Below are 115,343 nucleotides of genomic sequence, written 5' to 3'. Positions count from 1 at the left end.
GTTCCAGGTAGTGAACAGAACCCCGTTAGTGCAAGGTCTGGGTAACTCAGAACAATTCCTTGCTGCAGATAAAGAGTCTGACCTGGAAAAATGGGTGGAAGAAATGCTGTTGGCCGGTGCATCAGTACTCTCTCTGGCGGAAATCCAATGCACTGAGGAGAAGGTACAAGTACAACGTGAACTGAATTTGCTGATACATGAAGATCATATGTCGCTGCTGCAACGCGGGACAGAGGAACGAGTCATGAGAACTCCTGTTCATTTTGCAGCAGCGGTAGAGGGATTAATAGCTTGGCTGCAAGAGACACATCGCTCAGAGGAGGCCGTATATGTCGACAGCATTAACAACATTTCAGTTTAAAGGCAAAGGAGAGAAGGAGCTCGATCTGGAGGTGTCGCTCTTCCTTACGGCGGGGGAATGTGTGGAGCTTCTGAAGCAGGCAAACTGGCTCCCCGATGATTGGGAATTTAAATGTGAGGTCAGCAGTACTGGAGAGGGATGGTCGGAGCTTGGACTGCAGGTGCTTCTGGCAGATGTAATTCAAGGAGACGGGTCAATTATCCGGATATTACCTTACTAAGCGGGTGAATTACCCGAGGAGGTTTCTTATGAAAAGCGTACATTTAGTTTGCTCACCTGAACTCATTATGCTTCTGTCAAGGGCTCTGGAGCATGAGGGCTACGTTATTTCAGGTAAGCACTCCACCTTACATAGCTTTATCAGCGGGTTCAGCAGTAAAGAGGTCGATCCTTCCTCAATCGTAATCATGGAGGGCGGAGCGGGTCTGGGTACACCGGTTAAGGCTGCTGATATTACCGGATTCATGACACTGATCCGCAAGTATCTCAAGCATACAAGACTGATTGTACAGCTGGACCCTGCGCTGCGTACAGATATTGAGTTCATCCGGTCTATGGTAAATATGAACATTCATGATCTGCAGTTCACCACCGAATTCCAGGGCGATGATCTGCTGAACTGGATTAAGGAAAAGAAAACAACAAGGGATTACTACCATATCCTAGGAAAGAAGAAGGGGCTTTTCTCCTTTAGAGGCCAATCGGCAGCAACTACCTCTGCTCCGGTAAGGGAAGAGCTTCCGCCCGCTCCCGTAAGAGCGGTCCAGTCGCTTACCCGCCCGCAGCCCGCAGCCGCTCCGCAAGCTCCGGCAGGTAACACCGGGAGGGCTGCCAATGCTGCGCGTCCAGCCACAGCGGCTACTGCAACAAGGTCAAGGCCTCCGGCAAGAACAGAGTCTCCGGCACCTTCCGTAACAGGAACGCTGGAAAGCCTGGAGCAATCCCTACCGTCTGAGGAGCAAACTCCGCCTGTAACGGGTCAGAGAATACTGGGCAGCAATGTTCCCCTCGTTATTGGGGTGTGCGGCGTTGGCGGGGAAGAGGATGTAGGTGCAGCTGCTTTTCTGGTTGCGGCAGGACTGGCTGAATTGGGCTGGAAGCCACTGGTCTGCGGAGATGACCGGCCGGAAATCGGCTCACTTGAACAGATTGTATTTAAAGGTGAGAAAGAAGACTCCGTGTCCACTATGTTTGAATATGAAGGCGTTACTTTTTACCGCCGCGGATATTCCTGGGATATGTCCGAGCTTCTGGCCAGCGGCTTCACACATATCATTCTTTGGCTCGATATTCACCGTGAACGGAAGGGGACTGGCGGGCTGGAGCTGTGGTGGAACTCACAAATTCCAATGATGATAGGCAACGGGGCTATGTGGAAATATGAACTGCTGAAAGAGAAGCTGAATACCCTGAACCCGTTTGAACGCAAGCGATGCAGACTGCTGCTGGAGAACGGGCATCAGGAAGTGCTGCAAGTGCTAAAGAAGGATTTCCCGGAAATTGAAGCAACATTGATGCCGGCGCATCAGGACCCGCTCTATCCGGATAAAGCGGCGGTCGCTTGGGTTATGAAGCTGTTGACCGTCCAGAAGAAGCTTATCCGTAAGCAAACGCTGTTCTGGATCATCGCAGGAACGGTATTATTTGTGACTTTGCTGTTAATAGGTATTGGTTTCTCATTTGTTCCGGAGAGCCGTTAATTCATAACTAGGAGGCTGCTATGAATTCAGGTTTGGTTAGAAGTTTGGCTTTTAATTGCCATCAGCTGCTGGCTCCTGCCCAGGAATGCAGCGACAAGATGAGTACTGCGATCGGAGGCGTATCTGATTACTGGGTAGATATGGGCGGTGAGGAGTTTAAGCAGCATTGCACAGAATGGATTAAGAAAATGAATCAATTCAAGGCCGCCATTGTCCAGATTGAATCGGAAATGATGAGTTATGCAACTGAATTACAGCGGACAGAAGAGGCGGAGGCTGCAAGAGTGAAGGAAGCACAGCGGCAAGCCAGTGAAAAGGCTGCGGCTGAAGCAGCAGCTGCAGCTGCAGCGAAAAAGACAGGGAAAATCAAATAGCAGTAGAAATGAGGTCATGAAGTGGCAGTACGCAAGCGGAAAAAAATGTTGAGATACACGATAATTTCAGGTTGTCTTGTTGCCGTCGCAACATCCGGGGTATGGTTCGCAACCTACCGTCACTACAATGCCAGGCTAATTGATGAGCGGGCCGCTTATGAAGCACAACTGGCGGATAAGGATGATGTCCTGCAGCGGTATATGGACCAGTCCCAGACAGCCTATGTTCTCGTCTCCGCCAAGCTTGCCGGTGAGGCAATTACCGCAGAGGATGTAATGGCAGAGAAGCTTCCCAAATTCTCTTCTCCGGACAATCTGATCGGCGATTCCAAGGGGATCGTCGGCAAATACCTGAAGATCAATGCCATGCCGGGGACAGCGGTAACTACTGAGATGGTGCGTGATGAGGCGAGACTTGAGCCTTCGGAACGTAAGGAAGAGACAGAGTATATCAAGCTTCCGCTGCGGCTGACCAAACGGGATGTTGTCGATATCCGAATCGTATTTCCTAACGGTGAGGATTACATAGTTGTTGGAAAGAAATCGCTCGAGGATGTTGATCTGGGGAATCAGTATACATTCTTCAACGATAGTGAAGAAGAAGCACAGCTGCTTCAGGCAGCCTTAGTGGATGCCTATATTAACAATGCTGAGCTGTATATGAAGCAGTATGTGGAGCCTGAGCTTCAGCCCGAGCCGGTAGTGAATTATGTGCCTAACCTGGATGTATTGAAAGTCATTAAAAGCAATCCCTTTATTATTGATCAGGCCAAGTGGAGCCTGGCTGAGGATCTGCGTAAAGAGCTGGAGAAACGGCTTGAAGCCCTTGAAGATGAAGATAACATACGTGTCGGGGCCGACGCCCCTAGCGGCAGTGGTGTGATTAAGCGGAAATCGGAGCAGGGAGCTGCAGCCGCTGAGGCTGCCCAAGTGGACAACAGCCAATCGGTTAACGGAATCATTGACCAGAGTAATCAGGCACCTGTGGATTCCAGCGCAGACCAGAGTTCGGCAGGCGGAACGAATACAGAAGCTACAGGCGAAGACAGTCTGCTGGAAGGAGAGTGACAGATTTGAATATTGTTGTCGCCGGAGATTGCGAGAAACATGATTTCATCCTGGTAGCCGCTATTCTGTTAAAAGGCTATTACAACAATGATGTCATGATCATTTCGGACAATCACAGGCATTATCAATATTTCGATGGAGAAGTATCCGGTATACAGATACGGAATGCTGAGCCGGATGTGGCTGACAGACCGGATATTGTCCTGTATGACTGGCATCATGGTTATCCGGAAGGACTGGAGGATGAGCAGATTGTGTTTGCAACCAGCTATGAGCGCCAGGCTATGGAACATGTGGATAAATTGCTGGATCAAAAGCATATGCCTGCCCTTCTGGTGGTTATCGAAGAGGAATGCGGGCTCGGACTGAAATATGTGGACCGGTATTACCCGGTAATCACCTCCAAGATTAGTTATATCACCAGCGCAGAGCGGAGAATTGACTGGGTTCATGATGGACGGGTGAATCTTAAGGTGGATAAGGATTTTGCCGGGGCTGTAAATGATTTTTTAATTGAAATCGGCAATGTGCCTAAGAATGACATCAAGAAACTATGGCAGTATGCGAGGAAACGGGGGGAGTAAAGGTGCTGGTAGCGTTTTGGGGGCCTGCCCGAGGGCAGGGGAGAACAACTTCAAATATGGCCGTTGTGGCGGCAACGATTGCACTGGATCATCATATCCGGGTGCTGATGACGCACACGCATTTGAAGCAAGGGGTACTTGAGTACGTATTCTCTCAGACGAGGGCGGCTGCTCAGGCGGCGACTTCCGGGGGGATGGATGCCATTGAGCGGCTGGTGCAGTGCGGGATGCTTACCCCCGAGGGGATAAGAGATCATGCGGAATCTATTCTTAAAGACCGCCTGGAGCTGTTAAGCGGATCTTTGAATACAGAGAAGCACACGGCCAAGCTGTTGCTTCCGCATATTTTCAAAGATTACAGAAGATTTTATGATTTGCTGTTTGTGGACCTCTCCGCCGAAGATGACCCGGAAGTGGTATCACTGGTAATGGAGCAGGCGGATCTGGTTGTTGTGAATCTGAGCCAAAATCAGGTGAGCCTGAACACCTACTTTGAGACAAGCGGAAGATCGCCTGTGCCGGGCCACAAGCAAGTACTCTATTGCCTGGGTGCCTACGAGCGCACCGCAAGGATGAATAAGGAAAGAATTATTAAACAATACCGGCTGGGAAAATCTGCTGTCGGCATAGTTCCTTATCATACCGGTTTCATGGATGCACAGAATGAGCGCCGGACTGTGCCGTTCCTGCTGAAAGCAAGGGAGGCCAGAACCCGTTTCCTGGAATTTAGTGAAGACGGATCTTTCACTGCTGCAGTGCGCGGGATGGGCCAGCTTATTCTTCAGACGCTGGAAATATCCGCCTTGCCTGAATTGGAAGCTGCAAATGATTAATCTTATCCTGATATTCATAGTCCTGATTATTATTGGAGTATTCCTGTTCTTATGGCTGGGCAGACGTAAAAACTCGGCTCCGCCATCCGTGCAGCTGAAATACGATATGAATGAAATCGTGCTGTTTCTGAGACGTGCGTTCGAGGAGATTATCGCCTCTTCCCTCTATGAAGGCAGTCCGAGCGAAGAAGAATATAACCGCCGCAAAGCACGGCGCAGAGAATTGCAGAAGGCGCTTAGAAGCTGCATGCATGGTGATTTATCAGCCAAGAAATATGTCAAGCTGTACATGAAGGATCTGCTGGTGCAGACCTATGGTCTGGATGAAGGAAATGTGGACAAGATCATCAGCTTCGGCCATGCGGGCCGTCTGACTTCACAGGATTGCTTCGATATCCTGCTCCATGTCTTCAAGAAAGATCACGGGCAGGATGCCTTTAATGTAATGGTAAGCAAATATAGTCTGGATACTCTGCAAAGACTGCCTGACGGTTCCCGGGGATACAAGATTACAGAAGAGCAGATCCGCCACATCTATCAATCGGAGCAGCCGAGATTGTCCATGCAGGACAAGATTGAAATTATTGTACAACGGGCCTATCAAATTTATAAAGGTCTTGGGGTCATTGATGAGCTGCGGGATCAGAATATCGACGGTGTGAATGGCGGAACAAGCGGGATGCCCCCGGATGTCGTGCAGACCACTGATTTTCTGGAATACACCAAACAGCAGCATTTCATTCCGCAATCCTATGATGCGGTATGGACGTTCTACCGGGGGAAATCGCTTCATCTGGAATTCTTGAGCTTCGGTTCCGAGAAGGAGCTGAAGCGGGTCTGCCAGAACATTTACGGCTTCGGCAATCCAGGCCAGCTGAATGAATCCAAGGGTTATATCATCAACGATATGGCTGACGGCAGCCGTGTCGTGGTGGTGAGGCCCAAAATGGCCGAGAGCTGGGCGTTCTTTGTCCGCAAATTCAATGATTCACTGGTAGAACTGGACCAGCAGATCAAAGATCAGGGTGCGCCGCTTGCTATTCATATGCTGGTCTACCTCATCCTTGGTCATCAGGTAACTGCAATTACAGGAAGACAGGGATCGGGTAAAACAACGCTGCTCAAAGCGCTAATCAAATATATTGATGCGAAGAATATCCGGATTCAGGAGACCTCTTTTGAAATTTGGGCGAGAAAAATGTATCCGGGTAAAAATATCCTTTCTTTTCGGGAAACGCCCTCGGTCAGCGGTCAGGACGGGCTGGATGTACAAAAGAAAACAGATGGTGCGGTTAACATTGTCGGCGAAGCCGCCACTCACAGTGTGGTCAGTTATGTCATTCAGGCAGCCCAGGTGGCCTCTGAGTATACCTTGTTCACCCATCACGGCAAAACACTGGCGAATCTCGTCAGTGCACTCCGCAACAGCCTGATTGCCTCGGGAGCGTTCAGCAATGAGAAAATTGCCGAAGTGCAAGTGGTTGAGGCGCTGGGCTTCAACGTCCATCTGGTGCTCAGAGCCGGCAAACGTTACATTGAGCGGATTACGGAGATTATTCCGGCCGACCCTCAGTTCGAATATCCGCGGAGTTACGCGGAGCGGGCGGAAATTACGGACAAGCTGGATGCTTTTATGGATACCATGACCGAATATTTCGGGCGGATGACTGACCGGCGTTCTTATGATTACAAGGATATCATTGTCTGGGAAGCCGGAGAATACGTGGTCAAGCATCCAATCAGCAGCCGGAAAATTGATGAAATGCGTAAGAATATGGATGAGGATGATGCGGCGGAGTTCACTGCATTTATTGATAAGTACTGGGGGCAATCTGCATGAGTCTGCAAAATATAGTGCTGATTGTTCTCGTTACATCCGTCATCCTGCTGGCTCTCCTGCTTGTCCTGCTCAGCATTGTGCAGCGTAAGTTGAAGGGTACGCAATATCAGGAGCAAAGACGCCTCAAGGCATTGTTGCCTACACGTACCAAGGACAAAAGATGGCTGGAACAAGCTCATAAGACTTATCCGGTACTGGATGAACTTCCGGTCATCAAAAAACTGCTCCACCGGATGCGGTCCCGCCTCACCTTAATTCATGCCGGAAATGAAATTATGATCAGAAGCCGTGCAGCTGCACTGACTCTAATGATCGTTGCCTGTATTCTGCTGATCTCGCTGCTGTCCTTCCTATGGACTTCTTCCTGGGTCAGCCGTGCCACCATTATGCTGGTCTCCATTTATCTGGGAGGAATTCTAAGCGACCTCTTCATTGGCCGTCTGGCCAAGCAGATGCTGTATGACCAGTCTTCCATGATTCTGGATATCCGCCATGAATATCATCAGACACATATGGTGCAGGTCAGCCTGGAGAATTCTGCAGAGCGTTCCAAGCCTATGGTGGCTATGCATGCCAGACAGATTGCCAGCATTCTTGCAGCGGTGGACCCGGAAGATGAGCTGCAGCGGTATTATGAGGTTGCACCTAACCGGTATATGAAGCAATTGGCCGGAGTGAGCTACAAGATAGGTGAATATGGCGATGCGGATATTCATAAGGGCGAGCGCTCTATCTATCTGTCCATGCTTGGCAATATCAGAGAAGAGATCCATATGGATATCAACCGCCGTGAGCGGATTGACCGGTTGTTGTACGGGATTGTCTTTGTAGCGGTGTCACCGGTATTCATGCTGGACCCGATCCGTAAATGGGCAGAGAGCATGTTTCCGATTGTGACTAATTATTATAATTCCGCTTGGGGATTGTATTCACTGATTCTGCTGTACATTACGTTTATTGTATCGTTCGTTGCCTTGCGGATTCTGAAGGGTGTTGATGAGGATACGCAGGCTATTAAGGATGAAGGCAAGTGGTTAAACCGGCTATTGAAGAACAAGTGGGTCTACAGAGTAACGGACCGGATTACTCCGGAAGAGCATGAACCCGTCCACTTTAAGGTAGCGGGTGTTCTGAAGGATGCCAACTCCGGCCTCTCCCATCATGCCTACTATTTACAGAAGACTCTGGCTGCAGTGGGCATATTCCTGCTCGTAGTGATTATTCAGTTCTCTATCCATGCGAACATCAGGCATAACCTCCTCCATCCCAATGTACTGATTACGACTGGCGGGAATCAGACGGAATCCCAGAAGATGCTCAGTGAGGAACGTTATGCCTTCGAGCAGTCGCTGATCGGAGAGCTGGTAGCGAAAGATATTACACCGGATCAGATGCTGCTGTATATTCAGGAGCAGGCCGAGCATAAGCCGTTTCTTCAGTCCAGTCTGGACCAGAATGCCTATGCGCAGCAGCTGATGAACAGAGTGGAGCAATACCACCGGGAATATTACAAATGGTATGAGCTGCTGCTGGCATTTGGGCTGGCTGCGGCAGGCTTCTTCCTCCCGGATGCTTACCTGATTATCCGCACCCAGCTGCGGAAATGGGAAATGCAGAATGAGGTGGACGGCTTCAATACGCTGTCGATGATGCTGTCGCAATTTCCAAATATCAGCGTGTATGAAATTATAGAATGGCTGCATCGTTACAGTTATATCTTTGAGCGGCAGCTGCTGCGCTGCATGCTGGATTATGAAGCGGGAGGCTGGGATGCCATTGAGAAGCTGAAGGAGGATGCGCGTTTTGTTCCCCTGGAACGGCTGGCTGACCGCCTGCAGGTTGCTGCTGATCTGATTCCGGTAAAAAAAGCATTCGATGATATGGATGCCGAAAGAGCGTTCGCGATGGATCAGCGCAAGGAGCACTACGAGAAGGTAATCAGCAGGAAAAGTACACTGGGCAAAATGTTCGGGTTCTTGCCGATGCAGGCAACGTTCACCTTATATTTACTGCTTCCCTTCGTCTATATGGCCTTCCAGCAGCTGGGCGACCTGACTGTTGTGACCGGCAAAATGTGAAGGAGCTACAGGCATGGAGAATATAGCAAGCTTTTTGAAAACTACCATTTCGATTCTGATTACGCTGGCCATTATATCCTCCGGCCTGTTCCTGTGGGGGAAAACACAGCCTGTGGTTGAGCTTGCGAACAGCCAGGCAGCAGCACAGGCGAGGGCGTTGTCGGAGCAGCAATATTCCGCCTTCGACAATCAGCTGGTCAGCGGCTCGCAGATTCTTACGGCTTACCGCCGCTATGAGTCACAACCGGGCTTCTGCCTTTATGTTCAAAGAGCTTATGTCTACGGTCAGGATGCATCCAGGGAATTTAGTATGAATCCGAGCGGGGAGGGCTCCTGCCGTAATTTTAATTATTCGAACGGGGAGTTCAAGGAAGGCACCAGTTATAGCCGGACCGATGAGGATATTTCGGACGCATCCGGTTCGTATTACATAAGCCCCCAATCCAGGTACAGGGCTAAGCTGATCAAAGACAAGAACGAGCGGATTGCGGCTATTTATTTTCAGGCACAGTAGTGCTGTTGGACTGACAGTATAGAAGCAACCTTTCAATATAATGCGAGGAGGAGAACTTCATGGAAAATATTTCAACGGGTCTAAAATGGGTCATCGGCATTATCGTTACCATTCTAATCATCGCCGCAGGTGTAAGTATTTACCTGATCATTAACAACTACTTCATCCGCGCCCAGGAGCAGACGCTGGCTCAGACCCAGATGATTAATCAGGCAGAATTTAACAGCTACGACAACAAGGATGTATCCGGCCAGGATGTAATCAATGCGGCGATGCGGTATAAGGGGCGTCCGCAGTTTGCGATTAAAATTGAGACTGGGGAAAATACAGATGGGTTTTATGCGGAGAATACTTATGATACTTATTATATAGAGCCTGCAGAGGGTGGTGTAGTGGAATTATCAGATCCAGATGGGGGCCCAGAGCAAAGCGTATCTGAAATGCTGGACATAACAAATGATGATAATTGTACAGTCAATACACTTGGCCGGTTCAAATCTACTATTTACCGGGATCAGAATGATGAAGTCAGGCTGATTGTATTTACTCAGAACTAGAAACCAAGGTGAGGAGAGAATGTCATGGAGAATATTTCAACCGGGCTGAAATGGGTGATTGGTATTATTGTCACTATTCTGATCGTCGCAGCAGGAGTGAGTATTTATCTGGTGATTAATAATTACTTCATTCGCGCGCAAGAACAGACCTTGGCCCAGACCCAGATGATTAATCAGGCAGAGTTCAACAGCTATGATAATAAGGATGTCTCAGGACAGGATGTAATTAATGCCGCTATGAAATATAAGGGGCGGCCACAATTCTCCATTATTATAAAAACTGGAGTGAACAAAAAAGGATTTCATGCGAGTAATACATATGCCACCTATTATGCTCTCCCAACAAAGAAAGAAGATAAAGGAGAAACTGAAGTGCAGTTTCACTTTGGTGATAACTCAGGCCTTAAGGATTATAGTGTGTCCCAGATGCTGGATTTAAGCGATAACGATGTTCCCAATGATGATAATTGCAATGTAAACACACAGTCTGCATTTAAAGCTAACGTATTCAGGGACAAGAATGGTGAAGTCCGACTAATCGAATTTGATCAGAATAAAGCCGGCAAATGAAAACCGCTACCCAATTCCTGCTAACCCTATTTGCCTGGATCATGTTCGTAATTGGCGGCTTTACGTTTCTGCGCCTGGAAGCTGACAGCACTGTTCAGGCCAGTCGGCCGGAGCAGGCTACAGTTGCATTAGCCCCCTATACAGGGACCGGTGATTTGAAGAAAGTCTCAGGAGAGCAGCTAATCGGTATGATTCCTCAGGCACTCGAAGGGGATTACATTTTAGTGATAGACGGCATTGTATTTAATGAAGAAACAGACCTTGATGCAGTGGATCTGCGGGGAGTGCCTGGCGCTGCTTATGAGCTAAGGGTTACGCGGACTAATGAGATGGTTACGGAAATCTCTGCTGCCCGCTGAGAAAGGAGGAGCCGCATGGCAGATGCGCTAAAAGGTGTAATTATCGTGATTCTGCTGGCCTTTGTATTTGGAGTCTACCCGGCCTTCCGCCAATCAGAGGTAGTAGAGAGGAATACGAAGCTTGCAGCGAATGCGGCTGTGGTGGAGTTCGTAGATACGGTTCGTGCCAAAGGGTATGTGGATGTCGGAGATTATGAGAGGTTTCTTCATACGCTGGATGCTTCATATGCGGTATTCGATGTTCAAATGGAATACTTCAAAAAGAATCTGGAGCCTCTGTACACCAATCCTGATGATTATTCCACCTTCCAGAACAGCTTCAGTGTCAGGTATGACGGATATTTTAACAAGGATATATTGGGAATCCTGTATCCTGGATCAGCAGCTTCGCTTGCTGCAGATGCTCCCGGCAGAAGGTTCACCATGCATGTCGGTGATCTGTTCAATGTCCGGGTGGAATCCGCAGGGACGACACTGGCTTCGCGGATGCGGTCCATGTTATTCCATAGTGAGCTGATTCCGCTCAATTTGAAGTACGGGGGAATGGTGCGAAGTGAAGCCCCTTAGTGTAGTGCTTGTTTTTCTGATTCTGGTAATACCGCTAGTGCTTATTAATGATACTAGAGAAGACCTCCGGGTCTTTAATGAAGACCAGTACAAACGTTATTCCGATGATTTTCAGGCCGCAGTGGATGATGCCGGAGACTATCTGTCCCGGCTGGAAATGCAGCCGACGATAACGGCAGTCCATTATGGCCGGGAACGCCAGCTGAAGCTGGATCAGGATGTGCTGAGTGTGTTCTACAGTAACCTGGCGCTGAAATTCGGACTGGAGAATAATAGGACTGAATTGAACAATCTGAAAATGCATATGCCGGCCCTTGTGATGTTCGGTTATAGCGGATATACGCTGGTTACGCTCGATGATACAGCCAGTAATGGAGGAGAGAAGGAGCTTAAGCCTGTCAGCTGGCCGGAACGGCCCTACTACTACAAGCTTCGGAATAATAACTTGCTCTATTTCACTTTGGACGATAACGCACGGGTATACGACACTGGGACCAATAAATTCTATGAGGGAGATTATGGAGAGCTGGCTGCAGAGACGAGTCTCGCACCTATCAACTCACTTGAGCTATTCCGTGAGATCCGCCAGAGCACGATCACTTCACTGGTCGAACAGGATCTGGCCACGGCCATTAACAGGCACCTGGAGCTGGTGAAGCGGATGGGCATATCCATCCAGTTCACACTGCCGCGCGGTCTTCAGGAGCAGTCGATACAGGATGTGGGGATGATGGCTTTTATACAAGGCTATCCGCTTCCCGGCGGAGAGCTGCTGGATGCTTATTCCCTCGGCAGCGGCGCTGTCATGCGGCGCAAGGTGCTGATCGGAACCCGGAATGCAGCAGGCAGGCGTACGGCCTACGGTGAAAGCTGCTTGCCTGCCGGAGCGAATGTCATTGAGAGCCTGTTCGATCCGGAGGAGGCTGCGAGGAAAGGGTATTATGTGGAGGATTGTGCGGTTAGGTGAAGGGAAATGAATGAGTTCAATTCAATAGAGGAGGGACATAATGAAAAAAATAATACTTAACAGTCTATTGATTGTTTCTATGATATGCACAAGTTTGTTGGTGCAGAGTCGTCCGGTGCTTGCAGCAGAGCAGTCTGCTACATTTACGGACATTCAAGGGCACTGGGCTAAAGAGGCTATCGATACGGCAGTGAAAAGTGGTTACTTCAAAGGATACGCCGACGGCACTTTTAAACCGAATGGTACTGTAACGCGTGCAGAGTTCGCGGCGTTATTGTCTAGGGCAACGAGGACACAGACAGAGAACGCTCAAACGAATGTTTTTGCGGATCTGGCAGGCCACTGGAGTGAGGCAGAAGTTAATCGGGCGGTATCGCTGGGTTACGTTAATCTGAGTGACTATCCTAACGGGTTCAAGCCAAGCACACCCATTACACGTATGGAAATTGCCAAGTGGATGGTGTCCGGACTTGCGGCAGGTGACGCAGATTATAAGCAAGCTTTGCAGGATACGGTTACAACGGTGCTACCGGTAAAAGAATATTTTAAACCGGGCATTCCACAATCCCAAGCTCCATATATTGCGGTTTCTCTGGGGACCAAGCTGATGAGCGGCTATCCTGATGGGTCATTTGGATTAACCAAGCAGGCGACCCGCGCTGAAGCATCCGCTATTCTGCTGCGTTTGAATGAGGTTAGCCAGCAGGAGGCAAGCAGTTTTGTAGGGTTGAACGAATTGCGGGAAGTGGGAACCGAGCGGACAAATATGGAGAGCATTAGTCCGTTTAGAACTCGTGCTGGTACCTCCGTCAATGGAATCATAGGGAAGAAGTATACTTTCCGTAACAAATCCGGAAGTATGACTGTGAAAAATATTATTGTGGTGGATTCACAAGACTTTACAAATATAAGGGGGATTTATGGGCCATTATTTGTAGATAAGAATTATAAATTCCAACGGATAGATAATAAGGGGATGTACAGAGTATTTGCTGAAATCACAATATATCCCACTAAAGAAAAATTTTATGCTAGTAATTATTATGAAGGAGCGCCCTCTTTACTCGTGGGAATGTACAGCGAGAATAAGTTGCCTGAGAAATTCGGCTACACAATGATACCGAGAACTCCATCATATGATTTCTATTTAAAGAGCGGTGTAACCCTATGGGTCAACTTATTATGGGAAATAAATGAATTTCCTAGATGGGTAGATTTTGACGATGGTACAAAGCTCGACATTGAAGTTGGGAATGATTAGGAGGGGGGATAGTGAGGAGATGGTTACCACTACTAACTCTGGTTATTATTATATGCTTTTTGAATCCTATTTCTACAAAAGCACAAAATAATGAATTTACAGGTGGTTATCCGGAAGTGGCACAAGGGTTAGAGATTACGCCACAAGGACCTGCAAGTATGCAAGCAGTTAAAGTTGAGGTCAAGGGGCTAGCTGAGGCAAATCCAAAGGTTGTATGGGTACAGCATGATTCAGGTGATTGGACAGCTAGCTATAACGGAGGAACTACAACTATAACTACTACTAGTACAGTTAATTCAGCCGGTGAGAAAGTTCCTAATGAGAAACAAACCGATTTTTCTTTAGATATGGGCATTTATGCTCCCGTTTCAATGCAAGATGAACTAGGAAATGCCTTTCAGAAAGAGTATATCAATAACCTCAGTATTTATGAGATGCGCTGGAGGACCTTACATAGTTATAAAGCTGTAGGAGCTAATCCGGAATTTCAAGCAGGATCCTTGAATGCGAATATAAAAGTTATTACCGGTTTCCCGAATCCTTACACCAATAGAGAGAGTTACAATGAAGGAAGTGGTCCCGCTAAATATATAGCTGAATACGAAATTCTTATGGATGTGGCCTTCAAGGGATATGTGGTTGAAAAGAAACAAATGCGTGTACTCCAAAATGCTAACTTACAAATTAACGAAACAAAAAATATGCAAGCGCAAGTTAGAACGATGAGTGTAACAATGACCCAGTTTTCTAATAATTGGTTTGATGTTACTGTGTTTCCATTTAACGAAGAAACCGAAGAGGGCACGGTATGGAGTTCTGATAATTCAGCGGTTGCGAGTGTAGACCAGTATGGAAAGGTTAAAGCCAATGCAGCGGGGACAGCGCATATTACGGCACAATGGAAAAAGGGACCTTATTTTCTATATGGAACTGCTACCATAACCGTAGGCGGGGGAGAAGGCTCAGGCTCAGGCGAATGCACCTACACCATTCAACCTCCGAACAAGATTGCGGCTCCGCAAGCATCATTTATGGACCCGGCAGCGAGCGGGGTCATTCTGGGTGATGATGCAGCGAATGGGATACACTTTGATGCACCGACTGGAATTCCTACCTCAGATCATTTATACGCCAATGCTTGGGGAAAGAATTATTTGTTTGAACATACCTTTGCCAATATGGCAGGGCAGATACGCTATTCCTGCAGTGTGGATGTTACCTATCCTACTAAATGGGAGGAAGCGCAGCCGGATCTTCCGGGAGAAGAGGGGGAAGACCCGATACCCCAAGATCCGCTTCCCAAAGAATCATCCTTTGACAAAACCTATACCTTTGAATTGACGCCTAGAGAATATGCGTACTGGCAGATCGATCAGTTATCCGTCTATCAAATCGACCGGGCGCTGATGGAGAACTATGCCCTGCCGGGAGGGTCGGTCACACTTTACCCTAACAACTATAATGCTCCGGCGGTTGAACTCGCCAACAGTACTGTGGTGGAAGAGCATGTTGTTCCGCAAGAGACAGGAACCCTATCGTTTACGCCGGAGGTGGTCGATGGCGGGGACCATGAACCAAGCCCGAGCGATGTTGACGATACAGATGAGCTTAAGAGTCTTGCAGAATCGCAAACGAACGATCCAAAGGTGCAGAATGACCGGCTGGTATTCAACGGACAGATAATTATGGATGACACTGTCTCTACAAAGACCGGGCCCGTTCCAGGAAGGATTGCCGATCCGCAGGATACCGGAGGCGATGTACTTTATCAAGGCCAGTTGATGATTAACCGGAGTCTGCTCAACCGCGCAAATGCGGGCAGTTCTGGTTCAATATTTTACACGATGCTGCCCGAGAATGTGGAGGGACGCGGAGACCAGTCGTATCCGATCAATGGAATTAACTCCATCACCGTACACACACCAGTCGTCAACTATTCGCTTCTCCCGGATGATAACCGTCCTTACGACCAGCGGATGGACCCGGATTACGATCGGACGGTGCTGATTCTGGACCGGCCCTTTACTGTTCATTTCACAGAGAGCGGGCAGCACCTGAACATTCCCGGCTACGGCAACCGGGATTATGGCAAGTACACGCAGAACAAACGCATCCAGTTTCCGTTCGATGTGTTCCAAGAGGGGCAGTATTACCCGGAAAACACCTGGATCAATATCCCTGTCGGTACACCGTACATGAACTTTACCATGCCGACTTGGGTTAACGAAGGGGACTATACCATTCATACACAGTCCTGGGCAATCAATGCACCGTCAGACGGGGCGGAGTTGTGTCAGGTAAATCTGAACGGAAATCTGGCAAATTACTGCGCAGCGGAGAGCTTTAATGTCGGGGTGGTCGGCAGGCTGTTCGATTTTCGGATCTGGGATATCGGGGATTTCCGGTTTGAAAAAGTATTCCGCACGGGAACGGGCAACCTTGACCATAGCAGCGCAATGTATTATACGGGTGGCAATGATGAGAATGGTGCACCAACGGCTTTAAGCGGACAAAGACAGTGGCATCTCCCTATCCGCAAAGGTTCACATCCCACGGAGCAATTGACCACTCCGCATAACGGCTATTCGTTTCTATTCGACTTTCAGACCATCGGGAATCTGTGGCAGCCGGGAGAGGGAATCCGGATTGAGCCAAGCTTCTATTTTATTCCGAAGACTGGAGGAAGTGCAGCGCCCGTTGATCTGTACTATGACGTCTCGGGTTCGGGCAATAAGATGATCGGCGTCGGCTCACCGAAGGACAAGCTGAGCTATACCCGCACCTACCGCTTAGCCGATGGCCTGCGGAATATATCAGGCGGTGAGTTATCCACGGCGGCCAGCTATGAGTATAACTATATCCTCACGGAGGCGGAGCGGGGGCAAACGAATTGGCTGAAGTTCTACGAGCAGTATATAAAGCGCAAAACCGAGATTTCCGAAGGCTATAACCTGGAAATTCTGCCTTATACATCGCGTACCTTAGTCGGTCCTACGAATATTCCGAATGGAGTAAACCCCATTGCCGCAGTACGCAGCGTGCAGCACTGGTACGGGGAATACAACCTGCCGATAGCTCCTTACATCCTGCCCAAGGGAACTAACATTGTGACTTTGGCGAATCATTATGGAGGCGCACTGGACGGCCATGAACAGGAGTTCATTACCGGCGGCTATATCCTGGTGAAGTTCGAAATTTATACGGTCAAAAATAGTGATGCCGGCACCCGCATTCTGGGCTACAAAGCGCCTGAAGCCAATATGTGGGCGATTGAAGGCCAGATGACAGCAGACACTGATGAAATGGGACATCCGTTTTCTTTTTCCTCCGGCGATATTATTCTGTTCGAATCAGACTTCTCTGTGCGGAATGACTATCAGGGGCAGGGAAAATGAACCTGAATTAAGTTAAGGTAAAAAATTCTTTAAAAGGAATAAAATATAAAATTATCAACGCTTTAGACCGATAAATAAATTATGCAGAACCAGAGCTATACTAATGGACTTGAAATTTTCGCAAGTTTATAACTGTGTTTTTCAAGTTCATTTTTATATAAAAATATGATTTATAAGGAGCGATTTATAATGGCAGACAAAGTAACGGTAAATTACGATGGTTTGAAATCAGTGGCAGACAATATCATAAGACAAAAAGGAGAATACGATAATTTAATGAAAAAAATTACGACTACGGCGACGACGCTGAACAGTATCTGGGAGGATGCCGCCGCAAGAGAGTTTGCGGAAAAGGTGAAAGGAATGGATAAAACCTTTACTGCATTTGGCCAGGCTCTTGAGAATATTGGAACTCATATGAAAAATGTTTCGACTAGTTATGAAACTCTTTCTAGAGAAATTAAAAACGCTCAGAACAAAAGCTTCTAGGATTTTCTTTATCCAATAAACAGCAAGAGCCCCACTACATAAGAATGCAATCAGCTATGCAGCATGCTGCATAGCTGATTTTATTAGAAATTGGCAGGGGGAAGCTATGGCGACGACGAAATTATTGTTTAATGTCGATGAAGTAGAGCGCCTGCGGACGAAGATTGGACTGGTCAGCCAGGACACAAATCGCCTGTATCTGCAGTTCAAGGGAAAAGCCTCGGACTGGGGTGGTATCCCGCTGGGTCAGGAACTGCTAAAGGCCCAAGTACTCATTAAGGAATTAACCAGCGAAGCTGAGAGGCTAGAGGATCTGATACGCAGTGCCGTCCAGGGAGTCCAGAGTGTTCAAGCCGAGAATAAACGGAAGGCAGGTCAGCTCAGCCAGCAACTGGGTGTACTGGCAGGGTTATTCGGAAGCATGGGAGGCGGCGGGTCATTCGGTCCACTTTCTATCCCCTTTTTGGCACAGAAGGCCGTGACCAGCCTGGTTCGTACGTTAACGATCCTGAGTGCCAAGGATGAATGGAGCGGCGATCCGGTGGTGCAGAAGCTGCGGGGAATAATTCAGCAGTCAGGCCTGGTAAGCATCGATGGACTGGCCGCGGAGATGAAGCTGAAAGAGATTTACGAAGCACGGGAGCAGATTGGAAAGTCACAGACCGCCTACGAGGTGTATAAGACCTTTGGCAATCAGGCACAAATGGAGGCTGCACATCAGCAGGCAGAAGAAGCGCGCAAGAAGCTGAAGTCGATGGGGATAAGCGAAGTCCAGTATCAGCCCGGGAAGGACCTCAGCGGATATTACAAGCAGTCAGCGATCAAAGCCTGTGACTACGATCCGAGCATTACAGACAAAAGCGTACCGCTGCTGGAGAAGGAAGAATATGCGCTTTTGCTGCGGATGGCGATGGAGCCGGGAATACAGGGGGAGTGGGCGAAGCAGCAGCTGGCCTTGATCCAACCGGAAGCAACGATAGGGCCGGTAGACCCGCGTAACAGCGTGTCAGAAGCGGATATCCTGAACCGGAACGATCCTGTGGTGATCGAGCGGCTGAAGGAAACGTACTGGTTCACCTTACCGGTCGAGGAGCAGGACCGGAGGTATGATGAGCTCAAAGCGTATTATAAAAAGCTGGATAAGGAAACAGCAGATCATGACCGTCTGGTGAGAAGCGGAGTCGGGAACCAGACCGTGGCGAATATCCTGGTGGGCGGAAGCAATATGATGGTCCAAGCCATTAACACGGCCGCATTTGGACTCCCAAGGATGCTGGGGGACTGGATTGCAGGTCCAATGCCAGAAGGCTATGTCAATCCAATGGACGATCCGTATGGAAAAAAAGCGGGACAAATAGCCGGAACCTTCATTAGCATCGGCCTGCCCTGGAAGTTCTTGGGCGCAGTGAAGACGCCAGGTGTGGTAGGTAAGTTCTCGCCTACCTTACTCAAATCCATGGTAGCCGGAGCAATCAGCGGAACTCTTGAAGAAACCATGGACGCGATCAATGATTACCGGGATGATGGGAAGCAAAGCGTGGGAGAGCGGTTAATCTCTGTAGGTGTGAACACGACAATAGCCGGAGCAGGAGATGCGTTATTCACCGCCGTGAGCAAAGGGCTGTCCAGTGTAAAGAAGCTTGTGAACGGGTCTATTCGTGAAGTGGAGTTTAAAGAGGTGGATGGCACCGCCAAGGGCAAGGCGGGGATCGATGAGAAGGCGAAGGAGCTTGAGGAGGTTCGGAGTGGGGGGACGGGTGAAGGTGGTTCTGTCAACAGAGCTTTTAGAGAAGCGACCGAGCAAGAGGAGAAATTAATTGATGATGTTAGGAAAAGATTTAATGCAGGAAAAAGCAAAAATGTCGCTGTAACTAAGGGTGAAATAAATGGTGAACCAATTAATTTGGAATCAATGAGTGGGTATGATCCGAAAAATCCGTACCACAAAGACAATTATCCTAAACCACCTGAAAATCATTATAAATATAGAGGGTCAGATAATAATGGAAGGTTGAATGATACAGAACAGAAAATGATAGAATATTTGAGAGAAAGGTTCAAAAACAATCCTAATGTTGAAGGCAACATCGAGATTATTTCATATAAGACTATTTGTCGAAGTTGCAATGATATTGTTGATCAATTCCAAATGGATTTTCCGAATATCAAAATTACTAGAGTTCAAATCTTAGTTGAGTAAAATTTGGAGGGAATTTAGAATGGATTTTTTAAAAGACGGTGGTATCAGGAGTTTCTTGTCGACCTTAGAAGGAAATTTATATCCAATGAAATCTTGCAATGAAGATGATATTTTAAAATTGAAGGACCTAATTCCAACAAAAGAACTCCCCTTAACTTATTTAGAGTTTATGTATAGAGCAGGTAATGGGATTGAGTTTTTGACAGGTACAGATTATTCAATGAAGTATATATTAGAACTTAAGGAATGGGCAGTTGAACTTTTGGATGAAAATAATTTTCCGAAAAAATTAACAGACAATCAGTTTGTATTTATGATGCATCAAGGATATATGTTCTGGTATTTTAATTTGGATGAGGGTGATAATCCACCAGTGTATCTTTATGATGAAAGTCTTGATCTTACTGATTTCAAGAAAGTTAGTGATACGCTTTCAGAATTTTTAATTTCATTGTATGACTAATATTGGTCAGTGAAAACTTCTATAGCTCTTAGAAGCCAGCGAATCCTCGTCAATATTGGACGTATTCTCATTGGACTTAATTATTTTCGTTGTGGATAATTGAGGATGTTGAGCAAACTTGCGAAAAATAGACTTGTGTAAATAAAGGAGCGACGGTAGCCTTGGATACCACGGCATGAGACGGCGTACGCAAATAGGGAAAAACAACGCTGGCGTCAGGCTGGATTAGCGCAAGGCATTAACTGCAGCAGTCCCATGCACTGACACATGACAAAACACTCGATTGCTTGAATCGTTTGTTCAATCCGATGCTGATCCTGTTCATCTTATACGGTTTTGAGCGCGAAAACTCCAGTGACTTGCTTCATTTCCCGAAACGGGTTTAAAAGTCGGCCGTACGCGTCGTAAACAACTCTTTGAGTTTGTTTGCCTCCCCCTTTTTCGGCGGTCGGCACGTCCGGGCTTATTCGTTGCGGGGCGCTCGTAGGTCACCCCATCAGACTTGGTCTCGTCACGATATCCATCCGGGCTTCAGAACCGGAATGGCACGCCTGTAACTGCTTCAAGGCTGGAACCGACAAGAAGTACCGATTCAGAAGCGGTGGGGCTTGACCGAGGCCTTGTCGACTTTCAGGGGGACTCGTAAAGGACGATTGGTATTGAGCCTAACGGACACTACTGGTTTAATCTGGGGTATATTTGTCACAGCAAGGTATTCCTTCGGAATTGAATCAAGCTATGAAGAACGGAAATCCTTAGCGATAAGGGTTTCCGTTTTTTTGCAATATAATGCTACAATACCCGTAATGACAGCCTGCTAATGCTTGCTTTGAATCATAAATTCAGGGGAGTGTAGGTATGAATAGTGACCGGTATACCGATAAAAACCAAATGCCAACGGAAGACGAGCTGTATTCATCTCTTGGAAGTGAGGCGAAGGATGCCTGGGTTCAATTAATGAGCTTTGCAGAGGAGCATTACGACCATGTAGCCGAATGGAATTACGGCGGCAAGAATTACGGCTGGAACGTCAGGTACCGTAAAAGCGGAAAAACCCTATTTAACATGTTCCCGGAGAAAAAAGGATTTACCGTCCTGCTTGTTCTTGGAAAAAAGGAGATTGAAGGGTATCCGGACAGATGTACAGAGTTCAGCGACGCTTTCCGCTCCGTGTATGATTCTGCAGCCCAGTATCATGACGGGAAATGGTTATGGATAAGGATCGAAGCTGCCGGGCAGCTTGAGGATATCCAAAGGATGATTCTGATCAAGAGGAAAGCGAGAGTCCGCCGATGAACTGGACGGTTGAACGTATTCTGCATTTTGAAGAGCGGAGCACAATTATCGACGGATACTGTCATTTCGGTTTTCACGACGGGCAGGGGAACCGGTTCATACTGGATCAGGATACACATTGGCTGGGGAGAATAAGCGTGAGCAGCAATGCGCTCAGCTGGACGGCCGGAAAGTCACCGGTGAGGGCTGGAGTCCGGCATATCCATGTTGATCTGGCTAATCCCACTTATGTGACTACAATAGATTCAGATACGATCATGGTTGTAAGCAGCGGGAATAACAAGATATTCCGGATCAATCACTTTACAGGCAGTTCGCAGCTATTGATCGCCGGAGACGTATGGGGGTTGAAGGATATCGGCAACTGCGAGTATGACCCGGGCGGTTTCTTGTGGATTAATGAGGTGACCGGATGCAGAGTGCACAAGTTCGACCTTGAAGGCCAGCTGCTTACCACTTTTGGCAACGGTGTACCAGGGTTTGCGCAGGATAAGGCGGCAAGGGATGAAGTGCAGTTTAATTGGATTTTTGATCTGCGGCGCGGGCCAGATGGCAATATCTATGTTCTGGATAGCGGGAATTATTGCGTACGGATGATTGATGTTAGATGTGATGTAGTTACACGGGTAGCGGGTACGGGGACAGGTGGCTATTCCGGAGATGGCGGCCCGGCATTAGAGGCAACCTTCGGAACTAATCCGGATGATCACTTCGATGGGCCCTGGTCTTTGGCGATTGATGAAGCAGGTAATCTATTCATTGGTGACACTCAAAATCATGTGGTTCGAATGGTCGAACGGGAAACGGGGCGGATAACCACGATTGCTGGCCGTACCCCAAGGATCCCTTCCTACAATAATGATTCAGCTATATGTATAAATCCGCTTGATCTGCAGCTGCCCAAAATTTGTAGTCTTGACTATTATAACAACCGCTTGTTTATTCCCGAATGGGATGGAGAGTTAATTATTCTGGCAAGGCCTCGCTAACAGAGCTTATTAACAGGATTCACCACTTCAGAGCCGCGGCGTATTTCGGGTACAGCTCGCGGATGCAGTCCGGGCAGATATCATGGGTGAACTGTAAAGAGAGCTGCAGCTTCAGGAAACGTTCAATGGTAATCCATTCCTCCTGGCTGCTGCGGACTGATTTGCAGGCTGCACAGATGGGCACGAGCTGGGGGCTTGGGTGTAGATGGACGACGCTGGGGCACTGGGTTACAAGGGCAGGACCGGCAGATTCCTCTGCATTAGGGGGAGGTCCAATATCTCGCAGTGTAAGGACGGCAGTCTGATGCGCGGGTGCTTGTTGTTCAGTAAGGAGCGGGAAGATATCCAGGTGAAATATTCTGCTGCCGCCATTGCCGGTCAGGAGAGTCAGTTCAACACTTGAGGCAAGGCGGATTCCCTTGAAAATATCACACAGCAGCTGCTCCAGCTTCACCATCCCGTCCGGATCAGCCAGCTTTTGCCGAAACAGCTCCAGCACATTTAATCCGAGCCAGTCCCCAGCACTTGAGAAGCCGTACAGCCGGTTAAAGTCTTCCCAGTGATCGCTGGCGAAACGGATGTCTCCAGTGCTGCCGATTACCAGCGAGTTATGCTTCATGGCATTCAGGGATTGAATGATGGAAGAAGAGATACTGTCCGGCAATGGTAATCGCTCCTTGGGTGGTGCAGGAATGACAAGCTAGGATGGCGGGAGGTTCAGCAGTTCGGCGACTTGGCGGCGGTAGCGGTCGGCTTTACGTGTGCCGTGAATCAGGTTGGATAGCCGATAGGGTGGGATGCCGTGTAACTCACAGAATTTCTTCTGGTCCAAATGCAGTTCTGTCAGACGTTGTTTGATAGCCCAGCCATATGGAGTAATAGGTCGTTTGCTGTTCAGATCACTCACCTCTTATCGACTATCCAGCCGCTATGTTATAATTAGGAAAAGACATAATAATAGTTAATTATATACTTTTTTACGTCATTTTACAATAAAAAATAACGTTTTTACGTATAAAAACATTTTGGCGGAAGGCGGGTTACCGAATGCACTCCATTTACGAACGAATTGAAACTCTCATCAAACGGCAAGGACTTACGAAGAAAGCTTTCTGTGAGCAGCTGAATATCAGCACCGGCAACATGGGAGACTGGAAGCGGGGCAAGTCGACGCCCGGCACGCATAAGCTGATTGAGATCGCCGCATTTTTTAATGTCAGCCTCGATTGGCTGATTCTGGGCAAGCGGAGTGTGGACACGGTGAAAGAAAGCGGAGAGGATTATTTTTTTGGCCAAATACGGCAATTGAATTGCCAAACGGATGAACTGCTGCAGAAAGAGAAGGAGTTTATCAAGGAATACATTGAATTTACAGAGTACCGTAAGCGCAAGGCGGATGATGGGAATTCTAATTAAATAAGCGATACTCTGACATGAGTGAAAATTCTTAAAAGGGCATCTTTACTTTTTACGGCAATGGATTTATAATATTGAATGTTGGCCTCAAACAAAGCTTTAACATTTGTACACACCGCGCGGTAGTGGTGGAATGGCAGACACGCTATCTTGAGGGGGTAGTGGGTGTATACCCGTGGAGGTTCGAGTCCTCTCTACCGCATAACATGTAACAGCAGAAACCTGAAATTCCTTATCCATAAGGGACTTCAGGTTTTTTGCTGTTTATTTGGGTTTGCAACTGCATGGAGTGAAGTCAAATAGGAAGGGGATGAGGATTGTGCATAAGGAATGGAGTGAAGACTTGAATAAGCGACGGTGTCCGAATGGACGCTATTTGATTATTACTGCGGATGATTTCGGCATGTGCCATTCTATGAATGCGGCGATTATGGAGCTGTGGGAGGCGCGAACCATTACTTCGGCTATGATTATGATGCCAGGGTCCTGGGCTAAGCAGGCAGCTGACTATGCCACACATAACCGCGAAGCGAATATCGGTGTGCATCTTACGCTTACTTCCAGTTTCCCGCAGTATAAGTGGGGGCCGGTGACGAGAGATGGAAGGGTTCAATCGTTAATGACTCAAGAGGGGTACTTTTGGGGGACATCAGCTGAAGTGGAGCATCAGGCTGCTGAAGAAGCAGTCAGGACTGAAGTACGCAATCAGCTCGAAGCCGCCATACGAATGGGGATTGATCCGACACATCTGGACAGTCATGAGGGCAGTCTATTGGGACTGGCGGGCGGACGCGATTTTCTGGAGCTGGCCTTCGACTTGTGTGAGGAATACCGGCTGCCGTTCAAGCTGCCCCGGAACATTGTGAACCAGTCTTTTTTATCTCCGCAGATGCGGGAGTTGTTCCAGAAGAGAATTGATTCGGCAGACCGCCGGGGAATTCCGCTGATTGATGATTTAATCATTCTGCCTTATGAGCAGGAGCAGGGGGAGGGTTATCCTGATGTGGGGCGCCAATTATCGCAGGCCATCCAAGAAATGAAAGCTGGAATAACGGAGCTGGTCGTGCATCCTTCAAGGGACACTGCTGAAATGCGCACCCTTACCCCCTCTTCGGCCAAAAGAGAAATGGAATATAACTTATGTATGGACAAGGAATTCAGACAGCTGCTGGTGGACGAAGAAATCCGGTTGATATCCTGGAAGGACGTACGTGAACAGATGCGCTTGGCTAGATAAGGCAAGGCTTGCGCCGGGCTAATTCCAGGCAGTTACCGGTGAGCTTATGATGAAAAAAACACCCTTCACACCCGGCATTCATTCGGGCAGTAAGGGTGTTTGTATTTTGCGGCAGACAGATGAATTAGGTCGCTCTACTCCAGCAGCTTGGCGATGTCTGCTTCAATCTGGTCCGGTGTGGTTTGCGGTGAGAACCGCTTGAGCACGCGGCCTTCCTGATCCACCAGGAATTTAGTGAAGTTCCATTTAACGCTCTTGGAGCCGAGTACGCCGGGTGCTTCTTTGGAGAGATATTTGAATAAAGGATGGGCTTCATTGCCGTTGACATTGATTTTCTCGTACATAGGGAAGGTTACACCATAATTAATCTCGCAGAACTCGGCGATGTCTTCACTCTCGCCCGGCTCCTGTTTGGCGAATTGGTTGCTGGGGAACCCCAGAACTTCGAATCCGCGGTCTTTGAATTTATCGTACACTTCCTGGAGACCCTTATATTGAGGAGTGAAACCGCATTTGCTGGCTGTGTTCACGACGAGCAGTACTTTGCCTTTGTATTTGGAGAGTGATTCTTCCTGGCCCCTAAGGGTGTTGGCTTCATAATCATAGACACTCATGGATAATTCCTCCCGTACATTGATTTATCACAATTTAATTGTACACTATTCACCGTCAGAAGCAACCCTCCAGGTTGTGACAACATTGCATAATCGTTTCAAAATGCAGGGGATGTTTAAGTTAAAGGTATGTGTCGGTACAAAATCCGCTTGAAAAAGGAGAAGATCAAAGATGACTGCAGTGCAACTGAAGGCGTTATATACAGCTACAGCAACCGTTCGCGGGGGCCGCGAGGGTTCAGTGGAATCATCGGATGGAGCCCTTAAGCATGACCTCAAAATTCCGAAGGAGCTTGGCGGTCCCGGCGGTGCCGGTACGAATCCTGAGCAGCTGTTCGCGGCAGGATATGGTGCCTGCTATGAGAGTGCGCTAGCCAACATTGCCCGTAAGGAGGGCGTGAAGCTGCAGGATGTGGAGATCACTTCCAACGTGCTGATTGGCAAGGACGAGAGCGACGGAGGCTTCAAGCTTGCGGTTAAACTGGATGTGAAGCTGCCGGGTATTGAACGGTCTGTAGCGGAAGATCTGGCGAAGAAAGCTCATGATTTCTGCCCGTACTCGAAGGCGACCCGCGGAAATATTGAGGTTGAACTGAACGTACTGTAAGGTATGGTGAAGTTATATCATTGAAAATGATATGTTCCAATATAAGGCCGGACAGCCGTTGTTCGGTCTTATACTATGTGGAGCCGCAGAAACAACGGGTAGGAATGAACAAAGCTGGGAATAATGGCTAAATAGAGTCGGAGAAGGTTAGAAGTGCAATAAATAGCGGGCGCGAGCTTGCTGTTTGGTTGACATCACCCCGGAAATTCTTTAATATGTCTAAGTATCTGTTAATGTCGCGTGTGCTATTAACTACCAAAAATTTAAATAATGGGTGATGAAGATGTCTTACAGACCGAATATTACGAATGTGACCAAAGCCAGCAGCAATGATAAGGAAGGATTGTACGAGTTCATTATCAAGCTTGCTGACGGAACGGAGTGCCGCGCGTTCTACAATCGGTTTCCGGAATGGAAAATGACGAACATCAGCCGCCTGCTCAAGACGCCATGTCCGGTATGCCGCAAAGATTTCATCTGCAGATGCATGGATTCCTTCACAGCTGATTTCGAAGGGCAAATGCTCGGGGACGAGTGGATTAACAAGGCAATTGCTGAATAATTACACGTACGGACGTTGTAGGCGCGGGAGCTATCCCGCGTTTTTTGATTTTTTCAGAAGTGGATATGAAGGGTACACTATGCTTAAGAGGAAGGGGGCGGCGAAGTGGCTGAAGAGTACAAGGAAAGGCAGGGTAAATCCATTGTGCTGATTGATGGAGTCTGCCATCTGTGCCAGGGGCTGGTCCGGTTCATTGTTCCCCGTGATCCCCGGGCGAACTTCATGTTCGCCTCCTTGCAGAGTGAGGCGGCCAAGGAATTGCTGAGGGCTGGCAGCCTGCCCGGCAATCAGTTAAACACAGTGGTGCTGGTGGAGAACGACAGCTATTATACAGAGTCGGCTGCAGTGCTGCGGATTGCCCGCAGACTGCGGTTTCCGTGGCCGCTCGCATATGTGTTCATCCTGGTGCCGAAACCGCTGCGTAACGCCTTGTACAGGCTTGTGGCAAGGAACCGCTACCGCTGGTTCGGCCGGGATGAGCAGTGTCTGCTCCCGTCACCGGATCTGAAGCGGAGATTCCTGTAGCGGGAAACCGGGTTTAATAAAAAGCAGTGCCGTCCTCTGAGGGGCGGCACTGCTTTTTGGGTTGCAGGATATTTTGACGCAAATGAATTCAATGTTTCCTGAGCGGTTCCTTACGGCTTCAAAGGTTCTGTCTTAAGCATATAGCTCTGGGAAAGCTTCCATTTGCCGTCAGCAGACTTCTTCAGGGTTGTCACAGTGGTGGAACGGCTATCCGGTAACGCAGGACCGCTTAGTTTCTTGGTCGTCTGCACGAGATATACGGAGGCTTCATCGGCTGTATAATCAATGATCTTGGAAGACTCGATAGCGGAATCCAGATCATAGACCTGGAACATCTGGGCATACACCTGTTTAGTCTGAGTATATGCGGGAGAAGTCTCGTCAATGGTCGAGAGCAGGCCGTCGAGATTCTCTTTGTTCGTATAATCAAAATTAGCCTGAACCACAGCATTGATCAGATCTTCCTCAGCTTTGGGGACCGAAACTGCTGCTTCGAGCGTTCCCTCCGGAAGGGAATACTCTATAGCTTTGATCTGCAGATTGCTGATCTGCCACTGTGTGCTGCCGGTACTCCGGGTCAGGGAATAGATGTACTCAGCTTTGCTGTTCAGCATAAAAGCACCGCCGAGCTTCTTGCTGGTTTCGATCGTCTGCACCGTTGCTTCACTCTTCTGCACATCAATAATGTTCAGCTGCTCGATGGTGGTCTTGGTATCATACTCCGCCATTTGTTCCTCAAGCTGCGGACCAATCGCGGTTAGCGGAGACTGCGGATCGATAAGCGACACGAAACCTTTGGCATTCTCATTATTCAAATAGTCGGCGTACTTATCGAACAGGGCTGAGATTTCTTTGGTGGATGCAGTAGTGTCTACTGCGCTGGTAATCGTTACGGTGTTGGCTTTGGCGTCCCAGCTCACCTGATTGCCGGTAGCTTCACTGACGAAGCGCAGCGGGACATACGTCACATTATTAATCATCCGGGGAGCGGATACCAGCGACTTGACCGTTCCATTCACGCTGGCTTTTTTGCTGCCGATCTGCAGCTTGATGCTCAGGCCTTCCTTACTGGCGGTGACGGTGCTGGTCTTGGCATCCCAGGCTAGCTCCAGGCCCAGCTTCTCGAAGATCGGGCGCATAGGCACGAGGATAGAATCGTTGTCTTTGACCGGCGAGCTGGAGCTCAGGTTCAGCTTCTGCTGATCAATCAGGACAGTAATAGGTTGTTCTGCTGCGGCAGCGGATAAGCTGACTGCACCGGATAAGGCAAGAATGGCAAGGAATCCGGGAATTAGTTTCATAATTGTAAAACTCCTCTCTATAATCTGGACTAACTTATGTATGTACGTATGTATTATAAAGGTACGCGGAGAATGGTCACATATCCCTCGCAGGACATGTAAGGTAGGGGGATTCTGGGAGGTTCACTCGGATATTGGTAAAAAAGATATTGCTGAGCTCTTATATATATGCTACTATAGCTGTAAATTATAGGAACAGTAACGGAAGCACCGTTCAATGACCGTATCCCACGGTTATTGGCGGTGCTTTTTTTGCTGCCATTTTTGCCAATATTCTGAGAGGAGAGTGATTTCATGACGGCAAGAATTGTACTTGCAGTCCGGGAGAGCGAGTACATTGAACCACTGCTGCATTATTTGCACCATAGTGAATATGGGGAAATGCTGCGGATCACAGCGTTCAGCAGGCTGGACACTTTTATGGAATTTATGAAGGGAGACGAAATTCCGGATGCAGTTGCCGGAGACCCATCCTTCATTGAAGCCTGGCTGGTGGAAGGAAGGAGCACGGTTCCGTGGGCAGTGTTGAGTGATGCGGGAGACCTGCCGAATGCCGGTAATGTGGCAGGAGGAATGAGGATTGCCAAATACCAGGCGCTTCCCTCGCTGCTGGAGTCCGTTCTCCAGCTGTGTGATCTGAAGCGGGTCAGGACTGCTGCTGCCCCCAAGGAGCAAACACTGCTGCTGGGAGTTGTCTCGGCAAGCGGCAGCAGCGGCAAAACAACGCTTACCCTGAATATGGCGAAGCAGCTTGGTGCACTCGGCCTCTCGGTGTTCTACCTCAACCTGGAGAGTGTGGACAGCAGCGGATTATATCTGCGGATGCCGGGCGGTAACGCTCCGGGCTTTGAACGCCTGCTCTACGAACTCAAGGCTGGGGGAGAGAACAAGGGAGGGAGGGGGAAGCCCTTATGGAAGGATTATGCGTTCAGGCATGATAGCCTGCGTTGTGATGCATTCAGACCTGTGGAGAATTTCAGGGAAATGCTCCAGATGTCACGTCAGGATACGCTGGAGATATTAGAAGGGCTGGCTGCGTCCGGAAGCTATGATGTGATCATTGCGGATACCGGAAGCATTGAGGAGGAGCGGGCTCAGGCTGTATTGCACAGATGCGGACTTCTGCTGTGGGTACTGAAGAACGAGCAGGTAAGCCGGCACAAGACGGAACGCTGGCTTACCTACTTCGACAGCCCGCATTCCGGCATGCCTCCGGAGCTGAGAGGCAGGAGCAGATTCGTGATGAACTGCTGCACGGAAGCGGTGAATGACAACCCGGCGGATGCCGGAACCGGGCTGGCGGGTACACTTCCGTATATTCCTTCCTGGGGGATGCAGCATTACGGAGAGCTCTGCCTGAGCTCACCCCAATTCATAGCGGGAGTACAGCAGCTCTGCAGAAGCATAATTGAACCGGCTTTGCCGGGCGTATTTACCGGGAGTTCTGCATGAATGAAGAAATGTTCAGAGCACTGCGCAGCGACATCCGGGCAGGGCTGGACGTTACTTCGGCCATAGGAAACCATGAGCTTGCCGCTTTTATTGAACGGATTATTCTTGGACGGGACAATCTGCAATTTTTGACGGCCAAAGAGAAGCACGAGCTGGTGAAGAAGCTGTTTGACTCCTTCCGGGGGCTGGATATCCTGCAGCCGCTGATAGATAATCCGGCCATTACCGAGATTATGATCAATAGCCATGAGGAGATCTTTGTGGAGGAGGATGGCATGCTCCGCAGACTGCCGCTGGCTTTTGAATCCAGAAGCCGGCTGGAGGATATTATCCAGACTGTAGTCTCAGGCGTTAACCGGGTGGTGAATGAGTCTTCGCCAATTGTAGATGCCCGGCTGCAGGACGGTTCGCGTGTCAATATCGTGCTGCCGCCTGCTGCGCTAAGGGGCCCGGCAATGACCATCCGCAAGTTCCCTGAGACGCCTATGACCATGGCCGAGCTGGTGAAGCGTGAAGCGCTCAGTCAGGAAGCCGCAGAGCTGCTGCAGACTCTGGTAGCGGCGAAGTACAACATCTTCATCAGCGGGGGGACAGGCTCGGGTAAGACTACCTTTCTGAATGCCCTGTCGCAGTTCATACCGCCGCAGGAGCGTGTGATTACGGTAGAGGATTCTGCGGAGCTCCAGATTGTCACAGTTCCGAATCTGGTCTCGCTGGAGACGAGGAATGCCAACACGGAAGGAAGGGGCGAGATTACCATCCGCGATCTGATCCGCACTTCTCTGCGGATGCGGCCGAACCGTATTGTTGTCGGTGAGGTGCGTGGAGCAGAGTGCCTGGATATGCTGCAGGCGATGAATACCGGCCATGACGGATGTTTATCAACAGGTCATTCCAACAGTGCGCGTGATATGGTCAGCCGGCTGGAAACTATGGTCCTCAGTGCCGCAGAGCTGCCGGTAGCTGTAGTCCGTCAGCAGATCGGTTCAGCGATTGATATATTCGTACATCTCTCACGGCTGCGGGACCGTTCGCGCAGAGTCATGGAGATTTGTGAAGTTGCGGGTCTGCGCAGCGGAGAGGTTGAGCTGAATCCGTTATATGAATTTCGGGAAACCGGGGAACGGAATGGCCGGGTTCAGGGCGGACTTGCCGCCTGCGGCAATCCGCTGCTGCATACAAACAAACTGCGAATGGCCGGAATCAGTGATTATTCATTGCTGCGCTTCAGCGCAGCCAGAAGGAAGCCAGAGGAGGTTGTGTCCTGAATGCCTTGAAGAACAGAAGCCAGAGTGTACCCAAAGCGGATAGAAGGATATTCGCGAAAGGAATAAAGCCGGTTCAGCCGCCTGGCGGATCTGCTGCGGGCGAGCAAGCAGTGCTTCCGGATTATACCCGGTACGAATTGAACGCCATGCAACGAATTCTGGTCATTCTGACGGGTGGTGTACTGTTATTTGGCCTTGGTTACCTGTTCTATCATCATCTGCTTCTCTCTGTGCTGCTTGTGCCGGGCAGTGCAGCCGGCCCACGTCTGCTGCGCAAATACCTGCTCCAGCGCCGGCGCTCAGCGCTTAATCTGCAGTTCAAGCAGATGCTATTCTCGCTCTCTTCATCGCTATCTGCCGGACGGTCGGTGGAGAATGCTTTTCGCGAGGCGGTGCTTGATCTACGGATGCTTGACCCGGAGGGCAGCGGTGACATGATCGCTGAGCTGAATATTATCTGTACCCGTATGGAGTACGGGGAGCCGGTGGAAGAAGCGCTGTATGATTTCAGCAAAAGGGCAGGCATGGAGGATGTGGAACGTTTTGCAGATGTATTCATGGTCTGCAAGCGGACGGGCGGGGATCTCGTGGAGATCGTGCGCCGCACTTCTACAATTATTGGAGAAAAGCTGGATATCCAGCAGGATATTGCGGTCAGTATTGCCCAGAAGAAATTTGAGGCCAAGGCCTTACTCGTCTCTCCGCTGATGATGGTGATGTTCATGAGCCTGACAGCGGGAGACTATATGCAGCCAATGTATACAGGTGCTGGAATAGCGGTCTCCACACTGGCGCTGATTGCCTTATTTCTCTGCTATCTCTGGACCTCCAAGATCATGGATATTCCATTGTGAAGAGGAGGGAGGGTTGATATGTCACTGTTATGTACTGCAGTCATGCTTATCTTCACCGCCGGCTGGCTGATTCTGCGCTTCAAATGCAGCGGCCGCTACGCAGTGCTGCGTGGACTGCCCATGGCAGGGCTCCGGCTGCGGTGGCTGGGCGAGCCAATCCTGCTGCTTGTGGAGAAGGGGAAGGTCGTTAGCCTGATCCCGGCTGTAATGTTCAAAATTCAACGCTCGCTGCAGCGGATCTACGGCATGCGCCATAGCGCAGAAAGAACTTTGCTATTCATGGGAGAGATGTTCAGCTACAGCTGGCTGTTGATCACAGGAGGCAGTGCATTGACCTTGTTTACGGGTGAGCAGGCGGGAATCTCAATTGGGGGCCTCCTGGCAGTTCTACTTCCGGTTGCGATGGTCAGTGACCTGCACAAGAAGGTGCGGCTGCGGGAGCAACTTATCCTGCTTGAGCTGCCGGAGCTGCTGAATAGTTTAGTCTTGCTTGTTGGTGCAGGCGAGACGGTGCAGCGGGCAATCCTCCGCTGTGTCAACAGCCGCCAGGGAGACAGCGCCCATCCGCTGTATGCTGAACTGCTGAAGATGACAGCGGAATGGGAAGGCGGCTATTCGTTCCAGCAGGCGTTTGAGAACTTCAGCAAGCGTTGTGCGGTGCAGGAAGTCTCCATCTTCACAACTACAGTACTGCTAAATTACCGCAGAGGCGGAGCTGACTTTGTTCTGTCGTTGCGTGATCTGTCGCGGATGCTCTGGGAGAAGCGGAAGGCTATCAGCCGGACCCACGGGGAACAGGCTTCCTCAAAGCTGGTCTTCCCGATGGTGGTTATCTTCTTAATTGTGATTGTGCTGGTGGGGACACCGGCGCTGATGATGTTAAAAATGTAGGAGGTAGAAGCATATGATGACGCTGATTGCAGAAGGTGTGAGGAATTTTTGGAGAGATGAAGATGGACTGGGCACGCTCGAGATGATACTGATTATTGCGGTGTTGATTGCGGTAGTGATGGTGTTCCGTGAAGAGATTGTAAAGGTAGTTAAGGATTTGATTAGTACTGCCGGAGATAAGAGTCAGGAAGTATTTGAGTGATTCCTCTGCAGGAGGAGGAGGGAAGCTTCACAATCGAGGCTTCGCTTCTGCTGCCGATCATTATGTGCATCACAATGCTGCTGCTGTTTTTCTCCCTCTACAGCTATCAGAAGTCAATGCTGCTGCAGGTTGGCTCAGCTGCAACCGAGCGTGCGGCCTACAATTGGGAGAATAGCAACAGGACGGTGGATGGGGAATTCGCAGCTGGCAATTATGATCCGCTGTACTGGAGAATCAGCGAAGATGGATTATTGGGGTCCTTGTTCGGAAAGGGTGCACAGAATGGTAGTACGGCAATTGTACTGCCTGGTGAGGCGGAGGGTGGGGGCGAATTGCCCGTAGTGAAGCTGCGGCAAGCTTCGAAGATTGTCCAGTTGAATCTGACGGGAGAGCTTAGCTACACTTATGGACTCACAGGCCGCAAGATCAGTGCTGAATTAAAGAAGGTGCTGAGTTTACCTGTCTTGGATGAATTATTGGCGGATGAGGCGGTTCCCGAGGTATCTGCCATCTCCTATGTTACTGAGCCTGTTGAGTTTATTCGAACCGTAGACCTCATGCGTTACTACGGGTCCAAGTTCAAGAATCATTCATCCGGCAGCAAGGAGGACACGGGCATGGAGAAGAAGAACGCTGCCCTCATGCTGGACAAGCTGCACTAAGCTGCCAATATCTCAGCGGGATCGGTTCAGGGGATGGGGCCGGAGGGAGGTGATAACGGATGCTGCATTCCAAGGAATGCAAGTTGTTCAGCAAGCATCCTAGCCCGGGCCGCTGCCGGAATTACGCAAGTCGGAGCGGAACTAGGAACAGAAGTAGCAACAGAAGTAGCGATAGTAAATTCAGATATCTGCATACAACTGAAGGATCTGTCTCCATTTTTCTGATTATGATACTGGCTTTCGTATTTCTTTTCACCACTGTGCTCATAGATTACGCGCGGATTGCGGCTGTGAATGTGCAGGAGGAACGTTTGGCGAGAGCCGCGGTCCGCTCCGTGATGTCCTCTTATGATATTACTTTACGGGACAGGTACGCTCTATTCGCCTTCGGCGGTAACGATGGCAATCAGCTGCTGTCCAAGGTGCTGAACGATAATCTGTATGAGAGCGGGCGGGCAGATGCTTTTAATCTGCTGCCAGTAAAGCTGGATTCCTCTTCGCTGAACTGGAGCCGGCCGCTTGGCAGCTATGATATCTTCCGGCGGCAGATTATTGAAGAAATGAAGTATAAAGCACCTGTTGATTTCGCACTGGAGCTGGCAGGAAAGCTGAAGCCCCTGTCTGCGGCAATGACGGAGGCTTCACAGACAACACAGATACTGGGAGACCTGCAGCCTCTATATACTCAGCGTGAGGAAGCATTGGAACTTATGCTGCAGAAGAGAAGAGAGGCTGCTGACAGTACAGTGAAGCTGCAGAAGCTTCTGATGAATCCTCCTGCTAATCATATATATCCTGCTGGGCTGGGCTCCATTGCCTCTGCTGCGGATATCCCGGCGATGTATAACGATTATTTCGCCAAGTATTACGAGGATTTGTTCCGGGATACCAAAAAACCGCCGAAGTACTCAGGAGTTCTATCGCTGTATAGAAATCAAGTATCTGATTTGATCAGCCGGATACCTGGTGTTCTGGCTGAGGTTCAGGCAGACCATAACTCCCGGTTACAGGAGGCCAGATCAGCACTTACGAAGGCTGAGGATTTAAACCGGCAGATGAAAAGCATGCTCAATCAGTCAATGGCTGCCGCAGATACTGCCGGAAATGATCCTGCGCGGAACTGGGACATCCCGGGGAGCGCGGAAGAAATGAATTCAGAGCCGCTCAGGAAGCTGAGGGAACAAGCAGCAAGCCTTATTCTCCCATCATCCGAGTTCAGTACTATGGACAATAACTTAGGGGAACAGGAACAGGCTGCAATGAACCTGGAGCCGGCAGTATCCGGATTACCAGCCGTATTGAGTGCATTATCAGGATCATCTGGAGAGTATTCAGGCATGGTTACAGGTGTTCTGAATGCTTCAGGGACAATTCATAGTTATATACAGAATTATGGCGAGCATGGATCCATTATTACAGCTGAGGCCACGCAGATTGACGGCCGCCGGACTTCGGACAGTGGGCGCAGGCAAACGGAACAACAGGCCAAAACCAAGCTCGGGGAGGCTATGAAACTGCTTAATGAGATCCGCGGTCTGGGTGAAAGCGCAGAAGAAGCCGTGGAACGGTACCGTAGTCTGCGTCAATACTACGAGGAGAGTGTCTCTTTCAATGAGGGTATAGAGCAGGAAGCAACAGTTACTGTGAATAGCGGTGATCAGTATACTGCCGGAAAATCATCAATGAAAAATATGGACGGCTTGTACTCAGCGATGAGCAGTGTTCTGGAAGGCGCCAGGGACAGATTGTATCAAACAGAGTATTCAGCAATGTATTTCCGTCATTTTGATCTATCGGCGCTGACTCCGCTGGCTTCCGGGTCTGCGGAAGGGTTGGGAGAAAAGCTCGGGGAACAACTTGATCCTCAGGCTCAGGAGCTGGAGTATATTCTGTATGGATTCTATAATCCTGCCGGAAATGTAGCGGCGGCATATGGGGAGATCTTTGCCTTGCGGCTGGCCGTACGGACTATGGAGGGAATGATAGAGAAAGCCAGTCTGGGCAATCCGCTGGCGGTCCTGGCTGCTGCACTTTTGTATGGAGTTGAACAGGCTGTTCAGGACATGCTTCTGCTCTGCAGGAACGGGGAGATTCCCTTATCCAAATATATGACCGCGAAGCTTACCTATCGTGATCATTTGCGGTTGTTTCTTCTGCTTCATGGAGGAGGGGAGGAACAATTGGCCCGGATGCTTGCACTTATCCGCCTGAATACCGGCACTGATCCGGCGGGTAAGCTCACGTATGCCTCAGCAGAACTCACAATGGGCATGCCGCTGTGGTTTCTCCCTGGAGTAGTGAAGCTGGTGGATTATAGTGCAGGACTCTCCGGGGACGTCCGGGGTAAGAATTATTTCAGGAAAGTAGGGGCCGACTTTTCTTATTGAAGGAGGATTGGCCGAATGAAGCTCTGTCTGCGGAAATCGCCGGGCCCGCGTGATGAAGGCAGCATGGTTGTAGAAGCGGCGCTGGTTCTACCCATGTTTCTGTTATTTGTCCTGTTCCTGATCTTTATTGTGCAAATGACACTATATTCCACGGCGCTGCAGAGCACGGTTTCCGATACGGTTAAAATAGTCTCGGCGCATATGTATCCTGCGGCTTTGGCCGCACAGCAATGGGATGATGCAGGTGAAGCAGAGAACACAGATTCGTCCGCTGGCTCTGCCTCCCCGGGTGTATGGAGTATTCCGCGGTTGTCGCTTGCCGAATGGAGCGAGAATTATGTGAAAGAGCTTCCTGAGCCTATGGAATCTTGGGTCAGCGCTGCAGTCCAGCAGGGAGAAGGGCCGCTCCAGAAGGTACATGCCGGAGCTTCCGAGGTCGTACTGGATATAGCACTTAAGCCTATGCTCAAGCCGTATTTGTCTTCGGACTGGCTTGAATACAGCCGGATTCATGTGTCCAATGTTACCGTCCCTGATCTAAATAAAGGGATGCATCCCTACTTCGGACTGGTAGTCAGCTATGACTTGCCGATGAAGGTCCCGTTCCTGAATCAAAAGATTGTACTTGAGGCCAGTGCAGTCGAACGCTTATGGATCGGCAACACTGATGTATCCGGAGATGGCGGTGAGGCCGGACCTGATGAGGAAACAGGCACCATTGTCGTCCTGGAGAAGCCTAATCCGGGCGTGGCGAATCATCAGGGCCTGATAAAGGTTAAGGTGCCTCCGGGCGCTTCGGCGAACCTGGCCATTTTTTACAAAAGTGGTCAGAGCACGGCCAAATATCTGGGCTGGAAGCAGGCGGATGAGAACGGATATATCGAATGGGAATGGAAGATAGGCGTAAATACAACACCGGGGACCTGGCCCTTCGTCATTTGTTTGGCTGACGGCACCACCTTGGAGGCTACTTTTACAGTTGTGAAATAACTGAAGTTTACAGGAAGGGGAGTGCGGATGACAGAATGGGCTTTTTGGGGCTGCCTGCCGTTCCTGACAGCAGCATTATTCACCGATATACGCTGGATGAAGATCCCTAACTGGATTACATTGCCTGCACTTGTTGCGGGAATATCCCTGCAGGTGATTATGAGCGGCCGGCATGGACTGCTCTTATCTCTGTGCGGTGCAGGTTCGGGGTTTCTGCTGCTGCTGATCATGTATTTCATCGGGGCAGTGGGGGCAGGAGATGTTAAGCTTTTTGCCGGAATTGGTGCCTGGACTGGTGTATTGTTCTCCCTGCAGGTAATTGTGTATTCTGTGCTGTTGGGAGCCGTTGTCGGCTGGATCATGATTCTCTTCAGGCGGGAAGCAGGCCGGAGGGTACGCGGTATGTTAAGCAGAACAGCGGGATTCCTGCTGCTCCGTAATACGGATATGTTCAAAAAAGGACAGGGGAGTGATCTGCTCCGGTTTCCTTTTATGCTGGCTGTTTTTCCGGGATTTATCTGTGCGTATTATTATTTCTGACTTGAGGTTTGGAGTTATAACAGCTCAGGAGGTGAAGCTGCTTGTTTGGACTGGAACGTGATTTCGTGCAGCAGGATGGGATAACGATGCTGCTCGGTAAGCCAGAGGGATTGGCGGCAGGAGAGCTTAACATGGTTCAGGCCCGCATGCTGATGAACACCGGTATTCCGCATCATCTGCGGCTGCTTCTTAGAGAGATAGACCTGCAGGTGACACTGGAATATACCGTATCAAGACGAAAAATGCTGGGGGCTCTGCTCAAAAGTGAGAGGCTGAGCATGCTGGAGTTCTTCGGGCTGCTGCTGCAGATCGCTGCAGGAATGGAGGAGGGGCGCCTGTATATGCTGCGTGCAGAGCAGTACGCGTTGCATGAAGACTACATCTTCATTGAGGGCCCGTTAAACAGTGGAAAAGTATTCCTTACCTACCTTCCACTGCAGCATACAGAATCAGCTGTAAGTCCGGGGGAGTCACTCAGATCGCTGATCATGGTATTTATGGCGGCCATCCATGAGCTGTCCGGCGACGGAATGCAGCGGCTGCTGCAATACTGCGGGGAGGAGGCTTTCAGCCCAGCAGGGCTTAAGGAACTATTAGCAGAATTGCTGACAGGGGCAGACCAATACAGGGCTCCTCCTGAAGTCATGGGGCTGGTTCAGGGGAAGCTGGCAGGAGTATCAATTCGGTCAGCAGACAGAATGGAACAGCCTCCGCTCCGTAATCTGGAAGAGCCAAAGACGGCTTTCCCGGGGAGAGCAGCCTTCGCGTGGGAGCAAGGAGATAAAGACACAGTACCTCCTGCTCCTGGACAGGCGCCAGATCAGGCTCCATGGATGGGCGGCGCACCGTGGCTGAAGCGGAAGGATGGGGGAGCAACCGGAGAACAGCTGAGGCCTGATATGCCTGAACAAACCCTCCAAGCTGCTGTGGACGGAACATCATCGTATCGGACGTATATTGTACTTGGTGCAGTGCTGTGCGATGCGTTGTTATGGAAGTTTCTCTATTTAAATAATCCCTTGACGCTTTGGCTAGCGCTCTGTGCAGCAGTAACTCTGGGGCTGGCAGTTGTATGCTGGATGGTGTGGAGCGGTAGGATTACCCGGGGCGGATCTGAGGAAGAGGAAGAATTTTTGGAGGAGGCGATAGAGGACAGGAAGGGTACAGGCCGGAAGCTGAGGAATGAGCTGGAATGGGATTTTGGCAGAAATCCGGTAGCGCCGCTCCGGACTTCAGCTCCCGCTTACATGCGTTCAGAACAAGCAGTATCTGCTGAAATCTCTTATCCAAGGGGGACAATGGCAGGAGGACAGGGTACAGCCCCGGAGATTGCAAAGGGCCGGATTCATGTGAAAGAAGCTCCTGCTGCTGTAGCTGCCACAGCGCTGCTTATCCGGGAACCGGAACCGGTCAAAGGGGACGGGCCCCCATCAAGCGGGCAGGCAGTTCCTTATCTGGAAAGAAGCGAGGCGGATAACGGCGGAACTCCTGAGAGAATTGAACTGAACCGCCCCAGCTTCATTATTGGCCGCTCTTCAGAGGTCGCCCAGTATGTAGAGACATCTGAAGGGGCATCGCGGGTGCATGCCGAAATTTCCAGAAGCTCCGGCGGGTATATCCTGAAGGATCTGGACTCCAGGAACGGCACGCTTCTCGCTGGTGAGGTTATGGTTCCTTATAAAGAGTATCCGTTGACCGAAGGAACGGTGTTCACGATTGTTAAGGGCTGCTATACGTTTCACACTTGAGATTTCAACTGTTCAAGCGCCGGCTGCAGGGTTGGATAGGTGAACGTGAAGCCGTTATTCACTGCTTTGGAAGGAAGTACACGCTGTCCCTCAAGCAGAATTTCCGACAGTTCTCCTACAGCAGCCTTCAGCAGAAATGCCGGGACGGGGAACCAATGCGGACGATGATAGACTTTGCCGATCATGCTTCCGAATTGTTCGTTCGTAACCGGCTGCGGTGCAGTGGCATTGACAGGACCCTCGATCTCAGGATGAAGAATGCAGAATTCGATTAGCCGGACGATATCCGTCAGGTGAATCCAGGACAGCCACTGCTTGCCGCTGCCGATTCTGCCGCCGAAGCCAAGGGAATATGGCAACCTCATTTTGGGAAAAGCACCGCTCTCATTGCCCAGAACAACGCCTGTGCGCAGTTTGACCAGCCGGCAGCCGGAATAGGCTTCATCGGCAGCCTCTTCCCAAGTCTTGACGACTTCTGAAGGGAAGTCTACAACGCGGGTTGGAGAAGATTCATTATAGGTATCCTGCCGTGAAGTCCCGTAAATGGCGACAGCAGAAGACTGGACGACTACCTGGGGCTTATGCTGCAGCGACCGCAGCAGCTTCCCTGCTGCGGTAACGGTTTCCAGCCGCGATTTCATAATCGCCTGCTTGCCGCTTTGAGTCCAGCGCTGGCTAAGGGAAGCTCCTGCAAGATTAACCAGTGCATCTGCGCCTTCGGCAGCTTCTGGATTTGATTTTAGACTGTCCCAGGTAAGATAGCTCAGGCCCGGATGAGATCGTGGGTTCGCCGGAAGCTTGCGGCCGACACTGATGAGCTGATGCCCGCTTTGCAGCCAATGTTCGGTTAGTTCGCTGCCGATGAAGCCGCTGCCTCCGCAAATGATATATTTCATAGGGGTGCTCCTGTTCTGGACGCCTGACCATGGCGTGACCTGATTAGCAGTTATTTGACTAAATGTTTATAAGGTGTGTAGTCGATGCCGTTCTTTTCCAGGAAGGTAACCAGAAAGCGGTTGTCGCGCCGTGGTGTGGCTATAATATAGCCTTTGATGCAGTGCTCGCGGGTTACCTCCGGAGCGTTGCTCTCCACAGCAATTCTGCCGATCTCGGCAGCAATGGAATGTTTGGCGATGTCGCGGAAGGGGCCGGGTACCGGCTGAACCAGCTGGTCCAGAAAAGCCTTCATCTCGTCGCTCCATAGTGGACGGCTGCGTTCTACCCAGTAATTCTGCCAGTCCAGCTTGGACTTGCCGTCAGCCTTGGGCAGTACCTTCAGAAATTTGCGGAACATAAAATAGCCGCCGATGCACATACAGCCCAGCAGTAAAAAGGTCCAAAATGCGATAGAATTCATAAACCAGTTGCTCGGAGCTGCAGATAACAAGCTTGAGGGTGAATGATAATGCATGTATACACCGCCTTTGACAATGATGATTGTCACTTTCCTTTTACTCATCTAAAGTATAGCGTATTTCCAAAGTTTTGCGAAGCGGAAGCGGGCTTACGGGGCTTGCCTAGATTTATTTTCCCGATCACGGTAGAATAAGGGTTAATTCGTGAAGGAAAGAGGGAAATAGGCATGCTGAAAATAGGTTCACATGTGTCCTGCGCGGACAAGGGGCTCCTGAGCGCGGCCAATGAAGCAAATGAGTACGGATCCACCTCGTTTATGATATATACGGGAGCGCCGCAGAATACGCGCCGTAAGCCGATTGAATCGATGTTCCCTGAGGAAGGGAAGCTGGCTATGGCGCAGAATGGCGTCGAAGAGATTGTGGTTCATGCCCCATACATTATTAACCTGGGCTCCTACAAGGAAAGCACCTACCAGCTGGCAGTTGATTTCCTGCAGGAGGAGATCCGCCGTACCCATGCGCTCGGTGTTAAGCATATCGTCCTGCATCCGGGTGCATTCACTGACAAGGATGCCGAATACGGCATTCAGCGTATTGCTGACGGACTAAATGAAGTGCTGGGCGGTACGAATGAGACGGAAGTGCATATTGCTCTGGAAACAATGGCCGGCAAGGGAACTGAGGTCGGACGCAGCTTCGAGGAGATTGCTTCCATTATCGATAAGGTCGAACATAATGAGCGGTTGTCCATTTGTCTCGACACCTGTCACATTCATGATGCCGGATACGATATCGTGGGCGATCTGGATGGTGTACTGAAGAAATTTGACGACACTATCGGCCTGGGACGGCTAGGCGTTATCCACATTAATGACAGCAAGAACCCGCGCGGAGCGGGCAAAGACCGCCATACTCCGATTGGCTCGGGCTATATTGGTTTTGAGACGATCAACAATGTCGTACATCATGAAGCACTGGCAGGTCTGCCGTTCATTCTGGAGACCCCGTGGATTGGCAAGGATGCCAAGAAGCTTCGTCCAATGTATGAAGTGGAAATTGCTCTGCTGCGCGGGAATGTGGCTGAACGTTTCGGAGCGGAGTTCCTGCAGGAGCTGGAAGAGCTGCATGCTTTTTTTGCCAAACAGGAGCTGGACTCCCGCCGCTATGTGCTTGATGTATGGGAATTGCTGAAGAATGATGCCAAAGCCAAAAAAGCCGATCCCCGTGAACCGCTGGAACGTCTCTATGATCAAGTAATTGCCGCCGGATTATTCCCTCAGCTTAGTGAGGAAGCTGTCAACCAGCGGCTGATCGCCTGGCTGGCAGGCAAGCAGCTGCTCGTGAACGCTTAATCCAACAACAGATTGCGCAAGCAGATGAGAGGATGGACGGAGAAATATGGAGTTACATGTGAAAAGAGATCATTCATCAGGCGGACAATATCCGGACCGGGCGCGTATGCTCATTTCCTGTCCTGACGGGCCGGGAATCGTAGCGGCGGTGTCGCATTTCTTGTACCAGCATGGTGCGAACATTGTGCAGTCGGATCAATATACGATGGACCCGGACGGCGGGATGTTTTTTATGAGAGTGGAGTTTGACCTGCCTAAGCTGGATGAACGGCTGGAAGAGGTGCGGACGATCTTTGGCGGCGTTGCCGAGCGCTTCAAGATGAACTGGCAGATCTTCAATGTAAGCCACAAGAAGCGGCTGGCGATCTTTGTATCCAAAGAGGATCACTGTCTGGTGGAGCTGCTCTGGCAGTGGCAGGCCGGTGATCTGGATGCGGATATTGCACTTGTGGTCAGCAACCATACGGACATGCAGGCTTATGTTGAATCCTTCGGCATTCCTTTCCATCATATTCCGGTTACAGCGGATACGAAGGAAGCCGCAGAGAAACGTCAGCTTGAGGTGATCGGTGATGATATCGATGTGATCATTCTGGCCCGGTATATGCAGATTATCTCGCCTTCGTTCATCGAGCATTACCGGCACCGGATTATCAATATCCACCATTCGTTCCTGCCGGCATTCGTCGGCGGCAAGCCGTACGCCCAGGCGTATCAGCGCGGGGTCAAGATTATCGGCGCTACTGCCCACTATGTGACTGAAGAGCTGGACGGCGGTCCGATTATCGAGCAGGACGTGCAGCGGGTCAGCCACAGTGATGATGTGAACGAGCTTAAGCGCATCGGACGCACCATTGAACGGGTAGTTCTGGCCCGTGCGGTGAAATGGCATATTGAGGACAGAATCCTCGTGCATCATAATAAAACAGTAGTTTTTAATTAAGCAGCGAAGCATTCCAGTTAACCATTACAACCACTCCGGTAAAGGTCAGGAATCACACGGAACACGGATATTCATAACATCCTTCCGGCCTGATTTTTACCGGAAACATCTTCAGCCGGGAGCTTCTCCCGCAGCCTCAAGCTATACAACAACCTCACAGTAATAATCTAATACACTTCTCACCACTACAGGTAAAAAAGCATTTTACCGGCATTTTGGATCTTAATCCAAAATGTATTTTGTTATGTGCAGATTTCACATTCAAGGGGGTAAAGGGCTTGTCATCGCAACGCGGACATTTATTAAAACGCAATTACATCTTTGCCTTTCTCATCCTGACCACCGGCTTCGGCGGATTGCTTGGCTATGATCTCTATTTCAAACCCTATATACTCTCTCAGACCGTCGTCAAAATCAAGGTGGATGGCGGAGGCTTTTTACCGAAAAATTATGAGCTGAAGCCCGGAGATCTCTATCTGGATTCCGTGCAGACCAAAGACATTCCGGCTGGTGTTATCCGAAGCCTGGATCAGGTGGAACAGAAGATTACGAATGTGAATCTGACGGATGGCAGTATTCTGACCGAATCACTGATTGATGTGAGCAATCTGGAGCCGCAGCAGGATGAGGGGATATTCCCTATACCCAAAGAGGCGATCTATGCCATTAACGGTTCTCTCCGCAGCAGAGATAAGGTGGATATTTATCTGGTAGAAGGGGATTCGCCGGTTAAGGACCGGACAGGCTATAGCCCGGCAGCCGAGGCAGCAGAAGCTTCCGCAGGAATGAAGGTTTCAGGACCGGCATCTGCGGTGGAAGAGGAAATTCAGCCGGTGCTTCCCGGCCGCAAAGTATTTCTCAGCGGAGTAACCGTGAATTATGTGCGTACCGAAGACAACAATGATGTGCTGGATTCGGAGAATGGCAACAACAATAACCGCTTCACCTCGACCGGGAAAGTAGCTACGCCGGAGCTGAAGCTGAAGAAGAGCGACGGGGAGCTGCTGGGGGCGTTTCTGGAACAGGGCAAGAAGCTGTGGATCGTAAGAGTGGAGTAGGAGAGTAGAGCAGAAGGGAGGAAGGACGAGCTTGAAAATATTCAGTCTGGGTATGGATCAGCTGACAATTAATGAAATAAAGCTTGCCGGATTTACGGTCATTGCCCAAAGCGTGCTGCCAGAGCCGGCGCAGGCCGGAGGACATTTGCTGATGGTGACAAGCGAGCAGGTACCGGTATCCGAACTCAGCGGGCTGCGCCGGAGTTATCCGGATTCCAACATTTTATATGTTTATCTGCAAAAAGGAGTGAGGGGGTATCAGGCTATTCATATGCAATGTGAAAGCCTGGGAATCTTCTTCATGCCTCCGCGTTCGACCTCATCGGCCATTATCGATAAGCTTCGCTACATGCTTGAGGATGAGCAGTCAGAGCGGGGAAATCTGATCGGATTCTTCGGGTCCGGGCCGGGCATTGGCTGTACAAGTGCAGCTAAGCTGTTCGCCAGACGGATTGCGGCTTCGGGGCTGCGGGTGATCGTGCTGGGTCTTGATCTGTACGATCCGGGTTATGACCGTAAGACAGCAGTCAGTCTGGACAGGCTGCGGCCGCGGATTACCGGCAAAATGCTTCACGATGAGGACTTTGCCGGGTTTGTGAAGCAGGAAGGATATTCGTACCTGCCGGGCAACTTTGATTATTTAAGCGCTCAGGACTATCAGGAGGAGGAGATCGAGTATTTGCTGGCCAGAGCAAGTGACAATGCCGATGTAGTGGTGGCTGATTTCGGGTCGATTCCGGAAAGTGCCGCCTGGTATGTGGGCATGCAGAAATCGGTGCTGCGGATGATTGTAACTCATCCCCGTCATGAATACAGACTGCAGCCTCTGATGGAGCTGGCCGGGCATATGGATCTGCATCCGCAGGATTTCCAGTGGATCATTAACCGCAGCAATGTGGAGGAGCTGACCTCTTCCAAGAATCTGGCGCTGCGCTTTGGCAGTGAGATCCTGCTGGAGCTTCCGTATTACCAGCCTTTTCTGGAGAGCCTGCCGCTCGGCAAAAAAGAACTTCAGCATGTAGACGATAAGGTTCACGCGCTGCTGGTCTCGCTGGGTCTGGCCTTGGAAGTCCGAAAGAAGGGAATATTTCAATGATTGAGTATCCGGATGAAGCTTGGCCGCTGAAGCAGGGGCGAATTCCATCAAGATGGACTCCGCTTGACCCTGAGCATGGAAGGCGGCAGGAAGAGGAGGACGGGAGCGGACAGGCACTGCCTGGATTAGCAAAGGAGACAGAGGCCATACGGCTTTTCTCACTGAAGCAGAGCGTGCTCCGTACCAGCAAACCCGGCAAGGAAGACTTCTACGGCTTTCTGCAAAAAATGAAAAGTGAAATGAACGCCGGACTGGAGCGTGAGGATGACAGCTATTTCGAGCTAAATGCCAAGGCGTTGATTGGTGATCCGCAGGCAGTCAGCTTTTTCATGAACGAGATCGAGAAATATTTGCGCCGTACCCCGTTTACGGGCAAGGTGCCGGAAGCTTACCGTACAGCCGCTGAAGCGCTGTTTCATGAATGGAAAGGGTTCGGACCCGCTTACCGCTGGTTCACAGACCGGGCTTATAGTGAATCAACCGGTCTGCAGATGATCGGACGGCAAATTTTCTATAACCACCAGGGCAGGTTTGTAGCTTATCCGTATGAGATGCCTTCGCTGGATCGTGTAGAGCAGCTCAAGCGATCCCTTTTGAAAAGCGATCCTAACAAAAAGCTGAACAAGGATAACCCTTCGGTGGAATTCAAAATGGATGATCCCCTCTGGCCAGGCCGGTTCATCCGGTTAGCCATCTGGGTGTCGCCACGGGTCTGGGAAGGCTTCACCACCATATCGCTGCGCCGCCAGGTCGTCGAATTCCTGGATCTGGATGATCAGGCCGGCACAGAATGCATCCCTGCGGAGGCGATTGAACTGATCCGTGCGCTTACGGGTACGTTTCGAAATACGATTATTGCGGGTGCCGTAGGCTCGGGCAAAACCACTTTTGCCAATACAATTGTCGGTGAGCAGCTGCTCGGTTCCTCCTCCTGCATGGGTGTGGTGATGATTGAGAAGCATCCGGAGTCAATTCTGCCATATCAGATCAAGGGCCACCGAATCATTCCAATCCAGGCATCCAATGAGGAGCTGATGGAGGTCGGCGTGGAATCGCTGCGGCATGACCCGAACATTCTCTATATGACGGAGATGCGTTATAACGAATGGGAATTCTATCTGTGGAGCGGCGAGAAGGGCTATGACGGCATTACCGGAACCTTTCATACGGTGGATTCGGAGGATATTCCTTACCAGGGTGCATTTGCCGTATCTACACGGATTGGCGGCAGCCTGAAGGGGCATTTAATCTCAGCGCTGAAATCCTGTGAGCTGGTATTTATTCTGGAAAGTGTGCCCGATGGGAAGAAGCGGCTCGCGCGGATTTCCGAGGTTTTTTATGAGGAAGCCAGCAACTCGGTATTCGCTAATGATCTGATGCGCTGGGAGCCGGAGCAGTCGGCCTGGAGCTACAATGACAAGCTGACGCCGGGACTGATGCTGAAGATGAAGAAGAAGAATGCGCGGGCCACGCGGATTATGCTGCAGGAGCTTGGGCATCTCGCCGCCCAGAAACCGATGGTAGACCCGCTGAAGGAAAGCTTGAAATCCAGGATTGTTTTGAACGAATGAGGGGGGAGCCTGTGGCGCTGCTGTACTATATCATCCAGTTTGTCTTTCATTTACTGGCCGCGGGCGGATTGTGGCTATTGGTGAAGCCGCTTATTGAGCGGCATTTATCGCAGTGGGGACAAAAGATGGATTTCCGGATGAACCTGAGGATGAGTCTGTTCGGCAAAAAGGTAAGCATGATTAATAAAAGAATGTGGCTATACCGCCATCTGGATGATTTGCTGTATTTTGCCCATAAGAGGTATGAGCCGGGAATCAGTGTTATGCGTTTTGTCACCCGTTCAGGCATGCTGTTCACGGGGGTGTTTCTATCGGGTCTGCTGACTCTGCGGGAGTTGCCGGGACATATGAGCTTTAATAATCCTTTCCTGGAGGGGATTGTGTTAAATGACGGTACAGCTGTGCAGGACGCTTGGCGGCTCCCGCTGTTTCTGGCAGTTCTCTCGGCAAGCATTCCATACTTACGGATGAGGTATACCTATGCTCAAAGGAAAGTGCGGGGGAGCTACGATCTGCTCGATGTGATCAAAATCGCCACCAAATTCACTCATTTATCTGCGGATTCCATTCTGTCGAGAACCAGTGATTTGCTGGCCGGGGATAATGTGCTGAAGACTCCCTTGAAGCTGCTTGGAGCGGCGTTTGCCAATTACAGCAATGAACGCGAGCTGAATGAGGAGGCGGGGCGTTTTGCCGGAGCGATCGGAACGACCTTTGCCGTAGAATTCGTATCGGATCTGCTCTATTGCGAGAAGGAAGGCACACGTTATCTCAAAAGCTCGCTCATGATGCTTAACCGCTCCATGGAGCAGCAACGGGAGACGATTCTGACGGTCAAAGCAAGCAGCAGGGATGCGATTAGCCTGGGACTGTACGGGAATCTGGTTGTACTGGTTTCTTCGGTTGGAACATTTATGTACATGCTGAAGCCAGACGTCTATTTCAAACTGCAGTTTGAGACTACCGTCGGCCTTACATTTATGATGGTCATCATTGCGGGAATGTTCATCTCGTTCATGATCAGTACCATCCTCGCCAGGCCCAAGCTGGACTACCACTAAGGTGATGAATAATGGATAGATTACTACTTTTGATAGCTGTAACAGGTATTGTGTATCTCGCTCTATTGGTTTTTGTCAGCAGCAGCAGCCGTCAGGAACGTTATGTGCTCCGGCTCGGCGTGAAGTGGAAGGCCTTCGGGGAACGGGTGCAGAATGAACGGCTGCAGCACTTGCTGAATCAGAGCGGTCTGCCCATATCAGCAGCCAAAATCACACTGTTCCGGTACTCGGCGGCTCTGATTTATCTGCTGGTTCAGACGGCAGGTGCCTTCGTACGTTCAGAGTCTTTGTCTATTTATGATCCGCTTATTGCTGCGCTTATTCTCCTGATTACCAGTCCGCAGCGGGTTCTGCCGCTTGGCTGGCTGCTGGTCTGGCTGCATCAGAAGACACTTATTCAAAAAGACGGGGAGCTGATTTCCTTCATCCGTCTCTATGAGAATAACCGGTTGCGCAAGCGCGGGTATGTGGAGTTTGGAGCCTTTTGTGCAGGGACAGCCAGCCACTTCAATTATATCCGTCAGGATCTATATGAGCTCTCGGAAAGGGCGGTAGATGAGGGAACCGAACGGGCGATTGAATGGTTTTGCGGCAAATTTCCCGAGAATCACGCTTTCATTAATGATATCCGTTCGATTCTGCTGGCGACGGAGGGCATGGATGATGATCATGAAGCAGCGAATTATTTAAGGGAGCAGGGCAAGATTATCACCAAAATATCGAGCGACCAATATCTGAAGAAATGGTCCTTCATCGGCGATGTATCGACCATCATTAATGTAATTCCGTCTATCGCTACCTTCCTGATGATTGTATGTCTGGCTATGCAGTACATTATGCTGATTAAGGGCAATTTTAGCGGTGTGGGGATGTTTCAATGAGTGAATTTTTGTATATTCAAACAGCACTTAAAAATATAAAATAAAAAGGGAGATATTAACAATGAAAAAGGACGCTATTTCTACTGGTTTATTTATCGCTATCGGATTTCTGTGTGTGGCTATCGTAATCGCAATACTGATTCCTGTCGTACGGGACGTAATCGACGATGCAGATGATAACAGACCGGTCATTCCGGCGGTTAGCCTGGTTGAGCCGTCAGGCTCGGGGGAAGCAGCAGTAACGTATACCATCGTTCCTCCTTTGGTTTAACGGAGATGAAGAAGGACTCGATTTCCGTCGCACTGTTTCTGGCTATTGGCTTTGTGATTGCAGGGGTTTTTATCGCCGGGGCAACAAGCATTATCGGCGGCAGCCAGGATGATATCATTACCCATGTCAAAGCAGTTGAACAGTATTAAAAGGAGGCGCTGCGCTTGAAGGCAACCGTCCTCCGGGCATTGTTTATGTGGCTGGTGCTGTTCATTATCCTGCAGCCGATTTTTACGTATATTGATTATCTGCTGGATTTGCAGGTCAAAGCTAATACATCTTATATCACACAAAAGGCCGCAACCGAAGGAATGGTTACAGCCTCTATGAGAGGCGAGGTCATCTCGAACCTGAAGGCTGTCGGTTTTCCGGAGAACTCTATTGAAATTACTAGTAGTACGGAAATGATTCTTGAGCGCAAGCAGCGGATAGATGTGTATGTAACAGCGCCAAGGGTAAACCTGTTTCCCTACAATTTCTCCGGCGTCTCCCAGCCGACACGTTATTATGGGCACGGCTCGATCATGAGTGAATATCTCGATTAACTAAGGGATGAAGCTGAACAATGGATTATATTATTAAGCTGGCATTTGTCCTGCTGATCTTTATCTACTCCTGGTTTTTTCAAATTCAGAATCAGGAGTGGGACATCATGCGCAGTATGCTCAAGGATGCCAACAATATGGCGGTTCACGATGCATCACAGGAGTTGAACGAAGCAGCGCGGGCACAAGGTAGGTTGATTATTGACCCATCTGCGGCGTATGAGACCTTCCGCCAAACGCTGCAAAGTAATCTGGGACTGGACGACGGCTTATCCCCCTTAGCGGGGAGCCGGCTCCAGGCTCAAGTGAAGATCGTCAAGTTCGACATTGTGGATGAAGCGACGGATAATACGTTTCCCATGCTCTATGAAGACCCTGCTTACGGCATCACCAAATACATACAAGGACCTTCGGTCATCGCAGTTATTGAAACAGAGCATCCGGTCCTGATCTCCAGAAACAAAGTACAAGAAGCAATTACCGTGCCGGCGGTTCAAGAGTATAAGCTGAATCATTAGCCATATTAGCTTCGGCAGGTCCTGACCCAACTACTACAAATAAGGGAGAGTTCGATTATGAAAAAGACGATGCTCAGCAAAACAATGATGGGGAGAACAGCTGTGAAAGCCTTACTGGCAACAGCATTGTTAGCCGGTGGAATTGTAGGTCAAGTTGGGCCTGCCAGTGCAACAGCTGCAAAGCCGACGGCGGCTCCGATTATGAGAGATAATCTTTCGAAGTACGGATTAGTGAAAGATGTGGAGCTTCCGGTAACAGTTGAGGCTGGCGGACTTAGTTATACGCTGGAGAAGATTATGATTTATGATTTTAATTCTAAAGATGCAATCAATTTGAGGAAAACATATAAATATGGCGAAGAATCCGGGCTTATTTCAAAGCCTACATATTTTGTTTGGACGAAAATTACAGTCAAAAATAATAGTAAGAAGGTAGTGGATAATACAACCGATGATTTTTGGAGATTGAAATTTAAAACGTTCACTACACTTGAACCTGTGACAAATTGGTCTAGGATTGAGAAGACGAATGACAAAATGGCTCTTAATAAGTTGCTGCTAAAACCTGGTGAACAATTAACAACCTATCAGGCTTATATGTACGATGGAACGACTTTTGACTATTTCGTTATTCGTTTGTTCTTTAATGGTCAATTCAGTGAAAAATATGTAGTGAAAGAACTGTAAGGGGGGGATATGAGAAAATTCACTGGTTTGATTCTTATTATTATTTTACTAACAGCAAACTTACCGAATTATTATGCTCAGGCCGCAGGAGCAAAATCAGGTTCCGTCGCTGTCCCCATTACTACAGGTTTGGCAGGATCAGATAACAGTGCGAAAAGTTTTTATTTGGACTTGCCCAGTGGTGTTACCAGTTCCACTATAGTGCAAAATACACTTAAATATACTGGCAATAATCAGACTATTGGAAATACTACTATAGAGAATGGGAAAATCAAAATAACTTTAAGAGGGTCGGAAAATAAAAAAGTGCTTGAAAAAGTAAAAGGATATCAGGCTTCTTTTGGAGAAATGTACGCCACCAAAATATATAATTCAATATGGTTATATTCCGATGGAAGACGCTGGCAAATTAACGAATATGATGAGCGTAATGATCGAATGAAAACAAAAGATGTACATGCAGCCGATGGTTATCCATCACAAAATCCTCCAACTACACTAGTAACAGCTGGTCCTTTACAAGATCAGCTGTATCTCAAATGGTACAATGGTTCTAAAACAGAGGTTATTGATTCGAAAGATATTATTTCATCAACTATAAAACCAATAATATCAACACATTCCCCATATACTGAAGGGGAGCCGACATTTAAGAATGGAAGAGTTATTATAAACTATTATATTCCCAATAGTACTCCATGGGAAAAAGAACCGGATGACGGATTATCAGGTAAAGCCGAAGGCAGGAAATATTTTGCAAGGGTTACTTATTATTACGAAGCAAACGCCAACGTCACCACCTACAGCTACGGCGGCCTAGTCACCTTCGACTACAACCTCCCCGATGAACCAACTCTAACCGGCGCAGCAATCCTCGAAAAGCCCTCACCCAATCCGGCAAAGTTCGAGGATAAGGACGTGCCGGTACAAATTAACCTAAAAGGGGAGCTGTTGGCATATAAAGATTCGTCTAACATCGAGGAATGGGTATTTTATGCCAAAGAAAAAGGCAATGACAGCACGCTGAAAACGCTAAAGGATTATTCCAAAACCCTTACGTCTGCAAAAAAGATTGATTTTACTGTTTTAAAATCAAAAGTGAAGGCGCCTGGTATCACACAGGAATACGAATTAAGTGTAGTCGTGAGGTTCAAGAAACCCGTTATAACCAAAACGGGGACCATCACTTCATTGAAGGAGTCCTATAACGTTAAAGCCGGAGTGTATACAACTCCAATTCCACCAGGCGGTGATTATCCAGGGCCAACTACTCCTCCGAATCCTCCGCGAGAGCTGAAGCCACCGATTGCTCTTATTTCAGCGCCAAAGACGATTAAGGCAGGACAAGAATTTGAAGCCAGTGGCGCAGGCTCCTACGATCTGGATGGCTTTATCAAAAGCTATTATTGGGACACTCCTAATGCTGAAGGGGAATTGACGGATCGGCCGCGGGGAACCCTTTGGTACGATAAAGAGCACTTAGGTGAGCAGTCGCTGGCACTTACGGTTTTGGATGATGATTCGATGGCCGGGAGCACCAGTACTGAAATTACGGTCATTGAGCCGGTCCCGAATGCGTCCATTTATGCTGAAGGAACCTTGAAACAGAACCGGAAGGTCATTATTCGCAGTTATAGCAGCAGTCCTACACATTACCCGTTGGTAGATTCTAAAACTAAAATCACCATCACTGCCGTTTCTGGGGGGACTAATGCAGACATAAAATACAGCGGGTCGCTGAATGGCGTGCCAAGTAAAGATGTACTGTTTAAAAAGCCCGGCAGATATAAAGCAACAATCTATGTCGAGAATACCCTGGGGCTGTCTGCGAGCAGCGAAGTGTCGTTTGATATTGTACCGGATGAGAAGCCCTTTGCTTACTTCACACTTCCTGGTTCTGCGTATCGTAATCCTGCAGATGGTAATCAGGCGACCATCTCCATCGATGACATGTCCTATTCTCCCGATAAAGATATTGTGGACCGGAGGCTATGGGAATATCGCTACGATTCGAATAACAACGGTAATTTCGCAGATGAGAGCTGGGTCATCTTTAGTAACGAGAATTTAGATCATCTCAATCTTAAAGTGCGGGATGTTGGACAGTACCTGGTACGGCTTACCGTGTTCGAAGAATTTGGGCAGCCGACCATAGATGAATTTGTTACCCAGGATGATCGCCAATCGATCAACTCAGACATCACACAAAATGCTATTGAACGAATCTTTAAGGTTAAAAATCAGGCGCCAGATGTGGATTGGTCATGGTAGAAAGGAAAGAGCATGCAGAATTTTAAAAAAGCACTCTCTATTTTTATGGCTGCTGTTTTACTGCTTCTAACCTATCCTGAAGCTTTTTCGGAAAAAGCACGGGTAGAGGCAGCGGGTGATCCCAATGTGATCAACTATATTGATATCCGTGTTGAGGCATTTACTCAGATAAGTAAATGGGAACCCTCTATGGGGGGGATCGGAGATGTAATTCTTGAGGTGCCAGGTTTTACTCTTAAAAATGTCCGATTTGACCTGATAACTCGGAAGTTTGAGTATGATATTTTTTTGGATGCACCCATTGTAATGAAATCATCTAATCTAGATTGGTATTCTGACTTCTGGAGAACCAGATTTGTGAGTATTAGTACAGGATTTACTTCACCTACAAGGAGCTCAACAGTCAAGCAAGACGAATGGACGGTAAGTGAGTTTCCGGCTACTCAAACTTCTAATACATTGAGTCTATCGGGTACACCTGCGCAAGGATGGAGTCAACTGTGGGATCTAGAACCTCCAACCAAAGTAGATATTACAGTATGGTCGAGAGACAATCATTGGTTTAACACTCCTATCAATGGCTGGTCTAATATAGCCTACAGGTATATTTATAATGTACCCCTAATTATCAATTCAGCTCCAAGTCTAACCGTAACGACTCCGAGCGAACAACAGCTAATCAACGAGCAGGGCTTCAGCGGGATGAACATTGAAGGATATGTACGCGATGTGGACAATAACGATGTGGTGGTCAGTGCGGAGATCCCGAATGTTTTCTACAAGAAAGTAACCATTCCGCAGGCATTATATAATAAACCATTCTCTATACCCATAGACGTTTTGGCAGACGGGATACCTCCTGGACGGCATACGATCACTGTCAAAGTCGTAGATCCCTACAACTTTAAAGACGAGAGGACGCTAAATGTAAATGTGTCCTATAGGTTAAGGAATAAGTCTTTTATCTTAATCAATACACCTGTAGACATTTCGACATCCTACACAGATTATGAAGGGGACCCGAAATATCAAGACAGGTACCGGTATGATCACGACCCGAACTTTTTTGACAATTCGATGGGGATGATTGGGGACAGTGGGCTATGGCGGAATTCCCAATACCAGTCGTTCCCCTACAGCGGGGTGTATACGGCCACCTTCCAGGCTCGGGATAATCCGAAGAATGATAATCTGTTCGATGATTACCGGCTATGGAGCCGCGATAATTTATCATCCATGACGTTTCATGTACACCGGAAGCCGATTGCTCTGTTTAGTGCGAAGCTAACGGGGGGATGGCTGCAAATTACGGATAGTTCCTACGATCTTGATCATATCAAGGCGTATAACAAGGGCTTGATGGATTGGCAATGGCAATATAAAAAAAACGAATCCGAAATGTGGATGGACGGGCAACCGCCTGCCCAGCTGCCGATATCTGAGCAATATGATATCCGGCTGCGGGTGCGTGACGTGGACGGAGAAAACGGAGCAGGGGTCTGGAGTGATTGGTGTGTGCGGACCGTAGGCAGTGCCGGCAACCTTCCTCCGGTTGCGCTATTTACGGTAGAGCCGAATATCGTTTCTTACCGTAAAGCCACGACGGTTACCGATAAATCTTTTGACCCGGATAACGATCCGCTTGATGTGTATAGCTGGACGGTGGTTAAGGACGGTTGGCAGCAGGTATGGAGCCATTGGGGCGGGGCGGCTACACCTCCGAATATTGCTGCTTATGGAGTGGGGACATATCAATTAACCTTACAGGTCCATGATAATCGGGGGCTTTGGTCAGAACCCTACAGCCAAACCGTGCAGGTCATGAATCATCCACCTGCAGCTGCGTTCTATATGCCATCTGAAGTGTACCGGGATACGGTAATTCCGCTGGAAAATTTGACACCCGATCCGGACGAGGACGGGGACGGACTGAGTTATGGCTGGAACGCACGGATTAATAACTCCGGCTATTATTATACCAGCGGTAATCGGAGTCCAGTGATAACGGTCCGTGATTTAATTGCAAACTATGGGATATCACAGCAGCAGGCCATCTCTGATGGCTGGGAAATGCGGCTTACAGCATCGGATGGATCGCTGAGTTCGAATGCCACCCGTTTGTTTACGGTCAAGAATCATATTCCAACGGCTGAGATTAGTGGACCAACGGTTGTATACCAATACGATAACAAAACCTACTATGGCATTGATGTTGATGAAGATTCATCCGATGCCGGTAGTTTGCAGTATTACTGGAAAATAACCGGTAGCGATGGAACCACAACAATGTACCGCACAGCCAATATAAATATAGACTTCCCGGACACCGGGTCCTACACCATAGAGCATTGGGTAGTGGATCAAATCGGTGCAAAGTCAAATGTGGCTAAGCTGAAGATTGATGTCATAGAAAATCAGGCTCCAGCTACCACGCTTACTGCTCCGGCAGGTACAGTTACAAATCCAACAGTTTTGGATGCAGAGCTGCAGGGCGATCCTCTCATTGGGTGGAACTACAGTGACCCGGAGAACGATCCGCAGGAGAAATACCGGCTGGAGTTCTTCGCGGCAGATGGACAGTTGGCCAAAACAGTCGAGAATACAGATTCTACCGGCGGCTTGCGGCAGTATAAGGTGCCTAATCCCACCTTTGAACGGTTCGCGGTCTTCAGCCTATACGCCCGGGCTTATTCAAAAGGCTCCTGGTCAGAAGTCTCCAATGAAAAAGCCTTCATCATCGATAATCCGCCGCATGCCGGTTTTACCCTGATGACGGATACGGGCCGCAATGCAGCAGCGGTACCCATTTACCGGACGGATGTACTGCAGATCACCAGCACTGCAACCGATGCGGATATCCCGAAGGGCGACAGTATTAAACACCAATATTTCCTGAAGCCTTCAAGCGGGACGGAAGGGCTGGCCAGCGTACAGGAGAGCTTCACCAAGCAGTTCACCTCAAACGGAATCTTTACGCTTCGGCAAGTCGTTATGGACAGCCTGGGACTATACCGCGAGCTGTCGCAGAATATTACGGTTGTGAACCGGCTGCCGCAAGTCACCATCACATATCCAACGAGCACAAGCGCAGCTAATCCTACAATTGTTAGCACACTCACCCCTGTGATTCAGTGGGATTATCAGGATGAAGACGGCGATGTGCAGCAGCGCTTCAAAGTACGTATTATTAATCTGGCAAGCGGGGCGGTAAAGGCCCAGTCCGGTGAACAGGTATCCGGCGCTAAACAGTGGAAGGTTCCTTCCGGCACGCTTGCTGAGAATGAGAAATATGCTGTGGAAGTTGAGGGGTATGACGGGTTCGGCTGGAGCAGTGTGTCTCCGCGCAAATATATGATGGTCAATCTGCTCAGCATTAAGGGGGCTGTCCAGCACACAGAGGAGTGGAACAGCAACCGTCAGGCTTACAATTTGAATAAAAGCGGGAATGCGGAGAGTCCGCGGGGGTATACTGTTTATTGGGCGGGCGAGAAATTCGTGCTGCAGGGTACGGCAACCGGATTGCCGGATACCGTTCAGGTTACAATGAGCGGAGGGTATTCAGCGCAGCTGAGTCCGACCGGAAGTGACAAGACCAAGTGGACAGGCGAATTGGCAGACCCGTCGTTTGAACAGCTGCCGGATGGTCCGGTTACGTTCACTTTTACCGCCACTAATGAATTCACCACCAAGGTCGATTCGGTTACGGTAACCATCCTGGGGGATTGGTCAGAATACTACCAGAGTCATCGCGTAAAATAGCGGAACTTAGTCACTCAGTTACCGGTATCTTGTTCTTATGTGTTCATATCACGCAGCATCCTACGGGCGGAGGGTGATCGTTCAGACGATCCCCTCAGTCCGTTCTTCGTTTAAGCGGAGCATTCGTGCGGCAACCGCCCCCGGAACGGGTGAACTGGTGGTATGTAAGCTGGACGTAAGGAGAGCCACACGATTATTACGGCGCATATAATAGGAAAGTTTGCCGCTGAATATCTTGTGGGCACACAGGGACGAGGCGAAATCCTCCGGAGTTACGAAGCAGGAGGGCTTGGCCACCGGATGCACGGCCGTTTCTTCAAATACAGAGGCTACAAATTGTGAGCAGAAAAAAGCATCCTCCCTGTCGATCCGGATATTCAGCAGCACACCCACCAGGCCGAGCAGATGATATTTATAGCGCTCCTGATTCTGCATCATACCTTGGACATGGTTGTACATGGTGTCATACTCTTCGGCACTGACTCTAAGCTGATAGATGGCACAGTCTGCACTGCTGTAGAACGGATGGATAAAGTTCTCGTGGATCAGTCCGGCGATAAACGGATTGTGCACTCTTTTTCTCCCGAAGCTGTAGACCTCGCGCAGTTCACTGTCAAAGGCGATCGAAGCATGATTCAGCTCTGCTTTGGTGAACCATTTAATAATTCCGCTGAAGGCCGTACCCGTTCCGGTAAGCACAACATAGATATCTCTATTTGCAGTCATCTTCGAAATCCCTTTCTGCTGGAAGTAATGGATAATCCGGTAAAAAATATTGCTGAGGTACTTCCATCTTACTGTATAAATCAGCTTTGTAAAACAAACTTTAGTCTTAGATAGAAACTAGACTTAAGGCTAAGTCCCTCCATCCGCGGCTTGCATCCTCCCAAACCCTCCTGAAACTCTGTAAAGCTGGCGGTAGAGTGCATAGACCCGGCAAAAGCCGCTAACTATAAGCTGTAGCAAAAACAATTGGAAATGCTTCCACTTACGTGATACAATAATAGTCAAAATGACATTCTTGATTTGAGGAGGATTATTTTAATGACTGAACAAGCAAAAAAAGATCAAGCCATTCATAAAGAAGAAAACTCAACGGTGGACAACCTGGCCATCACTACGATCCGTACACTTGCTATTGATGCGATTGAAAAAGCGAATTCCGGACATCCCGGCATGCCGATGGGTTCCGCACCTATGGGATACCAGCTGTTCGCCAAGACGATGAATCATAACCCGGATCACCCGACTTGGGTCAACCGTGACCGTTTTGTATTATCCGCCGGACATGGCTCCATGCTGCTCTACAGCTTGCTGCACCTGAGCGGCTATGATCTGCCGATGGAAGAATTGAAGCAGTTCCGCCAATGGGGCAGCTTGACACCGGGACATCCGGAGTTCGGCCACACTGCAGGTGTAGACGCGACAACCGGTCCGCTTGGACAAGGTATCGGTATGGCTGTAGGTATGGCGATGGCTGAAGCGCAGCTGGGTGCTACTTATAATAAAGACGAACATAATGTAATCGACCATTACACATATGCGATCTGTGGCGATGGCGACTTGATGGAAGGGATCTCTTCCGAGTCCGCTTCGCTTGCCGGCCATTTGAAGCTGGGCAAACTGATTGTAATGTATGATTCCAATGATATTTCCCTCGACGGCAAGCTGAACCTCGCGTTCTCCGAGAATGTGGCCAAACGTTTCGAAGCTTACGGCTGGCAGGTTCTGCGCGTAGAAGACGGCAACGATCTTCCTGCACTCGGTAAGGCTCTTGCCGAAGCTCAAGCAGACAGCAGCAAACCAACATTGATCGAAGTGAAGACCGTTATCGGCTACGGCAGCCCGAACAAACAAGGTAAAGGCGGCCATGGCGGAACTCACGGCTCCCCGCTGGGTGCTGATGAAGCGAAGCTTACGAAGGACTTCTACAAATGGGTATATGAAGAAGATTTCTTTGTACCGGACGAAGTGCGCGCCAGCTTTGCTGAAGTGAAGGCCAAAGGAATCGCGGCTAACAAAGCATGGGATGAGAAGTTTGCAGCCTACAAGAAAGCTTATCCTGAGCTTGCTGCACAGCTCGAAACTGCACTCAGCGGTGAGCTTCCAGCAGGTTGGGATGCTAATCTGCCATTCTACAAAGCAGAAGACAAAGCAGTATCCACCCGTGTTGCTTCCGGTAATGCGCTGAACGGTTTGACTGCCGGTATCCCGCAGCTGGTTGGGGGTTCTGCTGACCTTGAGAGCTCGACAATGACTCACTTGAACGGTCTGTCCCAGTTCACTTCTGAATCGTATGACGGCCGCAATATCTATTTCGGCGTCCGCGAATTCGGTATGGCTGCGGCCATGAACGGGATTGCACTGCACAGCGGGCTCAAAGTATTCGGCGGTACGTTCTTCGTATTCACAGATTACCTGCGTCCGGCTGTCCGTCTGGCATCCATCATGAAGCTGCCGGTAACCTACGTGCTTACACATGACAGTATCGCTGTCGGTGAAGACGGTCCTACCCATGAGCCGATTGAACAGCTTGCGTCCCTGCGTATCATTCCAGGCCTTACCGTGCTTCGTCCGGCTGACGGCAACGAAACTTCGGCAGCTTGGGCTTATGCTATGGAGAACACAGCCAATCCGGTGGCGCTGGTGCTGACCCGTCAGAACCTGCCGATCCTGCCAGGAACTGTGGACGGCGTTCGCGATAACATCAAACGCGGCGGCTATGTAGTATCTGATTCCAAGAACGGTACCCCACAGGCACAGATCATTGCTACAGGCTCTGAAGTACAACTGGCTGTTAAGGCTCAGGCTGCTCTTGCCGAAGAAGGCATTGATGTCCGTGTAATCAGCTTGCCGAGCTGGGATCTGTTCGAGAAACAGGACAAGGCTTACCGTGATTCCGTAATTCTGCCTGAAGTGAAAGCCCGTCTGGCGATTGAAATGGCGCAAACCTTCGGCTGGGAACGTTATACAGGCGATCAAGGCGACATTCTGGGTATCACTACCTTCGGCGCTTCCGCCCCTGGCGACACAGTAATCAGAGAGTATGGCTTCACCGTCGAAAATGTAGTCAGCCGCGTGAAAGCCCTGCTATAATAGACGGATTAACCATAAAGGGGAGAATAAGCATATGAGTCAGTTTACGGGCGCAACAATTCAAAAAGCAGCGAACATCTATTACGACGGAAAAGTTACCAGCCGTACAGTTACTTTAGAGGACGGTACTAAGGTGACACTCGGCATTATGCTGCCTGGAGTGTATGAATTCGGCACAGAAGGTCCAGAGACGATGGAAATCCTCTCCGGCAATCTTAAAGTACTGCTTCCCGGTACTGACGTGTGGAAAGACATCGACGGAACAGAAACGTTCCATGTTCCCGGCAACTCCAAGTTTGCGCTGGAAGTCTTCGCATTAACTGATTATTGCTGTTCTTACCCGATTGTGTAATTCGAAGGACCGAAATGAAGAAGTATTCCGGAGCCCTTGCTTCCGGGGTGCTTCTTTTTTTATTCCACTATTCGACAAAAGAAGAATATATTTAATCCATTATTGACGAAATAGATACATTCTCATATACTTCCACTATCAATTTGCCAACTGGCGCTTCTGCTAGTAAAAAGATAGAGGAGATGGGGATGTGAGCAAGTCAGGCTTTTGCAAGGAAATACATAAGGTTGCGCTATTATTGTTCAGTTGTCTATTATCGCTACTGATATTTGTACCTTCAGGGACAATCTATGCAGCGGCAAATATAGTGAATCCCAATCAGGTCTATTCCTATACCCTTATGCAAAGGGATATTGAGAGATTAGTAGCGGAATACCCCGACCTGGTATCCTCCGAATCTTTGGGGAAGACCCCATATGGACGTCAGCTGTGGGCTGTGAAGCTGGGGCGTGGAGATTCTGCGCTGTTTCTTAACGGTTCCCATCATGCCAGAGAATGGATGACCAGCAGTTTATTGATGAAAATGACCGACACTTACGCCCAGGCTTACGATAATAATGAGACGATAGGCGGCTATAACGTACGCAGGTTACTGAATGAAGTCAGCATTTGGATAGTGCCGATGGTCAATCCGGATGGGGTTGCCTTGTCCCAGCAAGGGACGACAGGACTGCCGGCTGAATTGGCCCAGATGCTGCGTAAGTATAACGGGAACAGCAGCAATTTTACCCGCTGGAAAGCAAATATGCAGGGAATTGACCTTAACCGCCAGTATCCGGCGAACTGGAACAGCATTAAGAATGCAGGTTCTTATCCATGGTATCAGAATTATAAGGGGAAGATGCCGGGGGAAGCTCCTGAAGTGCAGATGATGATGGATTTCACGCAAAGGATTGATCCGGAAGTGACGATTTCTTATCACAGCTCGGGTGAGATCATATTTTGGCACTTCAATACGCCCGGCAGCAATGTGAACCGTGACAAAGCCATGGCCAGATCGCTTGCCAATCTGACCGGATATTCTCTGGTCGCTCCTGAGAAGAATCCTTCGGGCGGCGGATATAAGGATTGGTTCATCCAGGAATACGGCCGTCCAGGATTCACGATTGAAATTGCAAGCTATGCAGGGGAGAGCAATGTTCCGTTACAACAGTTCAGCGGCATCTGGTCTGAGAACAAGGTGGTTGGATTGTATTCTGCAGGACAGTCCTATTCCTTGTGGCTGAATAAGCAGAAGGCGGAGTATCAGCAGCAATCCATGAGCCTGCTGGTGGGCACGGAGCTTTATACGAAGATAGGGGCTTCTGGCGGAGGGATCCCTCTGCAGCCGCAGCAGCTTCAAGTCATTGCCAGGAAGGGTGACTGGTATCAGGTTCAGGCAACGGAAGGACTGGGATGGATTCATCCGTCCCCCGGGAAGCTGGCCATCATCGAGGAGATTACGGCAAATGCCGGATGGAGCGAACGTATACCTGCTTATCAATATCCGGATGCATACTCGCCGAAAGTAACCTTTCTCGATCCGCAGACAGTCCCGGTATCGGGAAGATGGGGGACCTGGCTGCTGGCTTTGACGCCGGGCGGGAACCTGTGGATTGACGGGCGTAAGGCAACGATTACCTGGCCCGAAGAGGAGATAGTGCAGGATCCGGCAACAGGTGCCGGGATAACCGGAGAAGAACAGCCGGAGACTGCTGCGGGTACTCTTTAAACAGTGATATGATCTTCACTGTGATATTTAGCCTTCCGAGGGGCAGCTGTTGTCACAGAATTCTCTCGAACAGCCGCTTATTGTGGCAGAGCTCAGGTAACTTTTTTGAAATCCTGCCGGGAATACAACATTTATGTGTATAGCGCTACTAAGACTAAGAAGACTACATCCTGCAGGCAACGAATTAGCATTTATAATTGTGTATTTACATAAGCTCCGCTAATTAGCGGGGCTTTTTGGTGTGAAATAGTAAGCGTATATTCATATGTTAATGCTTGCCATATAACCGGAAATTTGTTACCATTATATAAGAACGTATGTTTGCAAATGGGTGTGTACGGGTGTTCAGGGGAGTGGGATTTATATGCTGTACTCAGATAGTTACATAAGCTTCAACTATGAGGAAGCCGGGACGGGCAAGCCATTGCTGATCATTCACGGTAACGGTCCGGATCACCGGGTGATGGCAGCAGGTATGGAACCTCTATTTCACGGCAGTGGTGGCAATTAACAAAATGTGTTGTATAGGACTGCAACTAAAAGGCGCAGCCTAAATCCCGGCTGCGCCTGCGGTAATTGTTAATTGAATATAAGTTTACTATTCCTGGTCAGCCTTGGCCCCGATCTTCTGGCCGATCCAGTCTTCGTAGGATTTCACCACAGCAGACAGGTCTTCATCCCCGTAGCCGTGATTGAAGCCCGCCTGGAACATACTCTTGGCGACACCAAGCATAGGGGAAGGTACGCCGGTGGAATCGCTGAGCGAGGAGGCCAGCTTGAGATCCTTGAGCATCAGGGCAAGGGAGAACTGGTTGCTGAAATCATTATCAATAATCTTCTGTCCCTTCAGCTCAGCCTGCTTGCTGCCTGCCGATCCGTTCTTCACCAGCTCGAGGAACTTATCTGCGGGAACACCTGATTTCACGGCGATGGAGAAGCCTTCGGCGAGTGCGACATTATGAATGCCGACCATGGCATTGTGAGCGAGCTTGGCTACGGCACCGCTGCCGTTAGCACCCATATGCAGCAGCAGTCTGCCCATGGAGTCGAAGATATCACGGTGCTCTTCAATCACTGAGGCGCTGCCGCCAACCATGAAGACGAGGGTGCCTTCGATGGCCGCAGGTTTGCTGCCCGTTACCGGAGCATCAAGGAAGCTGCCGCCCCGTTCTTCCACGGCTGCGGCAATTTCCTTCGCTAGGCCGGGCGAGATGGTGCTGGAATCCACAACGGTGGTTCCCGGCTGAAGGGTAGCCAGAATACCGTTATCACCGTAGAATACTTCCCGGATCGAATCATCATTGCTGATCATGGTGATAATAACATTCTTGCCTTCTGCCGCAGCTTGCGGAGATGCAGCAACCTTCGCGCCTTCCTGCTCCAGAGGTCTGCATTTCTCTGCTGTGCGGTTGTACACCGTAACCTCAAAGCCGCTGCGCAGCAGGTTAGACGCCATAGGCGCTCCCATCGTTCCGAGTCCGATAAAGCCGATCTGTTTCATTTCATTTCCACCTTTGCTCTTTGAGATCATAATATAGAAACTAAGTTTGTCTACATTCTATCAGAAGGTCCTGGCATGTTCCACAGAACAGGTTTCCGGTTCCGGCCAGTAAACGCTTCCATGGAATTTTCATAAACATGGTTCCAAAGCCGGGGATATGCCTTAAGACCTTGCCAGTCAAGGCAAATTAAAGTATCCTAGATAATAATGTTGCAACAAACGGTGTCAAATCTAAAGAGATAAACAGGAGGCTACCATTACCGATGTCCAAGAAGATTAATTTTGACTACACCAAAGCCCTTTCCTTCTTCAGCCAGACTGAGATTGACTATTTCGCCGCTCCGGTGAAACTGGCCCACGAACAGCTGCATAACAAGAGCGGAGCCGGCTCGGATTACCTGGGCTGGATTGATCTCCCTACAGCGTACGACAAGGAAGAATTCGGCCGTATTCAGCAGGCTGCTAAGAAAATTCAAAGTGATTCCGATGTAATGATCGTTATCGGTATCGGCGGATCTTACCTGGGAGCACGCGCAGCTATTGAGGCGCTTTCGCATTCGTTCTACAATAACCTGTCCAAGGACAAGCGCAAGACTCCGGAAGTTTATTTTGCCGGCAACAACATCAGCTCTACCTACATCACTCATTTGCTTGATCTGGTAGAAGGCAAAGACTTCTCCGTGAACGTAATTTCCAAATCGGGTACGACTACTGAACCGGCTATTGCCTTCCGAATCTTCCGTGCAGCACTGGAGAAGAAATACGGCAAGGAAGAAGCCCGCAAACGTATCTACGCAACTACAGACAAGGAGAAGGGCGCACTCAAGAAGCTGGCTAATGAAGAAGGCTACGAGTCGTTCATTATTCCTGATGATGTAGGCGGACGTTATTCCGTACTGACACCGGTAGGTCTTCTGCCAATCGCTGTAGCCGGAATCAACATTGAAGAAATGATGCAAGGGGCCGCAGCTGCAGCCGATGAGTTCAACAATCCGGATGTAGCTACGAACCAGAGCTATCAATATGCCGCAGTACGTAACGCACTTTACCGCAAAGGCAAGACTACGGAAATCCTCGTGAACTACGAGCCGTCCCTGCACTTTGTATCTGAATGGTGGAAACAGCTCTACGGAGAAAGCGAAGGCAAGGATTACAAAGGGATTTATCCTTCCTCCGTTGACTTCTCGACAGACCTGCACTCCATGGGTCAGTTCATTCAAGAAGGTAACCGCAATATCTTTGAAACGGTTATCCAGGTAGAACAGGTACAGCACCATGTATCGATCGAGTCTGATCCTGATGATCTGGACGGACTGAACTTCCTGACAGGCAAGACGATGGACTTCGTGAACAAGAAGGCCTTCCAGGGAACCATGCTGGCGCACACAGACGGCCAAGTGCCGAACCTGATCGTCACTATTCCTGACCAGACGCCTTATACTTTCGGCTATCTGGTGTACTTCTTCGAGAAAGCCTGCGGCATCAGCGGATACCTGCTGGGTGTGAATCCGTTCGATCAGCCGGGCGTTGAAGCTTACAAGAAGAATATGTTCGCATTGCTGGGTAAACCGGGCTACGAGAAAGAAAAGGCAGAGCTGGAAGCCAGACTTACTGAGTAGTTGTAACCATACGCGCAGATCATTCATACTAATGTAAGTCATCAGGGAGCAGTCCATAGGTAACCATTACCGGGGGCTGCTCCTAATATATATCAAGTTATCATATGTATATTAAGGAATGGACAACAAATGCTGGAACAATACCGGACGGTACGTGCTCCCGGTTCACGGGAAGTCGTAATCCGTAAATCACGCTTCATCGGACATGTAATGCCGGTGGAGAGCGAAGAAGAAGCCGTGCAATTCATTGAAGACATCAAGAAGCAGCACTGGAACGCTACACATAACTGTTCTGCTTATATGATTGGTGAGAGGGATGAGATCCAAAGACAGTCGGATGACGGTGAACCGAGTGGAACGGCCGGGAAGCCGATTTTGGAAGTAATCCGCAGCCAAAAGGTTAAAAATGTCGCTATTGTAGTTACCCGTTATTTCGGAGGCATTATGCTGGGCGCAGGCGGACTGATTCGGGCCTATACAGACGGCGCAGTGCTGGCACTGGAAGCCGGAGAGGTAATCACCCGTGTACTGAGGCGGGAGGTGTTCGTGGAAATCGAATACACCTGGCTGGGCAAGGTGGAGAACGCGCTGCGGGGCAGAGGCATCCAGACTGGTGAAACTTTATTTACGGATAAAGTTACGCTGCTATGTCTTCCGCGCAATGATGAAGGTGACGCATTTATCGCATGGATAACCGATCTTACCGGGGCGCAGGCCCAGGTTACGGAAGGGCGGCGGCTTTACTACAGCGAAGGGGAATAAATTTATGGCAAGAAGAGCAGTGGAGCAGGAATTGTCGAGGGAAAGGATATTGGAGGCGGCGAGGCATCTTTTTATAACCAAAGGGTACCGGGCCATTTCGATGCGCAGCATCGGCCAGCATCTGGGTTATAGTCACGGTTCTCTCTATTATCACTTCAAAGAGAAGGCTGAATTATTCTACGCAATCGTAGTCGAGGATTTCAATCATGTGGCCACACTGCTGAATCAGGCAATGAGCATGCCCCCTGAAGAGGGAATGACCCGTGTTGAACAGCTGATCATGGAGTTCATCCGTTTCGGGCTGGATCATCCGTACCAGTATGAGATCATGTTCATGATCCGCGATGAAGAGCTGCTTGCTTATTGTAGAGCTGAACAGGGCCGATGTTTCGAGTTGTTTGCAGGTATTGTCCGCCGTCATATGAAGGAAGAGGGATATGTGTCGGAAGACTGGCAAAGTGTGCCGCTGACCCTGTTCTTGTCTGCTCACGGATTTATCTCCTATTATATTCAAGATAAGGTGCTGTTCGAAGATGTGAAGCAAGCCGCACTTACTCATGTCAAAGTACTAAGCCGCAGTTTATAATAGCTGTTTTTTTTAGCAATCCGCACTTTAGAGCGTTGCATTGGTATAACATTGATTGGTGAAAGTGTTATAGAAGCTATAAATAATATAGAGAGCAGCTCCGCAGGAACCGGCGAAGCTGCTTTTCTATAACCTTTTATAGGGAATAACGGACTACCCCCCCGATGATTTTCAGATAATACTGCCGGTGTCTTGGACCGTCGAACTCACAGAAATAGATCCCCTGCCAGCGGCCCAGCAGCAAGGCTCCATCATGAATAATAATGGTTTGGGAAGGGCCTGCTGTGATTGACTTCAGATGGGAAGCGGTATTGCCCTCGGCGTGGCGGTATTTCGGATGTTCCCACGGATAGACTTCATCCAGGCGCATCAGCACATCATGTTTCACATCCGGGTCGGCGTTCTCGTTGATCGCAATCCCCGCTGTGGTGTGCGGACAATACACTACAATAATTCCGCTTCGCACTGCGCTTTTCTTCACATAAGCTTGGACCTCGCGGGTGATATCCCGTAACTCATCCCGTTTGCTGGTGCTGATCTCCATAGTATGAAGCATAATGAACTCCCCTCTCTTACATAGGCAAAATGAATGTTATATATACTTTAACCCAAAAGCTACGAAAGTAATTGACGGCAGCAAGCGGTCTTTGGTAAAGTAGTGATAACTTTAAACCAAGTATATTAATAGGAATAATTACAGCTTTAAAGACGAGTATACCGACCGGATAGCCGGAGGTGGGAGGCTTAACCATTGAATTCGTTGATTAGACACAAAGGCTGGACCTGGGGATTCCGTACAACTATTTTACTTTATTTTGTGGTGCTGATCGTGCTGCCGATACTCGGTGTCTATTACAATTCATTCTCGCTCGGTATTGGCAGTTTTGTCGAGAGTATTATGGATCCGATTGCCTGGAAGTCGGTTTTACTGACGCTTAAGCTGGCGGTTATCGCCACACTCATTAATGTGCTGCTGGGGACGATGATTGCCTGGGTGCTTATACGCTATAAATTTCCCGGCAAAGCGCTGCTGAACAGCCTGGTTGATCTCCCGTTTGCCCTGCCTACTGCCGTTGGAGGCCTAATGATCCTTCTGCTGCTGGGTCCAGGGAGCCTAATCGGCGGTCTGGCGGAGTCGCTGGGGTTCGAGATTGTTTTTCACCAGCCGGCGATTGTGATTGCCATGGTCTTCGTCACTTTTCCCTTCGTGATCCGGGCGGTGCAGCCGCTGCTGGAGGAGCTGGACGCTTCTGAAGAAGAGGCGGCGTATACGATGGGGGCTAAGCCCAGCCGGGTCTTCCTGCAGGTCATTCTGCCGTCGATGTCACCGGGTATGATTGGCGGGGGGATGCTGGCCTTCTCCCGGGCGCTCGCTGAATTCGGAGCGGTTGTGCTGGTGGCGGGCAATATTCCGGGGCGGACGCTGGTGTCTTCGGTATTTATTTTCGGCGAAGTTGAGAGTGATAATCCGGTGGGGGCCGCAGCGGTCTCCATCATTCTCCTGACCTTGTCCTTTCTTATTCTCTGGCTGATTAGTCTGCTGCAGATGCGGGGGAGAAGATCATGAGAAGACTCTGGATTACACTGACGTATCTTGTATTCTTCCTGCTGATTGCCGCGCCGCTGGGTAAAATGACGATCGGTGCCTTCAGCGAAGGCTGGGGCGGCTTCTGGAATGCCCTGACCCGGCCGGAGGCGCTGCACGCGCTGATGATGACCGGATTCGTGGTGGTCGTAGTCACGCTGCTGAATACGCTGTTTGGCATCATGATGGCTTTGTATCTGGTGCGGGCGAACTGGCTGGGACGGCGCCTGAAAAGCCTGCTGAACAGCATCGTTGACCTGCCTTATGCGGTATCGCCGGTGATAGGCGGTCTGATGATCGTCCTGCTGCTGGGGCCGGACAGTGCGCTGGGTGCGCTGTTTGAACAAATCGGAGTGAAGATTGTGTATGCTTTTCCCGGAATGGTCATTGCCACATTGTTCGTGACCTTCCCGCTGATGGTGCGTGAGGTGATGCCGGTGCTGCAGGAGATTGGCTCTCAGCAGGAGGAAGCAGCTTCGACGCTTGGTGCATATGGCTGGACGACCTTCTGGAAAGTAACCTGGCCTTCGATCCGCTGGGCCGTGATCTATGGGGTGATTCTGACGGTGGCCCGTTCGCTGGGTGAATTCGGTGCGGTGCTCGTTGTATCTGGCAATATTATGAACAAAACGCAGACCGCGACCACGCTGGTCTATCAGGATGTCGAGAATTTCAATGTTACGGCTGCGGGCGGTATAGCGCTGGTGCTGGCCGCATTCTCCGCGGGTCTGCTGCTGTTGATGGAATGGAGCAAGAGAAGAAAGGGTGTGCACTAGTTATGCATGTAGAGGTCCGGGGACTTAATAAGCATTTTGGAGATTTCCACGCCGTGAAGGACGTCAATTTCGGGATTACCAAAGGCCATCTGATCGGGCTGCTCGGCCCAAGCGGAGGCGGCAAAACCTCCATCCTGCGCATGCTGGCGGGACTGGAGACACCTGACAGCGGGGAGATTATTTTCCATGGCAAGACTGTGAATAACTTGCCGCCCCAGGAGCGTGAGATCGGCTTCGTGTTCCAGAACTATGCACTGTTCAAGCACATGACGGTGTTTGAGAATATTGCCTTTGGGCTGAAGGTGAAAAAGAGTTCGAAAAATGCCATCCGTGACCGCGTGGCTGAGCTGGTGGAGCTTACCGGGCTGAAGGGCTTCGAGAAGCGGTATCCGCATCAGCTGTCCGGCGGACAGCGCCAGCGTGTGGCTTTTGCCCGGGCGCTTGCCCCTGAGCCGCAGCTGCTGCTGCTGGATGAGCCGTTCGCGGCGATTGATGCCAAGATCCGCCAAGAGCTGCGTTCCTGGCTGCGGGAGCTGATTGAGCGTGTCGGCATAACCTCGATCTTCGTTACCCATGACCAGGATGAAGCGATTGAGGTGGCGGATGAGATTATGATCATCAACCAGGGCCGCCTGGAGCAAAAGGGTACGCCGTGGGATATCTACAAGGAGCCGAAGACACCGTTCGTGGCGACCTTTATCGGGGAATCGACGCTGATTGAGAGTGCCTCCGAGCTGAAGGGCTTCAAAGGGGCAGGCGGCGGCAAGCCGACCAAGGCGCTGATCCGTCCCGAGTATATCGAGGTGGGCCACCTGCATGAATTCAAAATGGCTTCGGCCACCGAGCAGGGCATCGTGAAGCATCTGCATTTCCGCGGCAGCGAATGGCTGGTGGAGGTTGAGGTGAACGGACATAAGCTGGTAACCTATCGTTCGTTGGAGAAGGAGACGCTGACTCCGGGTCAGGAAATTTCCGTGCTTGTGCACCGCGCATACCTGTTCAATGATGAACACAGCTGGATTCAGGAGAATGGGCTGAAGGAAGATCCGATGCCTGTATTTATCTAGAAATATTTAAAAATATAAGATGTAGGATGTGTCGCCGGTATGAGGCTTTTCAGAAGGAGCAGACAACTGCACGGATGGCTGGCTGTCGTAATGCTGGCGGTGCTCACTTTGACCGCCGCCGGCTGCGGAAATGAGCAGGAAGGTTCAACAGCTGCTGCGGCGCAGCAGGGGGACTTGACCCTGGTAGTCGGGGCTTACAGTGTAGCGAAGGATGCGATGGGCGAAATTCTGCCCTTGTTCGCAGAGGAATGGCAGGCCAAGACCGGCCAAAAAATCGTATTCCAGGAATCCTATGAGGCTTCCGGAACCCAGGCGCGGGCGATTGCCGGCGGCTTCGAGGCGGATGTCACTCTGCTGGCGATGGAAGGCGATGTTGAGAAGCTGGTCAAAGCGGGCCTAGTGGACAAGAGCTGGAAGGAACGCGGTGAGGCCGGAATGGTCACGCGTTCGGTTGTGGCCTTGGGTACACGGGAAGGCAACCCCAAGGGCATTCATGATTTTGCCGATCTGGCGAAGCCGGGTGTGAAGGTGCTCTATCCGAATCCGAAGACCTCCGGCGGTGCGCAGTGGGACATCAATGCGATCTATGGGGCGGGTCTGAAGCTGTCTGAGGAGCAGGAGGGGGCGAAAGACCCTGCTGCCGCGAAAGCTTTTCTGGAGAGCATACACGCCAACGTGGAGTCTCTGGATAAAAGCGGACGCGCTTCGATGGCGGCCTTCGAATACGGGGTAGGCGATGTAATCGTCACTTATGAGAATGAGCTGCTGGCGCGGATAGCCCAAGGGGTGAAGTATGAGGTGATCATCCCGCAGAATACAATCCTGATAGAGAACCCTGCTGCGGTAGTGGACAAATATGCGGATGAGCATGGCACCCGCGAGGCGTCAGAGGCGCTGGTGGATTATCTGACCACACCGGAGGCGCAGGAGGTCTTCGCCAAATTCGGCTTCCGTCCGGTGAACGAGCAGGTCTACGCGGAGCATGAGAGCCAGTATCCGGTTCCAGCGGGACTGTTCGATATCGGCTACCTTGGCGGCTGGGAAGAAGTCCGTACGACCCTCTATTCCAAGCGTGGAATCTGGTATCAGGTGCTGGCCGGGATTTAGTTGGGAAGTTCGGGCGGATACGGTATGACAGATGGTTGCTTATGGGAATCGAATGATTCGTGATTCCTGCTTGCGGTGAGATGCGGGCGATTAGGAGAGCTGTTCTGCGGCGGATGCTGCCGGACGGCTCTTTGATTTTGTATAGGAATCCCGCTGATTCCGCTGAAAGTGGGCGGTGTGGGAAATTAAAGGGATAAATCCCTCTGATTCCGCTGGAAGTGGACGGTATGGGGAAATTAAAGGGATAAATCCCTCTGATTCCGCTGGAAGTGGACGGTATGGGGAAATTAAAGGGATAAATCCCTCTGATTCCGCTGGAAGTGGACAGTATGAGGAAATTAAAGGGATAAATCCCTCTGATTCCGCTGGAAGTGGGCGGTATGAGGAAATTAAAGGGATAAATCCCTCTGATTCCGCTGGAAGTGGACGGTATGGGGAAATTAAAGGGATAAATCCCTCTGATTCCGCTGGAAGTGGACGGTATGGGGAAATTAAAGGGATAAATCCCTCTGATTCCGCTGGAAGTGGACGGTATGAGGAAATGAGGAGCAAAGTACCGCTGAATCCGCCGAAAGTGAGTGGCCTTAAATCTACATAAGCTGCACAGGCTGCATAAGCCCCGGCTTGATTCACCCGTTAGGATGAGTTTGTTTGTGCTCGTGTTCGTGCTAGTCTCAGTGTTGCGGGTGGGGAGCGCGGGATTCGGAATGCAGGATGCAAAGGGACGGCTGCTGTTTTATAATATACAGATTGAGACACTCTGAAATATTGCACAATGAAGGAGGGCGGGCTTATGGATTCATTGATTTTTGGGGGAACAGGGGATGCCATGGGCGTACCCCGGGTCTATTGCGACTGTGAAACCTGCACGGAAGCAAGAACGAGCGGCCGCAATAACCGGCTGCGTTCTTCTGTCTTTATAGATAACGGCAGCGGCTTTCTGACGATCGACTGCGGACCGGACTGGCGCAAGCAGATGGAGCTGCTGGGGCACCGCAGCATGCAGCGGTTGCTGGTGACGCATGCGCACTTTGACCATATCGGCGGATTGCCGGAATGGGCGGACAGCTGCCGCTGGATGGGCTTCAGGGGGGAGCTCTACGCTCCGGCGGAGGTGATCCCCGTGATCCTGCGCCAATACCCGTGGCTAAGCGCGCATATTGACATGATTCCCTGCGATGACGGCATTACACTGGACGGCTGGCAGATTAGCACTTGGCGGGTCAACCACGGTAAGAACGGCTACTCCTACGCCTTCCGGCTGGAGAAGAACGGCTATGTCTGGATTTATTGCCCGGACTCCATCTCCCTCACACCGGAGGAAACGAAGCATATGCACGGAGCAGACTTATTGGTGCTGGGAACCAGCTTTTATTACGAGGCGGCAGAATTGTCCACCCGTTCTGTATATGACATGACGGAGGCGGCAGACCTGCTTGAAATTGTGCAGCCGCGCCGCGCGGTATATACGCATATGTCCCATGATGTGAATCTGGAGAAGGATTATATTCTGCCGGAGAAGGTCACCCTTGCCGTTACCGGGATGAGGGTTCCGCTGTATCGTGAGGAGTCTTGAAGCGCCGGATCAGCGGGTGACTTCAGCATGAACGATCCGCGTATATACAAACAAAGAAGCTCCGGTTACCCCGGAGCTTCTTTACATACAACCTAATTATTCTTGCCCAAGCAGCTTCTCTGTTTTGGATAAGAAGGTATCCAGCGCTGCAGCGAAGTCAATATTCATCCGTTCAGCCAAAACCATCAGCCACCACGCACATTCGCCAAGCTTATGCTCCAGTTCAGCTGCAGTATCTCCTTGAGCCAGCCAGCGCCCCTGCTGTGACATGGTCAGACGGCCCACCAATCCGGCATCTGTCAGGAAGGCCAGTGCATCCTCTTCGACTGTCCACTCCTTATCATGATGCTGCCGTTCCAATTGATGATAGAGCTGTCTGATTTGAGCGGAACGTAATGCCGCCTCGTTAATATTCATATCTATTCCACTTCTCCCTTATGGCAAGTTAGTATTTCGTCTGCCCAATATAGCACTCCTAATTAGACGGCATTATGTCATATTAGAATATGACTCCTGCCTAATATGACATAATGTAGTCCTGTTACAGGGCGTATAGTGGACTTGTGAGCTTGGCCGGTAGCCGGGCTGGCAGCGCAGATGACGACAGGAGTGAGTATACTGATGAGTCAAAATGAACCATCAATACCACAGGTTATTATTGATTATATGGATGCTTCCAATGCACACGACGTCGAGGCCTATATGAATACCTTCTCGGATCGTGCGGTCATTAAGGAAGAGTCCATCGGGAGTGATCTCACCAGCAGAGCGGAAATTGAGGACTACTTCGTGACTTATTTCGTTAAAATGAACACCCGCACAGAGATGATCAGCTACACTTCCAAACATAATGTGATAGATATGCGTGTGTTATTTAAGGGCGATTTTCCAGGCAAAGAAATTATCGGAACCTATCAGTTCTGTCTGGAGAATGAAACGATCGTGCGGTTAACAGCGGATCTGGAGTGAACGCGGATGAACATAAGAACGCTGCAGCATGATGTTGACCTGGATAATGCTATTTTTTTCGGCAGCTATGTTCTGGTGATAACAGAGGGGAAGATGACAGGCGGAGGGCGTGTGAACGGGTATGATGAAAATGAGGTGGTGGTCGGCGGACGGAAGCATTCGCGGCGAACTTCAACGTTCATTCTTACGCAGCCTCCGCAAATTCAGATAGACTTTATTTAAAGCTTAGGTCAGAAGGAACTCCGCTTCAGAACTCGAATATCTAACGTAATCGGCTAGCTGACAATGTGATGATGGAGAGGAGTCGGATGCGATGATAAAAGGTTTCGGAGGAATATTCTGGAGAACTAATAAATCTTGAGGCTGTGAAAAAATGGTACAGTGAAGTATTGAAGCTTGAAATCGACAACTGGAATGGGACTGTGATTAAGCCCCAATCCGGGAATGAGACGATCTTTTCTTTCTTTGCGGAGGATGACAGTTATTTTCCAACCGACCAACAAGTGATGCTGAATTTCCAGGTGTATGACCTAAACGAGACTATTCAGCACTTCGAAACAATAGGCGTACCGCTTGCCAAGGAACAAGAGAGCAGCGAATACGGCAAGTTTGTGTGGATTAAAGATCCTGACGGCCGGCTGATTGAGCTTTGGGAGAAATAAAATAACCCCACAAAAACCACACAAAGTGGGGCCTTGGCTTCGATGTTTACTCAGGTATTTTGCGGGGACCCCGAAACATATATAAAATGTTCTTTAAAAAAGGGACTTCATCCGGCGGCGCTTGCCGCTGGTGAAGTCCCTTTATTGCGTTAGTTCATCGTCATGCCGCCGGTGACATTGATCGCCTGGCCGGTCATGTAGGAGGCCAGCGGGCTGGCGAGGAACAGTACTACGTTCGCTACATCCTCCGGCTCAGCCGTCCGGCCGAGCGGGACCTGCGAGCGGTCCTCGGCGAGAATGTCCTCCGGTGTCATTCCGCGCAGGGCAGCACCTTCCACACGCTCGCGCTTCTTCATGTCCGTCTCGACGATCCCCGGGCAGACCGCGTTCACGAGAATCTGCTCCCGGGCCAGCTCCAGCGCCATGACCTTGGTGAAACCAAGGACCGCATGCTTGGAGGCTACATAATTGCCCATGCAGCGGTAGCCGTTCTTGCCCGCCTGTGAGGCAATATTGATGATCCGGCCGCCTCCGCCTTGGCGGAGCATCTGGCGCGCCCCGGCCTGGGAGACCAGATATACGCCCTTGGCGTTGATATCCATTACCTTATCCCAGTCTTCCTCCTTGATGTCAACGGCAAAGTCCATCGTCGAGGTTCCGCTGTTGTTCACCAGAAAGTCGATCCGGCCAAAAGAATCCACCGCACGTTCAACCAGCCGCGCGGCATCCTCACTTGACGTGACATCGATGCGGATCTGCACCAGCCGCTCATGGATCTGTTCCACGCCAGGCTTACAGGCGATATCGCCAATCACGACATTCGCGCCAGCCTGCAGGAATAAATCGGCAATGCCTTTGCCGATTCCGGTCAGCCCCCCGGTGACTACCAGCGTTTTTCCAGTAAAATCGATGTTTAGCATGGCAGCAGGCTTCCTCTCATTCTAGCTTCTGAAGGGATCATCGCTGATTCCGGCATCCAGGACCTGTCTGGCGTACTCTTGGGCGCTGAATAGGGAATGGTCTCTATAGTTGCCGCATTCCAGTGCAGAGACCGCAGGAACAACCTCTGTATCCAGTACTTTATGCAGAACCTTGGTCAGCGCGGCAGCGACATCGGTAGGGTTATGCTCATCCCAGATAATCAGGTAGAAGCCGGTCCGGCAGCCCATCGGCGAGATATCAATAATGCCCTCCAGCTCATCACGCAAATAAGTGGCCAGCAAATGCTCCAGGGTGTGGACAGCGGCAGTAGGCAATGCATCCGCATTCGGCTGCAGGAAGCGCAAATCATATTTCTGGATGGTGCTGCCTTTCTCATTCTTCTCCGTACCTGCAACCCGCACATAAGGGGCCTTTACCTTCGTATGATCCAATTGGAAACTTTCAACCTTCGCCATGTTATTCCTCTTCCTTTCAAGCTTTTCATATCAAACTATCACAACGTATAAAAGATGTAAATAGACAAAGCCGATTAATCCAATCATCTTAATTAAAATGTGTTGACATGAATATTAATGCATTGTAACATATGAATCAACTTAATTCTGATGATTTTACTAGGTTTAATTGTCGGTTGTTGTTGCCGGATCGTCTGGCTTGGGTTTCTACAGAAATATATACATTGGGGGAGAAATTACATGTTGAAGAAAAAATGGATTCATTCCGCGCTGTTAGTCATTGCCACCACTTTGGTTATCGCAGGCTGCGGTAATAACAGTGATGCTGCCGGATCAGGCAGTAATTCCTCCGGACAAGAGAAGAAGACACTGCGCATCAGCTTCAATCCCGGACCCTACAGTGACCAGTTCAAGAACGGTGTTGCACCCTACCTGGAGAGCAAGGGCTACACCATAACTTATAAAGAATTCACCGATGGTATCCAGCCCAATGTGGCTGTAGCGAATGACGAGATTGACGCTAATGTCTTCCAGCATTCCCTGTACCTCGAATCTATCAATGAGCGTGAGAAAATCGACCTGGTAGGTGTGGTGAAGGTGCCTACTCCGCCGATGGGCCTCTATTCCAAAAAACACACCAGCCTGGATGAAGTCAGCGACGGCGATCAGGTCAACCTGCCGAACGAACCGGTGAATATGCTCCGTGCGCTTAACGTCCTGAAGGATGTGGGCTGGATTACACTGAAGGAGGATATTGATCCGCTGCAGACTTCGCTGGCTGATATTACATCCAATCCCCACAATCTGAAGTTCATCGCTACTGAGCCGGCCCAGGGCCCGCGCGCACTGGAGGATGTGGATTACGCTGCTATTCAGGGGAACTTCGCCGTATCGAACAATATTAAGCTGACCACGGCATTGCAGCTGGAGAACATGACGGACCCGTTCACGAATATCGTGGCGGTCGACAGCAAGAACAAGGATGCCCAATTTGTAAAAGATATCATCGAAGGCTACCATTCTGCTGAGTTCCAGGAGTACATCACGTCGAATCCGGATTATGAAGGCTACAAGCTGCCGGACTACTTTACAAAATAACAAACCATTATAGCGCTGCCTGGTGGTCTGTCATTTCCCTGTCTGGGAGAAGTGGCAGATCGCCTTTGTATATTCCAGCCTGAAGCTTGAAGTCTCAGAGATCTTGTGAAGAGGTGTAAGTGATATGGATTTTGAACCCGCTAATGTTGTAAAAGAGTTGTCCGGGAATTACTTCAACGCGCTGAAAGCCAGAATCGCCGATTACCGCAGCAAAGGGATAGAAGTGATCGATCTGGCCAGCGGCAACCCGGATCAGCCCACGCCGCAGCCTATAATTGATGCCCTGAAAGCGGCAATCGACAAACCGGAGAATCAGGGCTACCCGCCGTTTTACGGTAAAAAAAGCACACTTGAAGCCATCGCCGTCTTCTATAAAAGGGAGTATGGCGTTGAGCTTGACCCGGAGCATGAGATCGCTGTGTTCACTGGCTCGGGCATTGGGGTGGTCGGCATTCCGCAGAGTCTGCTGAATCCGGGGGATCTGATGCTTACCGCCGATCCGGCTTATCCGGCCTATCATGCCGCTGCCCAGCTGGCGGGAGCCCGGGTTCATACCCTTCCTGTCTATGAAGAGGACGGCTACCTGCCGGATTACGGGCGTGTTCCTGAAGAGATCCTCCGGCAGGTGAAGCTGCTGATGCTGAACTATCCCAATAATCCGACCGGGGCGGTGGCTACGGGGGAATTCTGGGAACGGACGCTGGAGCTTGCCGCCCGCTATAAGTTCCCGGTGCTGAATGATTTTGCCTATGGCGCGTTCGGCTTCGACGGCCACAAGCCGCTTAGCCTGCTTCAGCATGCGGACGGCAAAGCCTATGGAATTGAAACCTATACTGTGTCCAAAACCTACAACATGGCAGGCTGGAGGTTCGGCTTCGCCGCCGGCAACGCTTCGATCATTGCTGCCTTGAAGCATTATCATACGCAGGCGTACAGCACCGTGTTCGGTGCAGTGCAGGATGCGGCAGCGGCGGCTCTGCTCGGACCGCAGGATGCGGTGAGGCAGCTGGGAAGCCTGTATCAGCGGCGGCGCGATGTGCTGGTAGAGAGACTTCGGGGCATCGGCTGGGAGGTTCCGGCTCCGCAGGGTACCTTCTTCGCGTGGTTCAAAGTGCCTTCAGGCTATACAGCGGAAACCTTCGCCCAGCGGCTGCTGGATGAAGCGCAGGTGGCTGTGGCGCAGGGGGAAGGCTTCGGAGAACAAGGACGGCAGTATGTGCGGCTTAGCCTGGTGAACAGCGAGGACAGGCTTAACGAAGCGGTAGACCGGATAGACGCGGCAGGTATTTTCAAGCAGACGGTGGTCACGGACCTGAGGGGGGCAGCTCAGCATGATTGAGCTAAGAGATATTTATAAGACGTTTGAACGGAAGGGCCAATCCATTGAAGCTTTGCGCGGGGTAAGCCTGCATGTGGACAAGGGTGATATTTACGGCGTCATCGGCTACAGCGGAGCAGGCAAAAGCACCCTGATCCGGCTGGTCAACTATCTGGAGCGGCCGACAAGCGGAGAGGTGCTCGTGGAAGGTGAGCCGCTGGCGGAGTACAATCCGGCGCAGCTGCGCGCGGCCAAGAAGAAGATCGGCATGATCTTTCAGCATTTCAACCTGCTGGAATCCAAGACCGTATTCGACAATATCGCGATTCCGCTGGTGCTGCTGAAGCGCAGCAAGAAGGAGATTCAGGACCGGGTCACCGAGCTGCTGAAATTCACCGGGCTGGAGGATAAGGCGAAGAGTTATCCCAAGGAGCTGTCCGGCGGCCAGAAGCAGCGGGTGGGCATTGCCCGGGCACTGGCTACTAACCCGTCGATCCTGCTATGTGATGAAGCGACCTCGGCGCTTGATCCGCAGACGACCAAATCCATTCTGGAGCTGCTCAAAAAAATAAATAAAGAGTACAACATCACCATCATGATCATTACGCATGAAATGGCTGTCATACAGCAGATCTGCAACAAGGTTGCCGTGATGGAGCAGGGGGAGATCATCGAGCAGGGCAAGGTGCTGGATGTGTTCGGCAGTCCGCATCACCCCACTACGCAGAGCTTCGTGCAGACGGTTATTCATAACAGTGTGCCGCAAAGTGTGCTGAACACGCTGAAGGCCGAACCGGGGCGGCGGCTGTTCCGGCTGAAGTTCGTTGGAGGCACAGCCTCGGAGCCGATTATCAACAGCCTGATCCGCAGATTCGAAGTCAATGCGAATATTCTGTTCGCCAACATGACGGAAATCCAGCAGACAACGCTGGGGACAATGATTCTGCAGCTGAACGGCGAGCATACAGTGATCGATCAGGCGGCGGCTTTTATCGTCAGCCAGGGTGTGGACATTCAGGAGGTGGAGGTTTAATGCTGGATACAGTGATTACCTCGGAGCAGCTGTTTCAGGCACTGCGGGAAACGGTGGTTATGGTTGGGGTTTCGTTGTTTTTTGGAGCGCTGCTGGGGATTCCTATCGGCATCATCCTTGTTATTACACGTCCGGGCGGTGTTCTGCCTAACAGAATTATCTATTCGGTGCTTAATCCGATCATTAATATTGTCCGTTCGCTGCCATTCATCATTCTGCTCGTAGCCATTATTCCCTTCACGCGGCTGCTTGTGCACACCTCGATTGGTACCAGCGCCGCGATTGTACCGCTTGTTGTATACATAGCGCCTTATATTGGACGCCTGGTCGAGAACTCTCTGCTTGAGGTTAGCCCGGGGATTCTGGAGGCTGCGGAAGCGATGGGAGCGACTACGTTTCAGGTGATCTGGCATTTCCTGCTGCCGGAGGCGTTCGGGTCGCTAATCCTGACGATGACCACGGCGATGATCGGACTCGTCGGGGCCACAGCAATGGCGGGAACGGTCGGGGGCGGCGGGATCGGTGATCTGGCGATCTCGTATGGCTACCAGCGGTTCGACACCTTCGTCATGATCGTTACCGTAGCCATTCTTATTATCTTCGTTCAGGGTATTCAGTCTGCGGGGAACCGTTTGGCTCGTAAGGCGCGGCGGGACTAGGAATGAGGCTGAGGCTGAGGCGGTTGTTAGGCTGAGCGTAGGCTTACAAAACTTAAGCGGATGCTTCCGAAGCAAGTTTTGTATGAAGGTGATACAAGAAGCGTAGGCTTACACAACTTTTAAGGAGGGACCATTATGGCGGAACGTCTTATTGTGCGCGCGGCACCGCAGGAATTCGTCTGCCGGGAGGGCAGCTGGAATGACCTGGAGGAGCATCTGCGCAGACGGGGAATTGAGCGGGTACTGGTGGTGCGCGGTGTGAAGTCCTGGGCGGCGGCCGGGCGGTATTGGCCGCAGCTTGACGGAACGGAGATCCATTATCATGTCTACGGCGGAGAATGCACCTACGGGGAGCGTGATGCCATAGCCGGTTATGCGGCAGAGCATCAGCTGCAGGCGATTATTGCCGTAGGCGGCGGAAAGATCACGGATGTGGTGAAATCTGCTGCAGCCAAGCTGAATCTGCCGGCGGTTATTCTGCCGACGCTGGCTGCTACCTGCGCCGCCTGGTCCTCGCTGAGCGTGATGTACGACAGTAAGGGCGCTTACATCCGCTTCGATGTGTTTCCGCGCAGCAACGCGCTGGTGCTGCTTGATCCGGCAGTGATCGCCGCTTCACCTCCGGAGCTGCTGGCAGCCGGCATTGGCGATACGCTGGCCAAATGGTATGAGGCTGATGCCATCATCCGTCATCTGCCTGCGCCTCCGGTTGAAGTGGAGCTGGCCTGGTTCACGGCGCGTAAATGCCGTGATCACCTGCTGGAGTACAGTGCAGCGGCGCTTGCGGCTGTCTCGGCGGGAGTGCTGGATGATGCGTTGACCCGGACGGTAGAAACGATCATCATGGTGGGCGGACTGGTCGGCGGCTTCGGTGAAGATTACGGCCGCACCGCCGGTGCGCACTCCGTCCATGATGCGCTTACGGCCATACCGGAGGCCCACAGCCTGCTGCATGGCAGCAAGGTGGCTTACGGTGTGCTGGTTCAGCTTGCGCTGGAAGAGAACTTCGCGGAGATAGAAGAACTGCTTCCGTTCTACCGGCAGATCGGCCTGCCAGCCAGTCTGGCGGATATGGGGCTGGACTTCCTGACTCCGGGCGATCTGCTGGAGCTGGGAGAACGGGCGGCGGTGCCGGAGGCCTCCATTCACAGGATGCACGGCGTGATTACTGCCGCGCGGATTGCGGATGCGGCCGCTGAGCTGGAGCGGTTCGTCGGCAGCTGGCGCCGGGATTCCGCCGGAGGCCAGGGCGGGCATTAGATACCGGGGAAGTGGCACAGACAAACGATGCTGCAGGAGTAGGGCATGTGGACGATGCTGGCTGGAAAGTGGACACGGACGATAGCAATCAAAGAGGGCGGACGGAGTCCGGTGTGCGTCAACAGAACATCATGGTCAGGGGGCTGTAACATCATGAGTATTGCGATTATCGGCGCAATGGAAGAGGAAGTGGCGCTCTTGCTGTCACGGATGACGGATGTGCGCAGCCTGAAGGCAGGCGTGGGAAGACTTCATTCCGGCAGGCTGAACGGGCTGGATGTGGTTCTGCTGCAGTCCGGCATCGGCAAAGTGAATGCGGCAGTAACTACAACGCTGCTGCTGGAGCGGTTCCACTGTGAGCTCATCATTAATACCGGCGCTGCCGGTGGCTTGGCTCCGGAGCTTAGGGTTGGCGATGTGGTCATCGCCGAGGAACTGATCTACAGCGATGTGGACGCAACAGCATTCAGCTATGCCTATGGGCAGGTGCCGCAGATGCCGGACCGTTATCCGGTCGCGGGCGATCTGCTGGCTGCGGCGAAGCAGGTGATTGCCCGCACTTCCAGGGCGGAGGCAGTCGTCACCGGACTGATTACTACGGCGGATTCGTTCATCAGCCGGCCGGAGCGGGCCGATGAGATCCTCAGCCGCTTCCCTGCGGCTAAGGCTACAGATATGGAAGGTGCGGCGATTGCGCAAACCGCCTACCAATTCGGTGTGCCGTTCCTTGCTGTCCGGGCGATCTCCGACATTGCCGGATCAGAAGCAGCCGGATTATTCAAGTCGCATCTGGAGCTCGCCGCCACCAACTCGGCGGAGATCGTTACGGAGATTCTGGCGCTGTATACAGCGGCGGAGACTCGTGGCGCTAAATGAGTGCCTGATAGGTGACTGAATACTAGGTGACTGAATACTAAGTGACTAAATACTAAGTGACTAAATACTAAGTGGACAGACCATTAACAGTGAGCAACTGGCCTGAGCAACTACTATCGGCCAATTTACTGAGAAGAACAAATACTATAAACCGCACTATTGATCAAAACCAAAACAAGTAACCGGTCAACACTAGCAATTGTTGTACGTATCTTTTAAGCCCCCTAATCAAAGTGGAGACCTTGACATGTAAGAGGTACACTAAGAAGAGGGAGTGGAGCCGATGAGAAGCAACAAGTTATACGACGAACAGAGGATTAAGGTAGCCCAAGAAGCGATCAATGGAACCAAGGTTTCCTTCCTGGCCCGAAAGTATTCCGTCTCTCCCAGCACCATTGCCAATTGGGTGAAGTTCTACAAGGAACGATTTGGAGAAGAGGCTACGCCGTCCGTCCAAGAACGGATTGAAGATGCGGAGCGTGTCCAAGACTTGGAGACGAAGATGGAGACGGCCATTAAGCTATTGGGTGAAAAGGATCTGGAGATCGAACTGCTGCGTGAACTCTTAAAAAAAGCCAACCCCGCTTACAAGACAAACTCGAACTGGCCGACGAAGCGATAAAGCGGGGGTATTCGGCTACACTTGTTCTACGTATCGTGGAGGTTCAACCCTCAACCTACTATGCGCATAAAAAACGTTTCCTGGGGCTTCTGAGTGCCCCTGATGCGGTAGTGACTTCGGGGCGTCCGATCCCCGCCTACTCCCTTACTACTGGCGGTCTGCGGGTGAGTGACCTACAGATCGAAGAGTGGCTGAGTGAGCTGGTAGAGGGCGAGGAGAACGGCTATGGCTACCGGAATTTGGCGTACGCCCTATCGGTCCAGCAGGGCTTAATCCTCAACCACAAGAAGGCATACCGGCTGTGCAAGAAGCTCGGGCTGCTTCAGAAGAAACCGGTGAGGAACGTAAAATACCCTCGGCAGCTGGCGCGGAATCGAGTGGTCACACGCCCCAACCAACTTTGGCAAATTGACATTAAATATGGATACATTGATGGATACGACCGCTTCTTTTTTATGTTTGATATGATTGATGTGTTTGATCGCTGTATCGTTGGTTACCACGTTGGAGCGAGTTGTACGGCGAAGCAAGTCTGTGCCACATTGAGAGAGGCTCTGGGCCGACGTTTACAGCCTGGAGACCCCTCACCGGTTATCCGTTCCGATAATGGGCCGCAATTCCTAAGCGCTGCCTTTGGCGAGCTGTGTGCGGAAACGCAGCGTCCTCTGGAGCATGAGCGTATTCCTCCAAAGACGCCGAATATGAACGCCTACATTGAGTCGTTTCACAGCATTTTGGAGAGAGATTTGTATACGAAAAGGTACTTTGAAACGTTTGAAGAAGCCTATGAAGCGGTCGCAGTCTATATTAACTTTTACAACGAGCGCCGTTTTCATGGCAGTTTGCAGCGCATGAGCCCCAAGCAATACCACGCCGCATGGAAAGCGGGCAAGCTAAAACCGATAGAAATAAAGCTGTAAACAATATCCTGCGAAAACACGAGTTTTTAGCAGAATGTCTCCATAATTAGGGGGCCGAACCGGTATTACAACTTGGCTCCCCAGAAACCAACATGATTGGACAGATTGTTGTATGAAATACAATAATTGTCCCTTTAAACCGTTTGGATGAGCGGAAATGATGCCTTTTATACAACAATTTTGGATTACGCTCCCTATTAGGAAGGAATTGTTGTATTTCGTGCAACAATCTCTGAGGAAAGCTAAGTATGCGTAAGTATTTCAAGATCAGCCTTTATAGTTGAATATATTAAACTTCTATAAATTGAACTGAAGAAGACAATAACAGATGAGAATAACGGAGGGGGATTTTGGAACTGTAGGAGCGCCAGCGACCGCCTTTGTCACCGGATTTCTACCGCTAAAAGCGGTAACAATCAAGAAATCTACTGACAACAGCGGCTGAAGTCCAAATATTCACCGCAGTTATGAACAACATCCCCATTGGAATCATTTCAAGTTCAATCTACCCGGAACCGCCTGTGAGTACTGAACGGAGCTGCTGAAGAGCTTTGTTCGTGACTTTGAAGGCGGTTTTTTGCTGTGTAATAGTTACATTTTTCAGCCCCAAGACCGACCCGCGAATCCGCCTGCCGCCGCTGGGCGCTTTCCCGCAAGCTCTGTAAACTAAAGGCATCGAAGCGCGGAAAGTAAATAAACGATGAGCCCGCCTTCCAAATTTAAGAATAGGTAGTCAGAATTCCCTGACTTCTAAAGTGGTGGGATGAATGACTACGGCCTTTCTTTGCATATGGAAAAAAGTTGCCTATCATAAGAACGTATGTGCTATAATTGTTTTGTGAATGTTTGGAAATGGGGTGCATCGTTTGCTTATCTATAAAGCGTATACATACCGTATCTATCCTAACCGTGAGCAGCAGCACTATTTGGGTAACGTATTCGGGGCCGTCCGTTTTATCTACAATAAAATGTTATCGGATAAGATCAAACATTACCACATCACAGCGACGATGCTCCATACAACACCTGCGGGTTACAAGAAAGAATTCCCGTGGCTCCGAGAAATCGACAGCCTGGCCCTGGCCAATGCCCAGCTCCATCTGGACCAAGCGTACAAACAATTTTTTCAGAAGAAGACTATGGGCTTCCCCCGATTCAAAAGCAAGAAAACACATACAGACCGCTTTACAACAAACAATCAAAAAGGAACGATAGCAATTGAAGGCGGTATGCTTAAAATCCCCAAGCTAAAGAGCAGAATCCGAATCCGGATACACCGCCCTTTCTCAGGACGGGTCAAATCCTGTACTATCTCTAAAACACCATCCGGCAAATACTTTGCGTCCATCCGAGTTGAAACAGAAAACACGCCATTGCCTATAGCAGCCCAGAAAATTGGCGTCGATTTAGGACTGAAAAGCTTTGCGGTGACCTCAGAGGGTGAAGTGATTGCGAATCCGAAACATCTGCGGAAATCGGAACAACGATTAATAATGCTGCAAAAAAGCGTATCCCGAAAGAAAAAAGGAAGCTACAACCGAACCAAGGCTAAACTCCGATTGGCGAAGCTGCATGAAAAAATAGCAAACCAGCGGAAAGACTTCTTGCACAAAACGTCCACCCGAATGATCCACGAAAACCAAGTAATCGTGATGGAGGACTTGCGTGTAAAGAACATGCTGCAGAATCATAAGTTAGCGAAGGCCATATCCGAAGTCTCCTGGAGGTTCTTCCGAGAACTGCTGACCTACAAAGCGGAATGGTATGATAGGCAGTTGATCATTGCCCCTCCAAACTATGCAAGCAGTCAGCTCTGTTCCTATTGTGGCTACAAAAACGCAGAAGTCAAGAATTTGGCTGTACGGGAATGGTCTTGTCCAGAGTGCCATAAGGAGCACGATCGAGATCGGAATGCGGCTGCCAATCTTCTGAAACTAGCCATGTAAATGGCACAATGGGCTAGGGACGAGCCAGCAAGCTTGGGTAAACTTGGAGCGTTAGCTCTATTGACCAAGAAGCACCCACCTCATAGGTGGTGTGTAGTTCACGCAACTAATGTGTATTTTTCATTATTTCCAAGAAAAGGAGGACGAACTATAATATAACGATATTCGATTACCGTGGAGGATGAATTTGGTATGAGTGAGAATTTGCTTCCAATTCTGCTGGATATTCCGGAGAGCTTTGAAACGGAGCGCCTGCTCGTCCGGGCTGCGCGGCCGGGAGACGGGACGGAAATGAATAAGGCGATCGGAGAGAGCCTGAACGAGCTGAAGCCGTGGATGCCTTTTGCCCAGAGCATGCCGGCGGTGGAAGAGACCGAGGTATATGTCCGGGAGTCGCGGGTAGCGTATCTGAAACGCTCGACACTGAATATGCAGATCTACAGCAAGGCGGACGGCACATACATAGGCAACATCGGCCTGCATCATATCGACTGGGATTGCCGCCGTTTCGAGACGGGATATTGGATCAGAAGCTCATGCGCAGGCAACGGATATATTACGGAAGCGGTGCATGGAATTACGGATTTTGCCATTAGAGAGCTTGGGGCGGAGCGGATTGAAATCCGCTGCAGCGGGCGGAATAAGCGAAGCGCTGCTGTTGCCGAGCGTGCCGGGTTCACGCTGGACGGCATTTTGCGCCGGAGCACACGCGAGGCGGACGGGGAACTCCATGACAGCAAAGTGTACGCTAAGGTGCGGGGTGTTGAATTCTAAAGGGAGATGATGATGTGAAGAAGAAGAAAGGTGCTTTTGCCAGATTAAGTACATACATGCTCAGACATAAGCTGATTTATAGCATATTACTGCTAGTTACCCTATTTAGTATTGTCCTTGATCTGACGATGGCCTGGTTCCTGTCCCGGATTACGGATGCGGCGGTCCGTCTGGACGTAGAGGCTTTTACAGGCCTTGCCTGGTTCGGAGTTATATTCTTGACGGTCGCCGGAATCAACACTTTTCTAAGTGTGTATCTCAAAACCAATATATCGGCCAAAATCAGAAATGAATTGCGCCAGGACATGATGGGGCATACCCTGGCTTTGCCGCAGTCTTATTTTGACCGCAATCATTCAGGCGATCTGTTGTCCCGGTTTACGAACGACAATCAGTCGGTCGGCGAAGCCTGCGGACATGTCATGATGGATCTGCTGCGCAATCCGCTGCTGGCGGTGGCCTCCTTCGCTTATCTGATCTATATCAACTGGCTGCTTGCGCTGATCTGTCTGTCGGTAGGACCGCTGCTGTTCCTCACCGGCAAAATATTCGGCAACGCCATGCGTGCCAACAGCGTGCGGGTACAGGAGAATATGAGCAGAACGACAGCTTTTCTGAATGATATCCTGGGCAGCAGCATGGTGTTCAAAGCGTTCTCGATTGAGCGCAGGCTGCAGAAGCAGTATATAGAATATAGTGAGAGCATTGCGTCCGGGGAGAAGAAGAAGGCGAGAATCGAAGGAGCAACGGGGGCGATCTCCTCTGTGCTGGGCAACCTTACCTTCCTGCTCGCGCTGGTCATTGCCGGGTGGTTTGTGGCCAAAGGATCACTTGAGGTCGGGGCGATGATTGCCTTCATCCAATTGATGAACTATCTGGTGGGGCCGTTCTCGGTACTGCCGGGCCTGGTCGCTTCCATGCAGCAGTCGCTGGGTGCGGCGGAGCGGATTTTTGAAGTGATGGATGCTGCTCCCGAGGTTGAGGTATTGCCTGAACAGCAGATGCAGCAGCCTGATTTCAATGTGCTACAGCTCGCAGACCTGTCGTTCGGATATCCGGAGAGTGAGAAGCAGAGTCTAAGCAAGGTTAATCTGGAGTTAACGCGCGGAAAGCAGATGGCCGTGGTGGGTCCGAGCGGCGGCGGTAAATCCACACTGTTCAAGCTGCTGCTCGGTTTCTACAAACCGGATGCAGGTGAGATTTCAATTAATAATCAGGCGATTGCCGGGATGCCGCTTGAGCAGCTGAGAAGTTATTTCGCCTATGTGCCTCAGGAGTCGGGTCTGTATACCGGAAGCATCCGTGACAATATCGGTAACGGCAGACCGGGCGCTACGGAAGAAGAGATTATAGAAGCGCTGCGGCAGGCGAACGCTTATGATTTCGTGATGGAGCTGCCGGAAGGCATCCACACCGATATTGGTGAGCATGGTTCGAGATTGTCCGGAGGGCAGAGACAGCGTCTCTCCATTGCCAGAGCGATGCTGAAGAACGCGCCGATTCTGCTGCTGGATGAAGCTACGGCGGCACTCGACAATGAGTCGGAGAAAATGGTCCAGCAGGCGATCCGCAAGCTGATGAAGGATAAAACAACGCTGGTCATCGCCCACCGCCTCTCAACCATCCAGAATGCCGATATTATTCTGGTGATGGAGAACGGGGAGATTGTGGAGCGGGGCGGACATGAGGAGCTGCTGGCGGCAGAGGGACGGTACTTCGAGCTGTATAATTCCCAGCTGGAGCAGGAGGCTGTGGAGGAAGGGCAATATTCTTCTTTGGGCGGTGAGAGCTTGAGCAGCGGCGGAACGGCCCCCCTCAAGCAGGAGACAGCTGCAGCAGGTACGTTATAATAGTCTTCTTCAGCTATGTTCTTGGCTTTCAGCATGCGCTACGCGCTACTTGGCAGAGAGAGCGTCAATCGCTTGAACAGCCAGCTTCAAGGCTTGGAGTCTTCTTTCTAAAAGAGTTTGTTGTGGACTGCCGGCCTTGGATTTAGCGTAACTATGCTCAACAGATGGGGTTATTTCAATCAGAACTTTGCGGGCTTCTGCTATATCTTCATGGGAGTACTGATGAGGTTGTTGATTCCAGACGTTCTCCAGAACCGCTAAGCCGATGTGTGAAGCATTGAGCCGTTTCTTTACCAGCGTAATGTTTGTGCCCTTTTGAGTCATTTGCGCAAAGGCATTTTCAAGTTTTTTGATGGTCGATTGCCAGGATTTAATGGATTCGAGCTGGTCCGCAGCAGATACTTCTTCCATGGATGACCTTCCTTTCTTATTGAATTATATAAAAGGTGGCTTACAGCGGTTCAATAAACTGAACCGGCGGTAAGCCACCTTTGTCATATAAGATATCCGCTCAGGGAGGTATGTCTGTTATTCTGCACCGAGAATGAACTTATCGATGGCGAATTTCACACCATCCTCATTGTTGCTGAGGGTAACGAAATCGGCAATTTCCTTCAGGGCAGGAATGGCATTCGCCATAGCGACACCGAGGCCGGCGGCTTCGAGCATCTCGTGATCGTTCCAGGAATCGCCGACAGCGATGGTCTCGGACAGCTCGCAGCCGAAATGCTTAGCGAGGAATTCAAGCGCCAGACCTTTGGTGCCTTCGTGGTGCATGATTTCCAGGAAATGCGGCTTGGACTTCGTGATGTGAACCGAATCACCGAGCAGGTTGCGCAGGATCGGGGACAGCTCATCCAGGAAGGCCGGATCATCGATGATGAGCATTTTAGGTGTTTTTTGCGGGACCAGCTTCTCTTCCCAATTAGGCTCGATGTAGTACTGGGTTTTGTTCAAGGCAGCATAATCGATCAGCTTCTGGTTCTCCTCACGGGCATACAGCTTGTCGTCAATGTAAGTCTGCAGATGCAGGTCATGCTCCACACAATACTGGAACAGCTTGCGCACCGCATCCTGCGGGACATAACGCTCATAGAGCACTTCTTCGTCCAGCAGATTCTTCACGAGTGCTCCCTGATAAGTGATGATCGGCACATTCAGTCCGGTCTGGCGGGCAATCGCCTGGGCGGAAGCATAAGCGCGTCCGGTAGCGAGGGTAACCACAACGCCTCCGGCAACAGCCTGTTCCAGCGCGGTTTGAGTGGCAGGGGTAACTTCCTTGTCGTCATTAATCAGGGTGTCGTCAATATCGATCGCAATCAATTTGTACATTTGGGTTCTCTCCTAAAAGGTTGGTTTAGTCCGGCTTTCCGCGGAATCTTCTATAAGATGGGAACGGAAGCACGACTTTTTGTCTGAAGCATGTAACTATAAAATGCTGCTAGCCCTCCGCCTGCGTCCGCGCCGGATCAGGACTCAGCTCCGCCATCAGCATGGCGGCAAGAATGCATCCGCAGCCTAGCGCAGCGGACAGGCCGAGTGTCTCTCCGCCGAAGAGCAGGCCCGTTACTGCAGCGAATACCGGCTCTGTGGCATAAATAATCGCCACCCGGGACGGGGTGGTATATTTCTGGCAGGCGGTCTGAATCCAGAAGGCGAAGGCGCTGGTCGGGCCGATGGAGATTAGCATGGCCCAGAGCACTTCCGGCTTCGCGAGCAGCTCCCCGCTGTGCATAAGCGGTGCGGGGCCATCCACCAGAAGGGAGGCCAGAACGCTGAACAGGCCCACAAAGGCAAGCTGCAGCGCGGCCAGCGGCAAGGCCGGATAACGCGGCGCATATATGCCGGTATACACGATCTGCATCGCAAAGAAGGCAGCGCAGAGCAGGATCAGGCCATCGCCCTTATTAAGGGAGAACGCAGAGCCGGTGAAGGTCAGCAGATACAGGCCAACCGCTGCGAGGCCGGCACTGAACCAGGTGTAACGGGATATGGCATGCTTCAGCAGCGCCAGAGACAGGAAAGGTACAAGTACCACCGACAGTCCGGTAATGAACCCTGTATTGGAGGTGGTGGTATACAGCAGTCCCATGGTCTGGAAGCCATAGCCCAGGAAGAGCAGCAGGCCCAGCAGCAGAGCATGCAGAACCATACGTAAGCTTAGCTTCTTCCATTCCTGACGGTAGAAGACGGCGGTAATTAGTGCAAGCAGCAGGGCGGCGCCTGTAAACCGGATGCTGTTGAAGGCAAGCGGCGGCAGTACCCGGACGGCAGATTGCACAATAAGAAACGTACATCCCCACATCATCGCCACCAGCAGCAGACTTAGATCGGCGATTCGGGAGCGGTTCACAGAGTGTCATCCTTTCAGGGCCGTATGAGTTGTCCAAATTGTATCCTAAATCAGGGGGCAGGACAAGCCGAAACTGCGTAGCGGCCGTGTCCGCACGGGATGCAGGAGGCCTGTAGCCCGTTATCCGCTGGACAAAAAAGGAAAGCCTTGGTATACTTCGATAACCGCACACTTGTTCTTATTTCGGGCATCCAGAATCATTATACTCTCATATGAAGGAGCGGATTCACCATGATGGGCAAATCCCATTTAGTTATCAGCACCGGGGTTACCTTGTCCGCCATGAGTTTGCTTGGGCTTGAAATCACTCTTCCGGCCGTCGCCGTTGCGGTGGTCAGCTCGCTGCTGCCCGATATCGACGAGCCGAATTCACTGCTGGTACGCAAGGCAGTTCCCGAGTTTATGCTGCGTATCCTGCAGGTATCCCTGATCGGGGCAGCTATTTATCTTTATTTTGCCGGAATCGCTGCTCCGCCGTGGAATATTGCCCTGGCTCTGCTGGTCGGCAGTGTGTCTTTCCTGCCGGGCCGCAGGCTGAGGCATCTGGTGATGCTGCTGATTGCGCTGGCGCTGTTTGCTTTTGCCGATGCCTATGATCCATGGAACTATATTGCCGCCTGTGTGCTGGTCGTAGCTTCCGTTGTCCCGCACCGGGGAATCACGCATACGCTGTATGCCGTGGCCGGCTGGGGGGCGCTGCTGTATTTTGTATCAAAGGGCATGGATGACGGCGGCAGTCTCTGGATTGCCGGGAGTATGTCCTACGGCCTGCATCTGCTGGCCGATTCCCTGACCCAGCGCGGAATTACGCCGCTGCCCCCGCTGCCGGTCAAGCTGCGGCTGAAGCTGATGAGCACCGGCACGAAGAAAGGCAATGCGGTAGAGAAGGTATGCGTAATGCTTACGCTGGCGCTGGTTGTCTATGTTTTTGTGCTTACGCCTTCTTTGGTGTAAAGGGCAAGCAAGAGCTGGGCAGCAGCTAAAGAGATGAACAACGAGATAAGAGATGGACGGCAAGACAAGAACCCCACGATCAGCTGCGCAGGATGCGGCAGGATAGCGGGGTTCTTTTTACTGTATAAGTACCTGCTTGCCGGAGTGGTGTCTGCGGTGCAGAGCCCTACTCCTCAAGAAATACCAGACCGATGAACTCCTCGGGCTCAATGCGGCCGAAGTAATGCTTGAGGTCCAGATCAGCCAGCGCCTCTCTGACCTCGGCTTCCGCATAACGCTTACCGCGCAGCGCGTTCTCTACGTCCGCCACATCGCCGACGCCGAAGAAGTCCCCGTAGATTTTGATCTCGCGGATGATGGAATCCTCAATGTCCATACGGATATCCACTAGACCGGCCGGGAATTTGCGGGTGTGCTTCACATTGCTCTTCGGCGACAGGCCGTAGTTCCAGTCCCAGTTCTGGTAATGCTCCTTGGAGATTTCATTAATCCGCACCCAGTCGTCCATGGTCAGCTTGTACTGGGGAACCTCGGACGCCTCCATGCCGAAGATGGAACGCAGCAGGCCTTCGCGGAACTGTTCAATTGTCATATCCGGGTTGCCCAGCAGCTCTTTGATATTGGCGACACGGCTGCGTACGGACTTAGTACTCTTCGACTTGAACTTCTCGGGATTTACGTTCAGTGAAGCCTGCACATCGTCCAGATTAAGGTCGAACATCAATGTGCCGTGGCTGAACATGCGTCCGCGTGTGGAGAACTGGGCATTGCCGGAGATTTTCTGCTCTCCGACCTGAAGATCGTTGCGTCCGCTCAGCTCGGCATTCACTCCCATCGACTGCAGATAATCAATCACCGGCTGGGTGAATTTGAGGAAGTTATGGAAAGACTGACCGTCATCCTTGGTAATGAAGCTGAAGTTCAGATTGCCCAGATCATGATAGACCGCGCCGCCGCCGGATAACCGCCGTACGACCTGGATATTGTTGTCCTTCACATATTCCTGGTTGATCTCTTCGATGGTGTTCTGATGTTTGCCGATAATAATGGACGGGCTGTTGATATAAAAAAGCAGATAGCTCTCGTCCATCGGCAGGTTCTTGAGTGCAAATTCCTCAATTGCCAGATTAACCGATGCGTCTGTAATGCCGGTGTTATCGATAAAAAGCATAGTGATTCCTCCGCTTGGCCATAGTAAACTGCTGTACTTATTCTAAACTAAAAGAGAGATTTCCACAAAATCGAAAGTTTAACTTATCCGGCCGGAGTTACGCAAGGGCCACCAGTTCACCCTCCACTGAGGCTGCAAGCGGACTTCTGCCCGGCAGAATCAGCTTCGCCCGGTATTTCTCCGCTTGATAAGTGCCTGGGATCATCATGCCGGGGGCATCTGTGTGCTGCTGTGAGGGCATTGACGTACTTCCGGCAATAGGCCGATAATTGGGTGAAGGATTGCTGAGTTTCGGAACAGATTGTTGTATGAAATACAGGAAATGTCCTGCTAAACCGCTTGGAGGGGACGAAATGCTGCCTTTTATACAACAGTTCTGGATTATTGCCGGGATCATGCGGAGAATGTTGTATTATGGGCAGGATTTTTGCAGCGGCAGATCTGCTACTCAAATAAGTGTAGTTCAATTAAATTAATGAAGTAATGATTGAGCGTAAAGGGAGTGTACTCATGCTTGAAAAATACGGACACGGCGGCGATCTGTTGACAGCGGCCGAGCTATACGGGGAGAATAGCGGCGGCTTCCTGGATTTCAGCGCCAATATTAACCCGCTGGGCCCGCCGCCGGGGGTGCTGGCGCTGCTGCGGGATGCAGTCTCCGCGATTACAGCTTATCCTGATCCGGGGCATCGCAGGCTCAAGGCGCTACTGGCGGAGAGCCTGAGCGTAGGCAACAACTGGATTACCGTTGCCAATGGAGCCGCCGAGTCGATGGCCCTGCTCCTGCTGTCGGCGGCCCCGCGCCGCGTAGGCATCATCGAGCCCTGCTTCTCTGAATACCGCCAGCTGGCGGAGCAGTTCGGTGCAGAGGTCTTGTCCATTCAGGGGACCCGCGGCAGCGATTACCGGGCCTCCGTGGACGAGATCTCCGGCCTGCTGGAGCAGACGGATCTGCTGTTCCTCGGCCAGCCGAACAATCCGAACGGCGTCCAGTATCCGCTGGACGAGCTGCGACTGCTGGCCCGCAAGGCGGAAGCCTGCGGGACAATACTTGCCGTGGATGAAGCGTTCATTGACTTCATCCCGGAGGCGGACCGGCAATCCCTGCTGCCGGAGCTGGGGGCTTACCGTCATACGGTGCTGGTGCGCTCGATGACGAAGTTCTTTGCCATTCCCGGGCTGCGGCTGGGCTTCACCGCCGCACATCCGGAGCTTGCCGCGGCAATGACCGGCAAGCAGGTGACCTGGAGCGTGAACGGCCTGGCGCTGCTGGCCGGGGAAGCTTGTCTGCAGAGCGGCGAAGGCTATGTGCAGGAGACGCGCGCGCTGATCGCAGCAGAGCGGCAGCTGCTGCGCCAAGGTCTACTTGAGCTCGGCTGCGAAGTGCCGCCGGGCGAAGCGAACTTCCTGCTGCTGCGGCTGCCCGCTCCGTGGAGCGCGCAGGAGCTGCAGCAGCGGCTGGGCGCGGGCGGCATACTCGTCCGCAGCTGCGCGATGTACCCCGGCCTAGAGCCGGGGCATATGCGCGTCGCGGTGAAGGGCCGGGCGGACAATGCCCGGCTGCTGCGGGAGCTGGGGGCGCTGCTGCGGGCGGGGATTTGAGAGCTGCAGTAGTTGAGAGCGAGCCAGCCACCAGCCGTTAGCGAGCCAGCCGCCAGCCGTTACGCGCCGCCGCCAGCCGTTACGCGCCAGCCGCCAGCCGTTACGCGCACCGTCAGCCGTTACGCGCACCGTCAGCCGTTAGCGTGCCCAGCCGTCAGCGTGCCAGCCGTCAGCCGTTACGTGCTAGCCGCAAGCCGTCAGCGTGTCAGCCTCCAGCCGTTAGCGTGCCAGATACCAGCCGCTGCCAGCCGTCAGCCGTCAAAGGTTCTCCGACTCACTTCGCTGCAGGTGCGGACGTTGTCTCTCCTCAAGAAATAAGTGGAAAAAGAGCATTTAATTGTCCTGAACCAGACAATTTCGGGACAGCAGTTGGAAAAAGTACATCTATTCGGCCCGCATCCCCGTTTGGAGGCGGAATCAAGAGAATTAGATGCCGTTTTTCCACTTAATAAACGCATGCACGGTTAAATCATATAATTAAATGTCATAAATCCACTTATTAGGCCGGAATTAGCACCGAACAGAACCCGTCTCTTACCAGAAGGGTCCATCATCTATTAATGTACAAAGAAATCGCTCCTTTTGAAATGGCGGGTAGTACCTCCATTAATTACAGGAACGGTTTTTTGTGTTGTTTTGAAGTATGTATGTTACCCGGATGGCCGGGCCGTAAAGAGGTAAAAAAAGTCGGCTGGATGTAAAGATATTCGTATGTTTAAACTTACCGGGTTTTTATATGCTTAAACCAAATACACAAGGAGGTTAAAGAATGCTCAGAATACCCTTACGAAAAATCCCCGTCTTGATATTGCTGGCTTCACTGGTCCTATCCTCAACCACGCTTGGCCAGCCCCGGGCCGCCTATGGAGCAGACGGTGCAGATGCCGCAGATGCTGCTGTAAGCTCCGCCGCACTTGATATTACCCAAAGTAAAGTAGAAGGTGAGTATGCGCTGGATCTGTCGGAGGTTGGGAATGTAGACTGGCTGCACTTGAAAGGCAACGGACCGGATGACATCGTTCAGATTAAAAAAGCCGCGCCAAGCTCTGTAACCTTCAGCGTGTACGGGAACGATACCACAGGTACCGAAGGGAAGCCGGATAGGGGCAATGACGGGAATTACTTGTCCTATTCCTGGAATGACGGCATGGCTGGTTATGAAAGGGCTGTCAAGGATACCGGATTCGGCGTGTTTTTCCCCAAAAACAGAGATTCGGGGATATACGGGGATGTAGGCTGGACCTTCCAAGTTGCCCCGCAGCCGCAGGAGTCAACCGTCGTCTTCGGCATCGGGTTATGGCAGGCGAAAGCTGCTGTGAGGATCTATGCAGATATGAACCTCATGGAGACGAAGGAAATCAGTGCGGGGGGGACCTCGGAAGTATACAAGTATCAGATTAAGGTGCCAGCCAATGTGCAACTAAGAGTGGAGGGTCTGCAGGCAGAAACCCTTTCAAGGTACGGTAACATGTCCTTCTCGGGACTTGCGGTAAGCAGCAAGGAGGTAGCCGACAAAAGCGCGCTGCAGCTTGCCTATAATCAGGTGAAGGACAAACTCCAAGGTGTATACACGGATGAATCCTGGCAGGACTTTGCCGAGGCAAGGGTTGAAGCCAAGGAGGTTCTGGACAAGCAGGATGCCCTACAGGAGGAAATCGACAGTGCCCTGTCGCTTCTGGAGCAGAAGCAAGCGGCTCTGGTAAGAAGAGAAACCAATCTGATGATCGATTACACAGGTGCTGCGGAGAATGAATACGAGTTCGGCAGCAACGGGGATCAGCAGGACAGATATCAGACTTTTACAGCTCAGGAGAGCTTCGAGATGCAGTACGCACAAGTAAATGTGAGGAAAATGTCCAATAGCGTAAGCGACTTGACCGTGAAGCTATATGGGACAGACCCTTCCGGCTTCCCGGCAGGTGCTCCTCTTGCAGAGACGGTGGTCGGACGGGACCGTGTTGCGGACGGTGAAATGACTACGATTCCACTCGGTTACAGTCTCGCCGGAAATACACGGTATGCTCTGGTTTTATCACAGAAGAATCTGGCCGCCGGCAAATACCGCTGGATGGTCATGAAGAAGAACGGGGAAACGGCAAGTGAATTTTTCGGTAAAAGTGTCTCCGGTGCCTTCCAATCCGAAGCACATCTGGGCACCGGCATCTTAAGAATTATTAAGAATACGGATGTGGACAGAACCGCCTTGCAGGCCTTAATCGATGATATTGCCAAATCTAACTACAACAGCAGGCTGTACACCGTGCAGTCGTGGTCTGCACTCGAAGCCGCGTTGGCTAATGCCGGCCTGGTTTTGAACGATTTTGACGCTAACCAGGAGGAGATTAATGCAGCACTCAGCCATTTACAGGCGGCAAGGGGCCAGCTGGAGATTAATATGGATATGGCGGCGATTGCCGGGCAGATCGATCTTATTAGCCGGGCCGTCATCAAAGGCTACACCCTCAGTTCCCTGAACACCTTGAATGAAGCTATGCAAGCCGCCAAGGCGCTGGATGCAAACGCTCCGGATAACGAGAAGCTGACCGCCTTCTCCGCTGTTTTGGAAGCGGTTCATAATTTGAAGACCGCAGGCAAATACCAGTACGATACCCATGCGCTAATGACAGCGGCCTTCGGCTTCGAGGGAGACAAGAATGCTTCGCTCGCTTTTCTGGACGGATCGTATCAGATCGGCGGAAGCCGTCCGGAGCAGCATGGTCCGGTGGCACCGAAGCAAATGGTCACGTTCGGAGTTGCTGATACAAGCAACATCAAGTGGACTAAAGGGGAAGGTTATTTACCGGTAATGATCAGTGAATATACGAAGAATAAAGTAGACTACAAGATTGAGACCTTCGCCAACAAGCATACGGTGGACCATAAGGATTATGTCGTCAACTATTCCAGAGTCACGGCTGCGAATCATTCAGGCGAGCTCATGCTGCTGCCGGTCGTCTCGGGCAATCTGGTGCCACTTAATGCGGACGCTGTAAATATGTACACCGTTCAGCCGGGGGAGAGCGTTGTCAGGGAATATGCGATTGAAGCTGACAAGTATGAATATTTTGACAAAAACGTGACCCGGTTTACTTCCTTGACCAAAGAGCAGGTGGCGGGTCTGGGAACCTTCGAAGCCAACTACAGTGAGATGAAGGCGTATTGGCTGACGAGACTCTCCGCAGTAGTGGATATCGGCTTGCCGAACCGGGAGCTTGAAAATGCGTTCAAATCCGGCTATATCGATACGCTGATTATTAAAGATGATACGTATCTGCATGTGGGGGAGAACGGTTATGCCCGGTTATTCTCCCATGATACGCTGGGCATTCTGGTGAACCTGATTCAGAGCGGGGATTTCGCCCATGCTCAGGATTATCTGAAGAGTATTCCGCTGACAGGCGGAATCAACATTGAGACGGGTCAGGTGGATAGCAATCTGTATTGGGATACGAACTGGAAAATTCCTTGGGCCTACGCTGTCTACTTAAGTAAAACCGGTGACGCCTCCATATTTGATGAGCAGATGACCGCCGATGATGGCTCCACGGGAACCGTATTTGAGAAGCGGGTTAAATTCGGGGCGAGAACCATCGAGAGTGACCGCAACGCCGACGGTATTATGAAAAAAACGTATGCGATTGATTCCGAGGGCAACTGGACGATCGACAATTATTCCGCCCTGACCGGTCTGACCGCCTATGAATATGTAACCCGCGAGCTCTACCGTATTAAGAATGACGAAGCCTATTTGCAGGAAGCGGAGTGGGCAAAAGCAAGGTATGACGACTTATTGGCCAAATTCACAGCCAAACTGGAGCAGACGATAACCGAAGAAGGGCTTGATTATATTCCGGCCTCGGTCGTTGAGACCAATGATGAGAACCGGATGAAAGACTCCAGAGATGCGAATTGGGCTTCCATGTTCCTGTTCGGCAGATGGCACTGGGACGGCTATCTGTATGGGGCGGAGCAGCCGGAGGACAACATCAGCCTGAAGCTGCTGGATGATACGTATTCCTATGGAATCAACCGGCGTATTCAGGAGGATACGACCGATTCTCCGTACAACTTCGGGGGGTATCCGCATGGCTTTTATTCAAGTGCGTACAACGCCGGATACGGAAGCGCTGCGCTGCGCGGAGAAGAATACCGGGATATGGGCATTAAAGCGTATGAATTCATGATTGAAAATTCGATGAGCGGGCCGTTCAGCTGGTGGGAAGGGATCAATTATCCTGTCGCAGGAAGCCCTTGGGCACAGACGAATGATCAGCTGAACCTTCAGAATACACCGGGAGGCGGCGGATCGGCTCAGCATATGTGGGGACAATCGGTTAACTCCAAGGTACTTATTGACTCCCTGATTGCCGAGCGGATATATGATCAGAACCAGAAGACTGAGATTATTGTAGGCCGCGGTATTCCTAAGGAGTGGGTCAAGGATGCTGCCAAGAACAATAATGTGGTGGCCCGTGTGCAGAATTACCCCGCCCTGCAAGGCGGCAGAGTAGGGTACAGCCTTGTAAGACAAGATAACCAGCTCGTGGTGACCTTCAGCAGCGACTTGAGCCAGGCGAAAGCTGGTGCCGGAGGGGCAAGCTTCAGTGTCCAATTGCCGAGCATGGTGAACAATATTACAGATGTATCTACAGGCATAATAGATAACGGCAAAGGTATCGTTACGGTCCCGTTAAATACAGCCTCAGTAACGATAACTTTAGGTGATTTACCGAAACCGCTGGCTGTTAACTTGGATAAGGATAAGCTTGAAATTGTTTATGCTGATGGAGACCTCCAGACCTCGGTTACGAAAGGCGTTATTTTGCCGGCAGCTGGTGAGCATGGAAGTGAAATTACCTGGACCTCAAGTAGTCCCGATATCATCTCCAGTAAAGGAGAGGTTAAGCGTCCGGCGAGCACAACCGGGGTGACTTTGACGGCCATCCTGAAGAAAGACGGGGCAGAGGCGCAGAAAAGCTTCGTATTGACGGTGCTAAAGGCAGACACCAAGCCTGACGGAGGCACGGATACAGGGAACAATGGCAACAACGGTAATAACGGTAACAACGGTAACAACAGCAATAATGGGAATTCAGGCAACAGCAGCACGGGGAGCGCCGGTACTATCGGCACTATCGTAACCACCGGCAATACGGGCAGCACAGGCGGCACAGGAGATACAGGCGATGGCGGTATGGCTACTCAGCCTGCGTTCAAGGATGTAGAGAAGCACTGGGCAAAAGAGAGCATTATAACTGCGGCGCAGCGCAAGCTGGTGAACGGTTATGCAGACGGAACCTTCCGTCCGGACGGAGTGGTTACGCGCAGTGAATTCGCGGTGATCCTGGGCCGCGCCTTACAGGTGGACCTTGCGCAATCCGGACTTTCCTTCACGGATGAAGGCAGCATTCCGCCATGGGCGAAGCCGTATGTTGCCGCAGCAGTTAAATCCGGCTGGATTACAGGCTATACGGATCAGTCCTTCCGGCCGGGCGGAAAGATTACCCGCCTGGAGATGATTGCCATGATTGTCCGGGCGCTGGAATGGAAGATAGACTCCAAGGCTAAGGCAGCTTTTGCTGATGCGGAGCTTATTCCTTCATGGGGTCAGCCGTATGCGGCAGCCGCCTACGAAGCGGGTCTGGTTGAAGGCCAAGGCAATAACCGGCTGGCTCCGAATGATCAGGCCACGCGGGCAGAGGCCGTGACCCTAATTCTTAGACTGTTAGCCAAAACTGAACAGCAGTAGCATACGGCAGAGCAAGCTGGCGTCCGGATTTCCGGCGTCAGCTTTTTGTTTTTGCAGGCTATAAACATTGATACAGAGAAAACGAGATACTATATAAAACGCACAAAAAAATTAACAAAAGCGAAAGAAGCAGAGGGGGGATTTGGAACTGTAGGGGAGGATAGCAGCGGTAATAATCAAGAAATCTGGGGCGGGCAGCGGCCGGAAGTCCAAGTGTTCACCGCAGTGACGACTAAGCTTCAAGTTCAAATCTTAAGTGCGTCTTATATATATAATGATATAGTGGGTTTAGGAATAGTTTTCTGCGCGAGAGGAGCGGATGTAATGTGAAAGAAGTGAATGTGAACCTACCCTTTAATCTTGACGGTGGATTGGCGGTGTACCAAAGCAGGGTCTGGCAGGGACTAACGCTGGAGTGGCGGGAAGGCCATCTGCTGCTGGAATTTCCGGCTGAGGTAGACAGTATATCAAGCGCAGTGTATGGCGGAGGAACAGGCCGCCTGAAGCGGGCGGTGAACCAATATGTCACCCGGGACTACGAATGCAGCAATCCGGTTCGGGATATGGAAAATAAGCTGCAGGAGTGGGGTTATCCGCTGGACGGCTGCGCCGGACTGATGACGGCAGTTCCGCTTGAACATGCCGCTGTTGCCGAAGAGGATACCGGCTCTGCGGGGATTATGTGCTGCGTGACAGCGGCTGCGGGCAATGCCGCCCGTGCCGGATCGCAGCGCAGCGTGCTGGCGGCTTACCGCCCGGGTACGATTAATATTATGCTCGGCATTGACGGCTGGCTGTCGCCGTCGGCTATGGTCAATGCCGTGATGACAGCCACGGAAGCGAAGGCTGCCGCCCTGGCAGATCTCGGAATCACGGATTCCGAGAACGGTCTAATCGCAACCGGGACCACAACGGATGCGATTGTGCTCGCGGTGAGCGGGAGCCGCCGTTATGCAGCGGAGCATGTGTATGCCGGAACAGCGACCGACCTGGGCGGAGCCATCGGCAGGCTGGTGTACAGTGCGGTGACGGAAAGTCTGCGTTCGGTGAAGGCGGCGGAGGCTGTGCGGAGAGCGGAACTTGCTGACTTGGCGCAGGCAGAGCAACTTGCGGCTTCTGCGGAAACTGGGCAAGCCGCAAGTGGAGAAGAAGCAGTTGAATTCGAAGCAGTAGTGGCAGCTGAACTGTTACCGCCTCAAGAAGCACTAATTGGGCAGCCCGGCTATCTGAAGAAGGGCGGCCGGGAATAATGTCTGGAATGATGAAGAAGGACCGCCAGGAACCGCAGCGGGGTGAACCAAGGTGAAGCTTGCCATCATACTGTTGGCCGCTTATGTTGTGGACCGGATTGTCGGCGATCCGCGTAATCTTCCCCATCCCGTTGTCTATATGGGGAAGGCCATCAGCTCGATAGAGCGGCTTATCCGCCGCTTCGCATCGGCGCCCCGTGCCCTGAAGCGGGCGGGGCTGCTGCTTCCGCTCCTGGTAGCAGGAGGCGCATGGGTGCTGACAGCGCTGCTTGTCATGCTGCTCTATAAGATATCCCCCTGGCTGGCCGGGGCTGCCGAAGTATGGCTGATCTCCACAACAATTGCCTCCAAAGGGTTGAAGGATGCCGGGCTGGCGGTATATATAGAACTCCGCAAAGGAGATATTCCCGCTGCCCGCAGAGCGCTGGGAATGATCGTCGGCCGGGATACGGTGCATCTGGAGAGCCCGGAGATCGTCCGCGGCACAGTGGAAACAGTGGCGGAGAACATCGTCGACGCGATCATCTCGCCGCTGTTCTTCGCCCTGCTGGGCGGGGCTCCGCTGGCTATGGCTTACCGTGCGGTAAACACGCTGGATTCTATGGTCGGCTACAAGAACGACAAGTACCGCGACCTCGGCTGGGCATCCGCCCGTCTGGATGACGTGGCAAATTACATACCGGCGCGGATTACAGCGCTATTGCTAACCTTATGTGCAGCACTGCTGCGGCTGGACTGGCGGAGATGCTGGCGTACCGTGCGGCGGGATGCGCGTCTTCATCCCAGCCCGAACAGCGGCTACCCGGAATCGGCAGTTGCCGGAGCACTGGGCATCCGCCTGGGCGGAGAAAATGTATACCACGGCGTAACCTCCTTCCGCGCCTACATGGGAGATCCCCTGCGGACAATGGAGCCGGAGGATATTATTGTGACTTCGCGGATGATGATGCTGTCTTCAGCCATATTTGTCTGCCTGTGTGCAGCGGTTGCCTTGTTATGGCAGGGGATGGGGGGCTGAGCGGAGTGCAGATGGACAAGGACGAGGGTAAGGAAAGGGACAAGGACAAGGACAAGGACAAGGGCAAGGGCAAGGGCATGGACAAGGACAGGGATAAGGATGCGGATGCGGACAATGACAAGATAAGCCACTTGAAGGATTCGGCTCTGGTAGCTCGCAGCGTTCTAAGTAACCCGGCACTGCAGCAGGAGTTGGGGCAGGAACAGGAGTTGGGACAGGAGTTGGAGCAGGAACGGGAGCTGGAGTTGGAAACACAGCAGGAAGTGGAGTATGATCTGGAGCTGGTGCTTATCCGCCATGGGCATACGCAGTGGAACAAGGAGCGCCGTTATTTGGGCAGCACCGATCTGCCGCTGCTGCCGGAGGAGCGGCAGCAATTGTCCGCATTATGCGACCAGTCGGCGCTCGGCGGGGAATTCTGGCGTGTCTATTGCAGTGACCTGCTCAGGTGCAGAGAGACGCTGGCAGCCGTGGCTCCGCACCTGGAGCGGCAGGCCATCTATGATTCGCGGCTACGCGAGCTGGATTTTGGTGCCTGGGAAGGCTGCAATTATGAGCAGCTGAAGGATAACGGGCATTACCGCAGCTGGATTGACCACCCCGAATTAGTAACACCGCCGGAAGGGGAAGCGTGGGAACAGTTTGAAGCCCGGGTGGATGATTTTTGGACTCAGCTGGAGCAGGAACTGGAGCATACAAGCATTAACGGTGGGATGCCCTGGCTTGAAACCGGCGAACCAAGGGTGGTTCCACCAGCGGTAGCTCCACCAGCGGCAGATTCACCAGTGCCCATTTCATATGTGATAGTTCCACCAGTACCAGATTCACGAGTGCCGATTCCATTTGCGGCAGTTCCACCAGAGGCAGTTTCACTAGCGCCAGTCTCACCGCCCAATCTCCCGCCTCCGCGCGTGCTGATTGTGACTCACGGCGGCATCATCCGGCTGCTGCTGGCGCGTCTGACCGAAGGAGTAACCTTCTATACAGCAGCTGCACCCGCGCCGGGTGAAGTCACTGTACTGAATCTTCGGAAGGATGAAGGAGCCTGGCGCATGATGCCGCGCGAAGTGTAGCTACCACAGCTGGACTAGGGACCGCTATAATTCGGTTGCGAAAAACCGAATACAATGCGCCGCCGACAGGGGTAACTAGCCAAATGTATGCGAAAAACCGAATACAATGAGCCACCGACAGGGGTAACGAGCCGAATGTATGCGAAAAACCGAATACAATGCGCCGCAGATAGTGTTAACGAACCAAATGTATGCGAAAAACCGAATACATTGTCCCCCCATAGAACCACAGCCGGAAGAAAATCCCGGGGCTGTGGTTCTTTTTTTACGGCGGAGTCTGTGCCATGATAGCTATGGGGGCGATAGCGGTATGTTTAAGGATTTCAAGCTCATTGCCGGACGTCCGGTATATATCCAGGTGAAGGATTACATGAAGCATCTTATTATCAAAAGCGCGCTCCAGGGCGGGCAGAAGCTCCCCTCGACACGGGAACTCAGCACACTCCTCAAGGTCAGCCGCAACTCGATTATCTCGGCCTATGAGAGTCTGGAGGATGACGGCTTCGCGTACACGGTGCAGGGCCAGGGGAGTTACGTCTCACCAGGCGCAGCGGCGGGGCACGGAGGTCCGGAAGCGGTATCCTGGAGCGTGGACTGGAAAGAGCGGCTCAGCGGCCAGGCGCTGCTCGCGGAAGAGCTGGACATTATGAAGCGGGGGATCCGCGCGGGGAAAGGAACGATTTCTTTTACCAGTATCGCGCCGGATGAGAGCCTCTTCGATCTGGATCAGGTGAAAAGAGCTTTTCTGGAGCGCATGTCCGTGGAGGGCAACGTTCTGCTGAATTATGGATATGCCAAGGGATATAAACCTTTAATAGATTATTTGCGGCAATATATGGAGCACAAGGGCGTGGATATGCGCGGGAAGGATCTGCTGATTACGAACGGGTTCACGGAGGGCTTCGACATAGTGTTGTCTGCTCTGGGTAAGCGGCATGGCGCTGTGATCTGTGAGAACCCGACGCATCATACGGCGATCAAGAACCTGAAGCTGCACGGCTTCGGGATACACGGGGTAACGATGGAGCGGGATGGCATCCACCTCGGCGAACTCAAGCGCGCGCTCGAAGAGCGGGAATACGACTGTGCGTATCTGGTCCCCTCCTACCACAATCCTACCGGAATTGTCATGTCTCCCGAGAAAAGACAAGGCCTAATGAAGCTTATGTCGGATTACAAGGTGCCGGTTATCGAGGATGGTTTCAATGAGGAGCTGCGTTATTCGGGTGCCCATGTGGCTCCGTTAATGGCGGCGGCGGGCAGCGGGAACAGCGTCATCTACCTCGGCAGCTTCTCCAAAGTGCTATTCCCCGGATTGCGGGTAGGCTGGGTGCTGGCGGATCAGGAGCTGATCTATTATCTCGAAAGTGTCAAAAGGGCACGCAGTATTCATACCTCGACGCTCGACCAGTCTATTTTGTACCAATATCTGCTGGGCGGCAATCTGGAGAAGTATCTGAAGAAGGCCCGGCTGGAGTATAAACGCAAATACGAGCTGACGCTGGCGTGCTGCAAGGAGCATATTCCGTATGCCTCATTGTCGGGGGACGGGGGACTGCATCTGTTTGTAACGTTCGCTGAAGGCTTCAGCACAAGGGAATTGCTGGCAGCGTGCCACGGGCAGGGGGTTATTTTTACGGCGGGAGACATCTTCTTCACAGACGGTACAGGGCAGAATACGCTGCGGCTGGGCTTCTCCAGAGTGGCGGATGAGGATATACGCAGAGGGATCGAAATTATTGGCAGGACAGCACGGCAACTTATGGGATGAAGGGGTGTACGGATATGATTAGAGTGGGAGTTATTATGGGCGGCGTATCGTCTGAATATGAGGTGTCCATGAATACCGGCAGGGAGATGCTGAAGGCGCTGGATCCGGCAAAATACACCGGGATTCCTGTACCTATCACCTCGCGGAAGGAGCTGCTGGAGGGCGTAGAGGGGCTGGACTTCGCTCTGCTCGCCCTGCATGGGACCTACGGCGAGGATGGCACCGTACAAGGTACGCTTGAAACGCTAGGCATTCCTTACTCCGGGAGCGGCGTGCTGTCCAGCAGTCTCTGCATGGATAAAGGGCTGGCCAAGACGGTTATCCGCAGCAAAAGCATCCCCACACCCGACTGGCTGTGCTGGGAGCATATCAATGAATATGCACCGGAAGCCGTGGACCGGCTGGGTTATCCGGTGATGGTCAAGCCGAATTCCGGCGGCTCCAGCATCGGCATGACCAAGGTGAACCATCCGCAGGAGCTGCGCGGGGCGGTGGAGAAGGCTTTTGCCGCGGACTGCTCCGTGCTGATTGAGCAATATACCTTAGGACAGGAGATTACCTGTTCTATTCTGGGAGATGAAATGCTGCCGGTAATCGGGATTCAGTCACTGGGTGCAGACTGGTTCGATTATAGCGCCAAATATGAGCAGGGCGGGGCGAAGGAACAGATCATCCAGTTGCCTGCAGGGGTCGAGGAACGGGTGCGTACGGCGGCACTTGCCTGCTACCGGGCGCTGAAATGCGCGGTGTATGCACGGGTGGATATGCTGCTGAAGGACGGCATTCCATATGTGCTGGAAGTGAACACGCTGCCCGGCATGACCGCAACCAGCCTGCTGCCGCAAAGTGCAAGGGCTGCTGGTATCTCCTTCACCCGGCTGCTGGATGAGATTATCACCGGATCGCTGCGGGAGCGCGGAGGTATGGGTGGAGCAGCGGAAGCACCAGAAGTAGCGGAAGCACCAGAAGCACAACTGGTACAGCAAGGGGGTGGCGGGTTATGAACAGTAAACAATCTGCTTTGCCTGTGGACCGCCACCCCCGCATCCAGCGCCTCTCTGGCATTTCCCTGCACAGCGACCCCATTACTCCGCGCTTAAGAGAGATCCCGCCTTCGGGCATCCGCGCTTTTTTTGATCTGGCTGCGGGTAACAACGATATTATTTCACTCGGGGTTGGTGAACCCGACTTCGCTACTCCTGAACAGGTCAGAGCGGCCTGTATCCGCGCCCTGGACCGCGGGGAGACGATGTATACGCCTAACAGCGGACGTTTGGAGCTGCGGGAGGAGATTGCCGGGTATTTGCAGAAGGGCTTCGACCTGCAGTACAATCCTGCGGACGAAATATTGGTTACTGTAGGGAGCAGTGAAGCCGTGGATCTGGCGCTGCGCGCCTTCATCGCACCGGGTGATGAGATTCTTATTCCTGCCCCGGGTTATGTCGCCTATGCGCCTATTGCCTATCTGAATGGCGGAACACTGGCCACGGTGGAGACGACTGTGGAGCAGGGCTTTAAGCTCACGGCCGAAGCACTGAAGCGGGCGATCACTCCGCGATCCAAGCTGCTGATGGTGAATTTTCCAAGCAACCCTACGGGGGCGGTAATGACCTACGAGGACTGGCTGCCGGTAGCTGAGGTGGTGAAGGAGCATGGGCTGATCGTGATTTCGGATGAGATCTATGCCGAGCTGACCTACGACAGCACACATGTAAGCATTGCTTCACTCCCCTGGATGAAGGAGCGGACGGTGGTGATCAGCGGGTTCTCGAAGGCTTTTGCCATGACCGGATGGCGGGTCGGATATGCCTGCGGGAACCGCGAACTGCTGGCGGCTATGCTCAAGATTCATCAATACACAGCCATGTGCGCGCCTGTGCTGGGCCAGATCGCCGCTGCCGAATCCCTGCGCAGTGCACTGCCGGATAAAGACCGGATGAAAGCCTGCTTCAAGGACCGCCGGACAATGTTTGTAGACGGACTGCGGTCTGCCGGACTGCCCTGCCATATGCCGCAGGGGGCATTCTATGCTTTTGCCTCCATTGCCCGCACTGGCATGACCTCGGAGGAATTCGCCTTAAGGCTGCTGAAGGAGGCGGGAGTCGCAGTTGTTCCGGGCCATGTGTTCGGGGCTGGCGGAGAAGGGTATATCCGCTGCTCCTATGCGGCTTCTACAGCGAAGCTGACCGAAGCGCTGGAGCGGCTGGAAGGCTTCATGAAGGTAAAAATCTAATTGTAAGATCAATCTATATCACCTATAATCCTTTAAGGAAGAAATAGGGATATGTTAGAATTCAATTGGCTTGCAGCCAAGTCAGCGGAAGCTCCCTTCTTCAGAGCAGGGGAGCTTTTTTTGTGTTCTGATGACAGTATGCAGAGCCGATAGAAGTGAATTGTTTTCAATAGAATATACAATAGATAACAGGAGGTAATATCATGATCACAGCCATACAAGAAGTAACCGGACGGATCGCTCCGCCTGATGAAAAAGCGACCTTACGCGCGGTGCTCCGCCTGAACAGCCTGACCAAGCCGCCGGGAAGCCTCGGGCGGCTGGAGGCGCTGGCCGTCCGGCTGGCCGGGATCTCCAAAGTAGAACAGCCCTGTTACAGCAAACGTACGGTAGTAGTTATGGCAGCGGATCATGGGGTCTGTTGTGAAGGTGTCAGTGCTTTTCCGCAGGAGGTTACAATGCAGATGGCCTATAACTTCCTGAGCGGCGGCGCAGCCGTGAACGTGCTGGCCCGCCAGGGTGGTGCAGAAGTTCAGTTCGTGGACATCGGCATCAATGGTGATATTACCCATCCGGAGCTGATCGACCGCAAAGTGCGCCGCGGCACGGACAATATGGCGGCAGGTCCTGCCATGAGCCGCGATGATGCGCTGCGCGCGATTCTGGTTGGGGTTCAGGTGGCTCAGGAAGCGGTGAAGAACGGGACGGAGATTTTTATTACCGGTGAGATGGGGATCGGCAATACTACAGCAAGTGCTGCAGTATTATGCGCACTGGAAGGTATTCCGCCAGAGACGGCGGCCGGACGGGGGACAGGCATTGACGACGAGCGGCTGCGCCACAAAATATCGGTGATCGAACGCGCCCTGAAGGTGAATGCCCCGAATCCGGCAGATCCGATCGATGTGCTCTCGAAGGTAGGCGGGCTTGAGATTGCCGGCCTGGCCGGTCTGATTCTGGGAGCGGCTGCGCTGCGGATTCCGGTCATTCTGGACGGTTTTATTTCCGGAGCGGCAGCTCTGGTAGCAAAGGCATTAGCGCCGGAATCGACGGCTTACATGATTGCTTCCCATGTCTCAGGCGAGCAGGGGCATAAACTGATGCTGGACCGCCTCGGTCTGGAGGCCCTGCTCGATCTCGGACTGCGCCTCGGTGAAGGCACCGGCGGCGCGCTGTGCCTGCATTTCATTGAAGCGGTCTGCCGGATTATGCGGGAGATGGCGACCTTCGAGAGTGCGGGGGTCTCCGGGTCGGAGAGCGTATGAGCATCCTTGTAACCGGAGGGGCACGCAGCGGGAAAAGCGGCTTCGCCGAGCGCTTAACCAAGAAGCTGGCAGACCCGCAGCAGGCGGTCTATGTGGCGACCGGGCAAGCGTTCGATGAAGAGATGAAGGACCGGATTGCCCTGCACCGGCAGCAGCGGGAGGAGGGCGGCTTCCGCTGGGAGACTCTGGAGGAGCCGCTTGAACTGTCGGCGCTGCTCCGGCGGCTGTCCGGCAGCGGCAGCGGTCAGACAGTCTTGGTGGACTGCCTGACGCTCTGGCTGTCCAACCAGCTGCTGGCTGTGGAGGAACGCAGTGACCGGCAGCAGCTGGTGGAAGCTGCAATTGCCGGACTGGAGCAGAGTGTCTCCAGCTTCCAGGGAACGCTAATTTTGGTTACCAATGAAGTAGGAGACGGCATTGTGCCGGATTATTCACTCGGCCGGCTGTACCGTGACCTGGCCGGACGGATGAACGCGCGGCTTGCCCTGCAGTGTGAGCAGGTATTCCTGGTTACGGCCGGAATACCTGTTGAGCTGAAGAGCCGGGAGTACCTGCTGTGAGCGCGCGGGGGGATGCCGCTGCTGCTTTTCAGTTCCTGTCGCGGTTTCCGGTCAAATACAGCCCGGATTTCTCGCCTGAGCTGCTGCGCCGCAGCGTAGTCTATTATCCGCTGGTCGGCGCAGCCATCGGCCTCAGCGCCGCGCTTGGCGGAGCTGCCGCCGCCTGGCTGCTGCCGGCCTGGCCTGCCGCTGTCATCACCCTCATCCTGTGGGTGGGGCTGACCGGCGGGCTGCATCTGGACGGCTGGATGGACAGCGCCGATGCGCTGCTCAGCTACCGCTCGCGGGAGCGGATGCTGGAGATCATGAAGGACAGCCGCGTAGGCGCTATGGGCGTGCTGGCCTGCGTGCTGCTCCTGCTGCTGAAGGCCTCGCTGCTGGCGGCATTGATTGAAGGCGGCAGCTACAGCATGCTGCCGCTGCTCCTGCTGCCGCCGGTCTGGAGCCGCTGGTACATGGTGCGGGCCATGGCCCGCTATCCGCTGGCCCGCGGCAATGAAGGGCTGGCCGCCAGCTTCGGCGGGCTGCCTGCCCGGCTGGAGCGGCGCGCGCGTCTAAGCGCCGCGCTGCTTACGCTGGCCGCTGCCGCGGCGCCTCTGGCGCTCGGCGCGGGCAGCGGGGCCTGGCCGCAGCTGGCGGCGGCGGCCATCCTGGCGCCGGCGGCTGCGGCAGCCTGCGGCATGCTCGCAGCGCGGCGGATTGCCAGCCGGCTCGGCGGGCTCACCGGCGACGTCTACGGCGCGCTGGGCGAGCTGCTGGAGACGGTGGTTCTGCTTGTGCTGGTGCTGCTGCAGCACAACCTGTAGCGGACAGCGCGGCCGTGCAATGCCGGCCGCGCCGCCCGGCTCAGCGATCTATTACAACTGTGCCGTTCTTAATTCCGGCAGCAGCCAGAAAGCGAGGAAGATCAACATGGAAGATACAACTGCATGTAAGGCTGCCGCCCAGGCCGCACCGGGGCCTGCGGGTGAAGCGGATAAGCAGCAGCCAGTTACCGTCCAGGCAGCGCCGGGGGTTGCAGATGTAAGTGACAAGCCGCATCCCGCCGCCGTGCTGATGGTGCAGGGAACTGCCTCCGATGTCGGCAAAAGCCTCGTCACCGCCGCCATCGGACGGATTATGACCCGGGACGGCTACCGTACGGCACCGTTCAAGTCGCAGAATATGGCGCTGAATTCATATGTTACAGCAGACGGCAAAGAAATCGGCCGCGCCCAGGGGATGCAGGCGGAAGCCTTCGGTATTACGGCTACCAGCGACATGAATCCGATCCTGCTGAAGCCATCTGGTGAGATGAGCGCGCAGATTGTGGTGCATGGTGTGCCGCATGCTGCGCTCAGTGCAAGGGAATACCGCGAGAAATTTCTTCCCGAGGCCAAAGGGACAGTGATGGATGCGCTTGGCCGTCTGCGGGAGGCCTATGATGTTGTGCTGATGGAAGGCGCAGGCAGCCCCGCGGAGATCAACCTCAAGGCGCGGGATATCGTCAATATGAATCTGGCCGGCTGGGCGGATGCGCCGGTGCTGCTGGTTGCCGATATTGACCGGGGCGGCGTGTTTGCTTTCATTGTGGGTACGCTGGAGCTGCTGGAGCCGCATGAACGGGCCCGGGTCAAAGGCTTCATTATCAATAAATTCCGCGGCGATGTCTCGCTGCTGCAGCCCGGGCTGGACTGGCTGGAGGAGCGTACAGGCATTCCGGTGCTGGGGGTGCTGCCGTTCCTGCCGCAGCTGCGGATTGAGGCGGAGGACTCCGTAGTTCTGGAAGGAACCTCAGGCCGTGTGCGTGAAGGTTCTATGAAAGAACTTGATATTGCCGTCATCCGCTATCCGCGCATCTCCAATTTCACCGACTTCGATCCGCTGGAGGATGAGCCGGATGCTGCCGTACGCTATGTCCTGTCGGCAGACGAGCTTGGAACGCCGGATGTCATTATATTGCCGGGGACGAAGAATACAGCTGCCGACCTGCAGTATTTGCGGGAGCAGGGGTTCCCGGAGGCCATAGAGCGTGCACTGGGACAGGGGACGCAGCAGCTCGCCGGAATCTGCGGCGGGTATCAGATGCTGGGGTTGAAGCTGCTTGATCCTCATGCGGTTGAGAGTGCTGAACCGGGTGAGAGTGAGGGCCTCGGGTATCTGCCGCTGTCAACGGCGTTCCTGCAGCAGAAGACCACGGTACGCGTGAGCGGAACGCTGGCTGCGGCTCATCCGCTGCAACTAAGCACACAGGCGCCCGCCTCAATCGGAGAGATGCCCATTACCGGCTACGAGATACATATGGGAACGACGACGAATCATGAGGCTGCTTCGGTACGCAGCCTGTTCAGTCTGGACGGGCCGGAAGGGCAGGCTGTGCCGGAAGGCTGGGGAACCCCGGACGGCAGAATCTGGGGCAGCTATCTGCATGGCTTGTTCCACAATGACGGGCTGCGCCGCAGCTGGCTGGACGGATTGCGTATTGCCAAAGGACTCGCACCGCTATCCGTAACCTTCTCGGCTGCTGCGCTCCGTGAGCAGGAATTTGACCGGCTGGCGGATGCTGTAAGGTCACATCTGGACATGGATGCTGTGTACAATATTATGGGCTTGCCAAGAAATGAGGAATAGGGATGTTTATTGCGGTTCTGCTGTTTATTGTTGCCGGACTGGCCGAGATCGGGGGCGGGTATCTGGTCTGGCTCTGGCTGCGGGAATCGCGGCCGCTGTGGTACGGATTGGCAGGCTCTGCCATCCTGATCGCGTATGGTATTATCCCGACGCTGCAGAAGTTTCCTTCCTTTGGCCGGGTATATGCCGCCTATGGCGGAGTATTCATCGTGCTTGCTGTGCTGTGGGGCTGGCTGGTGGACCGGAAAACACCGGATCTCTACGACTGGATCGGCGCCGGCGTCTGCGTGATTGGGGTCTCTGTCATCTTGTGGGCACCGAGGCACTGAGCATGTCCTAATCAGTTATCGCACGAATCCCTTTATTCTCATCCACGGATTGTGATGGAACCTTTTTATTCTATGAAATCCTGCCCAAAATACAACATTTTGCGGATTACATCGGTCCTAATTTGAAAATGTTGTACGGAATGCAGAATTTCTCCTTTTTTAAACGGAAAATCAGAGGGATTATTGTATTACATACAACAATCCTTCTAAAAAACCTGGTATCTATGAATCGGAGTTGTAAATCGTACAACATTTATCTCGTACAACATTTATCTCGTACAACATTTATGCTGAAACGGCGTGAACTTAACAAACCCAATTTGCCGGTTACGAATCAAATTTGAGGAATTGAATGATTGCGCTTGTCCCTATGCAAAAAAGCAGCTCCAACAGCCACGTGGCCTTTGGAGCTGCTTTTTATATTTACTATTAAACAGCTTTATAGATTTGATTGAACAGAAACTAGCTAAATCTTAAACTGCTCGACAGCCTTCTGCAGCTTCACGGCCTGCTCATGCAGATGCTCTACGGTCAGCGCGTGGCCTTCCAGCTCCTGGTGCTGGCGGGCAGAGTTGCCGGCCAGCGTATCAGCGCTCTGCTGCGACTTGGCTGTAATCTGTGCCGTTTCTTCCACCGAGGCACTGACTTCTTCGGTGCCTGCCGAAATCTGCTGGGTAGCAGCAGATACGGACTGGATGCTGTGGTTGATGCTCTGGATAAGAATCAGCAGATGATTGAAGGCATTGCCTGCTTCCACCACTTTGTTCATACCTGAAGCTACTTCTGTATTCACGTGATTCATCTCGGATACCGAGTGGTTCATATCTTCCTGAAGTCCGAGCAGGAATTCGCGGATCTGCTCATTGGATTCCTTGGACTGCTCCGACAGCTTGCGCACTTCACCGGCCACGACAGCGAATCCCCGGCCATGCTCTCCGGCGCGCGCTGCTTCAATAGATGCGTTAAGCGACAGCATCTGAATCTGCTTCGTGATTTCGGTAATGCCCTGCACCACTTCCCCGATCATCAGCGAGCGTTCATTCATAATGCGGAATTGCTCCAGCGACTGTACCGAGGCCTGTTCCACCTGGCGCATCTGCTGCACAGCACTCTGGGCAATGTCATTACCGCCCATCGCTTCGGCGGAGGCTTCACTGATCTGCTCCGTGACCTCACCGGCGGCGGAAGCGATATGCTGGATGCCGATGTTGATCTCATCCATGGCCCGGGAATTATCGAGTGCGCTGCTCGCAATCGTGGTGCTGCCTTTACCGATTTCCTCTACAGAGACAGCGGATTGCTCAGCCATATTGTTCAGAATCTGAACACGTTCCTTCAGATCATTGGAATCGGCAACTACTGCGCCCGATGTATCCAGCACATGTCCGATCATCTCCTTGAGCCGCTCGCTCATGATCCGGAAGCTCTCGGAGAGCTGGCCTACTTCATCGTTGCCTTTGATCGTAAGTGCTTCGGTGAAATCGCCTCCGGCCAGCTTGTTGCTGTAGGCCGCCAGCAGTTTGATCGGACGGATGATTCTGCGGCTCATCAGTGTGGCGCCGGAGAGTCCGATAATAAGTGCCAGCAGGGTGATTCCCGCACTGGTCCATAGAATGCTGCTCATCTTTTCTTGAATAAAGCCGACATCCGAGCTCACGCCAACGAGCATGGTGGTGCCGGGAACGCCAACAAATGCAGTCTTATGTATACCATGACTATCACTATAGATTTCACTAAGTCCGGATTTTCCTTTGGAGGCTTGCTCCATGGCAGGCAATACCTCAATGGACTCTTCACGCTGAAGCTTGGCACTATGATCCGCGACCAGAACAGTAGCTTTGCCTTCCTTCAGGTCAATGAGGAAAATGGTCTCAACATCGTGCTGCTTCCGCTTTTCCTCGAAATAGAATTCTACATTGGTCCCCGCCTGTTCATTCTTGTTAAGAGCCTGCTGCGCGCTTGTAGCATTCAGATTCTTATATACATCCTGGGCTGAGGCAGTCAGAGACTTGTTGATCTGCGGCATCACATAGCTGTCGATGATATTAATGGATATGAAGTAGAAGCTGATGCTTAGCAAAAGAGAAGTGAGTAACAGAACGACAAACAGCAGAAGCGTAAACTTGCGGCTAATTGATTTTTTGAAACGGAACATTTCTTTCTCTCCTTTTCTGTCAATTGCATCTGAATATCCCAAGCCAGACAAAGAGCCAGGCAAGCAGCAATATATTCCATTGGTGTAGGTCATATATGAAGCTATCTGTGAACGGGAATTGTGATTGATAACTATTCTATAGAATTAACCTCAGGTTGAATAGTGAAAGTTTGCTCTATACTGCATTATTTTTCAGAAAAAATTGAATATTTAACGAGTCTATCACCAATTTACCGAAAAAAATGAATTATACGCTGTTTTCATGAAAATTTTAAATTTCATAGCATGTTAGCTTTTTCTGTGGTAGAGTATTAATGTTTTGTTTCTATAAGAGTGGATAGCCGCGGTTCGTAACCATCCCGCGTAACCAAAACTAGGAGGAGTTAACAGAAATATGTTTAATTTGTTGTGGGGGATTTTGTTTGTTGTTGTTAATTTTGTGTTTTTTCTGCTCTGCTACCGGTTGTTCGGTAAAAAAGGGCTCTATGCCTGGGTCGGCATGGCAACCGTGGTCGCCAATATACAAGTCGCCAAGACGATTGCGATGCCTTTCGATATCGTAATGACGCTGGGGAATACGATGTATGTCACGTTATATATGACCAGTGACCTGCTGAATGAGAGATACGGCCGGGCAGAAGCGCGGAACGCCGTCTGGTTCGGATTCTTCACCTTGCTGATGACTACCGTCATTATGCAGATGGTGCTTGTCTTTGAGCCGCAGGAGACGGATATTGCCCAATCCTCACTCCAGACGATCTTCGGCCTGATGCCGAGACTTGCGCTGGGCAGTCTTACCGCATATTTTATCAGCCAGTTTCTGGATGTGCGCTTATACGCATGGATCCGCAAGTACTACGGCAGCTCACGGCAGCTCTGGATCCGCTCTAACGGCAGCACCATGATCAGCTCTTTTGTCGACACCCTGATCTTCTGTACGATTGCTTTTGCCGGAACCTATGACCTGAAGGTATGGACAGAGATTCTGCTGACCACCTATCTGGCCAAATTCCTGCTTACAGGTGCAGGCACACCG

At 51.4% G+C, this 115,343-nt stretch carries 111 protein-coding genes, 1 tRNA gene and 2 pseudogenes (2 of these 114 cut by a window edge); 96 read left to right on the top strand and 18 right to left on the bottom strand.

Going from position 1 to position 115,343, the window contains the following annotated elements; all coding sequences use genetic code 11:
- The 22 genes from MHI42_RS14105 to MHI42_RS14000 form a co-directional block, all read left to right on the top strand.
- A protein-coding gene (locus MHI42_RS14105) for a hypothetical protein (RefSeq protein WP_342424200.1) crosses the window boundary here: on the top strand, positions 1-361 show its 3' portion. Its footprint begins 398 nt before the window's first position; 361 of the gene's 759 nt are visible here — the last part of the coding sequence; its start codon lies off the left edge, out of view; it ends in the stop codon at positions 359-361.
- Positions 330-581 (top strand): hypothetical protein, encoded by a 252-nt coding sequence (locus tag MHI42_RS14100; protein ID WP_042134268.1) that lies wholly within the window; start codon positions 330-332, stop codon positions 579-581. Before MHI42_RS14105 ends, MHI42_RS14100 begins: the two co-directional genes overlap by 32 nt.
- A 28-nt stretch (positions 582-609) precedes the next feature.
- Positions 610-2,061, top strand: coding sequence for a hypothetical protein (locus MHI42_RS14095; RefSeq protein WP_342424199.1), 1,452 nt, complete (start codon positions 610-612; stop codon positions 2,059-2,061).
- 20 nt (positions 2,062-2,081) lie between these two features.
- Positions 2,082-2,435 (top strand): hypothetical protein, encoded by a 354-nt coding sequence (locus MHI42_RS14090; RefSeq protein ID WP_342424198.1) that lies wholly within the window; start codon positions 2,082-2,084, stop codon positions 2,433-2,435.
- A 45-nt stretch (positions 2,436-2,480) separates the two neighbouring features.
- Complete coding sequence (locus MHI42_RS14085) at positions 2,481-3,503, top strand: SAF domain-containing protein (protein ID WP_342424197.1); 1,023 nt, start codon at positions 2,481-2,483, stop codon at positions 3,501-3,503.
- A gap of 5 nt (positions 3,504-3,508) precedes the next feature.
- The gene (locus MHI42_RS14080) at positions 3,509-4,087 is read left to right on the top strand and encodes a hypothetical protein (protein WP_342424196.1); all 579 of its coding nucleotides are present in this window, start codon (positions 3,509-3,511) and stop codon (positions 4,085-4,087) included.
- A 2-nt stretch (positions 4,088-4,089) separates the two neighbouring features.
- On the top strand, positions 4,090-4,920 hold the full coding sequence (locus tag MHI42_RS14075; RefSeq protein WP_342424195.1) for a hypothetical protein: 831 nt from the start codon (positions 4,090-4,092) through the stop codon (positions 4,918-4,920).
- The gene (locus tag MHI42_RS14070; protein ID WP_039306340.1) at positions 4,913-6,760 is read left to right on the top strand and encodes a Flp pilus assembly complex ATPase component TadA; all 1,848 of its coding nucleotides are present in this window, start codon (positions 4,913-4,915) and stop codon (positions 6,758-6,760) included. Before MHI42_RS14075 ends, MHI42_RS14070 begins: the two co-directional genes overlap by 8 nt.
- Positions 6,757-8,838 (top strand): hypothetical protein, encoded by a 2,082-nt coding sequence (locus MHI42_RS14065; protein ID WP_342424194.1) that lies wholly within the window; start codon positions 6,757-6,759, stop codon positions 8,836-8,838. Before MHI42_RS14070 ends, MHI42_RS14065 begins: the two co-directional genes overlap by 4 nt.
- 13 nt (positions 8,839-8,851) lie before the next feature.
- Positions 8,852-9,352 carry a hypothetical protein gene (locus tag MHI42_RS14060; protein WP_342424193.1) on the top strand — a complete coding sequence of 167 codons (501 nt, stop codon included), beginning with the start codon at positions 8,852-8,854 and terminating at the stop codon, positions 9,350-9,352.
- 59 nt (positions 9,353-9,411) lie between these two features.
- Positions 9,412-9,909, top strand: a complete 498-nt coding sequence (locus MHI42_RS14055; RefSeq protein WP_342424192.1) for a hypothetical protein — start codon at positions 9,412-9,414, stop codon at positions 9,907-9,909.
- Between the two features lie 24 nt (positions 9,910-9,933).
- Positions 9,934-10,479: a hypothetical protein gene (locus tag MHI42_RS14050; RefSeq protein WP_039306329.1), complete on the top strand. Its 546-nt coding sequence runs from the start codon at positions 9,934-9,936 to the stop codon at positions 10,477-10,479.
- Entirely contained in the window at positions 10,476-10,838 is a 363-nt protein-coding gene (locus MHI42_RS14045; protein ID WP_342424191.1) for a hypothetical protein, read from the top strand. The genes MHI42_RS14050 and MHI42_RS14045 overlap by 4 nt, the downstream gene beginning before the upstream one ends.
- Positions 10,839-10,853: 15 nt before the next feature.
- A complete protein-coding gene (locus tag MHI42_RS14040; RefSeq protein ID WP_342424190.1) occupies positions 10,854-11,405 on the top strand; it encodes a hypothetical protein in 552 nt (183 codons plus the stop codon).
- 37 nt (positions 11,406-11,442) lie between these two features.
- A complete protein-coding gene (locus tag MHI42_RS14035) occupies positions 11,443-12,372 on the top strand; it encodes a hypothetical protein (protein WP_342424189.1) in 930 nt (309 codons plus the stop codon).
- A 40-nt stretch (positions 12,373-12,412) separates the two neighbouring features.
- Entirely contained in the window at positions 12,413-13,633 is a 1,221-nt protein-coding gene (locus tag MHI42_RS14030) for an S-layer homology domain-containing protein (protein WP_342424188.1), read from the top strand.
- Positions 13,634-13,791: 158 nt separating this feature from the next.
- A complete protein-coding gene (locus MHI42_RS14025) occupies positions 13,792-17,028 on the top strand; it encodes a DUF5704 domain-containing protein (RefSeq protein ID WP_342424187.1) in 3,237 nt (1,078 codons plus the stop codon).
- A gap of 189 nt (positions 17,029-17,217) precedes the next feature.
- On the top strand, positions 17,218-17,517 hold the full coding sequence (locus MHI42_RS14020; protein WP_342424186.1) for a WXG100 family type VII secretion target: 300 nt from the start codon (positions 17,218-17,220) through the stop codon (positions 17,515-17,517).
- A 106-nt stretch (positions 17,518-17,623) separates the two neighbouring features.
- On the top strand, positions 17,624-19,717 hold the full coding sequence (locus MHI42_RS14015) for a deaminase domain-containing protein (protein ID WP_342424185.1): 2,094 nt from the start codon (positions 17,624-17,626) through the stop codon (positions 19,715-19,717).
- A gap of 19 nt (positions 19,718-19,736) precedes the next feature.
- Entirely contained in the window at positions 19,737-20,180 is a 444-nt protein-coding gene (locus MHI42_RS14010; protein WP_340988763.1) for an SMI1/KNR4 family protein, read from the top strand.
- An 858-nt stretch (positions 20,181-21,038) separates the two neighbouring features.
- Complete coding sequence (locus MHI42_RS14005; protein ID WP_342424184.1) at positions 21,039-21,476, top strand: DUF3788 domain-containing protein; 438 nt, start codon at positions 21,039-21,041, stop codon at positions 21,474-21,476.
- The gene (locus MHI42_RS14000) at positions 21,473-22,465 is read left to right on the top strand and encodes a hypothetical protein (RefSeq protein WP_342424183.1); all 993 of its coding nucleotides are present in this window, start codon (positions 21,473-21,475) and stop codon (positions 22,463-22,465) included. The genes MHI42_RS14005 and MHI42_RS14000 overlap by 4 nt, the downstream gene beginning before the upstream one ends.
- A 19-nt stretch (positions 22,466-22,484) precedes the next feature.
- Here the strand turns inward: MHI42_RS14000 and MHI42_RS13995 are convergent, their stop codons facing one another.
- Entirely contained in the window at positions 22,485-23,129 is a 645-nt protein-coding gene (locus MHI42_RS13995) for a PAS domain-containing protein (protein WP_342424182.1), read from the bottom strand.
- A gap of 36 nt (positions 23,130-23,165) precedes the next feature.
- Positions 23,166-23,363 (bottom strand): Rha family transcriptional regulator, encoded by a 198-nt coding sequence (locus MHI42_RS13990; RefSeq protein WP_076242814.1) that lies wholly within the window; start codon positions 23,361-23,363, stop codon positions 23,166-23,168.
- A gap of 149 nt (positions 23,364-23,512) precedes the next feature.
- Between MHI42_RS13990 and MHI42_RS13985 the strand changes: the two genes are divergently transcribed.
- The 3 genes from MHI42_RS13985 to MHI42_RS13975 all read left to right on the top strand — a co-directional run bounded on the left by MHI42_RS13985 (position 23,513) and on the right by MHI42_RS13975 (position 25,118).
- Positions 23,513-23,881 (top strand): helix-turn-helix transcriptional regulator, encoded by a 369-nt coding sequence (locus MHI42_RS13985; RefSeq protein WP_342424181.1) that lies wholly within the window; start codon positions 23,513-23,515, stop codon positions 23,879-23,881.
- Positions 23,882-24,000: 119 nt separating this feature from the next.
- Positions 24,001-24,083 (top strand) — tRNA-Leu (locus tag MHI42_RS13980).
- Between the two features lie 141 nt (positions 24,084-24,224).
- Positions 24,225-25,118 (top strand): polysaccharide deacetylase family protein, encoded by an 894-nt coding sequence (locus tag MHI42_RS13975; RefSeq protein ID WP_342424180.1) that lies wholly within the window; start codon positions 24,225-24,227, stop codon positions 25,116-25,118.
- A gap of 134 nt (positions 25,119-25,252) precedes the next feature.
- Here the strand turns inward: MHI42_RS13975 and MHI42_RS13970 are convergent, their stop codons facing one another.
- The gene (locus MHI42_RS13970) at positions 25,253-25,732 is read right to left on the bottom strand and encodes a glutathione peroxidase (RefSeq protein ID WP_342424179.1); all 480 of its coding nucleotides are present in this window, start codon (positions 25,730-25,732) and stop codon (positions 25,253-25,255) included.
- A gap of 187 nt (positions 25,733-25,919) precedes the next feature.
- Here MHI42_RS13970 and MHI42_RS13965 point away from each other — a divergent pair, with 187 nt between their 5' ends.
- From MHI42_RS13965 to MHI42_RS13955, 3 genes are all read left to right on the top strand, one after another.
- Positions 25,920-26,339 carry an organic hydroperoxide resistance protein gene (locus MHI42_RS13965; protein ID WP_042140820.1) on the top strand — a complete coding sequence of 140 codons (420 nt, stop codon included), beginning with the start codon at positions 25,920-25,922 and terminating at the stop codon, positions 26,337-26,339.
- Between the two features lie 283 nt (positions 26,340-26,622).
- Positions 26,623-26,901 (top strand): hypothetical protein, encoded by a 279-nt coding sequence (locus tag MHI42_RS13960; protein WP_171717818.1) that lies wholly within the window; start codon positions 26,623-26,625, stop codon positions 26,899-26,901.
- 105 nt (positions 26,902-27,006) lie between these two features.
- Positions 27,007-27,426, top strand: a complete 420-nt coding sequence (locus MHI42_RS13955; RefSeq protein WP_342424178.1) for a thiol-disulfide oxidoreductase DCC family protein — start codon at positions 27,007-27,009, stop codon at positions 27,424-27,426.
- 110 nt (positions 27,427-27,536) lie between these two features.
- On the opposite strand, the gene MHI42_RS13950 is transcribed toward MHI42_RS13955, so the two are convergent.
- Entirely contained in the window at positions 27,537-28,727 is a 1,191-nt protein-coding gene (locus MHI42_RS13950; RefSeq protein ID WP_342424177.1) for a copper amine oxidase N-terminal domain-containing protein, read from the bottom strand.
- Positions 28,728-29,021: 294 nt separating this feature from the next.
- On the opposite strand from MHI42_RS13950, the gene MHI42_RS13945 reads away from it, so the two are divergent.
- From MHI42_RS13945 to MHI42_RS13900, 10 genes are all read left to right on the top strand, one after another.
- Positions 29,022-30,179 carry a hypothetical protein gene (locus MHI42_RS13945; RefSeq protein ID WP_342424176.1) on the top strand — a complete coding sequence of 386 codons (1,158 nt, stop codon included), beginning with the start codon at positions 29,022-29,024 and terminating at the stop codon, positions 30,177-30,179.
- Positions 30,176-31,447: a CpaF family protein gene (locus MHI42_RS13940; RefSeq protein ID WP_342424175.1), complete on the top strand. Its 1,272-nt coding sequence runs from the start codon at positions 30,176-30,178 to the stop codon at positions 31,445-31,447. The genes MHI42_RS13945 and MHI42_RS13940 overlap by 4 nt, the downstream gene beginning before the upstream one ends.
- 62 nt (positions 31,448-31,509) lie before the next feature.
- The gene (locus MHI42_RS13935) at positions 31,510-32,301 is read left to right on the top strand and encodes a type II secretion system F family protein (protein WP_340989414.1); all 792 of its coding nucleotides are present in this window, start codon (positions 31,510-31,512) and stop codon (positions 32,299-32,301) included.
- A gap of 18 nt (positions 32,302-32,319) precedes the next feature.
- Entirely contained in the window at positions 32,320-33,192 is an 873-nt protein-coding gene (locus tag MHI42_RS13930) for a type II secretion system F family protein (protein ID WP_342424174.1), read from the top strand.
- Between the two features lie 13 nt (positions 33,193-33,205).
- The gene (locus MHI42_RS13925) at positions 33,206-33,394 is read left to right on the top strand and encodes a Flp1 family type IVb pilin (protein ID WP_076242375.1); all 189 of its coding nucleotides are present in this window, start codon (positions 33,206-33,208) and stop codon (positions 33,392-33,394) included.
- Positions 33,391-34,056: a TadE family protein gene (locus tag MHI42_RS13920; RefSeq protein ID WP_342424173.1), complete on the top strand. Its 666-nt coding sequence runs from the start codon at positions 33,391-33,393 to the stop codon at positions 34,054-34,056. The genes MHI42_RS13925 and MHI42_RS13920 overlap by 4 nt, the downstream gene beginning before the upstream one ends.
- Before the next feature lie 227 nt (positions 34,057-34,283).
- Positions 34,284-36,443 (top strand): hypothetical protein, encoded by a 2,160-nt coding sequence (locus MHI42_RS13915; RefSeq protein ID WP_342424172.1) that lies wholly within the window; start codon positions 34,284-34,286, stop codon positions 36,441-36,443.
- A 15-nt stretch (positions 36,444-36,458) separates the two neighbouring features.
- Positions 36,459-37,433: a pilus assembly protein gene (locus tag MHI42_RS13910; RefSeq protein ID WP_342424171.1), complete on the top strand. Its 975-nt coding sequence runs from the start codon at positions 36,459-36,461 to the stop codon at positions 37,431-37,433.
- Positions 37,434-37,460: 27 nt separating this feature from the next.
- Positions 37,461-37,973 (top strand): A24 family peptidase, encoded by a 513-nt coding sequence (locus tag MHI42_RS13905; protein ID WP_171717826.1) that lies wholly within the window; start codon positions 37,461-37,463, stop codon positions 37,971-37,973.
- Positions 37,974-38,014: 41 nt separating this feature from the next.
- Entirely contained in the window at positions 38,015-39,721 is a 1,707-nt protein-coding gene (locus MHI42_RS13900; protein WP_342424170.1) for a DUF6382 domain-containing protein, read from the top strand.
- Here the strand turns inward: MHI42_RS13900 and MHI42_RS13895 are convergent.
- On the bottom strand, positions 39,712-40,617 hold the full coding sequence (locus MHI42_RS13895) for a TIGR01777 family oxidoreductase (RefSeq protein ID WP_342424169.1): 906 nt from the start codon (positions 40,615-40,617) through the stop codon (positions 39,712-39,714). The genes MHI42_RS13900 and MHI42_RS13895 overlap by 10 nt on opposite strands.
- 50 nt (positions 40,618-40,667) lie before the next feature.
- A complete protein-coding gene (locus tag MHI42_RS13890) occupies positions 40,668-41,132 on the bottom strand; it encodes a DUF2621 domain-containing protein (RefSeq protein WP_342424742.1) in 465 nt (154 codons plus the stop codon).
- A 171-nt stretch (positions 41,133-41,303) separates the two neighbouring features.
- On the opposite strand from MHI42_RS13890, the gene MHI42_RS13885 reads away from it, so the two are divergent.
- From MHI42_RS13885 to MHI42_RS13820, 14 genes are all read left to right on the top strand, one after another.
- The gene (locus tag MHI42_RS13885) at positions 41,304-42,431 is read left to right on the top strand and encodes a deoxyribonuclease IV (RefSeq protein WP_342424168.1); all 1,128 of its coding nucleotides are present in this window, start codon (positions 41,304-41,306) and stop codon (positions 42,429-42,431) included.
- 46 nt (positions 42,432-42,477) lie between these two features.
- A complete protein-coding gene (gene purU / locus MHI42_RS13880) occupies positions 42,478-43,374 on the top strand; it encodes a formyltetrahydrofolate deformylase (protein WP_042134331.1) in 897 nt (298 codons plus the stop codon).
- Positions 43,375-43,652: 278 nt separating this feature from the next.
- Positions 43,653-44,432, top strand: coding sequence for an SAF domain-containing protein (locus tag MHI42_RS13875; protein WP_342424167.1), 780 nt, complete (start codon positions 43,653-43,655; stop codon positions 44,430-44,432).
- Positions 44,433-44,463: 31 nt separating this feature from the next.
- Entirely contained in the window at positions 44,464-45,528 is a 1,065-nt protein-coding gene (locus MHI42_RS13870) for a hypothetical protein (RefSeq protein ID WP_342424166.1), read from the top strand.
- Positions 45,525-47,099 (top strand): ATPase, T2SS/T4P/T4SS family, encoded by a 1,575-nt coding sequence (locus MHI42_RS13865; RefSeq protein ID WP_342424165.1) that lies wholly within the window; start codon positions 45,525-45,527, stop codon positions 47,097-47,099. Before MHI42_RS13870 ends, MHI42_RS13865 begins: the two co-directional genes overlap by 4 nt.
- Positions 47,100-47,110: 11 nt before the next feature.
- Positions 47,111-48,160, top strand: coding sequence for a hypothetical protein (locus MHI42_RS13860; protein WP_171717833.1), 1,050 nt, complete (start codon positions 47,111-47,113; stop codon positions 48,158-48,160).
- An 11-nt stretch (positions 48,161-48,171) separates the two neighbouring features.
- Positions 48,172-49,041, top strand: coding sequence for a hypothetical protein (locus tag MHI42_RS13855; RefSeq protein WP_342424164.1), 870 nt, complete (start codon positions 48,172-48,174; stop codon positions 49,039-49,041).
- Between the two features lie 61 nt (positions 49,042-49,102).
- Positions 49,103-49,312 (top strand): hypothetical protein, encoded by a 210-nt coding sequence (locus tag MHI42_RS13850; protein WP_042134342.1) that lies wholly within the window; start codon positions 49,103-49,105, stop codon positions 49,310-49,312.
- A 5-nt stretch (positions 49,313-49,317) separates the two neighbouring features.
- A complete protein-coding gene (locus MHI42_RS13845) occupies positions 49,318-49,461 on the top strand; it encodes a hypothetical protein (protein ID WP_342424163.1) in 144 nt (47 codons plus the stop codon).
- Between the two features lie 15 nt (positions 49,462-49,476).
- A complete protein-coding gene (locus tag MHI42_RS13840; protein ID WP_171717836.1) occupies positions 49,477-49,857 on the top strand; it encodes a hypothetical protein in 381 nt (126 codons plus the stop codon).
- Between the two features lie 20 nt (positions 49,858-49,877).
- Positions 49,878-50,375 carry a hypothetical protein gene (locus MHI42_RS13835; RefSeq protein WP_342424162.1) on the top strand — a complete coding sequence of 166 codons (498 nt, stop codon included), beginning with the start codon at positions 49,878-49,880 and terminating at the stop codon, positions 50,373-50,375.
- Between the two features lie 57 nt (positions 50,376-50,432).
- Positions 50,433-51,062, top strand: a complete 630-nt coding sequence (locus tag MHI42_RS13830) for a hypothetical protein (protein ID WP_342424161.1) — start codon at positions 50,433-50,435, stop codon at positions 51,060-51,062.
- A gap of 9 nt (positions 51,063-51,071) precedes the next feature.
- Complete coding sequence (locus tag MHI42_RS13825; protein WP_342424160.1) at positions 51,072-53,333, top strand: hypothetical protein; 2,262 nt, start codon at positions 51,072-51,074, stop codon at positions 53,331-53,333.
- A 702-nt stretch (positions 53,334-54,035) separates the two neighbouring features.
- On the top strand, positions 54,036-57,092 hold the full coding sequence (locus tag MHI42_RS13820; RefSeq protein ID WP_342424159.1) for a hypothetical protein: 3,057 nt from the start codon (positions 54,036-54,038) through the stop codon (positions 57,090-57,092).
- 81 nt (positions 57,093-57,173) lie between these two features.
- On the opposite strand, the gene MHI42_RS13815 is transcribed toward MHI42_RS13820, so the two are convergent.
- Complete coding sequence (locus MHI42_RS13815) at positions 57,174-57,818, bottom strand: hypothetical protein (protein WP_042134351.1); 645 nt, start codon at positions 57,816-57,818, stop codon at positions 57,174-57,176.
- Between the two features lie 318 nt (positions 57,819-58,136).
- On the opposite strand from MHI42_RS13815, the gene tkt reads away from it, so the two are divergent.
- The 4 genes and pseudogenes from tkt to MHI42_RS13795 form a co-directional block, all read left to right on the top strand.
- Positions 58,137-60,188 (top strand): transketolase, encoded by a 2,052-nt coding sequence (gene tkt, locus MHI42_RS13810; protein ID WP_342424158.1) that lies wholly within the window; start codon positions 58,137-58,139, stop codon positions 60,186-60,188.
- Between the two features lie 34 nt (positions 60,189-60,222).
- Positions 60,223-60,540, top strand: coding sequence for a pyrimidine/purine nucleoside phosphorylase (locus tag MHI42_RS13805; RefSeq protein ID WP_171717842.1), 318 nt, complete (start codon positions 60,223-60,225; stop codon positions 60,538-60,540).
- A gap of 340 nt (positions 60,541-60,880) precedes the next feature.
- Positions 60,881-62,251, top strand: coding sequence for a M14 family metallocarboxypeptidase (locus MHI42_RS13800; RefSeq protein WP_342424741.1), 1,371 nt, complete (start codon positions 60,881-60,883; stop codon positions 62,249-62,251).
- A gap of 364 nt (positions 62,252-62,615) precedes the next feature.
- Positions 62,616-62,741: pseudogene (locus MHI42_RS13795) on the top strand (alpha/beta hydrolase); the annotation flags it as partial.
- 108 nt (positions 62,742-62,849) lie between these two features.
- On the opposite strand, the gene MHI42_RS13790 reads toward MHI42_RS13795, so the two are convergent.
- Positions 62,850-63,752 carry an NAD(P)-dependent oxidoreductase gene (locus MHI42_RS13790; RefSeq protein WP_171717844.1) on the bottom strand — a complete coding sequence of 301 codons (903 nt, stop codon included), beginning with the start codon at positions 63,750-63,752 and terminating at the stop codon, positions 62,850-62,852.
- A 263-nt stretch (positions 63,753-64,015) separates the two neighbouring features.
- Here MHI42_RS13790 and MHI42_RS13785 point away from each other — a divergent pair, with 263 nt between their 5' ends.
- From MHI42_RS13785 to MHI42_RS13775, 3 genes are all read left to right on the top strand, one after another.
- Positions 64,016-65,371, top strand: coding sequence for a glucose-6-phosphate isomerase (locus tag MHI42_RS13785; protein ID WP_342424157.1), 1,356 nt, complete (start codon positions 64,016-64,018; stop codon positions 65,369-65,371).
- Positions 65,372-65,500: 129 nt separating this feature from the next.
- Entirely contained in the window at positions 65,501-66,133 is a 633-nt protein-coding gene (locus tag MHI42_RS13780; protein ID WP_039296449.1) for a YigZ family protein, read from the top strand.
- Positions 66,134-66,137: 4 nt separating this feature from the next.
- A complete protein-coding gene (locus MHI42_RS13775) occupies positions 66,138-66,719 on the top strand; it encodes a TetR/AcrR family transcriptional regulator (RefSeq protein ID WP_039296452.1) in 582 nt (193 codons plus the stop codon).
- Between the two features lie 136 nt (positions 66,720-66,855).
- Here the strand turns inward: MHI42_RS13775 and MHI42_RS13770 are convergent, their stop codons facing one another.
- Positions 66,856-67,275 carry a secondary thiamine-phosphate synthase enzyme YjbQ gene (locus tag MHI42_RS13770; RefSeq protein WP_342424156.1) on the bottom strand — a complete coding sequence of 140 codons (420 nt, stop codon included), beginning with the start codon at positions 67,273-67,275 and terminating at the stop codon, positions 66,856-66,858.
- A gap of 195 nt (positions 67,276-67,470) precedes the next feature.
- Here MHI42_RS13770 and cysT point away from each other — a divergent pair, with 195 nt between their 5' ends.
- The 6 genes from cysT (at position 67,471) to MHI42_RS13740 (ending at position 72,830) form a co-directional block, all read left to right on the top strand.
- Positions 67,471-68,286, top strand: coding sequence for a sulfate ABC transporter permease subunit CysT (cysT, locus tag MHI42_RS13765; RefSeq protein ID WP_042134365.1), 816 nt, complete (start codon positions 67,471-67,473; stop codon positions 68,284-68,286).
- Positions 68,283-69,080 carry a sulfate ABC transporter permease subunit gene (locus MHI42_RS13760; protein ID WP_042134367.1) on the top strand — a complete coding sequence of 266 codons (798 nt, stop codon included), beginning with the start codon at positions 68,283-68,285 and terminating at the stop codon, positions 69,078-69,080. Before cysT ends, MHI42_RS13760 begins: the two co-directional genes overlap by 4 nt.
- A 2-nt stretch (positions 69,081-69,082) precedes the next feature.
- Entirely contained in the window at positions 69,083-70,147 is a 1,065-nt protein-coding gene (gene cysA, locus MHI42_RS13755) for a sulfate ABC transporter ATP-binding protein (protein WP_039296463.1), read from the top strand.
- Positions 70,148-70,186: 39 nt separating this feature from the next.
- On the top strand, positions 70,187-71,254 hold the full coding sequence (locus tag MHI42_RS13750) for a sulfate ABC transporter substrate-binding protein (RefSeq protein ID WP_342424155.1): 1,068 nt from the start codon (positions 70,187-70,189) through the stop codon (positions 71,252-71,254).
- A 175-nt stretch (positions 71,255-71,429) separates the two neighbouring features.
- Positions 71,430-71,852, top strand: coding sequence for a hypothetical protein (locus MHI42_RS13745; protein ID WP_342424154.1), 423 nt, complete (start codon positions 71,430-71,432; stop codon positions 71,850-71,852).
- 195 nt (positions 71,853-72,047) lie between these two features.
- Entirely contained in the window at positions 72,048-72,830 is a 783-nt protein-coding gene (locus tag MHI42_RS13740) for an MBL fold metallo-hydrolase (protein WP_342424153.1), read from the top strand.
- Positions 72,831-72,926: 96 nt separating this feature from the next.
- On the opposite strand, the gene MHI42_RS13735 is transcribed toward MHI42_RS13740, so the two are convergent.
- Positions 72,927-73,247, bottom strand: coding sequence for a MazG-like protein (locus MHI42_RS13735; protein ID WP_042134376.1), 321 nt, complete (start codon positions 73,245-73,247; stop codon positions 72,927-72,929).
- A gap of 204 nt (positions 73,248-73,451) precedes the next feature.
- Here MHI42_RS13735 and MHI42_RS13730 point away from each other — a divergent pair, with 204 nt between their 5' ends.
- The 3 genes and pseudogenes from MHI42_RS13730 (at position 73,452) to MHI42_RS13720 (ending at position 74,461) form a co-directional block, all read left to right on the top strand.
- Entirely contained in the window at positions 73,452-73,799 is a 348-nt protein-coding gene (locus tag MHI42_RS13730) for a hypothetical protein (protein ID WP_171717850.1), read from the top strand.
- Positions 73,800-73,805: 6 nt separating this feature from the next.
- Positions 73,806-74,021 carry a hypothetical protein gene (locus MHI42_RS13725; RefSeq protein ID WP_171717851.1) on the top strand — a complete coding sequence of 72 codons (216 nt, stop codon included), beginning with the start codon at positions 73,806-73,808 and terminating at the stop codon, positions 74,019-74,021.
- Between the two features lie 91 nt (positions 74,022-74,112).
- Positions 74,113-74,461: pseudogene (locus MHI42_RS13720) on the top strand (VOC family protein).
- Between the two features lie 149 nt (positions 74,462-74,610).
- Here MHI42_RS13720 and MHI42_RS13715 read toward each other — a convergent pair.
- A complete protein-coding gene (locus MHI42_RS13715; RefSeq protein ID WP_342424152.1) occupies positions 74,611-75,381 on the bottom strand; it encodes an SDR family NAD(P)-dependent oxidoreductase in 771 nt (256 codons plus the stop codon).
- 21 nt (positions 75,382-75,402) lie between these two features.
- Positions 75,403-75,858, bottom strand: coding sequence for an S-ribosylhomocysteine lyase (locus MHI42_RS13710; RefSeq protein ID WP_342424151.1), 456 nt, complete (start codon positions 75,856-75,858; stop codon positions 75,403-75,405).
- A gap of 240 nt (positions 75,859-76,098) precedes the next feature.
- Here MHI42_RS13710 and MHI42_RS13705 point away from each other — a divergent pair, with 240 nt between their 5' ends.
- The 12 genes from MHI42_RS13705 to MHI42_RS13650 all read left to right on the top strand — a co-directional run bounded on the left by MHI42_RS13705 (position 76,099) and on the right by MHI42_RS13650 (position 88,214).
- Positions 76,099-76,956, top strand: a complete 858-nt coding sequence (locus tag MHI42_RS13705) for a MetQ/NlpA family ABC transporter substrate-binding protein (RefSeq protein ID WP_342424150.1) — start codon at positions 76,099-76,101, stop codon at positions 76,954-76,956.
- 124 nt (positions 76,957-77,080) lie between these two features.
- Complete coding sequence (locus MHI42_RS13700) at positions 77,081-78,295, top strand: aminotransferase class I/II-fold pyridoxal phosphate-dependent enzyme (RefSeq protein ID WP_342424149.1); 1,215 nt, start codon at positions 77,081-77,083, stop codon at positions 78,293-78,295.
- Complete coding sequence (locus tag MHI42_RS13695; protein WP_342424148.1) at positions 78,288-79,307, top strand: methionine ABC transporter ATP-binding protein; 1,020 nt, start codon at positions 78,288-78,290, stop codon at positions 79,305-79,307. Before MHI42_RS13700 ends, MHI42_RS13695 begins: the two co-directional genes overlap by 8 nt.
- Positions 79,307-79,966 carry a methionine ABC transporter permease gene (locus MHI42_RS13690; RefSeq protein WP_039296489.1) on the top strand — a complete coding sequence of 220 codons (660 nt, stop codon included), beginning with the start codon at positions 79,307-79,309 and terminating at the stop codon, positions 79,964-79,966. Before MHI42_RS13695 ends, MHI42_RS13690 begins: the two co-directional genes overlap by 1 nt.
- A gap of 135 nt (positions 79,967-80,101) precedes the next feature.
- Positions 80,102-81,226, top strand: a complete 1,125-nt coding sequence (locus MHI42_RS13685) for an iron-containing alcohol dehydrogenase family protein (protein ID WP_342424147.1) — start codon at positions 80,102-80,104, stop codon at positions 81,224-81,226.
- An 11-nt stretch (positions 81,227-81,237) separates the two neighbouring features.
- Positions 81,238-81,375 carry a hypothetical protein gene (locus tag MHI42_RS13680; protein WP_342424146.1) on the top strand — a complete coding sequence of 46 codons (138 nt, stop codon included), beginning with the start codon at positions 81,238-81,240 and terminating at the stop codon, positions 81,373-81,375.
- A 4-nt stretch (positions 81,376-81,379) separates the two neighbouring features.
- Positions 81,380-82,102 (top strand): 5'-methylthioadenosine/adenosylhomocysteine nucleosidase, encoded by a 723-nt coding sequence (locus MHI42_RS13675; RefSeq protein ID WP_342424145.1) that lies wholly within the window; start codon positions 81,380-81,382, stop codon positions 82,100-82,102.
- A 283-nt stretch (positions 82,103-82,385) separates the two neighbouring features.
- Positions 82,386-82,724, top strand: coding sequence for a helix-turn-helix domain-containing protein (locus tag MHI42_RS13670; RefSeq protein ID WP_039310863.1), 339 nt, complete (start codon positions 82,386-82,388; stop codon positions 82,722-82,724).
- Positions 82,706-83,644 (top strand): IS3 family transposase, encoded by a 939-nt coding sequence (locus tag MHI42_RS13665; protein WP_342424740.1) that lies wholly within the window; start codon positions 82,706-82,708, stop codon positions 83,642-83,644. Before MHI42_RS13670 ends, MHI42_RS13665 begins: the two co-directional genes overlap by 19 nt.
- A gap of 866 nt (positions 83,645-84,510) precedes the next feature.
- Positions 84,511-85,590, top strand: coding sequence for an IS200/IS605 family element RNA-guided endonuclease TnpB (gene tnpB / locus MHI42_RS13660; RefSeq protein ID WP_342424144.1), 1,080 nt, complete (start codon positions 84,511-84,513; stop codon positions 85,588-85,590).
- 192 nt (positions 85,591-85,782) lie between these two features.
- Positions 85,783-86,364 carry a GNAT family protein gene (locus MHI42_RS13655; RefSeq protein ID WP_342424143.1) on the top strand — a complete coding sequence of 194 codons (582 nt, stop codon included), beginning with the start codon at positions 85,783-85,785 and terminating at the stop codon, positions 86,362-86,364.
- A 14-nt stretch (positions 86,365-86,378) separates the two neighbouring features.
- Positions 86,379-88,214: an ABC transporter ATP-binding protein gene (locus MHI42_RS13650; protein WP_342424142.1), complete on the top strand. Its 1,836-nt coding sequence runs from the start codon at positions 86,379-86,381 to the stop codon at positions 88,212-88,214.
- A gap of 45 nt (positions 88,215-88,259) precedes the next feature.
- On the opposite strand, the gene MHI42_RS13645 is transcribed toward MHI42_RS13650, so the two are convergent.
- The 3 genes from MHI42_RS13645 to MHI42_RS13635 form a co-directional block, all read right to left on the bottom strand.
- The gene (locus MHI42_RS13645) at positions 88,260-88,625 is read right to left on the bottom strand and encodes a hypothetical protein (RefSeq protein WP_340988695.1); all 366 of its coding nucleotides are present in this window, start codon (positions 88,623-88,625) and stop codon (positions 88,260-88,262) included.
- Positions 88,626-88,742: 117 nt separating this feature from the next.
- Complete coding sequence (locus tag MHI42_RS13640; RefSeq protein ID WP_342424141.1) at positions 88,743-89,546, bottom strand: Cof-type HAD-IIB family hydrolase; 804 nt, start codon at positions 89,544-89,546, stop codon at positions 88,743-88,745.
- Between the two features lie 109 nt (positions 89,547-89,655).
- On the bottom strand, positions 89,656-90,567 hold the full coding sequence (locus tag MHI42_RS13635) for a DMT family transporter (protein ID WP_342424140.1): 912 nt from the start codon (positions 90,565-90,567) through the stop codon (positions 89,656-89,658).
- 231 nt (positions 90,568-90,798) lie between these two features.
- Between MHI42_RS13635 and MHI42_RS13630 the strand changes: the two genes are divergently transcribed.
- Positions 90,799-91,521 (top strand): metal-dependent hydrolase, encoded by a 723-nt coding sequence (locus MHI42_RS13630; protein WP_342424139.1) that lies wholly within the window; start codon positions 90,799-90,801, stop codon positions 91,519-91,521.
- A 166-nt stretch (positions 91,522-91,687) separates the two neighbouring features.
- On the opposite strand, the gene MHI42_RS13625 is transcribed toward MHI42_RS13630, so the two are convergent.
- Both MHI42_RS13625 and MHI42_RS13620 read right to left on the bottom strand, forming a co-directional pair.
- Positions 91,688-92,692 carry a lipoate--protein ligase gene (locus MHI42_RS13625; protein WP_342424138.1) on the bottom strand — a complete coding sequence of 335 codons (1,005 nt, stop codon included), beginning with the start codon at positions 92,690-92,692 and terminating at the stop codon, positions 91,688-91,690.
- Positions 92,693-92,789: 97 nt separating this feature from the next.
- Entirely contained in the window at positions 92,790-92,933 is a 144-nt protein-coding gene (locus MHI42_RS13620; RefSeq protein WP_342424137.1) for a hypothetical protein, read from the bottom strand.
- A 269-nt stretch (positions 92,934-93,202) separates the two neighbouring features.
- On the opposite strand from MHI42_RS13620, the gene cobD reads away from it, so the two are divergent.
- From cobD to MHI42_RS13550, 14 genes are all read left to right on the top strand, one after another.
- Entirely contained in the window at positions 93,203-94,294 is a 1,092-nt protein-coding gene (cobD, locus tag MHI42_RS13615; RefSeq protein ID WP_342424136.1) for a threonine-phosphate decarboxylase CobD, read from the top strand.
- 318 nt (positions 94,295-94,612) lie between these two features.
- The gene (locus tag MHI42_RS13610; protein WP_342424135.1) at positions 94,613-94,762 is read left to right on the top strand and encodes a hypothetical protein; all 150 of its coding nucleotides are present in this window, start codon (positions 94,613-94,615) and stop codon (positions 94,760-94,762) included.
- Between the two features lie 301 nt (positions 94,763-95,063).
- On the top strand, positions 95,064-100,043 hold the full coding sequence (locus MHI42_RS13605) for an S-layer homology domain-containing protein (RefSeq protein ID WP_342424134.1): 4,980 nt from the start codon (positions 95,064-95,066) through the stop codon (positions 100,041-100,043).
- A 326-nt stretch (positions 100,044-100,369) separates the two neighbouring features.
- On the top strand, positions 100,370-101,293 hold the full coding sequence (locus tag MHI42_RS13600; protein WP_342424133.1) for an adenosylcobinamide amidohydrolase: 924 nt from the start codon (positions 100,370-100,372) through the stop codon (positions 101,291-101,293).
- Positions 101,294-101,345: 52 nt separating this feature from the next.
- Entirely contained in the window at positions 101,346-102,311 is a 966-nt protein-coding gene (gene cbiB / locus MHI42_RS13595) for an adenosylcobinamide-phosphate synthase CbiB (protein ID WP_342424132.1), read from the top strand.
- Positions 102,290-103,384, top strand: a complete 1,095-nt coding sequence (locus tag MHI42_RS13590) for a histidine phosphatase family protein (RefSeq protein WP_342424131.1) — start codon at positions 102,290-102,292, stop codon at positions 103,382-103,384. The genes cbiB and MHI42_RS13590 overlap by 22 nt, the downstream gene beginning before the upstream one ends.
- A gap of 310 nt (positions 103,385-103,694) precedes the next feature.
- Positions 103,695-105,155 (top strand): PLP-dependent aminotransferase family protein, encoded by a 1,461-nt coding sequence (locus MHI42_RS13585; protein WP_342424130.1) that lies wholly within the window; start codon positions 103,695-103,697, stop codon positions 105,153-105,155.
- Between the two features lie 14 nt (positions 105,156-105,169).
- Positions 105,170-106,159 (top strand): D-alanine--D-alanine ligase, encoded by a 990-nt coding sequence (locus MHI42_RS13580; RefSeq protein ID WP_342424129.1) that lies wholly within the window; start codon positions 105,170-105,172, stop codon positions 106,157-106,159.
- Positions 106,156-107,388 (top strand): aminotransferase class I/II-fold pyridoxal phosphate-dependent enzyme, encoded by a 1,233-nt coding sequence (locus MHI42_RS13575; RefSeq protein WP_342424128.1) that lies wholly within the window; start codon positions 106,156-106,158, stop codon positions 107,386-107,388. The genes MHI42_RS13580 and MHI42_RS13575 overlap by 4 nt, the downstream gene beginning before the upstream one ends.
- A 203-nt stretch (positions 107,389-107,591) precedes the next feature.
- A complete protein-coding gene (gene cobT / locus MHI42_RS13570; RefSeq protein ID WP_342424127.1) occupies positions 107,592-108,653 on the top strand; it encodes a nicotinate-nucleotide--dimethylbenzimidazole phosphoribosyltransferase in 1,062 nt (353 codons plus the stop codon).
- Positions 108,650-109,213, top strand: coding sequence for a bifunctional adenosylcobinamide kinase/adenosylcobinamide-phosphate guanylyltransferase (gene cobU / locus MHI42_RS13565; RefSeq protein ID WP_342424126.1), 564 nt, complete (start codon positions 108,650-108,652; stop codon positions 109,211-109,213). Before cobT ends, cobU begins: the two co-directional genes overlap by 4 nt.
- Entirely contained in the window at positions 109,210-110,019 is an 810-nt protein-coding gene (gene cobS / locus MHI42_RS13560) for an adenosylcobinamide-GDP ribazoletransferase (RefSeq protein WP_342424125.1), read from the top strand. The genes cobU and cobS overlap by 4 nt, the downstream gene beginning before the upstream one ends.
- Before the next feature lie 250 nt (positions 110,020-110,269).
- Positions 110,270-111,823: a cobyric acid synthase gene (locus tag MHI42_RS13555; protein ID WP_342424739.1), complete on the top strand. Its 1,554-nt coding sequence runs from the start codon at positions 110,270-110,272 to the stop codon at positions 111,821-111,823.
- A 2-nt stretch (positions 111,824-111,825) separates the two neighbouring features.
- Entirely contained in the window at positions 111,826-112,152 is a 327-nt protein-coding gene (locus MHI42_RS13550) for a YnfA family protein (RefSeq protein WP_342424124.1), read from the top strand.
- A 466-nt stretch (positions 112,153-112,618) separates the two neighbouring features.
- Here the strand turns inward: MHI42_RS13550 and MHI42_RS13545 are convergent, their stop codons facing one another.
- Positions 112,619-114,307 (bottom strand): methyl-accepting chemotaxis protein, encoded by a 1,689-nt coding sequence (locus tag MHI42_RS13545; RefSeq protein ID WP_076242410.1) that lies wholly within the window; start codon positions 114,305-114,307, stop codon positions 112,619-112,621.
- 394 nt (positions 114,308-114,701) lie between these two features.
- Between MHI42_RS13545 and MHI42_RS13540 the strand changes: the two genes are divergently transcribed.
- Positions 114,702-115,343 carry the 5' portion of a queuosine precursor transporter gene (locus MHI42_RS13540; RefSeq protein WP_042134420.1) on the top strand. 84 nt of this gene lie beyond the right edge of the window, so the window shows 642 of its 726 coding nt (coding positions 1-642); the start codon lies at positions 114,702-114,704; its stop codon lies beyond the right edge, outside the window.

The organism is Paenibacillus sp. FSL E2-0178 (assembly GCF_038593005.1).
Lineage (GTDB): Bacteria > Bacillota > Bacilli > Paenibacillales > Paenibacillaceae > Paenibacillus_AQ > Paenibacillus_AQ phytohabitans.
This window is presented reverse-complemented; position numbering and strand designations above follow the sequence as displayed.

Excerpts from the sequence above, each read along its gene's own strand:
- MHI42_RS13985 (WP_342424181.1), top strand. The coding sequence starts at position 23,513 with ATGCACTCCATTTACGAACGAATTGAAACTCTCATCAAACGGCAAGGA.
- MHI42_RS13730 (WP_171717850.1), top strand. The coding sequence starts at position 73,452 with ATGAGTCAAAATGAACCATCAATACCACAGGTTATTATTGATTATATG.
- MHI42_RS14050 (WP_039306329.1), top strand. The coding sequence starts at position 9,934 with ATGGAGAATATTTCAACCGGGCTGAAATGGGTGATTGGTATTATTGTC.
- cysA (WP_039296463.1), top strand. The coding sequence starts at position 69,083 with ATGCATGTAGAGGTCCGGGGACTTAATAAGCATTTTGGAGATTTCCAC.
- MHI42_RS13805 (WP_171717842.1), top strand. The coding sequence starts at position 60,223 with ATGAGTCAGTTTACGGGCGCAACAATTCAAAAAGCAGCGAACATCTAT.
- MHI42_RS13785 (WP_342424157.1), top strand. The coding sequence starts at position 64,016 with ATGTCCAAGAAGATTAATTTTGACTACACCAAAGCCCTTTCCTTCTTC.
- MHI42_RS13865 (WP_342424165.1), top strand. The coding sequence starts at position 45,525 with ATGATTGAGTATCCGGATGAAGCTTGGCCGCTGAAGCAGGGGCGAATT.
- MHI42_RS14100 (WP_042134268.1), top strand. The coding sequence starts at position 330 with ATGTCGACAGCATTAACAACATTTCAGTTTAAAGGCAAAGGAGAGAAG.
- MHI42_RS14070 (WP_039306340.1), top strand. The coding sequence starts at position 4,913 with ATGATTAATCTTATCCTGATATTCATAGTCCTGATTATTATTGGAGTA.
- cobD (WP_342424136.1), top strand. The coding sequence starts at position 93,203 with ATGCTTGAAAAATACGGACACGGCGGCGATCTGTTGACAGCGGCCGAG.
- MHI42_RS13590 (WP_342424131.1), top strand. The coding sequence starts at position 102,290 with ATGGCAGGGGATGGGGGGCTGAGCGGAGTGCAGATGGACAAGGACGAG.
- MHI42_RS13885 (WP_342424168.1), top strand. The coding sequence starts at position 41,304 with ATGCTGAAAATAGGTTCACATGTGTCCTGCGCGGACAAGGGGCTCCTG.
- MHI42_RS13960 (WP_171717818.1), top strand. The coding sequence starts at position 26,623 with ATGTCTTACAGACCGAATATTACGAATGTGACCAAAGCCAGCAGCAAT.
- MHI42_RS13690 (WP_039296489.1), top strand. The coding sequence starts at position 79,307 with ATGCTGGATACAGTGATTACCTCGGAGCAGCTGTTTCAGGCACTGCGG.
- MHI42_RS14060 (WP_342424193.1), top strand. The coding sequence starts at position 8,852 with ATGGAGAATATAGCAAGCTTTTTGAAAACTACCATTTCGATTCTGATT.
- MHI42_RS13695 (WP_342424148.1), top strand. The coding sequence starts at position 78,288 with ATGATTGAGCTAAGAGATATTTATAAGACGTTTGAACGGAAGGGCCAA.
- MHI42_RS13815 (WP_042134351.1), bottom strand. The coding sequence starts at position 57,818 with ATGACTGCAAATAGAGATATCTATGTTGTGCTTACCGGAACGGGTACG.
- MHI42_RS13770 (WP_342424156.1), bottom strand. The coding sequence starts at position 67,275 with ATGCTTCATACTATGGAGATCAGCACCAGCAAACGGGATGAGTTACGG.
- MHI42_RS13740 (WP_342424153.1), top strand. The coding sequence starts at position 72,048 with ATGGATTCATTGATTTTTGGGGGAACAGGGGATGCCATGGGCGTACCC.
- MHI42_RS13830 (WP_342424161.1), top strand. The coding sequence starts at position 50,433 with ATGAAAAAGACGATGCTCAGCAAAACAATGATGGGGAGAACAGCTGTG.
- MHI42_RS14030 (WP_342424188.1), top strand. The coding sequence starts at position 12,413 with ATGAAAAAAATAATACTTAACAGTCTATTGATTGTTTCTATGATATGC.
- MHI42_RS13715 (WP_342424152.1), bottom strand. The coding sequence starts at position 75,381 with ATGCTAAACATCGATTTTACTGGAAAAACGCTGGTAGTCACCGGGGGG.
- MHI42_RS14040 (WP_342424190.1), top strand. The coding sequence starts at position 10,854 with ATGGCAGATGCGCTAAAAGGTGTAATTATCGTGATTCTGCTGGCCTTT.
- MHI42_RS13580 (WP_342424129.1), top strand. The coding sequence starts at position 105,170 with ATGATTAGAGTGGGAGTTATTATGGGCGGCGTATCGTCTGAATATGAG.
- MHI42_RS13625 (WP_342424138.1), bottom strand. The coding sequence starts at position 92,692 with ATGCTTTTTATCGATAACACCGGCATTACAGACGCATCGGTTAATCTG.
- MHI42_RS13800 (WP_342424741.1), top strand. The coding sequence starts at position 60,881 with ATGCAAAGGGATATTGAGAGATTAGTAGCGGAATACCCCGACCTGGTA.
- MHI42_RS13620 (WP_342424137.1), bottom strand. The coding sequence starts at position 92,933 with ATGCCCTCACAGCAGCACACAGATGCCCCCGGCATGATGATCCCAGGC.
- MHI42_RS13585 (WP_342424130.1), top strand. The coding sequence starts at position 103,695 with ATGTTTAAGGATTTCAAGCTCATTGCCGGACGTCCGGTATATATCCAG.
- MHI42_RS13925 (WP_076242375.1), top strand. The coding sequence starts at position 33,206 with ATGATGACGCTGATTGCAGAAGGTGTGAGGAATTTTTGGAGAGATGAA.
- MHI42_RS13835 (WP_342424162.1), top strand. The coding sequence starts at position 49,878 with ATGGATTATATTATTAAGCTGGCATTTGTCCTGCTGATCTTTATCTAC.
- MHI42_RS14045 (WP_342424191.1), top strand. The coding sequence starts at position 10,476 with ATGAAAACCGCTACCCAATTCCTGCTAACCCTATTTGCCTGGATCATG.
- MHI42_RS14095 (WP_342424199.1), top strand. The coding sequence starts at position 610 with ATGAAAAGCGTACATTTAGTTTGCTCACCTGAACTCATTATGCTTCTG.
- MHI42_RS13945 (WP_342424176.1), top strand. The coding sequence starts at position 29,022 with ATGACGGCAAGAATTGTACTTGCAGTCCGGGAGAGCGAGTACATTGAA.
- MHI42_RS13670 (WP_039310863.1), top strand. The coding sequence starts at position 82,386 with ATGAGAAGCAACAAGTTATACGACGAACAGAGGATTAAGGTAGCCCAA.
- MHI42_RS13760 (WP_042134367.1), top strand. The coding sequence starts at position 68,283 with ATGAGAAGACTCTGGATTACACTGACGTATCTTGTATTCTTCCTGCTG.
- MHI42_RS13855 (WP_342424164.1), top strand. The coding sequence starts at position 48,172 with ATGGATAGATTACTACTTTTGATAGCTGTAACAGGTATTGTGTATCTC.
- MHI42_RS13890 (WP_342424742.1), bottom strand. The coding sequence starts at position 41,132 with ATGCATTATCATTCACCCTCAAGCTTGTTATCTGCAGCTCCGAGCAAC.
- MHI42_RS13545 (WP_076242410.1), bottom strand. The coding sequence starts at position 114,307 with ATGTTCCGTTTCAAAAAATCAATTAGCCGCAAGTTTACGCTTCTGCTG.
- MHI42_RS13775 (WP_039296452.1), top strand. The coding sequence starts at position 66,138 with ATGGCAAGAAGAGCAGTGGAGCAGGAATTGTCGAGGGAAAGGATATTG.
- MHI42_RS13575 (WP_342424128.1), top strand. The coding sequence starts at position 106,156 with ATGAACAGTAAACAATCTGCTTTGCCTGTGGACCGCCACCCCCGCATC.
- MHI42_RS13950 (WP_342424177.1), bottom strand. The coding sequence starts at position 28,727 with ATGAAACTAATTCCCGGATTCCTTGCCATTCTTGCCTTATCCGGTGCA.
- MHI42_RS13915 (WP_342424172.1), top strand. The coding sequence starts at position 34,284 with ATGATACTGGCTTTCGTATTTCTTTTCACCACTGTGCTCATAGATTAC.
- MHI42_RS13640 (WP_342424141.1), bottom strand. The coding sequence starts at position 89,546 with ATGTACAAATTGATTGCGATCGATATTGACGACACCCTGATTAATGAC.
- MHI42_RS13850 (WP_042134342.1), top strand. The coding sequence starts at position 49,103 with ATGAAAAAGGACGCTATTTCTACTGGTTTATTTATCGCTATCGGATTT.
- MHI42_RS13645 (WP_340988695.1), bottom strand. The coding sequence starts at position 88,625 with ATGGAAGAAGTATCTGCTGCGGACCAGCTCGAATCCATTAAATCCTGG.
- MHI42_RS14010 (WP_340988763.1), top strand. The coding sequence starts at position 19,737 with ATGGATTTTTTAAAAGACGGTGGTATCAGGAGTTTCTTGTCGACCTTA.
- MHI42_RS13930 (WP_342424174.1), top strand. The coding sequence starts at position 32,320 with ATGTCACTGTTATGTACTGCAGTCATGCTTATCTTCACCGCCGGCTGG.
- MHI42_RS13630 (WP_342424139.1), top strand. The coding sequence starts at position 90,799 with ATGATGGGCAAATCCCATTTAGTTATCAGCACCGGGGTTACCTTGTCC.
- MHI42_RS13710 (WP_342424151.1), bottom strand. The coding sequence starts at position 75,858 with ATGGCGAAGGTTGAAAGTTTCCAATTGGATCATACGAAGGTAAAGGCC.
- MHI42_RS13910 (WP_342424171.1), top strand. The coding sequence starts at position 36,459 with ATGAAGCTCTGTCTGCGGAAATCGCCGGGCCCGCGTGATGAAGGCAGC.
- MHI42_RS14090 (WP_342424198.1), top strand. The coding sequence starts at position 2,082 with ATGAATTCAGGTTTGGTTAGAAGTTTGGCTTTTAATTGCCATCAGCTG.
- MHI42_RS13820 (WP_342424159.1), top strand. The coding sequence starts at position 54,036 with ATGAACATTGAAGGATATGTACGCGATGTGGACAATAACGATGTGGTG.
- MHI42_RS13905 (WP_171717826.1), top strand. The coding sequence starts at position 37,461 with ATGACAGAATGGGCTTTTTGGGGCTGCCTGCCGTTCCTGACAGCAGCA.
- MHI42_RS13845 (WP_342424163.1), top strand. The coding sequence starts at position 49,318 with ATGAAGAAGGACTCGATTTCCGTCGCACTGTTTCTGGCTATTGGCTTT.
- MHI42_RS13790 (WP_171717844.1), bottom strand. The coding sequence starts at position 63,752 with ATGAAACAGATCGGCTTTATCGGACTCGGAACGATGGGAGCGCCTATG.
- MHI42_RS14000 (WP_342424183.1), top strand. The coding sequence starts at position 21,473 with ATGAACTGGACGGTTGAACGTATTCTGCATTTTGAAGAGCGGAGCACA.
- MHI42_RS13685 (WP_342424147.1), top strand. The coding sequence starts at position 80,102 with ATGGCGGAACGTCTTATTGTGCGCGCGGCACCGCAGGAATTCGTCTGC.
- MHI42_RS13970 (WP_342424179.1), bottom strand. The coding sequence starts at position 25,732 with ATGAGTGTCTATGATTATGAAGCCAACACCCTTAGGGGCCAGGAAGAA.
- MHI42_RS14015 (WP_342424185.1), top strand. The coding sequence starts at position 17,624 with ATGGCGACGACGAAATTATTGTTTAATGTCGATGAAGTAGAGCGCCTG.
- MHI42_RS13940 (WP_342424175.1), top strand. The coding sequence starts at position 30,176 with ATGAATGAAGAAATGTTCAGAGCACTGCGCAGCGACATCCGGGCAGGG.
- MHI42_RS13700 (WP_342424149.1), top strand. The coding sequence starts at position 77,081 with ATGGATTTTGAACCCGCTAATGTTGTAAAAGAGTTGTCCGGGAATTAC.
- MHI42_RS13675 (WP_342424145.1), top strand. The coding sequence starts at position 81,380 with ATGAGTATTGCGATTATCGGCGCAATGGAAGAGGAAGTGGCGCTCTTG.
- purU (WP_042134331.1), top strand. The coding sequence starts at position 42,478 with ATGGAGTTACATGTGAAAAGAGATCATTCATCAGGCGGACAATATCCG.
- MHI42_RS14055 (WP_342424192.1), top strand. The coding sequence starts at position 9,412 with ATGGAAAATATTTCAACGGGTCTAAAATGGGTCATCGGCATTATCGTT.
- MHI42_RS14085 (WP_342424197.1), top strand. The coding sequence starts at position 2,481 with ATGTTGAGATACACGATAATTTCAGGTTGTCTTGTTGCCGTCGCAACA.
- MHI42_RS13605 (WP_342424134.1), top strand. The coding sequence starts at position 95,064 with ATGCTCAGAATACCCTTACGAAAAATCCCCGTCTTGATATTGCTGGCT.
- MHI42_RS14005 (WP_342424184.1), top strand. The coding sequence starts at position 21,039 with ATGAATAGTGACCGGTATACCGATAAAAACCAAATGCCAACGGAAGAC.
- MHI42_RS13780 (WP_039296449.1), top strand. The coding sequence starts at position 65,501 with ATGCTGGAACAATACCGGACGGTACGTGCTCCCGGTTCACGGGAAGTC.
- MHI42_RS13550 (WP_342424124.1), top strand. The coding sequence starts at position 111,826 with ATGTTTATTGCGGTTCTGCTGTTTATTGTTGCCGGACTGGCCGAGATC.
- MHI42_RS13825 (WP_342424160.1), top strand. The coding sequence starts at position 51,072 with ATGAGAAAATTCACTGGTTTGATTCTTATTATTATTTTACTAACAGCA.
- MHI42_RS13895 (WP_342424169.1), bottom strand. The coding sequence starts at position 40,617 with ATGAAATATATCATTTGCGGAGGCAGCGGCTTCATCGGCAGCGAACTA.
- MHI42_RS13655 (WP_342424143.1), top strand. The coding sequence starts at position 85,783 with ATGAGTGAGAATTTGCTTCCAATTCTGCTGGATATTCCGGAGAGCTTT.
- MHI42_RS14020 (WP_342424186.1), top strand. The coding sequence starts at position 17,218 with ATGGCAGACAAAGTAACGGTAAATTACGATGGTTTGAAATCAGTGGCA.
- cobU (WP_342424126.1), top strand. The coding sequence starts at position 108,650 with ATGAGCATCCTTGTAACCGGAGGGGCACGCAGCGGGAAAAGCGGCTTC.
- tkt (WP_342424158.1), top strand. The coding sequence starts at position 58,137 with ATGACTGAACAAGCAAAAAAAGATCAAGCCATTCATAAAGAAGAAAAC.
- MHI42_RS13750 (WP_342424155.1), top strand. The coding sequence starts at position 70,187 with ATGAGGCTTTTCAGAAGGAGCAGACAACTGCACGGATGGCTGGCTGTC.
- MHI42_RS13725 (WP_171717851.1), top strand. The coding sequence starts at position 73,806 with ATGAACATAAGAACGCTGCAGCATGATGTTGACCTGGATAATGCTATT.
- MHI42_RS14025 (WP_342424187.1), top strand. The coding sequence starts at position 13,792 with ATGCAAGCAGTTAAAGTTGAGGTCAAGGGGCTAGCTGAGGCAAATCCA.
- MHI42_RS13555 (WP_342424739.1), top strand. The coding sequence starts at position 110,270 with ATGGTGCAGGGAACTGCCTCCGATGTCGGCAAAAGCCTCGTCACCGCC.
- MHI42_RS13735 (WP_042134376.1), bottom strand. The coding sequence starts at position 73,247 with ATGAATATTAACGAGGCGGCATTACGTTCCGCTCAAATCAGACAGCTC.
- MHI42_RS14065 (WP_342424194.1), top strand. The coding sequence starts at position 6,757 with ATGAGTCTGCAAAATATAGTGCTGATTGTTCTCGTTACATCCGTCATC.
- MHI42_RS13705 (WP_342424150.1), top strand. The coding sequence starts at position 76,099 with ATGTTGAAGAAAAAATGGATTCATTCCGCGCTGTTAGTCATTGCCACC.
- cobT (WP_342424127.1), top strand. The coding sequence starts at position 107,592 with ATGATCACAGCCATACAAGAAGTAACCGGACGGATCGCTCCGCCTGAT.